The sequence below is a fragment of the Polaribacter sp. HaHaR_3_91 genome (assembly GCF_019278525.1).
In the GTDB taxonomy this organism is placed as follows: Bacteria; Bacteroidota; Bacteroidia; order Flavobacteriales; family Flavobacteriaceae; genus Polaribacter.
Genome location: NZ_CP058986.1, coordinates 173014 through 288356, shown reverse-complemented (window position 1 = coordinate 288356; position 115343 = coordinate 173014). Strand labels below are relative to the sequence as shown.

The following is a 115343-nucleotide window of genomic DNA, read 5'->3' as shown; positions in this document are numbered from 1 at the left end:
GGAATAAAATCAACACGGTAACCAAGTTCTACACAGCCGTCCATAAATTCTTGAATCCAAGCACCATCATTAAAAGAATCACTTGTTGCACTATATTGCACGTTCTCTACTCCAGGTGCACCCAATCTAAGGCCTGAAGCTAACAGTTTTGGATAAGCTTCTAGAGCTTCTGCTACTGTCATATTAGATTGACCTTCGTTATCAGGTTCATTAAAGGCTAGTAGATGATTGAAAGACATATTTTGTCCAGCTTCTTCCATTACTTCGAGTGATGTTCTAGAATCACCTCCACTCCAAGACATTGGAACAAATTCGATTTCTTCTGAATGTGGAGCCGTTAAACTCCAGTTATAATACCACGAAGAATTATAAGTATCAGCAGTTGTCCATTTTACATTTCCTAAACTTCCTTTTTTACCTAAAGAAAACCAAGGGCTCACTCGTATGAATGAAATCGTATTTTGTAAATCAGCAGGCAAATTGATTTCTATTGCATTATCTTGAGCAATATATATTTTACTAAAACCTAAGCCATTCACATCTTGTGCAAAAGTAGCCATGTATCCTTTTTCTAAGGTAAAGGATACTCCCCAATCTTCGTAAGCACCTAAACCTCCATTGTAATAACCACAATAAACTTCGTTTACATCACCTGTAAAATCATACTCGCTGTACATTTTAAGAACAGGATCATTTACTTTTGCATTCACAAAAACCTCTTCTGCCGTTTGAATAGCTAAAAGTGAATTGTTAATATCATTCGAAGTAGCTTCACAATTAGAAATGATTGCATTAGCATCATCAATTGCTTGTTGAAATGCATCAACAGCAGATTGTGGGTACTGATTATAAATTGTACCTATAGGTGCAGATGCCAATAAATCCTCTGCAGCATTTACATTACTTGTTAATAAAATACGATTTTCATCTCCTCCTAATAAAGAAATATTATCAAAATAAAATTGCCCATTATTAGCATACATAAAAAGTAATTGAATGTCTATCTTAGCAATATCTTCCGCATCTTCTAAAAAAGGGATTTCTGCTGTCATCAATTCTCCATTAACATAAATATCAATTTCTTTTGAGGTAAAGTCAATTTTAGAGGATATTATAAAATTCTTATTAGACGGAAAACCTATAGCAGGGTCTCCAGCTACAAAACCACTAGGAACTCCATTTTCTATTGATGTTGCATATTTAATATTAGCGACTCCAATACCTAAAGCAATACTTGATAAATGTTTTCCTGTAGAAGAGATTAAATGCACTTGACAATTTACAGACGAACGTGTAGCTGACACATCAAAAGAGAAAGTTGAATTTTCAGATGTTGGAGTAAAAGTGTGATAAGCCGAAGGCATATCTATATTATGATTAAATTTTAATTTACCCGACTCCACTGTAACTCGTCCCGAGGTATTGTATTCTGTCCAGCCATTAGATAAGGTTGTCCCACCATCAAACGTATTGTCTACAGTTATCCCACAAGTATTGGTTTGTGCAAAGCTGTTAATAGTAAAAAATATTACCATTAAATAAAATAATTTTATTTTCATAAGTTTTGATTTAAGATAGATTAATTAATAATTATTTTGTGTATTTGAAAAATACTATTACTTAGCAACTTTAAAATATAATTACCTTCTGATAGCATTATTGGGTCTAAAATAATTGTATTTGAATTCGTATATAAATGGGTGTTTAAGACTGTTTGACCTAAATAATTTACAATTTGTACGTTTATTTTTTGGTGGTCAAAAAGATTAGATTGGATAGTGATGTTTTTTCCTTGTTTAACAGGATTAGGGTAAACTGTCACTTGATTTTTTACGGTGTTAATATTATTAGTACTTAATTGGTTTACCTCTTCAAGTTGTGCGTTTATAAAACCAACCATTTCTATTAAAACATCTTCAAAAGCTGGTTTTCCAGGGTTAAAAAAAGCATGAACTTCTCCTGGGTAAACAACAGTCTCTCCATTTCCTCCTTTAGCGTTTATAGCATCTGTAAACAGAGTGCTTTGGCGAATATCTATAGTTGTATCAGCATCTCCATGCATTAAAATTGTAGGAGTTGGCGTGTTAGTCAATAGATTGATAGGTGAATTTAACGCTTCACTTGGAATGTTTTGTTTGTAATTGTTATTTGTTCCAAAATCTCCTGCATCATTTACAAAATCATAGATTCCGTTAAAACCAATAAATCCAAGTGCATTATTTTCTTCTGCTGCTATTGCTGCTAATGGAGCACCGGCAGATCCACCACTAAAAAAAACTTTTGTCATATCAAAATTGTACGTATCGGCATTTGCTAAAGCCCAATCATAGGCCGTTTGTACATCCTCTCTGGCTAAAGAAAAAGTACCACTAGAACCAGAACATCTATAAGAAATAGACAATGTTGCAATCCCTAAATTTTCTGCCAAATAATCTTTATGAGGAGAGTTAGCAGCCAAAGAAGTTTCTGGTGTACCACCAGACCAACCACCTCCATGTACCCATATATGTACAGGGAATTTTTCAGTTGTATTTTCGTCAATTATAGGTGTTGTTAACTTTAATGGTAGTTTATGACCAACTATAGGAAAGTCTACTGTAGCTATTGCTTCCAGTTCTATCGTATTATCAAATTCAAAAACTTGATCAGCTTCCACAATAAAACTAAATGAATCTCCTTGTTCTAAACCAATTGCTACATCATCTACAGATTTAAGAGTTTCTTGTATTTGAACAGATACAAATCCACCAGCTGGCCAATTTACATCTGGTAAAAAAGTAAGAATATTAGACGGAGATAATGTCCAAGTACCGCTAGTTTCAATAGTACTTTTGTTTACATAAACTTTAGGATAATTTGAAGTTATTACTTCTACATCTTGACTAAACGATATTTGTATAGCTCCATTTTGGGGCAAATTGGTACGATTCTCAGGTAAAACCTCAGTTATTGAGAATTCTGCTGTCACAAGCTCTGCATATTCTGTAGCTAGTCTATTGTATTCATCCTGAAACTCTGTTGAACTAAGACCTTCATTATACATTGTTAATTCTACGACTTCTGTATGGTTATAGGTTTGAGTACCTGCAACTTCTTCAAAAATATTAAATTTAAGATCTTCATTAGCATTGGTACGCATCGTGTTAGTAATAGTACCTGAAGTTACGATAGGAGAAGTGCTATCGAAATACTGATAATTTCCTGAAGTATCTATTGAAAATCCAAAAAAGAAATAAGCATCTGCAGGTATTTCATTAGCTCCAATATTTACACGAGTATAATTTGGTCTTGCATAATCAAACCCAATCTTACCATCTTGTAATCTTACAAATCTAATTCCGTAACAATTAGAAAATCCTCCACTCATATCATAGTTTCCTAATAAAGATGCTGGTTTTCCTGTGTTTGTGTTTTCAGCTTTACCAACATAAAAAACACTATAACTATTGTCTGAAACATAAGTGCTAGACCCTTCTAACTCTAGAAAAGAACCGTCTTTACTAAAAAGAACCGTGGTTTTCCCTGGATACGTTTCTTGTGATTCTTCTGCACCAAGATTTGTATCACTTTGCATCGCATTACCATATCCTTCAATTTGATTTTCCCAAAGGGTTACAGATCCTAAATTGTCTGCTACAATTCCTTTAGCATTCTCTAAAGACAATACTTTTGTTTGACTAAACAAACTCGATGTTGAAAGAATGAATATAAGGATGAAATGTAAAATATTTTTCATCGTTTTTATTTAATTATTTTAAACTTAAATTACTGAATTACGAATTTTAAAGTTTTTAAGTTTTGATTATCAATTGTATTCAAAAAATAAATCCCTTGTTTTAAATTACTAGTATCTATGCTAAATATCTTTGTCCCATTTATTGGGTACAACGACGTCTCCAATACAGTTTGACCTAAATAATTTATAATTTTAGCTGTAATTATTTCAGAATTAAAACCTGCTTTTAATTGAAGATTATCTCCTTTTTTAACAGGATTAGGATATATTATTCCATTACCCTCTTTCTTTATAGTACCAACACTTAAAGATCCTGCTTTTTCAAGTTGTTCTGTCATAAAATTAACCATCTCATAAAAACACTCTTCATGGTATTTTTTATCTCTACTAAAAAATGCATGAACTTCTCCTGGATATATGATGGCTTTCGCATTACCTCCTTTGGCATTTATAGCATCAGCAAAATTTATACTTTGATTATGTGAGATCGTATTATCTGCATCACCGTGCATCAATATCGTTGGAGGAGGGTTGTCACTTAAATTAAAAATAGCAGAATTTTCTGTTTCACTAGGTACATCTTGCTTGTACCAATTTCCTGCACCAAAATCTCCTGCATCATTCACAAAATCATAAATTCCATTAAATCCAATATACCCTAGAATGTTAGGTAATGTCTGAGAGGCTAATGCTGCTAAAGGAGTACCTGCAGAACCTCCACTAAAAAACACCTTCGTCATATCTAAATTATAAGTTTCTGCATTGTCTATAGCCCATTGGTAAGCGGTATATACATCTTCTAAACCATAAGAAAAAGTACCTCCAGCACCTACGGTTCTGTATGATATAGATAGAGTTACAAACCCTAAGCTTTTTGCTAAATAATCTTTATGTAAAGAATAATCAGCACCAGAACTTTCTGCTGTTCCTCCAGCCCAACCACCACCGTGCACAAAAATATGAACAGGGAATTTTTCAGTTGTATTTTCAGTTATAGTAGGAGTCGTTATTTTCATTGTTAATTTATGACCCACTATAGATTCTCCTGTTCTAGCTATATAATCTATGATAGCTATTGGTTCTCCTAACTCATAACTTTCAATAGGAAAAGTTTCCTCTGCATCTACTATAAAACCATAGGAATCTCGTTTTGCTAAACCAATAATAGCATTATCTGTAGATCTAAGCCCTTCTTGTATTTTTAGGGTAACTAATGATCTAGCTGGCCATCTTTCGGTAGGTGTAAACGTAAGAACATTAGAAGGTGATAAAACCCAATTACCAGTCGTTTCAGTTTCACTTTTGTTTATATAAATTTTTGGATATTCTGAAGTTTCATCAATAGCTTGATCAAACGTTACTACAATTGGAGCATCTCTTGAAATACCTTCTCGAAAACTTTCATCATTAGGCAATACATTGGTAACTTCAAATTCAGTAATCACAAGTTCGGCATATTCAGTAGCCAATCTATCGTATTCATTTTGAAAATCCGTAGTACTAAGCACATCATCATACATGGATACTTCTACAACCTCTGTGTGATTATAAGTATGTCCTCCATCTCTTTCTTCAAAAAGATTCAATTTAAGGTCTTCGTCTTGACTCGGAACCATTGTATCGTTAATCTTTCCTGTTTTTATTGATGGATCGCTACTATCAAAATATTTATAATTTCCAGAAGCATCCATGGTAAATCCAAAAAAGAAATAATCATCACCGGGTATATTGTTTAAAACGACACGAACATAATTTGGTTTTGCATAATCAAAAACAATACTACCATCGGCTAATCTTAAAAACCGAATTCCAGAGCAACTGTTAAAATTTCCAGGAACATCATAATTCCCTATTAAGGATGCTGGCTTCCCTTCTGGATTAGCTTTACCTGCATAAAAAACACTATATGTATTGTCTGAAATTGACGTATTTGAACCTTCTAATTCAAGAAAAGAACCATCTTTGCTAAAACCTACATTTACTTTTCCTGGATAAGTTTCGAATAATTTGTCACCACCTAAAGCTGTATTACTTTGTGTAGCATCTCCGTATCCTTCAATTTGATTCTCCCAAAGGGTTACAGATCCTAAGTCATCTGCTATAATTCCAGTATTGTTTTCTAATGATACTACTTTGGTTTGACCTAACAAACTAGCACTTGAAATAATAAATATAAAGATAAATTGTAATGTTTGTTTCATGATTTTTTGTTTTGATAAATTATTGAACAGCAAATTTTAGCCTTTTTAAACTTTTATGATCACGTATTTTTAGCAAATAAATCCCTGTTTATAAATTTTGAGTTTCTATAGAAACTATGTTAGAATCTCTATTTGGATAAAATGTATTCTTTACAACTACTTGCCCTAAATAGTTTATTATTTGGGGTTCAATTTTTTCTGAATTAAAATTTGAATCTAATTGAAATATTATGAGTATTTCCTTTTTTACAGGGTTTGGATACGTCTTTATTTTACCTTCAATTTTGATGTCTACAACACTTAAAATTGCTACTTTTTAGAATTGCTCTGTCATAAAATTAACCCTTTCGCAAAAGGCACCTTCATGTGAAGGTTTGTCTCTACTAAAAAATGAAATTTTCATAATTAGTTGAAAAATTATAGTAATATTATTTATAAACTAAAAAATGTAAATAAAATAATGTTACTTTTTTAACAAACATAATTATTCTTTAAGCATTAATTTTCTAACATTATGGGTAAAAATGTTACAATTAAGGGCTTTTTAACAATAAGTTACCTATATCAAGTTATTTAGACGAGTGTCTAAAACTTTATAATAAGATTATGACCATGCATAAAATTCAATCAAATATTTAGCAGTACACAACACTTTTACCTTAAGTAAATCTCAAATTTATTGTACAAAAAAAGACCAATATAGATATTGGTCTTTTTTTAAGTTTATTAATGATTTTTTAGATAGAAAACTATATACCTATTTGATTTACACCATCAACTTCTCTATTTCTGAACTCTAAAACATCATTTGCTACATAAGTAGCTCCGTTAGATTCAAAAGAATAATTAAGTGTTATTGTGCGTGTAGCAGGATCATAAAAAGAACCATCATTATCTGTTACAACAACTGCTCCAGCAATACTCTCGATTGTAATTGAGTTATCATCTGCAATTACAAGATTCATTTTTTTATCAGACTCTCTTAAAAGAGCAAGACCATTACATTGTACAGTATTAGGAGATACCATAGTTAACTCTACATTTTCATTATTATTAATGTCACCAACGTAAGTAATTGTCTCTTCTGAGGCACCTTCCGTTTTCACAACTTGACCTTTTTGAAAATAATGACCATATAATTGGTTGATATAAGTAAATGTAATTAATGATGACTTATATTTAGTTGACTCTGTATCAACTAAAATAGAATCTGCATTTACAACATTCTCTAACGTAAATCCTAAAGCATAATTATTTCCTAATGATAATGCATCTCCTAAGAAATTAATAGAATCTGCTTTTACATACACAAAACCTTGAACTTCTCCAGCAGGAATAATAATTTTATTATTTGATGGATTTCCTTCACTATCAACCAATTCATAATAGTTGCTAGGTAATACAGATTTACCTGCATTTGTTACTAAATCATCATCTAATGAAAAAGTTATTTCTACATCTTCTGTATTATCTAATCTTCCTCCTAATACAGCACCTACACCTATTCTCATTCCTTCTCCCATAATAAAACTACGGTCAATTTGTTCGTGTGGTAAATAAACTGAAGTGAAATCAAATTCGTTTTCAACAAAATCATCATAACATGACGTGATACTTAATCCTACAATAAGCACTAATAGTTTAGCTATAGATTTTAATATATTTTTCTTCATAATCTTTGTTTTTAATTTATTACCAACCTTGGTTTTGTTTCAAATTAGTATTTATCAATAATTCACTGTATGGTAATGGAAGATAATAATTTTTAGCTTCATAATTTCTTCTTTCCACATCGATGTTTTCGAATGAAAAAGTATCATCAGAATTTTTACTAATCTTAACTCCTTTAATGTCTTCTATGTTGTCAATATCTTTCCACCTTCTTAAATCGTGAAACCTTTCACCTGCAAAACACAATTCTATACGTCTCTCATTTTTTAATAAATTTCTAAAATCTGACTGATTTGCAGCCGAAATATCTAAATATGGATCTGTAGATAACCCTGCTCTTTGTCTTATTTTAGCTAAAACTTCTTTTGCTGTAAAGTTAAACCCAGCAGGCAATATACTTGGTTCTCCAAAAGCTTCATTCAATGCTTCAGCATATCCTAAATAGATGTCATTTAGTTCTAACTGAACATATACTTTAGGTAAAGTTGTTGTAACAGCAGTAGTTACTGATGGATCAAAGTTTAAATTATTTAAATATTTTTTTAAATAATATCCTGTTCTTGTTCCTAAAGAATTATTAAACCCTCCATAATAATCCATACCACCTTCATAAATTTCTAGTGCATTAAAATCTGAACAATCAGCAGATTCAAAACATTGATCATCATTATAGAATACAAACTTATAAAATCTTTCGTCTCTTGAAACATAAGGAACTGTATTGTTATACGTACTTAAACCGTTATCAATAGGATATCCATTAGCATCTGGAAAAGCATCAATTAAGTTTTGAGATGGATTTACCGAACCTGATCCAAATAAAGACGGTGGATATAAACTTTTTTCTAATGCGTTATTATTTCTATCATTACGCATTCTCCAAATATGATCTGAATTAGTTTCATTATCAAAATCGAAAGACTGTAAGCTTCTTAAACCTCCATTTTGAACGATTAACTCCTGCGCATAACTTGCAGCTAGCTCCCACTTAGAAAGGTCGTTAGATGGATTAAAAGCTGGACTTGCAGCATATAATGCTACTTTTGCTTTTAATGCATATGCCGCTAGACCACTTGCTCTACCCGTTTCTGTTGCACTAAAAGCAGGGTTCGCATTTTCATCTCCTTCATATACAAGAGGCAACTTTGCAATGGCAATATCTAAATCTTCCATAATCTGAGTTACACATTCATCATAAGTATTTCTACTCAAACTTGCATATTCTTCATTTTCTAATATCCCATTTACAATAGGAAATCCTAACATTTCTCCGCTTTCAGAAGGACCACCAAATACTTTAAGTAACTCCCATTCTGCCCATGCTTTTAAAAAAAGTGCCTCACCATAATATCTATCTATTAATCTTTCATTTAATATTTGATTTCCTTCAGATAGATAAACTTGTAAATCTTGATTATGAACAAGATCTATGTATTGATATATTTGTCTAATATTATCGTAAGACTGTTGCCAAACATAATTATATGGATTATTAGTTGGGCCCCAATAGCCAGTTGCCAATATTGTTTCCGTATCGTTTGCAACACCATTATCTGTTAAATATTCATTTGAAAAATCTGTAGTATATCGGAATGAATAATCTGTATAAATATCGTCTATGATACCTCTTGATTTCAAGCCTGAAGTTGTAACTACTTCCTCTCTAGTATATTGAATTTCATCTTCTAAAAATTCACTACAGCTTGTAATACCTATTGTCAAGGTAATAATTGTTAAAATCTTATTTGTTAATTTCATTTTTCTGTTTTTTAACATTTATTTATTAAAAATTTACCGTAGCTCCAAAAACAAATGTTCTCATCATTGGATATTCAAAAAATCCTGATCTAGTATCTTCTGGATCTAAATCTTTCATTTTACTAAACAATGCTAAATTACTTCCTCTTAAAAATAATTTTACACTTGTAATTGCTGTTTTTGACATCAATGATTCTGGTAGCGTAAATCCTAACTCAGCATTAGAAATTCTAAAATAACTTCCATCTACTAGCCAATAATCTGAATTTTGTTGATTATTGTCACTTTGTATAGTACTTAATCTAGGGAATACATTTCCATTAGGAAGATCGTTTTTAGAGCTACCGTAATAGTTTCTTAAACCATAATGTTGATAGTAAGATATTGAGTTAAGATTTATATCATAACCTCCAACACCCATTCCTACAATATCTAAGTTGATTCCTTTATATTCAACTCCTACATTAACACCGTAATTAAATCTTGGTGTAGTATTTCCTACGGTTGTTTGATCTCTAGAATCAATAACATTATCACCATTTTGATCTACATATTTAATATCACCAATTTGTACATCTCCGAACTGAGGTAAAGCATCATCAATATTTTCTGCAGTAAAAAGGCCATCACTTACATAAGCATTAAAATTATCTATTGATTCACCTTGTTGTAATCTATACTGATCTGGATAAGGTACTTCAGCAATTTTTTCTCCTGTAATTTTATTATAACCAGCATTAACACTTAGGTGGTATCTAAAATCTCCACGAGTATCGTTAAATGTAACATTAGTATTGAAACCTTTATTTCTTCTTTCAGAAAAATTTAATTGTGGTAAATAAATGTTATCACCTAATGCAGTTGCAAAAAGAGCACTTGCATTAGTTATTAAATTTTTATTATCAATGTTAAAATAATTAAAATCAAGTCTCAATTTCTTAAACAAACTCATTTCTACACCAAGAAACATTTGGTTGTACACTATCCAATCTATTTCTTCATTAGCTGTACTACTTTGTCTATATCCATATTGATTTTGAGTTTGAGTTGCTATACCTGTATACATTGTACTGTTTGTTTTACCTCCACCCCATGTGCTTAAATAAAATAGTGAAGTAGATGTATATTCTGTACCTACTTGCCCATAAGAAGCTCTAAATTTAAGATAATCAATATTTTTATTGTCCTTTAAGAATTTTTCATTGGATGCTACCCAAGCGATTCCAGCTGTTGGATAGTATTTAGTTCTATTATCTCCTATAAATTTAGAACTACTACTTGAATTTAAGTTTGCAAATGCAATATATTTATTTTTTAATGCATACGAACCGTTTAAGTTAACCGTTAAATTACGTCTATCTGGGTTTCCTGAATTTGTGCTAGGCTCATAATATAAAAGATGATTTAAGTTTAAATTCAAAACACTTTCCTTCATTTCCTTTATATAACTAAGATTACCATTATAAGCAAAATTTCTTTGTATTGCAGTGTTTGACCTTGCAATACCTGTGTTTTGATAATCTTGTCTATACAAAATTAGATTAGTAATATCTTCTCCAGTAACATCGTCTTGTGTTGTTTCTAAAGTGTATAAACCAGGGTTGTTATTTGTTGATAAAGTATGGGCATTGTACGTTCTCATCATTAGATAAGTATCATACTTTAAACCAGGAATATAATCTTCAAAATCAAAATCTAATCCTATATCAAAAATCATATTGGCTGTATAATCTGTTCTTAAACCTCCATTTTCTAACTCTGAAAGTAAATTGGTCTGAAATTCGTTACTTACCACATATGCAGAATCTGCTACTTTTAAAGGAAATGAATTTGCAGGTGTAGCAGAAATCCATAAAAACATAGCATCTGCATCAAGAATAGGTCTATTGTTCTTTCCAAATTTTCCATAAACACTAGCATGTGTTCTAAGTAAATTGTTAATACGTGTATCTATTTTAGTCCTAAAGGTAATATTTCTACCGTTTATTGGATTTCCTACTTTTTCTAAACCTTCCCAATCTGAATACCCTAAAAAGGCACTGTATTTTAAATCTTCTTTTCCACCATATACATTTAACGAAGCAAAGTTAGAAGGTGAACTTGACTTTAAGAACTCTTCTCTAGAATTTACATTTGGAAAGTTTATAGGGTCAGATCCATCTTTATATTTTGCGATATCTTCAGCACTATAAATATCTCCCAAACCATCATTATTAGATGCTTGATTTATTATCTCTGCATATTCTGGAGCTGATAATAATTCTGGTAAACGAGTTGCCATATTAAAACCACTTTGATAATTAACTTCTACTGTAGGTTTACTTACTTTTCCTCCTTTTGTAACTACGTATATAAGTCCATTATCTCCTAAATTTCCTAGTAAAGAGTTAAAAGTACCATCACTAAGTACTATAACTTCATCTACTTCTCTTAAATCTGTTTGAAGCCCTCTTGGTTGACCATCTATTAGTACATATGGAGTTCCTCCGTTTAATACGTAAGAATAACTTCCATTTGTACCAGGTGTATTTGTTCCTCTAATAATTCTTAGCCCAGGAACTCTACCTCTTAATGCCTCAGAAAGATTATCTCCTGCGGTTTGACGAAGTTCATCACCTGAAATTCTAAAAACGGCTCCTGTTGTTTGACTTAAATTAAAAACCCCAAAAGGTGTTTTTAAAAATTCATTTTTATTTGCTGGAATTGAGTCTTGAATTGCTAAATTATCTATTGGTGTATTCTGAGCAATACCAATATTGATAGTTAGAGCATTAAGTAAGCAGAAAGCAAAAAATTTCAATTCTGTTATATTTAATTTCATTTGTTAATTTTTATAATTTTAAGTTCATGATACCTTATTTAGTGTTTTAACACTAATTACCATCCTTCCGTTTGTTCAAAAGAAGGCACTGCTTCAATTTCTGAAGGTGGAATTGGCCACCAATAGTTGTTATCATTAAACGTTTTCCTTAATTGAGTCTGTTCTTCATTTTCATAACTAAAACCAGAAGGATATGTTGCAGACTTACCACCTTGCCAACGCATCTTTAAAAACTCCACTTTTTTATTTTCTTCTAAATGTGCAGTTTTCCATCTTCTTAAATCATCATATCTAAAACCTTCAAAACACAACTCAATAGCACGCTCATTTCTAATTCTTTCTCTAAAACCTTCTTTAGAACCTGTATATTTTGCAGCTACATTTGGCATACCAACTCTATTTCTAAGAAGGTTAATTGCACCTACAGCTGTTAATGTTCCTCCAGGAGCAACTCCATTTGGCCCATATACTTCGTTAACTGCCTCTGCATAGTTTAAATACACTTCTGGCATTCTGTATATAATGTTATTAACATGATAACTGAAATTTCCTGCATTACCTGTTCTCCAATACGCTCCATTAGGTATCCATTTTCTAATACGCAATCCTGTTAAATTGTAAACAATTAGTGGAGAAGTCGTTCTAGAAGGATCGTCTAAATCTTTACCATAATTTCCCTCTTCATTTATTACTGCTAAATCTACAAAAGGTGTATCATTTTTAGGACCTGCAGTTGTTGTTGTCCATGGTACACCATCAAACAATATATTATTATAAAACCTTGGATCTCTATTAATAAATGGGTCTTGTGAATTATAAGATGGATCATCTTCAATTGCCAAACCATTTTTAGTTTCAAATTTCTCAATAAAATTAGCAAGTGCTCCAATATTCATTGGGTTATTGTTGAATTTTATAATATCAAAACCTACAGTTAAACTAAGTCTTGGTGTAGGATTAAGAATACCTCCAAAAGTAAAGAATTTTTGATTTGCTTCCATAAATATTACTTCGCTAGGAATTGTTTTTTGTATACCAGATCCTACAAAAATATTTCTATAAGGTTGCAAAGCAGTTGGTTCTGCAACTAAAAGGTCTGCTCCATCTCTATCAACATCTAAGGTACTTGCTGCACTTGCATTTGCAAGTGTATATAAACCATTTGCATTTGCAAAGTTAATTAAATCTGAAGCTGCTGTTGCAGCGTCTATCCATTTTTGATCATCGTTAGTTTCATTTGCTAATGGACTCGCGGCAAATAATGTAAGTCTAGATTTTAAAGCCATAGCAACACCTCTTGTTGGTCTACCTACACTCTCTGTTGACCACGAAACAGGTAATAATTCTATAGCTAATTCTATATCATCTAACATATCTGACAAGTTACTCTCATAACTTTCTCTTTTAGACGTTAAGGGTTGACTTACACTTAAGGTTTCTTTTAAATAAATAAGTCCTCCATGACGCTTCGTTAACAAGTGATAAAAAGAAGCTCTTAAAAAATACGCTTGTCCTTTTAAATAATTAATTTCCTCTTCAGTAGAATTAGGAATGTTATCTGCGTTCTCAAGAAAAGTATTCACAATTCTAATTCCTTTAAAACAAAAAAAGTATCTAGAAACAAAGTTTGGGGTAGTATCTGATCCACTAGTTCTATTCATCAAGCTTAAATAATCTCCTTGAGCATAAAATTGATATGTTTCAGGTACAGGTGATGCTGTTCTACCTGGGTATCCTTCTCCAGACATTGTCATACCAGGAAGAATATCTGGACTTTGATTTACGACACTTACTTCTGAAAGGTAATACGTAAAAGCACCATCAAAAAAGTCTCTTGTTAAAACAATATCATTAAAAATGGCATTTTCGGTCAATCCTTCAGCTTCCTCTGATTGATCTAAATAATCTTCACAGCTAATAATAAAAACTGTCATGATTAAAGCGAATGTATATTTTATTTTTCTCATAATTTTTATTTTTTAAAAATTTAAGTTTAGCCCTAGAGTAAATCTTCTTAATATTGGATAAGCACCAGGATCATTTCCTTCTGGATCTCCATAATCAATGTCAGAAATGGTAAAAAGATTATTTCCGTTGATATATATCTTTAAATCACTTATTCTTTTACTATTACTCATGTCAAAATTATACCCAATATTCATACTTCTCAATTTAATATAATCTAAAGATATAATTCTTGCTGTACTATTTGCTGTATTAGGGTCTGTTTCTGAATGTAGCGCAGGATACTGAGCATTGGTATTAGTAGGTGTCCAATAATCTAATTGTTCAACACGTCCTGAAGCAGCCCCCTCTGGTAAAGCGTAGGCAATATCAGAGTCAATAATACCTAGATGCCCTGAAACTCCGTTAATCATAGCATTCGCAGACCATTTTTTATACGAAGCTGCTAATTTAAAACTATAACTATGTTTAGCTGATTTAGGTATATCAAATCTTATTTGATCTCCTATATCTGTTGCCACTATAGATCCGTCTGCATTGTAATCTATATATCTATAATCTCCTAACGCGGGGTCACCTGCAGAGCTTGGGTAATTGACTACTTCATCAATATTTTGGAAATACCCATCTGCTTGTAATAATCCAGTTGTTCCACTTGGTTTACCTGCTACAGTTGCGTATTCTGGGGTTCCACTACCATCCGCTGGACTTGATAAAACACGATTTTCATTAAATCCGTAAAAACCAGTTAAAGAGTAGTTTAGTCCGCTTTCGGTTTTGTTTTTATAAGTTAAAGACACTTCATATCCATGGCTTTCAGAAGCTCCTACATTTGCATAAGGTTTACTTGTATCAAGACCATGCAATGCAGAAATATCTTTATCAAGTCTTTGGATTAATCCATCTCTATTTTGTTTAAAAAACTCAATAAATCCTGATATTTTGTTATTAAAAAGACCAAAGTCTACCCCAATATTTTGTTTGGTATCAGTAGCCCAAGTTAATTCAGGGCTACCTAATTGAGTGATTTTAAGTACTGAAAGTGAGTTATCTACCAATTCCCCAAAGAAATACCTAGAACCTGGTCTTTTTTCTGCAGTTGAAGATGCATAATCATAAAAAGTATCATATACCCATCTATTATTACCTAAACCTGCTTTAGAACCTGTTTGTCCATATGAATATCTTATCTTAAAGTTGTTTAGAGTTGGAAAAGTATTCATAACAAATTTTTCTTTTGCCAAATTTATACCACCAGCAAAAGATGGAAAAAACTTAAACCTATATCCCCTTGCAAATGTTTCATCTCCATTATATGAACCACTTGCTTCTATAAAATAACGTGTGTCATAATTATAGGTAAAACGCCCTACATAATCTTCATTAAAAAAAGGAAAATCTACATTAGTTGTTTTTTCATTTCTACTAAAAAGTGCTAAACCTGTTACATTATGTTTCCCAAATGAACGATCATAGCTTAAATGAGTTTTTATATAACTAATTTCTTGATTTCCATTAACACTTTCACTCCCTTGTATATAATATAACGGACGTTCATAATCTATACCTTCTTGTGATGACCAAGTTCCATCACGGAGTAATGTATAAGCCTCTTGTTGAGAAGAAATAGACCCATCATAAGTGATCTGGCTTTTACTACCGTAGCTGCTTATAAAATTATACTTCGCGTTAAAAGCTAGTCCTTTTGTGATGAAATCTAATTTTTGCTGTAATTCAAGATCTACTGAAAAAACAGTTTTTATAGTGTTTGCACTACCACTTCTATTAAGAGAACCATAAGCATTAGGTCCTTCCCCAATTCTTACTTCTGCAAGTCCAGGATATAAAGGATCCGGATATTGTTCCATAACAGATGCCGGATAATAAGGTATAACACTTCCAGGAGCTAATGTGTATAAAGCTAAAAAAGCATCAGATAAATTACTTCCATTTCCAGGTTCATTAGTATCTTCTAAACGACTACTAATACTTGTTTTTAGTGTTGTTGTTTTAGTTAAAGAAAAATCTAAATTCCCTCTAAATGAATACCTGCTAAACTTATATTCAGGATCATAATTAAAAAGTTGGTCGGTCTTTGTAATATCTCCTTCTTGTAAATAACCTGCAGAAGCATAGTATTTTACAAATTCTGTTCCACCACGTATAGAAATCGTTTGATTAAAACTTGTTGCATGACTTTTGATAAGTGTATCATCCCAATTTACATCTGGATACATGTATGGGAAATCACCTTGTTTCCAATGTGCTAAATCCGCTTCTGTACTATAACCACTCGCATATGCTTGATCATTTAGAATTCCTGTATTTAATGCACTTTGAGCTGTAAAAGCATCTAATACATCTGGTCCTTCTGGCACTAATTTTAGAGTAAACTCACTGGTAACACTAATTTTAGGTCTTCCTATTTTACCACGTTTAGTTGTAATTATGATAACTCCATTTGAACCTCTAATTCCATAAACGGCAGTTGCAGAACCATCCTTTAATACACTAATACTTTCTACATCTCTTGTGTCAATGTTTGAGAACCCTCCAACAACTTCTACACCATCTACAAGTATTAATGGGTCTGCATTACCACGAATATAAATTTCACCATCTTCTTTTCCTGGTTGCCCTGAACTTTGAACAATGTTAAGACCTGGTGAAATACCATTTAAAGCATTTACCATATTTGGAGAACCAGACTCTACTATATCTTCTCCTTTTATTTGACTTATAGCTCCAAGGACACTTTCTTTTTTTTGCTGTCCGTAACCTATAATTACAATTTCAGCAAGACTTTCTGTGTCTTCTATCATTGTAATGTTTAAACTAGATTTTCCAGTTACCTTTATTTCTTGCTCTTTAAAACCAATGTAAGAAAAAACTAAAGTAGCATTTGGAGAAACCTTAACTTGATATACTCCATCAAAATCTGTACTTGTTCCGTTTTGTGTTCCTTTTTCGACCACACTAACTCCTGGTAAAGGAATTCCTCCTGAATCCTTTACAATTCCTTTAATTATATCTTGAGAAAACGAACCCCAAGAAATGGATATTAATAATAATAATAAGTTGAGTTTTTTCATAAATTTAAATTTTCTGAATTAGTAGAATATTGAAATTTCACAATCATAATACTTTAATGAGTTAATTAATTGTTTTTGATTATTTTTTGTTTGATAATTCTCCTATTTTTTTTATTCTAGGGAGTTATGTTATCAATCAATTATGTAATCCCATACAAAATTAACATATTATTAAGATTGAAATTTCTCATATAGGGATTCAAAATGTTGCTATTTGATGATATTTTAGTTGTAAATAGGGGTTTTTAAGAGTTTTGTTTTCTTTTGTTGCAAAACTCTAAGATATAATATAAATAACTTTTGAGTTAATTTAACATATAAAAAAGGTTATGCTTTTAAAAGATTATTCAACCTTTATTTTTAATCTATTTACCTACTTCTTTTAAAATTTCAGGTCTTATTAATGAGTTTTCCATGAAGGTAAAGCCCCCTGTATTCAATAATAAATTTGCAGGATAACTAGCTGCTTTTTTTAAGCATATTAATTATTCCTTGTTAGTGTGTATGTTTACCTATTAAAAAACTTAAAACCCCAACCTTCAAACGTTTACCTATACCACAAGAACATTTAAAAGATTTTATAATCTATTCTCTTTGATACCAAAACATACCTTGTAAATCATTATGGAGAAATAAGATGTAACAGGCCATTATAAATAATATTTGGCTGAATACTTACATACTATAAGCCATCTTAAAAACTTGCTTCATAGCACTAAAAAAGAGCTACATAACTAAATACAAGCACATTAATTAAATGCACCCTTTTAAATGCCATCAACAGCTATTAGAAGATAACAAATGTTGCACTCATAAAATACGCATCCTTTTTATTTTTTTTAAAAAAAACACCTCTATAAATACCATTTGAAATAAAAAATCGTCTAAAACAAGATTGTTTTAAACGATTTTTACACTTATTAATTTTTATAGAATGACTATAAAACAAGAATTTAAGATTCTTAATAAAACATCTTCGTTTTATTTAATTACAATTTCATCAATTAAAACTTCTTGATCTCCTAAAGACTCTATCAATATTGTGTTCGCTCCACGATCTATTTTAATAGGAATGATTACAGTTTTCCAATTATTACCGAGTTGCTTAGTGTTAGCTAATAACAGTTCTTTACGAACTACTTTACCACTAACATTTACTTTTACATAAGCCCCATCTTTATTGGCAACATTTGTACTATAACGAATAGTTAGTTCTGCATTACCTGAACTACCATCATTTTCTTGGTACCAAGAAATAGAGGCGTTTTTACTTTTTAAACTCACAAAACCTTTACCGTTAAAGTTTTTCCCTTTAGATGAAATTGTAGCATTTTCTAATGTTGCTTCTTCAGCTTGTTCACCAATTTGCCCTTTGCTCTCTAAAGTTTCATTCCAGGTAAAACCTTCATCTTTTCCGAATTTTTCTTCTAAAATCTGAGTTTCTTTTCCATCAACAACAATTAAAGCTTTTACAGTTGTTTCTAAACCAATCTCAAAAGCTCCTTTGTAAACGTTAGAACTAGTTGTTGGTGTTTCTCCGTTTGTAGTATAATAAACTTCTATTATAGGATTGATTTTATTCCCTCTTAAATTGATAATCTCTGTATCGATACTTACTTTATTAGAGGTAATCATTTTTTTCTCTCCTAAAATACTACTTGCTAATACATTAATATCTCCAGAAGTAGTTGTTGCAGAAATATATGCACGTGTTAATCCGTAAAATGCAATTCTGTGATTAGGCCCAACATGTTGTTCTACATCTACAGGACTTCCGTTGTCTAAGGCTTTAATTTTACCTGATCCAAAAACATTAAAATAGGTCCTATTTTCTCCATACGGATAAAACTCTCCTTTATCATCTGTAGTTGTTACACGTACCTGAACGATATCATCTATTTTATTCTGTAAAGATTCTCCATCAACAGAAAGTTTAATTTTAGAAGGTTGATTGGCAGTTCTAATCACTTTTTCTGAAACTACTTTACCATCTTTATAACCAACTGCTTTTAACGTTCCTGGTTGCCATTTTACCATCCATTGGCATTGCATTTTATCCCAATCTTTTCCTGGTATTTGTTTTCCTAAAGAAATATCATTAAAAAACAACTCTACTTCTTCTGTATTAGAATATACCCAAACCGGAATCTCAGTATCAAGTGCTACTTTAGGATGCGTCCAGTGTGGTAAAATATGTACCATTGGTTTTGTGGTCCATTGACTTTGGTATAAATAAAACAAGTCTTTTTCAAAGTTTGCTAAATCTATAGCTCCTCCCATAAAAGCTCTAAATGGCCAACCTCCATGTACATAACCAGCCTCTCCAATATAATCATGACCTGTCCATCTAAAAGAACCAGCATACGCAGGAACATCTCTTAATTGCTCGATATTTAATCTAGAAGATACACGTACAGTTGCATTGTCATAACTAGAGTTAAAAATTTGTTTTCTGTTTTTTCTACCAGATTCGTCAATCCAATCATGTGTAAAAACTTCTTTTTCTGTTAAATCAGGAATTTCATATGTATGGTTTCTATTAGGAAAACCATCTCTATACCAAGTCTTAGTTCTATAATAACCTCTAACTTGCCAGGTATGTGTGTTTTCTGTACCTATAAAAACTCTATCCTTCGGATTTTTTGCTAAGTTCTCCATAAACCCTTTCTTTTCACTACCTCCGTTTATCCCTAAAACATTCATGTGATCTGAACCAGAATGACCAGAAGTTACAGGTCTTGTTGGGTCTAAATGATTACAAGTTGCTACCAAATCTTTAGCAATATCTCCACGTGTTTCATTACCAACACTATAAATAACTATAGAAGGATGGTTTCTATCACGTTTAATCCAATCTGTTAAATCTTTTTTCCACCACTCATCAAAATGATGCGCACCATAATCGTTTTTAGCTTTCTTGTGCCAACCATCAAAAATTTCATCCATTACCATCATTCCTACTTCATCACAGATGTCATAAAATTCTGGTGTTTGTGGGTTGTGTGAAGTTCTAATAGCATTCACACCCATGTCTTTTAATTGCTGAATTCTAAACTTAAGAATTTTATAAGGTACTGCAGCTCCCATAGCTCCCGCATCTTGATGATTACAAACTCCTTGTAATTTTACGTTTTTACCGTTAATCCACATTCCAGATTCTGCAACCCACTCAATATCTCTAACACCAAATTTAGTTTCTACAATATCTACTACTTTTTTACCAACTAGTAATTCAGTTTTTAAAGTGTATAAATAAGGAGATTTTACAGACCATAAATTTGGATTTTTTATACTTAAATCCGTTTTTACAAGTGCCTCTTTTTCTAATTTAACTTTATCCTTATTAGAAGCAACTTCAACACCGTTTGCATCAACAATAGAAGTAATTAATTTTACTTTTTCACAGTCTTCTTTTGTGAATAATTCTGTTTCTACAAAAACTTTATCACCTTCCGTTCTAAGAAAAATTCCATCTCTTTTAACATATGTATTGTTTTTTACATCGATCCAAGTATGTGCATAGATACCACTACCTGTATACCAACGTGCAGCAGGTTGTTTATCATTATCTACACGAACTGCAAAGGTTATTGTTTCTGCAGTATTGGCTAATTCACTAACATCGTACGCAAAAGAAACCCAACCGTAAGGTCTTGTTCCTAATTCTTGGCCGTTTGCCCAAACCGTACTATTCATAAAAACACCATCGAAAGCAATTTCTACATGTTTTCCTTTCCAATCTTTTGGAACAGTAATGGTTTTTCTATACCAACCAAAACCTGCAGGCAAGTATCCTGCACCAGCTCCCATTGGGTTGTTTTCATTATACTCACCTTCTATACTCCAATCATGTGGTAAATTTAAGGTTCTCCAAGAAGCATCATTAAAAGAAACTTTTTCTGCTCCTGTAATGTCTTGTTGAATAAATTTCCAATTGGCATCAAAATTGAGACGTTGTACAGTTTTATCTTTAGGCTTTTTATCACTAGAAAAACCAGAGAATATAAAACTAAAAACAAAAAGGAATACTAAATTTTTTATACGCATATCTTTTAAATTATAAATGTAGTTAAGCATACTTATTTCACTAAAATAGTGCTTACTAATTAATAAGCAAGCACTATTTTTTAAATCACTTTTATTACTTTATAGCTTCTATTGTGTAGCTATAACTTAAATTAGCAGCATTAATTTGATACTCTTCGTGAGGCATTCTACCCCAACTTGTATCTCCACCAACACCCATTTGACCATAGTCTATATTAACGTTTACCAAATCACGTTGTTTAATATCTGTAGTGTGACGTTGTGTTTTTTCATCTCCAGCATCAAAATCTTCATTATATTGATGGTGGGCACTAAAAGAAATTAAATCTGTAGCTGTTACTTTTATTCCTATTCCAGATCCATTTGTAAATGTTACCCAACGTGTATCTGTTTTGTAACCATTTTCTTGTGGACGAATGTAAGCGAAATATAAATCTTTTACAGAAGAATTGTATAAACCAACTAAAGCAGCTGTTTTACGATCTTGGTAATTTTCGAAAGGACCTCTACCAAACCACTCAACATTATTAAACTCATTTTTAACAACAAAATTGTTTCCGAATCTTGGTAATACTGGTAATTCTTTATTGATTTCTGAAATATTAGTATTTACTAAAACTTTACCATTAGCATCAATTGTATAATCAATAACTAATTTTCCTTTTACTGCATTTAAAGCATAGGTTGCTGTTACTAAAACAGTATTATTAGCTGTATTTTTACTTTCTATAGAGGTTAATTCTTGGTTGTTAGAAGCTTCTTTCCAAACACCCATTTTCTTAGCCATCTTAAAACCATAATCATTATCTGTAGTTGGTCTCCAGAAATTAGCTTTAATTCCTTTTAGCAATACATTTCCGTTACCATAGTCTAAAGTAGTTAACTCACCATTTTCTTTACTAAAAGACATGTTGAATCCATTTCCTGTAACTTTAATAGAAGTTGCATCTGCAGCTGCTTTTAAAGAACCGTCATTTTTAGCTAAAACAACTTTAGCTTTAGGGCTTGTTAATGCAAATTGCTCATACGCTGCTTCATAACCTGCTGGTAATAAACCTGTAGCTGTTTTTGTTTTAGCATACACATTTACATGATATTCTGCAGTTGCATCGTCTAATTTAGGGATGCTAATTTTTACTTTTTTAGAAGTATAAGGTGCAACATCTAAAACAGGTAAAGCACCGTTAGCTACTTCTTTTCCGTTTTTAAGTAAAGTCCAAGAAAAATCTAATGTATTTAAGTTTGTGAAGTCATAAATATTTTTGATTTCGATTTCTCCTTTTTTAATATTTACTTCTTTAAACTTAATGTATTGGTATACTTTTTTAACCTCATATAAAGCTGGATGCGCAGTTCTATCTGGATTTACAATTCCGTTTAAACAGAAGTTTTTATCATTATGTAAATGACCTGCTCCTAAATCTCCACCGTAAGCCCAAAACTCTTCGCCTTCTTCATTTTTTGTTAAAATACCTTGGTCTACCCAATCCCAGATAAAACCACCTTGCATAATATCGTACTTCTCAATTACATCCCAATAGTCTTGTAAATTACCTACACTATTACCCATTGCATGTGCATATTCACACTGAATTAATGGACGCGTTGGGTTGTTTTCTGCATATTTTACCATTCTATCAATTGTCCAATACATTGGAGCTTGAATATCAGTATTAGAGTACTGCGTAGCCCCTTCATACTGTGTTGGTCTAGTATCGTCTTGCTCTTTTAAGTAATTATAAGTTGCAACAAAGTTTTCACCATTTCCTGCTTCATTTCCTAAAGACCAAGTTATAATTGAAGGGTAATTTTTATCACGCTCAAACATTCTGATCGTTCTATCCATGTGTGCTCCTTTCCATTGAGGTAAATATGCTGGGTGTACCGCTTGATCCTTCTTATTGTTATTTAAACCTTGGTTGGTAGTACCCATACCATGCGTTTCTATATTTGCTTCATCAATTACATAAAAACCGTGTTTGTCTGCCAATCTATAAAAGTGTGGGTTTTTAGGATAATGACTACAACGAATAGCATTTAAGTTGTTTTCTTTCATCACCTTCATATCTAACAACGTTAATTCTTCTGAAATAACGTGTCCTTCTGTATCACTATGATCGTGTAAGTTTGCTCCTTTTAATAATACAGGCATTCCGTTTACTAAAAACTGCATGTTTTTAATAGCAATATTTCTAAATCCTACTTTTATAGAAGTAGATTCTCCATTAACACTTACTAAAAGAGTGTATAAATTAGGGTGTTCTGCATTCCATGTTTTTACATTCGGAATATTTTTTGCAAAATCAACAATATTTCTTCCTTTGGTTAATTGTACGTTTTTAGTTGCTGCATAAATTTCTTTATCACCATCTAATAATTGTACTTTTACTTCTTTTTGAACTGTTTCTGCAGTGTTATTATCAACTTTTAAATCTACTTTAAAAACACCATCTTTAAAATCATTTTCTAAATCAGACGTTACTCTAAAATCTCTTAAAGTTACTTTATTAGCAGCGTATACATATACATCACGCTCAATACCACTCAGTCTCCAGAAATCTTGATCTTCCATATAACTTGCATCAGACCAACGCAAAACTTGAACTGCTAAGTCATTTTTTCCTTTTTTAACAAGGTCTGTTATTTTGTATTCAGCAGCAGTTTTACTACCCTCATTATAACCTACTTTTTGTCCGTTTAACCAAATATACATTGCACCACTTACTCCCTCAAAATGTAAATAAATATCTTTTCCATCCCAGTCTTCAGAAATTTCAAATTCCTTTTTATAACTTCCGTTATTGTTAAGGTTATGAGGAATGTAAGGAGGGTTTGGAGGAAACATATATGTTCTATTTGTATAAATAGGGATTCCATGTCCTTTTAATTCCCAGTTAGATGGTACTTCAATATCATCCCATTGAGAAATATCAAAACCTGCTTTATAAAAATCTGTTGGTCTTGCTTGTACACTATCTGCATAGTAAAATTTCCAAGTTCCGCTTAAAGATTTATATAAAGATGAATTTTTCCAGCTTTCATTTTTTAAAGCAGCCGCATCATCTGCATACTTATAAAAAGAAGCTGTTGGCTCTTCTCTATTTATCTGATAAATTTCTGGATTTTCCCATTCTGGATTTTCCCATTTATCAGCTACATAAATAGGTTTCGTGTCACCCTTCTTCTCACAAGAAATAAAAGTAGCCACTAAGGCAATAATGATTAATAAAGATTTTTTCATTTTGATAGATAATTAAGTGTTGGTTTAATTTTTACTTATAAACTGATTTACAATAGCACTTTCAATTTGCTTACCACCCTTTACAACAAAAGCTTTTATAGCATATTTTGAATTTACTTTTACTTTGGAATTTGGAATAAATACTTTAAAAGATTTATTCCTTTCTACATCCGGGATTCCTAAAATTTTAACATGTTCTACGTTTAAATAAGAAACATTGTTAATGATAACTCCAAAAGAATCTCCTGGTTTTAATTTTAATTGATTTAAAACTACGTTTACCAAATACCCTTCTTTTTGAGTTACTACAGACTGTATCTTAACTTTATTGTTTTTTTCTATTGAAAAAGCAGTAGCAATATTCGGGTGAAAATTACTCTCACCTACTTCTGTCTCTGCTTTAACTGTATAGTAATACTGTACATTGTCTTTAATAGAATTGTCTACATATATAGTGTCTTTTACACCACTTGCAACCTTAGTAAACTCATGTAGTTTTACACCTCTATACACGTTATAATACGTATTAGGAAGCACCTTAGCTTGCGGATGCCACTTTACCTCTATAACATTAGACGCTATTTTTGTCGCAGACACATTTCTTGGACTAAAAGGAACTCTAGAAGAAACCAAAACATCTTCTTTTTCTGAAGGAATACTTTTACCTAAACCATTATATGCGGTTACAGTAAACTGATATTTTGTATTATCTTTTAAACGTTCTACTCTATATCCAAAAACATTGTCTGTATCTATTTCAATATTTTTATTGTTTTCATCTATATAGTTAATTAAATAACTAGATGCATTGGGTACACTTTTCCAAAATAAAGTAACCGTATTATTTCTTCTTGAAACTTTAAAAATTTGGGGTGTACTCGCTAATTGATATCCCACAGAAACTGGGGTAGACAAATCACTAATTTTTTCATCGTTTTGTGCTTCAACTGTGAAAAAATATTTTTTATTAGGATGCAATCCTTTCACTAAAAAAGTATTCTTTGCAACAACATTAATTGTTTCGTTTAAATCTGAAGCATTTGTTCCGTAGTGAATTTTATAAGATTTTGCTTTTGATATAGAACCCCATTTTAATAAAACACCTTCTTTTTCTACTGTTGCTTTATAAATAGTTGGTTGTTCTAATTTGTAAGAATCTGTTTTCCATTTTAAAACAGATAAACTAAATGGTTTTACAGATAGAATTCCGTTTTTAATTTGAGTTTCTTTAATTTCTGTATCCCTTGTATTTAATGAATCTGCAGCAATATAAGTTACAAGTAAATGATCTTTAAGTGCATTATTATCAACATTAATCTGATACTGACTTGCAATTTCACTTCTATTACTTACTACTAAATAATTAAAGCCATTGTTTCCCTTATACCCTTGGGCATACATACCGTTTACTTTTGTACCCTTTAAACCTTCTACTTGTAGATTATTACTAATATCTACATGATAAAGATATTCAGAATTGTTAACAGCTTCGTTATAAATTTTATATGCCTTGCCTTCTATATCTCTACGAATTCCTGTAGGTACAGTATCTGTTTCTATTTTTAAATTATTTTCGAAAGCATTTTCTACAACATTACCCATTCCTTTTCCTGGATAATACTTGTTACTTATTTCATGAGCACCTACATATTGAGTGTTTGTATGTGCTAATTGACGCATTACGTATTCAATATTATAAATACTAGAATAAATACCATTTAAAGGTCTATTCCAAACACCAAATTCTGTAATCACCATAGGAACATCTTTCCATGTGTAATCTTCAATTTCTGCCATTGCAGCACTAGAAGTTGCTTCTAACAACTTGGTATTTGCACGTTTGTAAGCTTGTTCTCTTGTGTCTTTTTTACCGGTATGTGGTGCATACGAATGTTTAGAAAACACGTTCCAATAAGCTCCATTTTCTTTTTGAAATTGATTAATTTCTTTCATAAAAGTCCAAACGCCATCCCAAGTATAATTAAGGGTTAATTGTGCATCTGGAAAAACTTGCTGAATTGCTTCTGCATAAGGTTGCATTTTAGCAGCATAATCAAAACCATCATTCCACCAAAATCTATTTCTGTTTGGCACATAAAAATAAGGTTCGTTACAAAACTGCCAAACAGCTACTTCTATATTATTATTTTTACAAAATCTTGCCAATTCTAAAATCATCTCTGGAGATTCTGTAAAAGCATTTACAGTAATAACTAATTTACCGTTTACTTCACTTAAAAGATCATATAAATCTATAACTCTATGAGGACCTTTAACTTTTACATATCTAAATCCTTTTAAATACCCTTTCTCATGATCTAACATAGAAATATAATCTAGATCATATTCTCCTGTTGCACTACTAAAAGCATCGCCCATAGTACCAGAAAAATAACGCAACCAACCTGGTTTTAATTCTTTAACAGATTTTACAAAATCTGGATGTGTATAACTCCAAATTTTGTCTGCTATACGAACATTAAAGCCACTTGCTCCTTTTTTTATAGCATGCCCATTATTGGTCGTAATATTTATCTTTTTTAAATCTTGCCCCCAAATAGTGTGCACAAAAAGAATGCTAAATAATGTAATTAAAAAGGTGTTTTTTAAAATCATAAACAGAAAGAAGAATTAATTTTTATCTATTTAAATTCTTACTTATACTATGCAAAAAAGAATTTCACATAGTATAAGTAAGAATTAAGAATGTCTTTTAAATATTAAAAAGAAACTTGATCAAATGTAAACACATCAGATGGTGTTCTTGCTTCTAAAAATAAAGCTTTCATTTGAGCAACTATTTCTGGGTGTTGAGCTGCAATATTATTTTTTTCTCCTAAATCTGTAGAAAGATCAAATAATTGCATAGGTGCATTAGGTTTCTTTAATACGTTATACTTAACAGCTTTCCAGTTTCCTTTTCTTATCGCTTGTCTTCCACCTCTTTCATGGAATTCCCAGTACAAGTAATCGTGCTGAACTTGATCTTCTGGCTTATCTAATAAAGTAGGTAAGAAAGAAATACCGTCTAAACCTTCAGGAACCTCTACTCCTGCTATTTCAGAAAATGTAGGAAACACATCCCAAAAAGCAGAAATTAAATCTGTTTGAGTACCTGCTTTAATTTTATTAGGCCATTTAATAGTCATTGGTACTCTAATTCCTCCTTCGTATAAATCTCTTTTAACTCCTCTTAAAGGACCAGCACTATTAAAAAACTTTGGATCTGCTCCTCCTTCTTCATGAGGTCCATTATCTGAAGCAAAAACAATAATAGTATTATCCTCTATGCCTAAAGCTTTTACTTTATCCATAATTTCACCAACCTGAGTATCCATCACTTCAATCATAGCAACAAAAGCTGCATGAGATTCATCTTGAGACTCATATTTACCCAATCTAAATTCTGGACCATCATCTGTTCCTTTAAATTTCTTTTCTGGTAAATATTTTCCTCTATATTTTTCTATGATATGCTCTGGAGCTGCTAATTCTGCATGAGGTATAATAGTAGGCACATACATAAAGAATGTAGTGTCTTTATTTTTCTCTAAGAACTTAATTGCTTCTGCTTGAATTAAGATAGGTGCATACTGTCCTTTTTGACCATTATCATTACCAGTTAAAGCAATAGAATCTCTATTAGACCATAAGTGGTTTGGATAATAATTATGACCTAAACGCTGACAGTTGTATCCGTAAAAAGTATCAAAACCCTGATAAACAGGATCTCCTTCAGATCCAGGAAATCCTAATCCCCATTTACCAAAAGCACCTGTTACATAACCACCTTTTTTTAACGATTCTGCTAAAGTAAATGTACTCGCAGGAATTGGGTATTGCCCTTCTGGCATAATTTCTTTGTTTCCTCTAACAGGTGTATGACCTGTATGCTGACCTGTTAATAAAGCAGATCTTGAAGGCGCACAAACCGTATTACCTGCATAATGCTGTGTAAACATTAAACCTTCAGTAACCAATTTATCAATATTTGGCGTTTTAAACATTGTTTGTCCATAACTACTTAAATCTCCATAACCAAGGTCATCTGCTAAAATATAGATAATGTTTGGTTTTTTTAAAGACGTACCTGCCTCTTGCGAACTACTTTTTTCTGTTGAACTTTTTGAGCCACACGAAATCACAGTGAAGACTAACAAAGCTAAAGAGAGAAATTTTAAACTTTTATTCATTTCCTTTTAATTTTACTTTAATTTACTAATTTGCATAACGAAATAAATTCGCTAGGTTCAAATATATTATTAAAAGAATATCTAAAAATATACAAAACACCCTCTTAATGTTGCATTTTTAGTCAAATATCACAAAAAATCGAAAAACGCAACATTAAAACCCCAACACAGTATCAACAAACACCTCTAACCTTATTCAACGTCTCATTTTACAGACACTAATTTTATTGCACTTTTACAACACACTGTATATCTAACAACTTATCCACACCTTTTTTTCCAAAACTTAATTAAAAAAACTTGCTAAGCACTAGAAAAAAAGCAACAAAAAAACATAAAAAGAGAAGTAAATCAGTGGCTCAATTAATTAAAAAACACTAAAAAAGCAATAAATCAACCCAAATAATCTAATTTTGCAACATAAGCAACTCTAAAATGCAACATTTACCCCCCGTTAAGCATCTATAGTTTTAAGGTAAAATAGATAATATTATAGTACCTATACAGAATCAATTAATAATGAACTTTATGATTATAAAACTATCAAAGATTATAACCTGTAAACCACTATTAAAAAAAATATACCTGTTTATATGTCTAACTTTTGTTACAATAAGTTTCTCACAAAAAAATGAACCCTATTTTAATGACTTAATAATACAAGGTTCTGCATTTAATAAAAAGATAAATGTACTATTTGAAGATAGTATAGGCTATTTATGGATTGGTAGTAATAACGGATTATTTAGGTATGATGGTTACAGTTTAGTTTCTTATCAACAAGATGCTTTTAACCCATTTTCAATTCCAAACAATAGTATTAACTCTATAGTAGAAGATGAACATAAAAATTTATGGATAGGAAGTGAGAGTTATTTAATACATTTTAATAGAAAAGAAAATAAGTTTAAAGGGTTCAATAAAAACATTACAACAGAAATTCTATATAAAAGTAAAAGTGGAAAAGTTTTTGCTCATTTAAAAGGAATAGGACTACTTAAAATAGATAGCAATAAAGACTTTCAAAAAATAAACAGTACTAAAAACTATACAAACAGTATTGCAGCCTCAAAACTAAATGCACAGATAAACTCTTTGATAGAAGATGATTTTGGGAGATACTGGGTAGCTACAAATAAAGGTTTTTTTATCTTAAATGAAGACAACACGTACACAGAAACAACTTTTAAAGAAGAAATTGTAAGCGTTAAGGATCTTGGAAACAATAGGTTTGCTGCAATTACTCCTCACGGTTTTTTAATTTTAAAGTACAATAAAGCAGATTTATCTTTAGAAACACTAGAAAACTACCCAGACTTTACGAACTCTATAGAAGAACAAACTAGACTTACATCTCTAGCAATAAACCCTAGTAATGAAGATTTATGGATAGGAACTAGAAGTGGTTTATTTAAAGCAACTAGAAACAACAACAGTTACACTTTTGTTAGATATTCTAAAGAATCTGAGAGCGGAAATTTAAAAAACAACTTTATTACCTCTATTGTTTTTGACACCTATAGCAACCTCTGGATTGGATCTTTAAAAGGTATCAATAAATACAGAATAAGAACTTCTATTTTTGAGTACAATGAAATTAAAGCACCTAACAAAAAAGCTAACGATTTAACAAATTGCCTACTTTTTTACTCCCCTAATACTATTTTACTAGGAATGAACAGTGGACTTTATAAATACAATTCCAAAGAGAATACTTCAACTAAAATAGAAACCGGAATAAACAATATTAAACATATCTCATTTAATAATGAGAAAGACAAACTATACATAACATCCAGTAACAAACTGTTCCAATCTGAACTTTACAATAATAACACAGATAATTTAAAACTAACAACATTAAAAACATACAAGAATGAAATTACAGATATTCAAGTAATAAATAAGAATGAAATTTGGGTAGCTCTTTGGAACGGTGGTGTAGACATTATAAATAACAATAATCAAATATCTCAATTTAAAAAAGACATTATAACAAGACTCTCTAAGAACCATACATCTGTCTTTCTTTTAACTGAAGATCAAAATTTATGGATAGGAACAAGAGGAGAAGGTCTCTATAAAGTAGATTTAAACAATGAAACAATCGAAGAATATACACCAACTATAGAAAATAAATTAACATCTAATGCAATCTTAAGCTTGTATGAGGATAAAAACAAAAATATTTGGGTTGGAACAAGAAGTGGGGGGTTAAACCAATACGTTAAAGAAACAAATAGCTTTAAAAGTTTTAGAAAGTTAAATGGTGTTTTATCCAATACAATCTCGTCTATAGAAGAAGACCACGATGGTAATATTTGGTTAAGCACACAAGATGGTTTGGTTCGGTTTGATTTAACAACAGAAAAATTTATTCCTTTTAAAATTGAAGACGGAATTAAAGAAAGTCAGTTTAGTTTTAACTCTAGCGCTTCAAACAATAGTAAAAACACCATTTATTTTGGATGTGCAGAAGGTTTCTATACAGTACATAGCAATTATTTCTTTCAAAAAAGTGTATTACCAACCACAGTAATCACAAGTTTTGCAACGCTTGGAGCAACAAAAAGTAATGAGATAAATTCAGAATTACACATTTCCAATCACTTAAATGTAGATGCACAAAAACCAATTACACTACCTTATAACCAAAATAATATTGTAGTAAACTTTTCTTCATTAGACTTAACAACTCCATATAAAAATGAGTATGCTTATATGTTAGAAGGTCTAAATAATTATTGGATCTACACAAGTGCTTCTAATAGAAATGCAAATTACAATGACCTTTCTTCTGGTACGTATAAATTTAAAGTAAAAAGTTCTAATAGCGATGGTGTTTGGAACGAAACACCAACAGAACTAACTTTTAAAATAATGCCTTCTATTTGGAGGTCTAATTGGGCTTATTTAACCTACTTTCTAATTAGCGTAATACTCATTTTTATCAGTATTAAATTAATTAGAAGATGGTACCGATTAAAACAAAACCTTGTAAAAGAAACAGTGAGTAGAGAAAAGGATAATGAGCTTAATAAAATGAAAATGATCTTTTTTACAGACATTTCTCACGAATTAAGAACACCATTGTCACTGATTCTTGGTACCATAGAAAAAGTAGTAAAAGAAAAAAAGTTTACTTTAAGTCCGCTTACCTCTCAACGTATTTATAATAATACATTAAGAATGCACAGGCTTATAAATCAAATAATGGATATTCGAAAATTTGACCAAGGAAAGTTCAAATTAAACATCTCTAAAAATGATATTATAAAAGATGTAAGCATTATAAAAAATGCCTTTAATGATTTTGCAAAAATCTATGATATTACATACAACTTTACTTCAGACGAACCCGCTAAAAAAGCATGGTATGATGTAGATATCTTAGAAAAGATACTTTTTAATTTATTATCAAATGCTTTTAAATACACGCAAGAAGGAGGAGAAATAAGTGTTGAAACAAAAGTAGTTTCTACAGAAGACCAAGAACTTACTAGTTTAAATTTACCTAAAAGCGAATATATTAAATGTATTGTAAAAGATAACGGAGTGGGTATTCCAGAAAAAGATTTAGTACATATTTTTGACAGATACTACCAAGCAACAAAACCCTATAGTAATCAAATTCCGGGTACAGGAATTGGCATGGAGTTAGTTCAAAAACTAATAGAAAGACATCATGGACTTATTCTTGCAGAAAGTGAAGAAAACAAGTTTACCGAATTTACTTTTTACCTACCAATTAGTAAAAAAAGGTTTCATAAAAATGAAATTTTAAAAACAAGTACACCGTTATTAAAAAACTTTATTAAAAATTCAGAATTCCAAGTTATAGAAGAAATTTCTTCCGAATATGATCAAAAAACAACTTCAAAAGACAGTACCAAACCTACTATTTTAATTGTTGATGATAATTCTGAATTAAGAACAATGCTTAAAGAAGAATTAGTAAGTCAATATAATATATTAGAAGCATCAGACGGAAAAGAAGGCTATGATATTGTCTTAAAAGAACAACCAAAATTGGTTATTAGTGATATTATGATGCCCGTAGAAGATGGTATTTCTATGTTAAAAAGAATAAAACAAAATCCAAAAATTAAAAGTACTCCTATTTTTATGCTAACCGCTAAAAACTCACCAGACACCAAAATAGAATGCTTATCTATGGGTGCTGATGATTATATTGAAAAGCCTTTTAGTATGGAGTTTGTAAAATGGAAAGTAAAAAATACTTTAGTAGCCAGAAAAGAACTTAAAAACGAATATAGCAAAGTAATTACCGCAGCTCCTTCTGAAATTGAAGTAGAATCTAATGATGAGAAATTTATAAAAAAACTAGTTGGTATAGTAGAAACATCCATGGGAGACCATCTATTTAGTGTAGAATACCTTGCTTCTGAAGTTGGCATGAGTAGAGCTAATCTATATAGAAAACTAAAAGTTATTTTAAATGAAACACCTGTTAACTTTATAAAAAAGATACGCTTAAAACGTGCCGAACAACTACTAAAGAAAAATAGTATGTACATCTCTGAAGTTGCCTACTTAACAGGTTTTAATAATCAAAAGTACTTTAGTAAATGTTTTAATAAAGAATACGGCATTAGTCCTTCAGAATACATAAAACAACACAAAGAACCTATAGAAAATAGTGACACCACTTTTATGGATAACGATTCTTAAAAAAATATACTTTTACTGCTCAAACATACATAAACTCAGATAACAACTCCTACACGCATCTTGTTACAACCTTATTTACAACAAGATGCAATACTTTATAACGTATTGTGAAACAATAGATGATATTATAGAACGTACTCAATTTGCAAACACTGTTGTTACTGATACAGATACTTCTAGTAAAACCTTTCAAAGAGATTATACAGGTCATATTATAATTAACGAAAATACTTAGGGTGAAGATCACTTTACGATTAGATTAGATTTCAAACAATTTGGTCACAAAATGGGAAGTACTAGTTATGGTTTTATTATGATAGTAGGTGAAGAATCTACTGGAGTATAGAAATCTGATAGAATAACTTCTAAAAATGGTGGATATACGAGTGGTATGAGATTAGCTTTTTATCGACCCACCTACAGTAAGACTATGTAAATCAATCAACTACATAAATAAAAATTTAAAACATCCCTTAACCCGGTAAAAGATGTTTTATACTTTTCTGCAAATACTGTTTCTTCTGTAGAAGTCTATAATATATTAGGTGCAAAAGTACTTTCTCAAAAAGTAACAAATAGTTTAGATATGAGTGATTTAAAAGCTGGCATCTATTTATTAAAAGCTAGTGATACGAACAATTTAGAGATAAAAACTTTAAAAGTGGTTAAAGAGTAACATAATTATTATTTGAATTTGGTAAGAGTGGTAATAGAAAGTTACAACTTAATTAAAATATAATGAATCTTAAAATTGATTAAAAAATCTTGTAAAAACCAATCAATTAAGGGATGAAATAATTTAGAATGTAACATAATTACTCCCATTTAGATACAAATCACCACCCTCTTAACAAGTAATTAACAATACGTTTGTAAAGCATAGAAAACTACATTAAGGAGGTAGTTTTAATTGTAAAATTTAAAACCCCAAGAAAAGAGTTAGACAAAATAGGAATCCCCCAATAGCAGTATGCCTCTTAATTTATTTTTGAGGCATATTTATAATTTAATAACAATAATTAGTAACAGTGCACGGCTAAACAATACTTGTAATAGCCATTAAGTAATAAACAAATTATAATAAATAATGAAAGCAGGTTTTGAAATGTGGGACTATGTAGTTTTTATTGCATATGCCATTTTAATTTTAGGTGTAGGATTATGGGTGTCTCGAGATAAAAAAGGACACCAAAAAAATGCAGAAGATTACTTCTTGGCAAGTAAATCTTTACCTTGGTGGGCAATTGGTACTTCTTTAATTGCTGCAAATATTTCTGCAGAACAATTTATAGGGATGTCTGGTTCTGGTTTTGCACTAGGTATTGCAATTGCTTCTTATGAATGGATGGCAGCCTTAACCTTAATAATTGTTGGTAAATATTTTCTACCTATTTTTATTGAAAAAGGATTATATACAATTCCTGAATTTGTTGAAAAGCGTTTTTCTACCAACCTTAAAACCATTTTAGCTGTTTTTTGGTTAGCCTTATACATTTTTGTAAATCTTGCCTCTGTATTGTATTTAGGAGGATTGGCTATTGAAACCATTATGGGTGTAGATATGATGTACGCTATTATTGGACTAGCACTTTTTGCAGCTGCGTATTCTTTATATGGAGGTTTGTCTGCAGTAGCTTGGACAGATGTAATACAAGTAGTATTTTTAGTTTTTGGTGGATTAATTACCACTTACTTAGCATTAAATACCGTTTCTGGAGGAGAAGGAATGATTGCAGGTTTCTCTAAAGTTTGGGAAGCAGCACCAGAAAAATTCCACATGATTTTAGAAGAATCTAATGACAACTATGTAAACTTACCTGGTATTTGGGTATTAGTTGGTGGTTTATGGGTTGCCAATTTATATTACTGGGGATTCAACCAATATATCATACAAAGAACTTTAGCTGCTAAATCTTTAAAAGAGTCTCAAAAAGGGATCTTATTAGCAGCATTTTTAAAATTAGTAATTCCATTAATCGTCGTAATTCCTGGTATTGCAGCGTATGTAATGGTAAATGACCCAGCTATTATGGCTAATTTAGGAGAAGCGGGCATGTTAAATGTACCTTCTGTAGAGCAAGCAGATAAAGCGTATCCTTGGTTGTTACAATTTTTACCAACAGGATTAAAAGGTGTTGCTTTTGCAGCTTTAGCAGCGGCAATTGTTTCTTCTTTAGCTTCGATGTTAAATTCTACCTCTACCATTTTTACAATGGATATTTACAAGCAATACATTAACAAAAATGCAGATGATAAAACAACAGTAAATGTGGGAAGAATTTCTGCTGCAGTTGCTTTATTAATCGCTGTTATTGTTGCGCCACTTTTAGGAGGTATTGATCAAGCATTTCAATTTATACAAGAATATACAGGTGTTGTAAGTCCTGGTATTTTAGCAGTATTTATGTTAGGTTTATTCTGGAAAAAGACAACCAACAATGCGGCTATTTGGGGAGCGGTTTTATCAATTCCAATTGCATTGGTATTAAAGTTTATTCCTATTCCTGTATTCGAGCCTTGGATGCATCAAATGGGAATTACAACGCTGTTAACTCTTGTTATTATCATGGTAATGAGTAATATTCAAAATAAAGGAGCAGATGATCCTAAAGGAATTGAAATCACTAAAGATTTATTTAAAACATCACCATTATTTAATATGGGATCTATAACAGTATGTATTTTATTAACCGTATTGTACTGTTTATTCTGGTAAGAGATTGCCAAACATAATTTTAATAAAAAAATCGTCTAAAGAAATTTAGACGATTTTTTTTATTTTCTAAACAAGCTCTAAAATTTTCATCAAATCTAAAGGATGTTCTAAAATATGCGCTGCTCCAGCTTCTATCAGTCCTTTTTTATCTCTAAAACCCCAAGACACACCAACAGGAAGCATTTTTGCTTTTTTAGCGACTAAAATATCTACATCTGTGTCACCAACAAAAATAGTTTCTTCTGGTTTTATCTGTATCTCCTCACAAATTTCCAAAGCTACTTTCGGATTTGGTTTTTTATCAACCTCAACTTTCAATCCTAAAACCGGACTCAAAAATTCTGGTAACAAAAAGGCAGTTATTTTTTTAGTTAAAGTATCTTCTTTGTTAGAAAGCACACTTACTTTAATGTTCTTAGCTTTCAATTGATGTAATAAATCTAAGATCCCTTCGTAAGGTTCCGTTTTATCAGTACAAATTTTGCTATACACCTGCATCATATCTTTCAAACATACTGCTACTTCTTCATCTTTAGGGTTTTCATCCGGAAGTGCCTTTACCACTAAACTTCTTACTCCACTTCCTACAAAAGTTTTATATGTTTCATAATCATAAGTAGGATACTTGCGTTTATCCAATACAATATTCATTGCATCAGCAATATCTTTTATAGAATTTACGAGCGTACCATCTAAATCGAAAACAACAGCTTTATACTTCATTTTTTTTGATAAAATTACTAATAATATCATGATTAGAATATAAAAAACAACAAGACTTATATTATAATTTGACAAAACTTATATCAAAGAAAAATCCCTCTAAAAGAGGGATCCAAAATAGTAGTAGTTATAATTCTTAACACTAAAAAGGAATTATAATACTAGTAATTTACTTTACTATTTTCTATTTTCCGGTTAAAAACTTAGGCTTAATTACCAACATTGCCCACGCCCAGTTTTGATTATTTGCCGCTGCTGCTTCAGTTACACCTTTTAATTCGTACATACCATCGCTTGCAAACATTTGAGAATACCCAAGTACTAAAGAATAACCTTTAAATTTCTTTTTGTATACTAAATCTATCTCTGTTCCTAAAGAACTTTCTCCACTTGCTAAATCTTGTTCTCCACTAAAATTAAGGGCTTTTACCATTAAACTAGAAGAATCGTTTAAAGTAAAGTTTGCACTTAAATGTAAGTCTACTAAACCAACAGAATTTGCGTGGTTCCCCACATAAAAATAATCCATAAAACCATTAAACTTATGGTTTGTTCCATATAAAGGGAAAAATGCTCCCGTTTCTCCTGTAGCACCATCGTTACCACTAATAGCTTCTATACCTAATCCTAAACTTACTTTTGGTGCTACTTTATACGTTGCATCTAAACCAACTAAATACGCTCCTTTTACATCTACATCTCCCTGACGTTTTCCTGTCTGTAAAAAAGCATTTGCAGACAAACCAAAGCTTCCAGATTTATAATCTAAATGGGTTCCTAAAGTTTGTAAATTACTTACGCCGTCTGCTTCTCCTGATACAGCATCAAATTCTTGAAATCCATTATTTAATAACAATAAACTACCTGTTAATTTATTCCACTTTTGTTTCATATATAACATTTGCATTGTTTTATATGAGAAATAACCTGTTGTATTATATGCAGTACCTGCAGATTGAAAACCTGTTGGATTTGAATAATCTTGGTTAAATGCCAATGCAAAATCTAACATAAAATTATCTTTTTTATATTTAAGTAAAGCTGCATCGTGGTTTCTACCTTGTTGTGCCCAATCTAAACCTCCTAAAATTCTTTGATCATCATAAGATAAAACTTGACGACCAATTTTTGTTGAAGTATTTTCTCCTAACTTAATTTCTGCCCAAGCCTGAAAAACTGCAAATGAGTCGTTTTGATCATAAGGTAAAATTTGTCTGTTTTCTCCCCAAACCATTACATCTTGTAAACTCACATAAAACCAGTAATTATCGGTCATATAACTGGTATTTAAACGTACTCTTGTAGAAATTCCAAAACCTGCATCTGACGCATCCGGAATTAAACTTCCAAATCCGTTTCTATACTCTGTTCTTGGTCTAAACTCTCCATCTAATGTAAATTGTGCATTTGCAAATTGAAAGCATACTAACATTAGCCCTAAAATTACGTATTGTTTTTTCATTTTTTTATTAATTTAATTGTTGTGATTGCGTTTTTATTTAAGTTTCGAAATATAAAAAGACTAAAACATCTTTATTATGACATTTCTCATGTTTTTAATTCTCTAAAATATAATTACTTCTACTCTCTTTTAATGCTCTAAAAAATCTATTAAATGCTTTCTGTATGTATAATAATCGTCATGCTCTAAAACAGATTTTCTAGTTCTTGGTCTTTCAAAATTGATATCTAAAATATCTCCAATTTTGGCTTTCGGTCCGCTAGTCATCATTACCACTCTGTCTGCTAAAAAAATAGCTTCATCTACATCGTGGGTAATCATTACTGCTGTTATTTTTTCTTTGTTCCAGATTTCTATTAAAATGTCTTGCAATTCTCCTCTTGTTAAAGAATCTAACATTCCAAAAGGTTCATCTAACAACAATACTTTTGGTTTAATTGCAAATGCTCTTGCAATACCTACTCTTTGTTGCATACCTTGCGATAATTCACTTGCTTTTTTATGAAAAGCATCTTCTAAACCTACTTTTTGTAAATAGTATTTTGCAACATCATTTCTTTGTGCTTTTGTAGCTTTAGGAAAAACCTGATTTACTCCCAACAAAACATTCTGTAAAGAAGTCATCCAAGGCATTAAACTAGGCGATTGAAAAATAACACCTCTATCTGGTCCAGGACCTTGTATGTGTTTTCCTAACACAGAAATATTACCTCCAGAAATTGGGTTTAAACCAGCAATCATAGAAAGCATTGTTGTTTTACCACAACCAGAATGCCCAATAATAGTCACAAATTCTTCTTTTTTTATCTGCAGATTTAAATCTTCTAAAACTACATAATCTCCTTTTGGAGTAGGATATACTTTTTTAAGATTTTTTAAATCTAACATTACATCATTCGAAGGAAATGGTTTGTTATTCGTAATAATTTTAGGTGGTTCTTGTTTTATTATAGTGCTCATTACATTCCAAATTTAAACTGATTCACAAAATCTTTAGGCGTTAAATCTGGAAGTATATATTCCTTTTTAGCTTCAGATTTACGTTCATTTCCAATATCCATTAAATACTCAATAATAGCATTTCTTGTTTTCTTAAAACTCTCATTGTCATTCATGGCTGTTTTATCTCTCGGACGCTCTAAATCAATTTTAAATTCTGGTCCTAAAGTTGCATTAGGCCCAGGCCTTAAAGGAATAATTCTATCTGCCATATAAATACCTTCATCAACATCATTTGTAATTAACAAAGCTGTTCTCTTATCTTTCCCCCAAATATTTAAGATTTCGTCTTGTAAATTACCACGTGTTAAAGCATCTAAAGCTCCTAGAGGTTCGTCCATAATTATCATTTCTGGTTTCATTGCCAAAGCTCTTGCAACCGCTACTCTTTGACGCATTCCTCCAGATAATTCGTTTGGTCTTTTATTTATTGCTGGCGTTAAACTCACCATTTCTACATAATTGGCAACAATTTCATTTAGTTCCTTTTTATTTTTCTTCGGAAAAGCTTCTTTTACTGCCATAAACACATTCTGACCAACCGTTAACCAAGGCAATAACGAATAATTTTGAAAAATAACTCCACGTTCATGACTTGTACCAACCACAGGTTCTCCTTTAAACAACACTTCTCCACTTGTTGGTTTTATCAATCCATTAATTAAATTAACTAACGTTGTTTTTCCACTTCCTGTAAAACCTACAATTGCAACAAATTCGCCTTCTTCTATTTTCAAGTTGATATTAGACAACACTTCTGTCTCTCCATCTGCTTGATGATAACTTTTGTAAATATTATTTAGTTCTAAATATGCCATTGTAATATTGTTTAATCGTGTAACTGTTTATTTGTGTAACTGTTGTAGGTTGTTAAATACTGCATTTTCGTTTACACGATTAAACAGTTAACCAATTACACATCTTAAATTGCATCTGTTTTATCAAAAGACACCCAATTCTGAATTGTTAACATCAATCTGTCTAATAAAAAACCGATAATACCAATTACAAACATGGCTACGATAATTTTTGCATTAGAATCGTTTGCTCCATTTTGGAATTCCTCCCACACAAACAACCCTAAACCAGGACTCTGTGCCAAAAGTTCAATTGCAATTAAAACCATCCAAGCAACTGATAATGTTATCTTTAATCCTGTAAAAATTAAAGGCAAAGAAGAAGGTAAGATTACTTTAAAAATCTTCTGAAAAGTTCCTAATTTTAAAACTTTTGCAACATTTATATAATCTTTATCTACAGAAGAAACTCCCATAGCAGTATTTACTAATGTTGCCCACATAGAACAGAAACCAACACTAATAAATGAAATGGTAAAAGAACTATCTTCGTTAGAATCTATCAACAATGTTTTTACAATCATAAAAACTAATAAATACCAAACTACGGGTGATACTGGCTTAAAAATTTGAATAAACCAATTAAAAGCACTTTTTAAAGTTGCACTTAATCCTATAAAAATACCTAAAGGAACTGCAATTAATAAGGCTAATAAGAACCCAGCAAATACCGTTTGTAAACTTCTAAATATTTGATCTACAAATGATGGTCTTCCTGTATACGTAATTGCGTCTTTTCCTTCTGCAATTCTACTAGCATTTAAAGCAGCTGTTTTTTCTATAAAAGCAGCTTTATCTGCATTAATAATTCTGTGATCTCTTAATAAAGAATGGAAAGATTCCCAAACTTGAGCAGGAGATGGTAATGTATTTGGCTGACAACTAGATTCTCCAGAAGCAATACATGCTTTTAAAGCATCTGCCGCAACCTGCCCCTGATCTTCTAAAGCCTTTTCTATTTTAAATTCTGCCTCTATATTATATAAAGATTTTGCTCCTAAATGCCACAAACCAATAAATAATAAAATGGAAGCAAGTGGCACTATTGTCTTGCGTAAAAAGTTTTTAAATTCCTCTTTTTCTAGTTTTCCAGTAAACAGATCTTTTAATGTTACAAAAAAACCTAATCCTATAAAATTAGAAACCTTCTCTAGTGTTAAACTTGCTTTCATTATCTATATGTATTTATTAAGTGTCATTTCGACAGAGTGAGGTACGAACGACGAGAAATCTTATAAATAGTGAGATTCCTCCTCATACTTCGTTCGTAATGACAAAATCAATTATTTTTTATCTTTATTTCCTATTTTAAAACTATTGATGTATCCTATTGGATCTTTTGCATCGTACATTGTTCCATCAATAAAATCTGCTGTTGCTGGCTTGTAACCATCTGTTGTAGGAATATCTGCTGCAGGAATGTTTCCTTCTGCAACTAAAAGAGCTGCTGCTTTTTTCCAGATATCTGGTCTGTAAATATCTTTAATTGTGCTTGCGTACCAATCTGCAGTTTTTGCATCAGGTATTTGTCCCCATCTTCTCATTTGTGTTAAAAACCAGATTCCATCAGAATAAAAAGGATAGGTTGCATTGTATTTATAGAATACATTAAAGTCTTCCATTTCTCTTTTATCTCCTTTTTCAAACTCAAAAGTACCGGTCATAGAATTTGCTAATACTTCTACAGGAGCACCTACGTATTGAGACATAGATAAAATTTGCACAGCTTCTTTTCTATTTTCTGGTTTGTCTAACCATTTACCAGCTCTAATTAATGCTTTGGTAACTGCAATGGCTGTATTTGGGTTTTCGTTTACAAATTTCTCTGTCATAACAAATACTTTCTCTGGGTTGTTTTTCCAGATATCATAATTTGTAACAACCGGAACTCCAATTCCTTTAAAAACGGCTTGCTGATTCCAAGGTTCACCTACACAATATCCATGAATAGTACCTGCTTCTAACGTTGCTGGCATTTGTGGTGGAGGCGTTACAGATAATAAAACCTCAGCATCAATCTGTCCTTGTACGTTTTCTTTGGTATACATTCCAGGGTTTATTCCTGCTGCTGCCAACCAATATCTAATTTCATAATTATGCGTTGAAACCGGAAAAACCATTCCCATTTTAAAAGGTTTACCAGAATTTCTATATTCAGTAATAACAGGCTTTAAAGCTTCTGCTTTTATAGGATGAACAGGTTTACCATCTTTATCTTTTGCTACATGTGGTTTCATTTTAGACCAAACATCATTAGAAACTGTAATTGCATTTCCGTTTAAATCCATAGAAAAAGCAGTTACTAATTTTGCTTGACGACCAAAACCTGCTCCTGCAGCAATTGGCTGACCCGCTAACATGTGCGAACCGTCTAATTGACCATCAATAACACGATCTAAAATATTTTTCCAGTTAGATTGTGCTTCTACAGAAACAAACAATCCTTCGTCTTCGAAAAATCCTTTTTCTTTTGCAATAGCCAAAGGAGCCATATCTGTTAACTTGATAAACCCAAATGTTAATTGTGGTTTTTCAATTGCTAACGTTTTCGTTTTTGATACTACTGCATCAACAACTGTTGTTGCTTTTTTAGTTTCTTTACCACCACAAGCAAATAATAACATTGCTACAGGTAAAATGTAAGTTGATTTTTTAAATAGAGATTTCATTTTTAGTAAGTTTTATTAATCTACGTATTAATACTTATTTATTTGACAAATATATAAGTAGATAGGTTTCTAACTTATGGGAAACCACATATTAAAACCTCTTTTTAAAACATACTATAAACTGCGATAAAACATATTTAAAAAGTAAAACAATATTAATCAACACATTAAATCAACATAAAACATATACGTATAATTCTACGTACTTATTTTTAGAATAATTTTTATACGTAAAAAACCCTTTAGATTTTAAAACCTAAAGGGTTTGTATATTAATTTATTAAAATAGACCTGGACTGTGCTCGACCAGACATAAAATTTACGAGAGTATTAAGAATCTAAATAGTAATTATGTTCACTAATTTCATTCTTTAAATTCTGAATATTAGCAATGCCAATTTTTTTTCCTTGTGCAATGATCAACCCTTCCTTTTTAAGTGTAGAAAAAATCCTAATCACTTGCTCTTCTGTAGTTCCTGCATAATCTGCATATTCTTTTCTACTTAAAGGCAGGTTTAAAAACCCTCTTAAATCGCCAAATTTTCTATGAATATATAACAATGTATCAATAACGCGTTCACGAACGGTCATTTGAGAAATCGTTTTCACTTTAGACTCGCTTTTATTTAATTCGTTGGCGTAAAACAACATCATATCATACCCAAACTTGGGGTTTTCTAACAACGCTTCTTGTAAATCATCTTTAGAGAAATAACACAAAATAGTATCTTGCAAAGCAATAGAACCAATAGAATAATACTCTTCTGTACCAAAACCTCTGTGTCCTATAATTTCTCCCTCTTTAGCAAAACGCACAATTTGTTCACGTCCATTAATACCGGTTCTAAAAACTTTTACAGTTCCTTTTAAAATAAAAAACAAGCCATTTACAGGTGCGCCTTCCATAATAAATTGTTGTCCTTTTTTGCATTTCAGCGTTTTCTTATGCTCAACAAAAACTGAATTGGATAAATTGGATAAGTTTTTTTTTATCAAACAAGCTGTATTCATACAAGAAGCACAAGAAAAATCAGTAATTACTTTTCTTGAGTTTTTTAATACTATGTTTGGATTTACAATCAAATTCTTTATGCTATATGTTACTTATTTAACCAATACTACTTTTTGAAAACTAGATTTTGGAGCTTCACACAGCGAACATTCATAGCTTTCTGGAAGCGCATTAAATAAGGTTTCTGCAGGGATATTTTGAATAACATCGCCAAAGGCTTCATCGTAAATTGTTAAACAATCTTTGCATTGGTATACTTCTAATTCTGTGGTTTCTTTTTGTACCTCAGCTTCTTTTTCTGCTTCTATTTCGCTTCCTAATTGATCAAAATACAACTGACTTAATTCCATTAATAAACCTGGTAATTCTACTTTATCCACGTCTTGAACGTGCATAATATATTGCCTTGTATTCGGATCGAAATTTTTAGCGTACAATAAATTATAAGTATCTCTTGTCTGGAAATTTCCTATCATTTCTGGTTGTTTATTTTTTTCAACAACGATTGATGTAAAATAATAAGCTGCTTTACTGTAATCTGTAATTCCGAAGGTTAAACCGTAGGTACTAATATCATTTTGATCGAAATTAGAAACCAAGTATTTTTTTAAATTTAAAGCGTCTTTATTGGCTACTGGAATGTGCCAATTTAACTCTAGCATAGAATGGCGAACATTAATTCCTCTCTTACCTAAAAACTTCTCCCAAACCAGTTTAGATTCTCTCGGAATCCCTTTAACTACAAAAGATTTCCAAGGTGTAATAGAAATTTTACCAATCTTATTTTCAGAACACAATTCGCACATTTCTTTTAAGAAAGAAATATCATATTTATTGTTTCTCCAATACAAACCTAACCAGTATTTATCCATACCAATTTTGTTCATTCCCTCAAAATAAGGAAAAGGATAAAAAGGCACTTCTAAAGGGATGTCTACCGTTCTATTATTGGTATCTATTGCATCACTAACCAAATCAAAAATCATTTCGATGGTTTCTGGCTCTTCTTGAAGGATGTTTTCTATGGCAGTTTCAATCTTATCTAAATCCCAACTATAAATTAAAGCAGGATACATTTGTGTTTTTTTCCAATCTGGAAGCCTCACATACAAATACCAATAATCTTCATGTTCTGAAGCAATAAAATTTATATTCCCAGTAAACAAAGGAACTAAACGTTGTTTTGGATCTGTTAAATTGATTTTTAATTTAGATTCTGAGTTAAATTGTTCTAAAAGATATAAATATCGATCTCCGGTTAACCAAGAAGTACTCGGAAAAATATCTGCACAAACATAAGACGAAACAATGTTTTCTACACCTGTTTCATTTGCTTCTACAATTTTTAATTTATCAAATTGAGCTAACTCTTCTTGATTTACATTTTTAGGTAATAAAATATCTTGTCTAGACCCAAAAGAAATGGTTTTTAAGCCCAAACTTTCTACAGATTCGCAAATGTATTTTAGTTCTCCAGGAGATAAAACTCCACCTCTTACAATGATTCTATTTAACTGCTCGCTCATACTGTTACTTTTGCATTGTTCAAAATTTCTCTTACTTCCGTTTTACAACTTCCACACCCTAAACCTGCGCCTGTTTTGTTACATAATTCCGTAAAATTAGAACACCCTTTAGCAATGGCTTCTTCAATATTTCCTTCTCCTACTTGGCTACAAGAACAAACTAATTTTCCTAAAACAGGTGCGTCATTAGATGCGCCTCTTAACAAGGTTTCTCGTTTGTCAGACATTTCAATCTTGCTTTCAATTAAGGTTTTAAACTCTGCAAATTCATTTTTGTCACCTACTAAAACAGCACCAATTAGTAAATCATCTTTTACAATACACTTCTTATAATATCCTTTAGAAATATCTGTAAAAATAATTTCCTCGTAACTTGGATCGTTATCCGGAACAGAAATTTCTCCAATACTACACAAGTTTAAATCGCTAAATTTTAGAATATTCATTAATACAGAACCATTGTAAGCCTCACTAATATCACCTGCAATAAAGTTGGCTAAAATACCTGCTTGTTCTTCTGCTGCAGAGGTAATACCAAATAACTTGTTTTTAAATTCTGCAATTTCTCCGATGGCAAAAATATCTGGATGAGAAGATTGTAAATGTTGATTCACTTTTACTCCTCTACCGCAAATAATACCATTATTTTTAGCAATTTCTATATTTGGTCTTGTACCAATTGCATACACAATTGCATTGGCATTAATGTATTTTCCACTTTTTAGGTTGATGGTTAATTCACCAGTATCTTCATCATCAAAAACAGTACTTACTTCATTATCAAAATAAATTTGAATGCCTCTTTCTTGTACGTTTATTGATAATAATTTACTAGAAATTTTATCTAGTTGACGTTCCATTAATCGAGATGCACGCTGAATAATAGTGATTTTTACATTCTTGTGCTTCATCGCTGCAGCCAACTCTAAACCTAACAAACCTCCACCAACAATTACAACATGTTGTTCTTCTGGCGGCAAACCTGTAGCATCTAAATAATTTTTAAAGCGATCTGCATCACTTTTATTACGCATGGTAAAACGACCCGGTAAATCTATTTGTACATCTTTAGGTATAAAAGGCCTACTTCCTGTTGCTAAAATTAATTTATCAAACGAATGCGTTTCTCCGTTAGAATCTGTAACAACTTTAGCATCCTTATCAATCTTTTCTATTATTGTTTCTGGGTGAATTTTAATATTCAATCCCTTTAATTCAGCATTTTTTATTTTCAATAATTGCTCCCAAGAAAGTTCTTCTGTAATATATTCTGGCAACAAAACACGGTTGTAAAACAAGTTCTTTTCCATAGAAAAAACATGAATCTCATCAACCTCATTATTATCTCTATAGTTTTGTAAAAAACGAAAAGCGGCAGCTCCTGCACCTGCAATGATAATTTTATCTTTCGGTTTTTTATATTTTGATACAGAAACCGATGTAAATTTAAAATCGGGTTCTTTAGAAACCGGATCTACATGTGTGTTGGTTAAATTATTGGCTCTATTTAAATTACTTTGCAACACTTTACCCCAGTGCATTGGCAAGAAAACAACGCCTTCTTTAATTTCGTCGGTAATTTTTGCACGTACCCTTACAACTCCGTTTCCACTTTTAATCTCTGTAATATCTCCGTCTTTTATTTTATTTAAATATGCATCAACAGGGTTTATTTCTAAAACAGGTTTTGCATAATGTGTTTTTAATCTTGCTACTTTCCCCGTTTTGGTCATGGTATGCCACTGATCCCTAACACGACCTGTGGTTAAAATTAACGGAAACTCGTCATTCGTTTTTACAGATGTATCTATGGTTGATGGAACATTAAAAATTGCTTTTTGAGAAGGTGTATAAAACTTTTTATCTTCAAAAAGACGCGGTGTTCCTTTACTTCTATATTCATTTACTGGCCACTGAAAAGTACCTTCGTTTTTTAATCGATCATAATTTAAGAAAGAAACATCAATATTTGTTCCTTTGGTCATAGAAGCATATTCATCATAAATTTCTTCTGCACTATTAAAATTAAAACCTCTAAAACCCATTCTTTGTGCAAAATCACAGAAAATTTCTACATCTGGTCTTGCTTCTCCTGGCGCTTCAATTTCTTTTGGTAAATAAGAAATTCTTCTTTCAGAATTTGTCATTGTACCTTCTTTTTCTAACCACGCTGCAGCTGGTAAAACCAAATCTGCAAACTGTAAAGTATCTGATTTATGAGAAATTTCTTGTACTACCACAAACTTAGAATTTGCCATCGCTTTTTCTATTCTGTGCGAATTTGGCATACTTACTAACGGATTTGTACAAGCAATCCAAACTGCTTTTAACTTTCCGCTCTCTAAAGCATCAAACATTTCTGTTGCTGTTAATCCTGGTTTTGGCGATATTTTATCGACTCCCCAAAATTGTGCAACTTCTCTTCTGTGTTCTTCGTTTCCTAAATCTTTATGAACCGCTAACAAGTTTGCCATTCCGCCAACTTCTCGTCCGCCCATTGCATTTGGCTGACCTGTTAATGAAAAAGGACCTGCACCTGGTTTACCAACCTGACCGGTAATTAAAGATAAATTTAAAAGTGATGTATTTTTGTCTGTACCAATTACACTTTGGTTTAAACCCATTGCCCACATGCTGATAAAGCCTTTGGCAAGACCAATCATTTCTGCAGCTTTTTGAATTTCCTTGGCAGGAACTCCACAAATTTTAGAAGCTTGTTTTAAAGTGGTTCCAAAGATTATTTCTTTGTAACCATCAAAACCTTGCGTATGATTTTTAATAAAATCTTCATCAATTAAACCACTTTTGTACAAACACCTACCAATAGCATTGTATAAAACAACATCTGTACCTGGTGTTAATTGCAAATGCAAATCTGCAAATTTTGCAGAATCTGTTTTACGTGGATCAATTACAATAACTTTTACCTTCGGATTTTCTTCTTTACGTTTTTCAATTCGTCTAAACAAAATTGGATGACACCAAGCAGGGTTTGCACCTGTTATTAAAAAAGTATCTGCTAATTCAATATCATCATACGAAATTGGCACACTATCTTCTCCGAATGTTTTTTTATAACCAACCACTGCAGAACTCATGCATAAACGCGAGTTGGTATCTATATTATTGGTTCCTAAAAACCCTTTTGTAAGTTTATTAGCAATGTAATATTCTTCTGTTAAACTTTGTCCGGAAACGTAAAATGCTACAGAATCTGGACCATGTTTTTTTATGATTGATTTAAAAACGTTGGCAGCTCTATCTAAAGCCGTATCCCAAGAAACACGCTCACGCGGATGCGAACGACTCCAACGCATTTCTGGATATAAAATTCTGTCTGAAGTATCATTAGCAACATAATGCAAATTCATCCCTTTAGAACATAACATTCCTTTATTAACAGGATGGTCTTTATCTCCTTCAACAAAAACCTTGTTGTTAATGTCTTTTTTTACGATAATTCCGCAACCTACTCCACAATAAGAACACGTTGTTTTAATTTCATTTTTAATCATTTAGACCAAGGTTTTATACAAAATACGATATTAATTATTTACTAACCAAAGTTAGATTTTATTATTCTTAATACACTTAAAAAAGATGAGTTGAATTTATAAATCAATAAAAAATAACCATTAATAATCAATTTTGTTATTCTTTTTAATAGATAATAAAAGGTTGGGTGACAATTATCTTTTTACTTAATTGGTATCAACTCTGGTGTTAACTCAACGCTATTTTCTGTCGACTCTTCTTCCTCTTCTTCTGTAGAAAATTTAATAGTTAAAGCAATAATACCTGTAACTACAACTACAAAACCTATTAATAAATATCCACTTGCAACTGCACTCGAAGAAGCGGCAGATTGTGCTGCTTTAACAACCTCATCACTTAAACCTTCATTAGAAACAATTGCTGCTTTTTCTGCTAGTGAAGATTTAGATTTTAATAACATTGCCGCTAAAAATGCTCCAACATTACCTCCTGCTCCAACAATTCCAGAAACAGAACCAATGGCTTTTTTATTAATGAATGGCACTACAGAAAACGTTGCTCCTTCTGCCATTTGAACACTTAAACTAAATAGAATCAACAAAACAACTCCTAAAACCAAACTTGTAGCTCCAGAGAAAAATATCAATATTACTCCTTGTAAGGTTAAAATGAAAGACAAGAATAAAACACGTCCTCTCAATCCTTTTAATTTCCCAAATTTATCTCCAAAGAAACCACCTAAAGTTCTTGCAAAAATATTCATCAAAGCAAATGACAACACAATGTTACCTGCAGTTACTCTTTGTAATTGAAACGTATTCTGAAGATAATCATCCATAGTTCCGTATACTGTTAATTCAATTCCGAAACTTGCAGCATATACTACAAAAAGAATCCAAACTCTATAATCTTTTAATACTTCTAAAAATCCTATTTGATCTTTTTTAGTAACAATCATTTCGCCAGCTTCTTTTAATTCGCTAAAGTTTCCTTTAGGAGTATCTGTTGTAAATAAGTAATATACAATTCCCATTGCAAAACAAACAATACCAGCAATTACCATAGAATATCTCCAAGCTTCTCCGTCTGCAACACCAAAAGCAACAACTGCCGCCGCAATTAAAGGCATACCTAATCTATTTGCGCCACCACCTAAGTTACCCCAACCTGCAGAAGTTGCATTTGCGGTTCCTACAATATTTGGTGCAAACATTAAAGAAGTATGTACTTGTGTAATTACAAAGGAAGCTCCAATAAAACCAATAAACAATCTACAAACTAAAAATTGCGTTGGTGTTTGTACCAATCCACATAAAATAACAGGAATTGCACCTAACATTAACAACCAAGTATAACATAATCTTGGTCCGTATTTATCACATAATTTACCAATTAGTAAACGTGCAAAAACGGTTCCTGATACTGCTAAAATAATTGAGTTCCATTTTTGATCTGGAGTTAAACCTAAATCTTTTACAACATCTGGCATAAAAGGTACAATACCAAACCATGCAAAAAAGCATAAAAAGAATGATATTGATGTTATCCAAAAGGTACGAGTGGAAACATTCTTAAAATCGAATAAACTTAATTTTGTAGATTTTTCTTGCGCTAGATTTATCATAATACATATTTTTAGATACACAAAACTAAGTATAAATACTTAATTAAGTGTTTTAAAAATACGTATTTTATAATTATTAGTAGATTAATAATTACGTAGTGTCGATTTTAAGAATTTGATAATATTGCAGTTAAAAAATAATCAGACTAAAAAACCAGTTACTTACTAATTACTTATATCAACTGATATTCTTTGGCTTTATTTGTTAATTCTTGCAAGTTTTTAGCTTCTAACTTCTTCATTAAATTAAAACGATGTACTTCTGCAGTACGCTTGCTAATAGATAATTCTTCTGCAATATCTTTATTATTCTTTAGTTCTAAAACTAAAGTAAGTATTTGCCTTTCTCTTTTAGTCAGTTTAAAAGGAGCAACTTTTACTTCTTTTTGCTCTTCAATAACTTTACTGGTTTTTCCGTTTACAAAATTATTCATGATAATGGTAGAAACATCACCGGTAAAATACTTATCTCCACCAGCTACATTATTAACCGCTTTTAAAAATTCTTCTTTACTAGCTCCTTTTAACAAATAACCATCTGCACCAGCTTGTATAGATTTTAAAACATACTCTTCAGAATCGTGCATAGAAAGCACTAAGGTTTTTACATCTATTTTCTCTTTGGTAATTTCTGCTACCACTTCAATTCCGTTCATTTCTGGCATTCTAATATCTACAATAAGAACATGAGGTTTGTTTTTAGCAATTACCTCTAAAGCCTCTTTTCCGTTAGATGCTTCATCAATAACCGTAATTCCTGTCTGATCTTCTAAAAGTGCTTTTATTCCATCTCTTACCAAAACGTGGTCGTCTGCTAAAACTACATTTATCATAATTGTAACTATTTTATACGTACAAAAATAAGGAATTTAAGTAAAACTACGTATTTATATAGTAGCCTGTTTTATTATTTATACTCTTTGTCATTTCGAACGCAGTGAGAAATCACATAAGGTTTGTTAGACCTTGTGTGATCACTGTTATGTGATTTCTCCTAAAGTCGAAATGACAAAATTGTGTTGTAATATGTTTGTAAAGTTTTGTGTTTAGTCTTTTAAATAGGAATATTCAAAGTAACTCTAGTTCCTTTTCCTAATTCAGAATTTAAGAATAAACGACCATCAATATATTTAATACGTTCTTTCATAAAAGTCATTCCCATTCCTCCATCGCCATTTTTTACTTTCTTTACTTTTGATGGTTCAAAACCTTTTCCGTCATCATCAATATTAATGCTTAAGATATTTTCACTGTGAGAAAGTGACACTAAAATATGTGAAGAATCTGCGTATTTAATAGCATTATTAATTGCTTCTTGTACAATTCTGTAAATATTAATTTCTATTAAAGAATCTAAACGCTCATTAAAATCTGTTTTATTAAAAAATATAATTTCTTTTCCCGTCAATCTACCTAATTCATGTGTTAACTTGGTAATTGCAGGCACAATTCCGTGATCTGATAATTCTGGAGGAGTTAGGTTAAAAGTAGCTGTTCTAACTCCTTTTATAATATTTGTGGTTAATTCTTTTAGGTGCTCTATTTTTAAAGTTGTTTTCTCAATATCATTCATATTGATACTCTCTAAATTGTACTTTAACCCTGTTAACATTTGCCCAATTCCGTCATGCACGTCTTTGGCGATTCTGTTTTGTTCTTTTTCTTGATTTTCAATAATCTTACTAGAGATTATCTTTTGCTGACTCATTTTCTCTTCAAAACTTTCTTCTGTAAGTCTTTCTACTTCTATTTGAGCCGCTTTTCTATCTGTAATTTCAGAAGCAATTACTAACAATTCAGATCTATCCTCAGTAGGTCTATAAGGCACCAAAGACATCTCTAACCAAATATCAACACCTCCTTTTATGGTTGCTTTTACCTCTCCTTGCCAACCTATTTTTTTATATTTATTAATTAAATTTTCAATTACTAATTGTTCATTTTCATTATTAGATAAAACATTCCAAAACAACACTTCATTCTTTAAGTTTGATAATCTAAACAAACGAGAAAATTTATTTCCTATATGAATTAAGTTTCCGCTTGGCGAAACCCTTGCAAATAACAACGTTTCATCTATTGCATGGCTAAACGCACGTAATTCTTTTATAGATTTTTCTTTAGAAAGACTTAGCTCATCGGCATCAAAAGCCATTTTTTTAGCTCTTTTTTCTGCGGATAATAACTCTGAAAGTGTTGCTTTTACCGATTTTGCTGTTGGCCAAAAAATAAATAAAAATTCACCTAAAAGTATTATTAACGTAAAAGTCATTAATAGGAATTCCAATTTTTTTAACCAAGCTATTTTTTTATCAGCTTCTACATTGTATTGATTTACAATTTCATCCATCATCAATAAAAAAGAACCTTCATTATGGATTACTTTTTTAACTTCTGATGTTAACTCATCAATAGGAATGGTAGGATTTTGTGATATTTTTTTTACAATTGATTTAGCTGATTTTTCAATAGTATTAAAAACAGGATTTATTGCTTTAAATTCACTCTTAATTTTATCGCTATTATGTTCAGGAAGCCCTAAACTATCATTTCCTTTTTGAAGCGCATGATGAGATAACTGCCACAGGTAAAGGGTTTCTGAAATTTTGTTCTTAAGTAGAAGTCTATTTTTTTTATCAGAATAATCAGAAAGAGAAACAATTTCTTTGGTTAATTTTTGACTCAACATTCGTTGTCTACCAGCCACATTAATTACGGTAGAATCACTTTTTTGACTTTCTAAGTGATTATGAACTAAAACTTGACTAATAATAACAGAAAGTGCAATGGTACTTAATGCAATAACGTATAAACGGCTTAATTTATCAAACGTTCTTTGGTCTAATGAATTGCCGTTTTTAGTCATGTTAAATTACATTTTATTTATGAGATAGCTTGTTTTACCAATGCCAAACTTTTTTCTGAAAATGGAATTTTTAACGCTGCTTCATGTCCATTATCAGACATTTTCACCCACGTTTTCTTTAAAATATCGATAATTTTTTCATCGGTATGTTTTGCTGCAAATTCATCAAAATAATAATCTAGAAAAACCAAACAAATAACATCTTCTAAGGTTTGAGCTTCTTCGTTTTTCTTGATTAGTTTTTTTAAGATAATCTTCTGAACCCTGTCTACAAACTGTTCATCAAAACCAACTTGTTCTAAGATTTCTCCAGTAGTATTTGCGTGCATCTTTTTTAATTCTTCACGCCATTTTAAATACCCAACTCTATCCATCGGATATTCTTTTCTACCAATTTTCCAACGACAAATATGTTGTGCTCTTGCCGAAATTTGAAGTGCCTTTGATGCATTAGGATCAAACTGAAGTAACTTTCTTGTCATCCTTTGAGAATATAATAATTCTTTAGGATACTCTAATCCAGAAACTTGGTAGTTATTTGGATCTTCAGCGTTTTTTTTATCTATTAATGCAATGGCAGTTTCAAATCTTGTTGGCTTCATCTTTTTTGTTTATTCTGAAAAGCCAATATACACATTTTCTGCTTCAATCTTAATAGGATATACAGCGATAGGTGCTAAATCTGCATTTAAGTTTTCTCCCGTTTCTAACGAAAATGTTTTTTTATGCAACGGACATGCAATTTTAGGAACCCCTTTATGATCGCCCAACATACCTCTAGACAATACATTTTCTTGTTTTTCTGGTGATAAATTCTGGCAAGCATACCATTTATCTAACCTAGAAAAATTGAAAACTGCAATTTGTAAATCTTTATATTTTACACATGCTCCACCATCTTTTGGAAATGCACTAATAGGAGCTGCTTTAAACCAAACTTTTACATCTGCTTCTTTTACTGTTTTGTATTTTAAAAGTAATGTATCCATAATTATATTTGTTATTTCTGATCAACTAAGTAGTCTTATTGAAAATAATTGAGATTTAAAATGTTATTTTAAAACGTTCTGTCACTTCGATTTTAAGAGAAGTCGCATTACAGTGAACACATAATGTTGAGCACCTTTACGTGATTTCTCCTTACTTAGAAATGACAAAACTGTACGTTATGATTTATACTGGTAAAATTAATTTTTCCAAAGTTCAGGCATTTTCTGATCACGTAAAGGCACAAACACTAAGTTATCATCTCTATCATCTGAATTTACAAAATGATTAAAACGTTTTTTAGTTTCTTCGTTTGCGATGGCTTGTTTCCACTCACATTCGTAAGCATCTACTAAGAATTGCATTTCTTTTTCTAAATCACCCACAATATTTAAACTATCATCGATAACCACTTTTTTCAATTGCTCTATTCCGCCTTCTAATTTATCTAACCAAGCAGCAGTTCTCATTAATGGAGCAGCTGTTTGTATGTAATAAATTAAGTATCTATCTAAATATTTTACAACTGTTTCGTTGTCTATTTTTTCTGCTAATAACTGTGCGTGTCTTGGTGTTGCACCACCGTTTCCACCAACATAAAGATTCCAACCACCTTCTACAGCGATAATTCCAAAATCTTTACCTCTTGCTTCTGCACATTCACGAATACAACCAGAAACACCACCTTTAATTTTATGAGGAGAACGCAAACCTTTATACCTGTTTTCTAATTCTATGGCAAAAGAAATACTTTCTGCTAAACCATAACGACACCAGGTAGAACCTACACAACTTTTTACAGTTCTTAACGATTTTCCGTACGCATGACCACTTTCAAAACCTGCATCAATTAACTCTTTCCAAATTGCTGGTAAATCATTTAATTCTGCACCAAAGAAATCGATACGCGCTCCACCGGTAATTTTTGTGTATAAATTATATTTCGATCCTATTTGTCCTAAAACAATTAAGTCTTGTGGCGTTACTTCTCCACCTGCAATTCTAGGCACTACAGAATACGTTCCGTTACGTTGAATATTCGCTAAAAATTTATCGTTTGTATCTTGGGTAACGTCTTCTTTATTTGGAGTGTCATTATATAAACTTGCAAAAATTGAAGAAACCAAAGGCTTACAAGTTTCACAACCATGACCAGAACCACAAGTATCTAAAACCTCGTTAAAAGAAGTCAGTTTTTTAGCTTTTATAATTCCGTATAATTCTTGACGACTATATTCAAAGTGTTCACAAATTACATTTTTAACCGTTTTACCTAACGATTTTAAAGTTTCGTTAACCAAATCTGTAACCATTGGCTTACAACCACCACAACTTGTACTTGCTTTTGTTGATGAAATAACGCCAGCTAAATCCTCACAAGAACCATCTTTTATGGCTCCACAAATCTGACCTTTACTTACGTTTTCACAAGAACAAATTTGCGCTTCGTCTGGTAAATCTAAAGCACTACCAAAAGCGCCGCCTTCTGTAGCAGGTAATATTAATTGTGCTGCATCTTCTGGAATTGGCATTCCGTTTAAATATACTTGATGCAACATATTATAGTCTGATGCATCGCCTACTAAGATTCCTCCTAGTAATGATTTACCATCAAGACTTACGTTAATTCTTTTATATAAATGTTGTGTTTTGTTTTCGAAAATAACTGAATGTCCTTTTGATGCTGGCATAAAAGGCTCTCCAAAACTCGCTACATCTACACCAATTAATTTTAATTTGGTAGACATATCAATTTCTGCAGGCATTAATTCTTCTACATTTCCAATAATTTGATTTACGGCAACACCCGCCATATCATAACCGGGAGCCACCAAACCAAAAATCATTTGATTGTACAAGGCAACTTCTCCGATAGCAAAAATACTTGGATCGGAAGTTTGCATTTTATTGTCCACTACAATTCCCCCACGAACACCCATTTCTAAACCAGATACTTTACCTAACTCATCTCTTGGTCTAATTCCGGCAGAAACTACTAACATTTCTACATCTAGAACATCGTCTTCGCCAAACTCCATTCCGGTAATACATGTATCACCTAAAATTTGATTGGTTGCTTTGTTCAAATGAATGTTTAATCCTATAGATTCTAATTTTATTTGCAATACGTTACTACTTCTAGAATCTAATTGTCTTGGCATTAATTTAGAGGCAAACTCTACAATATGAGGCTCTAACCCCATATCCATAACTGCCTTACCTGCTTCTAAACCTAATAAACCTCCACCTAAAACGGCAGCTCTTGCATTTGGGTTTTTCTCTTTCAGTTTTGCAGCATACGCCAACATTCCTTCTAAATCCTCTATAGTTCTGTATACAAAAACCCCTTCTTTTTCTACACCTTTAATTGGCGGAACAAAAGCAGAAGAACCCGTAGCCAACACTAAATAATCGTAAGAAAACTCTCTATCGTTTGCCGTAGTAATTAGTTTAGACTTTCTATTAATTTCCGAAACTCTTTCATCAACAATTAAATCGATATTATTTTCTTTATACCATTCTGCAGGTGCCATTTCTAAGGCTTTTGCATCTTGGTTTTCGAAAAACTCACTTAAATGAACTCTATCATAAGCAGGTCTTGGTTCTTCACCAAAAACAATAATTTTAAAATCTTTACTTTCTGGAGTTGCTGCAAATTTTTCACAAAATTTATAACCAACCATTCCGTTTCCGACAACTATAACTGTTTTCATAATTACGTATTTGAAATACAAAACTAAGTATTATTACGTATTAATACTTATTTAAAGTAATAAACTTTACGTATTTATCAAATTATTATCGATTTAAAGGAATGAATACTTATAAATTTGATTTTATTTAAAATTTAGTAATTAGAATTGTTAATAGTGTATTTAAGCTTTTATCCAATTACTGTTTTTAATATCTTTACCATTCACACTTAATTATTTTTATTAATGGACGATTTTTTACTGTATTTTAAAATGGGTTTAAACCATGTGTTAGATTTATCTGCTTACGATCATATTTTATTTTTGATTGTACTAGCTGTTGTATTTAGCTTTAAACAATGGAGAAAAGTTTTATGGTTAGTAACCTTATTTACAATTGGTCATTCTGTTACTTTGGCATTATCTGCCTACGGAATTCTAAAAATTAGAATAGATATTATTGAATATTTAATTCCGGTAACCATTTTTATAACTGGAGCTATTAATGTTTTTACAGCTAAAAACACTGCTTCTGGTAAACAAAACATCAACTTAATATTTGCTTTGTTTTTTGGTTTAATTCACGGTTTAGGGTTTTCTAACTATTTTAAAATGATGGTTGGTAAAGAAGAAAATAAATTGTTTCCGCTAATAGAATTTGCATTAGGTATAGAAGCTGCTCAGATTATTATTGTTTTAGGTATTTTAATTGTTGGTACATTACTTCAAAACTTTTTTAGAGTTAGCAGAAGAGATTGGATTTTAGTTTGCTCGTCTATTGTAATTGGTTTCTCTATACAAATGATGCTAGATAGAGTTTTTTGGTAAACAACAAAATTTTCGATTTTTTACTGTTGATAATAAGTAAGCTGCGTTAGGGATTGCAGTGAAAATCCTTTTTATGAAGGATGAATAAAAAGATTGTAGCGGAAAGCCCGACCTGTAAGGGAACGCCCAAAAAATTATTCATAACAGCTTAAAATAAATTTTGTCTAATTATTAACGTCATATTTATCTAAATCTTTTTACTTTCGTTCTGTATGACTGAAAAGAAACAATTAAAATACGATAGGGCTTATTTAAAAATGGCTCGCGAATGGGGGAAACTCTCTCATTGCAAACGTAAACAAGTAGGTGCGTTAATTGTAAAAGGAAGAATGATCATTTCTGATGGCTTTAACGGAACACCAACTGGTTTTGATAATTCTTGCGAAGATTGTAATGGAGTTACAAAATGGGAAGTTTTACACGCAGAGGCAAATGCCATCTTAAAAGTGGCGTCTTCTACCCAATCTGCAGAGGGTGCAACCTTATATATTACGTTATCTCCATGCACTCAGTGTAGCAAATTAATTCACCAAGCAGGAATAAAACGTGTTGTGTATGCAGAATCATACAAGGATACTTCTGGTATCAATTTTCTAGAAAAAGCAGGCGTAGAAATTATGCATTTACCTTATGAAGAATAGAAACAACCTCCCTATATATTTATCTTTAGCAGTTATTTTTGGTTTACTTATTGGACTTTCACTTAACGGAAGTGCTACCAATATGTTGTCTTTAAATAAAAACTCGTCTCAAGAACTAAAAATAAGGAAACTTATTAATTTTATTGAAAAAGACTACGTAGATACTGTAAATACAGAAAGTCTTTTAGACGGAGCTATTACGCAAATGTTGGGTAAACTAGATCCGCATTCTGTTTATATTCCTAAAGAAAAGCTGCAAGCGGTTACAGAAAACATGCAAGGTAATTTTGTTGGAATTGGCGTTCAGTTTAGAATGATTGAAGATTCTATTACCGTTATTCAACCTATAAAAGGTGGACCAAGTATAAAAGCCGGAATTAAGGCAGGAGACCGAATTTTAATGGCTAATAAAGATACTTTGTATGGTAAAAAAATGTACACAGATAAAGTGCCTGGTTATTTAAAAGGGAAACCAGATACTAAAGTTGCGCTTAAAATTTATAGAAAAAGTATAGACTCTACTTTTACCGTTTCCGTAACTCGTGGTAATGTAAATATTAAAAGTGTTGATTTAGCATATATGGTGAACGATTCTGTTGGTTATATTAAATTAGATCGTTTTGCAAGAAATACTTACAGTGAATTTAAATCTGCGTTAAACACCTTAATTGATGATGGAATGACCGATTTAATTCTTGATATTAGAGGCAATGGTGGTGGTTTTATAGACATTGCAAATAGTATTATTGATGAATTTTTAGAAGATGATAAACTAATTGTTTTTACTAAAAACAATAAAAACGAAATTGATGAATCTTTTGCAACTGCTAAAGGAGATTTCGAAAAAGGTGGTTTGTATGTTTTGATTGATGAAAACTCTGCTTCTGCCTCAGAAATTTTAGCTGGTGCTTTACAAGATAATGATAAAGGAACCATAATTGGAAGGCGTTCTTTTGGTAAAGGTTTGGTACAAATAGAAATGGATTTAGGTGATGGTTCTGCTGTGCGTTTAACAACGGCTCGTTATTATACGCCAACGGGTAGATCTATTCAAAAACCCTATGACCACAAAGGAAATAAGAATTATTATACAGATTATCAGAAGAGGGTTTCTAATGGTGAATTGTTTAATAAAGACAGCATAAAAGTGGTAGATTCTCTTAAATATAAAACTCCTAAAGGAAAGATTGTTTATGGTGGCGGTGGAATTATTCCGGATGTTTTTGTACCAATAGACACTACTTCTTATATGAATGGTTACTACTTTAATACCATTAATGATTTTGCTTTTGATTACGTTGATAACAATAGAAAAAAGCTACAAAAATGGACAATAGATACTTTCATTACTGATTTTGATAAAGAAGGAACTGTTTTTAATAGTTATCTATCTGATATTAAAGAAGCTTATAAACCTTCTTTAACAACCAAAAAAAGCCTAGAAAAATACCTAAAAGCTTCTATTGCAAACACACTTTTTGGCGATGTTGGCTTTTACAGAATTATGCACCAGGATGATAAAATGATTCAGAAGGTTTTGGAATTGGAAAGTGAGAAGTAGTTTCTGGTTTTAGTTGACGGTTTACAATAGCAGTATTCCGATTTATGTTATCACTACTATGAGGCTTCTCAACACTTCGAAGTGACAAGTTGTATGTTTTTTTACGTTCAATTTTGTCATTTCGAACGGAGAGAGAAATCACATAAAGTTGCTTTTTGTTATAGCATCACTGTTATGAGATTTCTCCTTTCGTCGAAATGACAAATTGGGTGTTTAGTTTTGTTTTATCACTACTATGAGGCTCCTAAATACTTAGCAGTGATACGTTGTATGTTTTTATTGCATTCAGTTTTATCACTTCAAAATAAGCTCTTTGGCGATTGAGAAATCTCGCTATCTTATAAAAGGAAATTGCAATTCCTAAAACATAAAAATACACTAGATTATTTGTTGAAATTAGTTTTTTATAATGAAAAAAGGAAATACTTTTGCATCATAAATTTTTGGTTTTATATTCAATAAATTGAATTAAAATTAAAAGGGAATCAGGTAGTTTTTTTAAGCCTGAGCTGTTCCCGCAACTGTAAGCATTGTCTATTTAGATTATCGTTATTTCTTACACCACTGTCTTTATAAAAGACGGGAAGGTTTTAACAAAATGCAAGCCAGGAGACCTGCCAAAAATTATATTCGTCTTTTGTAACTTTCGGGAGAAAAGTTAAAAAGAAATACGTGTCATATGCATGGTTTTTCCGCTTTTTAATAAGGGTAAGAACTTGCCTATTTTGTTATTTAAAATTTTAAAATCAATCATAATGAAAAGTTGTCTAACCAGATTAGCCTTAATTGGCTTATTATTTGTTGTATCTTGTACTAAAAAAGATGTAATTCCTGAAGCTCCAATAACTTATAACAATGCCTTTATCTTATCTCTAGAAAGTGATAAAACAGCACTTACATTTCTAGACGAAAATCAAATTGCAACACCAAATGTTACTGTATCTGAAAATGCAGAAAGCACCTCTTTTTCTAGCTATAATAACCAACTCTATATTGTAAGTCAAAACGGACCATCATATATTTCTAAAGTTAACCTAGAAACATTAAGTGTAGAAGAGTCAATAACTTCTTCTAACGTATCTTCTCCATCTTATTTACAAATGTATTCTAACACGGATGGTTTGGTAATTAATACCTCTGGAAGTGGAAGAAGTAGAAATTACAATCTTTGCCACGTAAACACCACTACTGGTATTGGTGATGCTATAAGTGAGGTTTCTAATGATATTCTTTTTAACAATGCTGCACTAATTTTAGATGCTGAAAATGTGTTAATTGCAGATGGAAAGGAATTAGTTGTAATGAATATGACTACTAAAGAATTTACTTCTGTAATAACTTTTGATGATAGTATTTCTGGACTTTTAAAAGATAAAAACGGAACTATTTGGGTCGCAAAAGAAAAGAGAGCCACAGCTGCCACGTTTACAAAACTAAATGCAGACTATTCTATTAATGAAACAGTAACTGTTACAGATGGTGTTATTAATTTATACACAAACAGTATTTTAACAATGAACTCAGAAAATGTAAATGCTTTTTGGTCTGAATCTGCATCTGGAAAAATTTATACTTTTAATACAGAAACAAAAGTTATTGAAGAATTTGCAACACCAAGTAACGACGGAATTGCATTTAACACAGTTGTAAAACAACACCCAAATACGAAACAAGTTTACGTTATCGGTTTAAAGGATTTTATGGATCCAAATAATAGTGCTTTAGTAATTTATAATGCAGATAAAACGGTAGCAAAAACGGTAGATAATGTAGGAGCTTCTCCAATAGACCTTTACTTTTCTGCTAAAGAGTTTCAAATCTAAAACAAGTGCCTAAAAATAAATCTACAAGGAAATACTTTGTAGATTTATTTTTTTAAAAAAGCTACGCAAAATACTGTAACCTCTTCTAATTCCTTAGACATGTTTTCCTTTTTCCAAGGATGAGAAACATTAAAAACATGATCTGCATTTTTAATAACTTCAAATTGGCTTTCAGTATTCCAAGAGTGTATTTTTTTACCTTCATCAATAGAAACAGAAGTATCTTTATCTCCATGAATTATTAACTGTGGTATTTTTAAACTGCTTACCGCTTTCTGAATATTTAAACGCTCTTCATTTTCTTTAAAATTTAAATAAAACTGATAGAAATGTGGCATATTCTGTTTTGTTCGTCCGTTTAAAACGTATTTAACACCTGTTTTCTTCCAGTTCTCTAAATCACCAATCGTAGAACTTCTAGAGCCAAAATCACATACAGCAGCTAAGGAAATTACTTTTTTTACTCTTGCGTCTTCATTTGCTTTTAGCAATACAATTCCACCACCTCTACTATGTCCTATTATTGAAATATCATTAATTTCAACTTCGTTTTTAAATTTTTCTTCGGATGAAATCCAATCGATTACACTCTCTAAATCGTCTAATTCTTTGGTATAATTATTATTCCCAAAAGCTTCTAAATCTGGAAAATCAATAGGGTTTTCAGCGGTCCCTCCATTATGAGAAAAGTTGAATTTTATAAAAAAAAATCCTGCTTCTGCAAAAGCTTCAGCCATTAAATTCCAAGCGCCCCAATCTTTAAAACCTTTGTAACCGTGACAAAAAACAACTATTTTTTTTGGTTGATGATTCTCTTTGTAAAAAACATCTGCGACAATAGGTTTATTATGTTTGCCTTGAATGATTGTATTTTTTAAAATTTTCATATTCTCTTTAAATAAATAGTTTTATAAATGTAAAAACAGCAACTAAACCAGTTATAATTGATAAAATTAGGTTGATGTCTTTTGTGAGTTTCCCTGTTTTTTGTTGAATTACTTTTGCAAATTTCCCATATAAAAATAGGATATAAAATGTTCCTAATACAGATCCTAACGTAAAAAATAATACAGAAACAGCCTCAAAACTAAACAACTTAAAAACATCTAAGGTAATAATGGTTCCGCTTAAAAAAGGAATGCCAAACATGTTTAAAGCAGATAGTGATATACCTGTTAGTAGAGGATTTATTTCTTTAATATCTACCTCATCAATCTTTATTTTCTCTTTTTTAGATTCATTATAAAAATAATAAGATAAAGTTATAAAAACAACGATTCCTACTTTTTCTAAGGTTTCTAAAATGGTAGGGTTTTCTGCAATGTATTTGGTTAAAACAACCGCAATTATCACCTGAGGAATAATAATTAAAGAAACTCCGCATGCATATTTGTTAGCTGCTAATCTCCCTTTTTCTAAGCTAATTTTTAACGCAGTCATATTTAACATACTTGGTGTTATAGAACCAACGAAAGAGAAAATAAAACCGAAGAAAAAGAGTAAAAAGATATTCAAAATAAATTATTTGTAAAGTAGAAAAACAAAATTTCCTACCGCAACTACACCTGTTAAACTACCTAAAATAAAATCCATTTTAGAAGCAATAAAAGTTAGTTTGTGTTCAATATTTTTAGCAACAATAGCATACAATGAATATAGTGTAAAAGAACCAATTGTAGAACCAATTGAAAAATAAAATCCATTTAAGTAAGAATATTCAAAGTATTCTAACCCTATTAAAATAGAAATAGTTGTAAAATAAAACGGAATTGCAATGGTATTTAAAAGAGACATTCCAATACCGTGTAAATAAGCTTTCGACTTAGGTATTTCTTCTTTTACTTTCTTTTCTTTTGACGTAAAATACAGTCTAAAAAAGTTAATGGATAGCAGCAAAAGAATACCTGTACCTATTTTTTGTAATAAGGTTATATACTCTGAATTTTCCATTAAAATACTCGATAAATAAGCACCTATATTCGCTTGAAAAAATAAAACGGTAGCATAACCACCAATAAGATAGAACGCTGCTTTTTTACCATTTCTTAAACTGAATTTAACTACTGTTAAGTTTAAAAAACTAGGCGTTATACTACCTAAAACTGCAACACCAAAACCTAAGAAAATAAAAATTAGAAAGCTCATAAATTGTTTTTATATGGACAAATAAACAAAAAAACGTATCAAATAATTGACACGTTTCATTTATATAGTAACTTATAAGCGTTTTTCTACACTACCCCTTGCGCTAACATAGCATCTGCAATTTTTACAAAACCAGCAATATTTGCCCCTTTGATATAATCTACAGTTCCATCTTCATTTTTACCATGCTCTACACAAGAATCATGTATTTTTTGCATAATTTCTTTTAACCTTTCGTCTACTTCTTCTCTAGACCAGTTTAATCGTAATGAGTTTTGACTCATTTCTAAACCAGAAGTAGCAACACCACCAGCATTTGAAGCTTTTCCTGGGGCGTATAATATTTTTGCTTTTTGGTATTCATGAACGGCCTCTGGTGTAGAAGGCATATTTGCACCTTCAGAAACACATATACAACCGTTGTCTATTAATGTTTTTGCTTCTTCTCCATTTAATTCATTTTGAGTAGCACATGGCAATGCAATATCACATTTAACAGACCAAGGTCTTTCTCCTTTAAAATACTTTGCTTTTGGGTATTCTTCTAAATATTCGCTAATTCTACCACGTTTTTCATTTTTAATATACATTACGTGGTTTAATTTATCAGCATCTATACCACCTTCATCATAAATATAACCTCCAGAATCAGAAAGCGTTAATACTTTTGCTCCAAATTGAATCGCTTTTTCAGCTGCATATTGTGCAACATTACCAGATCCAGAAATAACTACATTTTTTCCTTTAAAAGATTCGTTTTTAAGTTTCAGCATAGCTTCTGCAAAATACACGTTTCCATAACCTGTAGCTTCTGGTCTTATTAATGAACCACCATAAGCAACTCCTTTTCCTGTTAGAACCCCTGTAAATTCTGTTCTCAATTTTTTATACATTCCAAACATGTAGCCTATCTCTCTTGCGCCAACTCCAATATCTCCTGCTGGTACATCTATATGTTGTCCAATATGTTTTTGCAATTCACTCATAAAATTTTGACAAAAATTCATTATCTCACGATCAGATTTTCCTTTTGGATCAAAATCAGAACCTCCTTTACCACCACCCATTGGCAATGTTGTTAAAGAATTTTTAAATACTTGTTCAAAAGCCAAAAACTTTAAAATACTAGCATTTACAGATGGGTGAAACCTTAAACCACCTTTATACGGTCCAATAGCAGAATTCATTTGTATTCTATAACCTCTATTAACCCTTATTTCTCCATTATCATCTGTCCATGTTACTCTAAAAGAAATTAATCTTTCTGGCTCTACCATTCTTAATAAAAGGTTTTTTCCGTAGTACTTTTTATTTTCAACAATAAAAGGAATTAAGGTTTCTGCTACTTCTCTCACTGCTTGTAAAAATTCCGTTTCATGGCTGTTTCTTTGTTCAACCAACTGCATGAAATCTTCTATTCTGGACTCTGTATTCGTAGACATTTTATTTTGACTTTTATTAACATTTAACTAAGCAAATATAAGTTATTTTGAATATTTTATACTTAAAAAGCACTAAAGTTCTTTACGTAAATCCTTTAAAATTATAAGTTATCAACCTTTAAAAAAAACCTATTTCACTAACCTTATTTTCTATATTATATAAAATTCTATTACCCTATTAATTTTATTTTTATTGAAGAGCATAACAAATTTAAAATATATAAAAATTTGACTTCCTTTATTTATTGAAATGCATTTATATCTAATTAAAAATATACCTAAGAGCACCTTAACTTATTATAGGAAACAAAAAAAAACGCATCAAAAAAATTGATGCGTTTTAGTTTTTAATTTATTTATTTTTATACAACTCCTAAATCTAACATAGAATCTGCTACTTTAATAAAACCAGCAATATTAGCTCCTTTTACATAATTTACATAGCCATCTTCTTCTGTTCCATATATTAAACAAGCTGTATGAATTGAATGCATTATTTGATGTAATTTTTCATCCACTTCATCTTTAGTCCAATTTAATTTCATTGCGTTTTGAGACATTTCTAAACCAGAAACTCCAACTCCACCAGCATTTACTGCCTTACCAGGTGCGTATAAAATTTTAGCATCATGAAATGTATGAACAGCTTCTGGAGTACAACCCATATTAGAAACTTCTGCAATATATTGTACACCATTTGCAACTAATTTTAAGGCATCTTCTCCATTTAATTCATTTTGAGTAGCACAAGGCATTGCAATATCACATTTTACACCCCATGGTTTTTCATTAGGATAAAATTTTGCTTCTGGAAACTCAATTGCATACGGAGAAACAATATCGTTATTAGATGCTCTTAACTGTAATAAGTAACTAATTTTATCATCATCTAATCCTTTTTCATCGTAAATATATCCATCAGGACCAGAAATTGTAACTACTTTTCCGCCTAATTCTGTAATTTTTAAAGCAACACCCCATGTTACGTTTCCAAAACCAGAAAGCGCTACTGTTTTACCTTTAAAATTATCATTTTTAGTTTCTAATATTTCTTTTGTAAAGTAAACTCCACCAAAACCTGTAGCTTCTGGTCTTATTAAGCTTCCTCCCCAATTTAAACCTTTTCCTGTAAAAACTCCTGTATGTTCTTGTTGTAATTTTTTATACATGCCATACATAAACCCAATTTCTCTACCACCTGTTCCAATATCTCCAGCTGGTACATCTGTACTTGGACCAATCATTCTCCATAATTCTAACATAAATGCTTGGCAAAAACGCATAATTTCGGTATCTGATTTTCCTTTAGGATTAAAGTCAGAACCACCTTTTCCACCTCCCATTGGTAGTGTTGTTAAGGCATTTTTAAATATTTGCTCAAAACCTAAAAACTTTAAGATACTTAAATTTACACTTGGGTGTAAGCGAATACCTCCTTTATAAGGACCTATTGCATTGTTAAATTGCACTCTATGTCCAATATTTACTTGAACTTGTCCTGCATCATCAATCCAAGAAATTCTAAAGGTTAAAATTCTATCTGGCTCTACTAAACGTTCAATAATTTTAGCCGCTTCGTATTGTGGATTTTCATTATAAATTGTCTCAATAGACTCTAAAACCTCCTTAACAGCCTGTAAATATTCTTTTTCACCAGGGTGTTTCGTTTCCAAATTTGTTAAAATTTCTTTTACATTCATAATGGTATAATTAGTAATTTTTTATTCAATAACTTATACTTCAAAAATACATTTTAAAATTGATTTTAAAATAAAACTTTCAGCATGTTTTTTGATAATTAACAATATTTTATCTCTTTTCTAAGAATTTGAATATTAATTCATTTATTTGAAGTATTTTTTTATAAAATATACATTTTACATAAACCCTTCCGGAGGCAATTCTTCAAATGATTCTTCTATATTTGAAGTACTGTTCTCCAAAGAGATACCTTCTTTAAAAATAGCTGCTTTATTATTTTCTCCATCAATAATAACAGTAAGGTCATTTTTAAAAGAAATATGCCTTAAAAAAGAATCTTCAAAATCTGCTTCTTGTTCATTTAAATAATCTACATCAAAAAAGCCATCTTTTATAAACGGATTGATGGTTAAATATCCCACTTTAAAAGAGGTTAAATTTTGAAAAAAATGAGTTCCTTGACTCGGGTCTATTCTAAAATCATTTAAACCGGACTCTACTATTATTTTTGCCGCAGAAATTTGAGACCAAAGTACCGGAATGCCTAACCAAGAATCGCTAGATCCCCAACGCCCAGGACCAACCAAAATATAGGGTTTGTCTAGTGCTACAAATTTTTTATTAATTTCTTCTACTGCACTTGCAATATCTCTTGTATTTGCCGAATTAAACGTTTCTGGTTTTACATAAACTACATCACAAATGTTTTCATATTTACCATTTCCTAAAGCAGATTCTGAGTAAATAATGGTTTCAGAAATATCTAAATTTTCAGGTAATTTACTTACGGTTTCCATACTTTCTATGATAGGCCTTATCTGCAAAAAACTAAACTCTTTTGGTTTACCTGCAGGAACATCTAGTTTTACTGCAAATTCTATTTCTATAGGGTTTCTCATTTCTCGTTGCCCAACACGTAAGAGTTCTTGCAAAATTTCTGGCAATGGAAACGTATTGTATTTTAAAATATTATCGAATGTAATTACCCGAATACCATCTTGCATTACACCTGGCCTAATAGTATTATTTTGTAAATCATAGGTAGATGCTACAAACTTTAAAGATCCATGATTTTCGGCTTTTCTAATGGTTACTTTCTTTTTATTGATGGCTTCACAAGTTGAAACCTTATAACTATCAGGGTTCAAATCTAAACCATAAAAATACTGTTGCGTTTCTCTTTGTGTAGAACCGGGAGAAGATAGTTGTAATATTTTTTTTGGATAAGATGGTGAAAAACGTAATGTTTGTCCGCCACCCACAATTATTTCTCCTAAACCTAAAGCAATATTAGCAATTCCTTCACTTGCTTTTTCATCTCCAATAGGATAAAAATTAATAGAACGTGCTACTCCAGAAATATTTGGATAATATACATCTTGATATGGCTTACCTATAACTTCTTGTAAAATTACAGCCATCTTATCTTCTTCTATAGTATGAGATATTGCTTTTAAATACAATTTACTGTTTTCAAAAAAAGCAGATGCTATAACAGATTTAATTGCATTAGCAACCATTTCAACTTTTTTGTTTATTTCAGAATTCGGAATCATGTACGTTGCAAAAACACCTGCAAAAGGCTGATAATTTGAGTCTTCTAACATACTAGATGATCGAACTGCAATAGGACAAGTAGTTGTTTTTAAAAATGCTCTAATATCTTCTAAAGCCCATTCTGGTAAATCTTTTGAAATAAATTCATGTAATATTTTATCATCATCTGTACATTTTGCTGCAAATTTTATTAGTTTATGGGTTTCTATAAACTGATCAAAAACTTCTGTACTTATTACAACAGTTCTTGGTATGGTAATACTTACATTTTTGTATTTGTTGTATAAATTATTTCGTTTTAAAAAGGAATCTATAAAAGCCAAACCTCTCGCTTTGCCCCCTAAAGCACCTTCACCTATTCTTGCATAACCAACAAACTCATCGTATTTATCTTTATTAAACTTTACAATTACACCTCTAGATCTGTAAACTAAATATGCTTTGATTGAATTAATTAAGAAATCTCTTATTTGACCATTATTTTCAAATTCATCATATTCTATAACGTTTAATAAATCTGCTAAAGGAAACAGCGCTCTAGATTTTAACCATTTAGAAAACTCACTTCTTTTTGCATGATACATCAAACAATCTTCAGTAACATTCTTTATGGCTTTTTGAAATTCACCTAAATCTTTTGCTGTTGCTAAAACTTTCATTTGGGTTGGATCCCAAAACTCGAAATCTCCAAAAGCAAAGTATTTTATAATATAATTTTTAATATCAACACCTAAAGTTTCTGAATGTTTATATAAAAATTTACCTTTTAGTTCTAACGTTCTCCTTTCATTATTTTCATTAGATGATTGCATTAAAAAAGGAAAATAACGTTTATATTTTCTTACATAATCTAATAATAAAAAACCAGCTTCTTTGTTTCTAACACCATCCTTAAAGTAATTCACATCAGATATTACACCTAGTAAATTTTCTTTGTAGGTATCAAATAAATCAATTCCCTCTTCAAAAGTAGTGGCTAATAAAATTTTTGGTCTCCCTCGCATTAACAGCATTTTTCTATGCTCGTTTAATCCTTCAGACATTAATCCTTGCGTCTGTTTAAGGATCACTTTATAAATAAGCGGAATATATCTAGAATAAAACTTCAGTGAATCTTCTACCAATAAAATGGCTTTAACACCAATAGTATTGATATCCGTTTCTGCATTCATTCTATCTTCGGTTAATTTTATAATAGCCAAAAATATGTCTGCATTACCATTCCAATGAAAAACAAAATCTATACTATCTGTATTTTCTTTTTGTAGCTTACTTCTTAATTGAGAAGAATGATGACTTAAAGCTGCAATTGGAACGTTTGGGTATGCTTCTTTAATTTTTTTTGATGTTTCAAAAGCATTGTAATTACCAATATCTAACCAAGTAATAACGATCTCTATTTGATGAGTCTTCATCATTTTAATTGCTCTTCTTGCAGAATTCGCATGGATAAAATTTGGTGGATGTCTTAAATTTAAAGAAGTGTATTCATTAAAAATTCGTTCTTCAATTCTACCATCTTCTTCAAGCATATAAAAATCGTAGTTAGAACAAACTATTAATACCTTATTAATCCTATTTTGCATTAATTTATCAAAAGTTACCTCTTTAAATGCATATGTTTTTAAATTAGATAAGATATTTTCTTTCATTATTATGCTGTTTTATATAATTTACAATATATTAATTTTCTAGTTTAGAACATTAATATATTACAAGTATTCAGCCAAAAATTAGATTCAACAAAAATAAAAATGTGTAAATTCGCGACCTAATTTAGTATGTAATGTTAGATAAAGTAAAAGAACTGATTGGTGATGTAAAATCATTTAACGCAACCACAAAAGAAGAAGTTGAAACTTTTAGAATTAAATACCTAGGTAGCAAAGGCTTACTTAAGGATTTATTTGCTGAATTTAAAAATGTAGACGCAGAGTTGCGTAAAGATTTTGGACAAGCATTAAATAATTTAAAAAAATCTGCAGAAGGAAAAGTTGCCGAGTTAAGCGAGTCTTTAGACAGTGTTACGAGTAACAAATCTTTTTATGGAGATTTATCACGTCCGTCAGAACCTATTAACTTGGGTTCTCGTCATCCAATTTCATTGGTAAGAAACCAAATTATTGATGTTTTTAATAGAATTGGTTTTACCGTTTCTGAAGGTCCAGAAATAGAAGATGACTGGCACAACTTTACAGCTTTAAACTTGCCAGAATATCACCCGGCAAGAGACATGCAAGACACGTTTTTTATAGAACAAGATCCAGATATTTTACTACGTACACATACTTCTTCTGTACAAGTACGATATATGGAAGAAAATAAACCACCGATAAGAACAATTTCTCCAGGTAGAGTTTTTAGAAATGAAGATATTTCTGCAAGAGCACATTGTATTTTTCATCAAGTAGAAGGTTTGTATATTGATACAGATGTTTCTTTTGCCGATTTAAAACAAACACTTTTGTACTTTACTAAAGAGATGTTTGGTAAATCTAAAATACGTTTACGTCCTTCTTATTTTCCGTTTACAGAGCCAAGTGCAGAAGTAGATATTTATTGGGGATTAGAAACAGAAACAGATTATAAAATTACAAAAGGTACCGGTTGGTTAGAAATTATGGGATGCGGAATGGTAGACCCTAATGTATTGAAAAATGCAAACATAGATCCAACTAAATACTCTGGTTATGCCTTTGGAATGGGAATAGAACGTATTGCCATGTTGTTATACCAAATTCCTGATATTAGAATGTTTTATGAAAACGATAAACGTTTCTTAGAACAATTTAAATCTGTTTTATAAAACCAAGCAGGGAAATAGTTAACAAGTTTGTATAATCGGTATTGTGAATTTTAATAGTAAAAAATAATTTAGATAATGAAATATTTTACACAATTTTGGGACGAAGAAAGAGATGATGAATATGCAGATTGGGGAACCTCAACTTGGTATTTTGAAACCAATGATGCAGACGAAGTTTTAAAACAAATTACGGTTTATAAAAACGAAAAAGTTACTAAATATAATGAAGATCACTTAGAAGATGAATTTGGTGGTTTGTGCGAAGGCACATTAACCATAGATGAATGTGACGGAGATGTTATCTCTAAAGAAGAGTTTTATAAACTTTGGTAATTCTATAGTTACAAAAGAAAACTTTTTAAAAAGCTTATTATCTAGACTTTTATCCGCTTTCAGCGGATAAAAAACATATTTAAACTTACATTTTACAAAATTTAAAGCCGATATTACTATCGGCTTTTTCCTTTAACAAAAAATTAACTTCGTTAAGTTCGGTTTGTTCCGAACTAAAAATATATCTTTGCAAAGAATTTGACTGTTAATAAATAATTGCTCTTTAAAAACAGTCTTAAAGCAAATAAAATGAAAGAAGAAATCTGTAAAATAAAAATGGCCTTGGTAGAAAAACTAGGTGTGCATTTAGAAGACAGAGAACAATTAGCCCCTGTTGCAGCTCGTATTTTAGCCTACATCATTTTAACAGGTAAAAAAGGAGTCACTTTTGAAGATATGGTAACCATACTTTGTGCTAGTAAAAGCACTATTTCTACACACCTTAATCATTTACAAGATTTACATAAAATAGTGTATTTCACCAAAACTGGTGATCGTAAAAAATATTTTATCATTAATAAAGGAATGGTTCTTCAGCATATAGATAATATGATACACAAGTGGAAAGAAGAACGTGAAATGCATTTAGAAATAAAAAATTATAAAGAAACTATAAACAAGAATAAAATTGAAAATGAAAGTGAAAAATTCGATCTAAATTTTCATGACGATTATATAAAATTTATAGACGGAGCTACATCCTCTGTAGAGGAATTAAAATTAAAACTAGACAATAATAAATTCGATATTTAAACCAAGACAAAAAATGAAACATTATAAATTATTATCATTACTATCACTAGGTGTATTTTTAGTAATTGCAAGTTGCACCAACAAAGAGCAACCAGCCACAGCAGCACAAGGTCCTGCACCTTCTTTTCCTGTAGTTACCATGCAACCAAAAACAGTTACAAGTTACAATGAATACCCAACAAGTTTAGAAGGAGTTGTAAACAGTGCAGTTAGAGCAAAAGTATCTGGATACATACAAAAAGTAATGGTAGATGAAGGTCAGAAAGTACGTAAAGGCCAAGTATTATTTAGACTAGAAACTCAGTCTTTAAGTCAAGATGCTGGTGCAGCAAAAGCGCGTATTAATGTTGCACAAGTAGAAGTGAACAAATTAGTACCGTTAGTAGAAAAAAACATTATTAGTTCGGTTCAATTAGAAACTGCGAAAGCAAATTTAGCACAAGCCAAAGCAAACTATAGTAGTGTTTCTGCAAGTATCGCTTACGGAACTATTAGAAGTCAAGTAGATGGTTATGTAGGTGCTATTAATTACAGAGAGGGCGCATTGGTGAGTCCTGCAGACCCAACTCCATTAACAACAGTGAGTGATATTAGTAAAGTATATGCCTTTTTTAGTTTAAACGAAAGTGAATACTTAGACTTTTTACAAAATGCAGAAGGTAAAAACTTAGAAGAAAAATTGGCAAATTATGCTGAAATCAATTTAGTATTGGCAAACGGAAGCACGTATGCAGAAAAAGGTAAAATAGAAACAAGTACAGGGCAAGTAAATAAAAATACAGGTACTGTTAGTTTAAGAGCTGTTTTTAACAATCCTAACCAACTATTAACCAATGGGAATAGTGGTAAAATTCAAATTCCAACCGTCTTCGAGAATGCAATTGTTGTTCCACAACAAGCAACTTATGAACAACAAGGAAATATTATGTTGTTTAAACTAGGAGAAGGTAACAAAGCTGAAGCTTCAATTATTAAAATAAAAGCAGTAGTAGGTAATTTATATGTAGTTGAATCTGGAATCAATTTAAAAGACAAGATTCTAGTATCTGGAGTTGGTAAATTAAGAAGTGGTACCGTTATTACACCACAAGACACTCCTTTTGATGATGCAATTAAACCTGTAGAAACTTTATTTAAAAACTAGCAAACCATAAACTTATTTAGTTATGTTAAAAACATTTATTGAAAGACCCGTTCTTTCAACCGTAATTTCTATTATCATTGTTTTGCTTGGAATTATAAGCGTTACAAGCCTACCAATAGAAGAATACCCAGATATTGCTCCACCAACCATAAAGGTAATTGCCTCTTATGCTGGAGCCAACGCAGAAACAGTTTTAGAAAGTGTAATTATACCTATTGAAGAGCAAATTAATGGTGTAGAAGGTATGACGTACATTACCTCTACAGCATCTAACACAGGTACAGCAGAAATAACTGTTTATTTTAGTCAAGAAATAGATGCAGATATTGCTGCAGTAAACGTTCAAAACCGTGTGGCTAGAGCAACACCATTGTTACCTGCAGAGGTTGTACAAACTGGTGTAACAACACAAAAGCAAGAAACCAGTGCATTAATGTTTATTTCTATGTATTCTGAAAGCGACAATTACGACGCTACTTTTATTCAGAATTATTTAAAAATAAACGTAATTCCTGCTATGCAACGTATTAGTGGTGTTGGAGATGTAAGTGTATTCTCTCAACAAGATTATGCCATGAGAATCTGGTTAAAACCAGAAAAATTAGCAGCTTATAATTTAATTCCTTCAGATATTACAGCAGCCTTAGCAGAACAAAACTTAGAAGCGGCTGCAGGTTCTTTAGGTCAGAATAGTGGAGAATCATTTTCATATACATTAACCTATAGTGGTCGTTTTAAAGAAGAAAAACAATATGGAGATGTTATTATAAAAGCATTAGGTAACGGACAATTTTTGCGTCTAAATGATGTTGCTGAAATAGAATTAGATGCACAATCTTATGCTTCTAATGCAATGAGTAAAGGAAATCCTGCGGTTTTTATGGGGATTTTTCAAACAAAAGGTTCTAATGCAAAAGTAATTATTGAAAACATTAAAGAGACGTTAGAGTCTGTTAAAAAAGACCTACCAGAAGGATTAGATGTTTTTGTGCCTTACGATACAAGTTTGTTTTTAAATGCATCTATAGAAAAAGTAATACATACATTATTAGAAGCCTTTTTATTGGTGTTCTTAGTGGTATTTATCTTCCTACAAGATTTTAGATCTACATTAATTCCTGCGATAGCTGTACCCGTTTCTATTATTGGTACCTTCTTTTTCTTGAATGTTTTTGGATACTCAATTAACTTATTAACACTATTTGCATTAGTACTTGCAATTGGTATTGTGGTAGATGATGCCATTGTGGTTGTAGAAGCCGTTCATGCCAAATTAGATGAAGGAGAAAAGAGTGCTAAAAAAGCAACTTTAACTGCCATGAACGAAATTTCAGGAGCCATTATATCTATTACTTTGGTAATGGCAGCTGTATTTATTCCAGTAACTTTTATCTCTGGACCAACAGGTGTTTTTTATGAGCAATTTGGAGTTACATTAATTATTGCAATCCTTATTTCTGCAGTAAACGCATTAACATTAAGTCCGGCTTTATGTGCTTTATTATTAAAACCACATAAAGAAGATGAAGAAATAAAAGGTAAAAGTCCTTTAAAACGTTTTTACACGTTATTTAATCGTGGTTTTAACGCTACGGTAGAAAGATATGGAAAATCACTACATTTCTTATACAAAAGAAAATGGGTATCTGGTTTATTATTAGTCTTAGCTATTGTTGGTATTTTTTGGGCATCAGAACAAACACCAACCGGTTTTGTACCTAATGAAGATAGAGGAATTCTTTTTGCAAATATAGAGTTGCCAGCAGGTGCTTCTTTAGACAGAACGAACGCAGTATCTAAAGATTTGTACAGTAAAATAAAAGATATAGACGGTATTGTTGCCGTAAACTTTATTAAAGGTAGAAGTTTAATTAGTGGAGCTGGATCAAATTATGGTTTTGGAATTATAAAATTAGCAGAATGGGGAGAGCGTGAAGATCCTTCTACTTCTGTACAGGCCATTACAGGTAAGTTATTCGGAATTGCAGCTACCATTCCAGAAGCAAAAATTATTTTCTTCTCACCACCAAGTATTAGAGGTTTTGGTAACTCTGCAGGTTTCGAAGTAAATTTATTAGATAAATTTGGAGGAGAATTTAAAGACTTAGACAAAGCAAATAAAGAATTTGCAATGGCTTTAATGAGTCATCCAGAAGTTAAATATGCACAATCTTCTTTCAGTACAAATTACCCACAATATGAAATGGAAATTAATGTGCCTTTAGCAAAAGAAAAAGGCGTACCTATTAGTAGTATTTTCTCTACATTACAAGGGTATATAGGGGGAATTTATGCTTCTGATTTTTCAAAATTCGGAAAACAATTTAGAGTATATATTCAAGCTTTACCAGATGACAGAGCAACCGTAGATGATTTAAATAGCATGTATGTAAGAACAAACTCTGGTGAAATGACACCAATTACACAGTTTGTAAAATTAGAACGTGTATATGGGCCACAATCGGTAACGCGTTTCAACTTGTTTAATTCTACAACCATAACTGGTGCAACAAACGAAGGTTATAGTACTGGAGATGCTATTAGAGTTATTGAAGAAGAAGTTGCAAAATTACCAAGTAACTACACCATTGCATATTCTGGTTTAACAAGAGAAGAAGTAAGTGCGGGTAGCCAAACTATATTTATTTTTGCATTGAGTATTCTATTTGTGTATTTCTTATTAAGTGCACAATATGAAAGTTATTTATTACCATTTGCAGTGGTATTATCACTTCCTTTTGGTGTATTCGGAGCCTATATAAGTACCTGGTTTTTTGGATTAGAAAACAACATATATTTCCAAATTGCTTTAATCATGCTAATTGGTCTACTCGCCAAGAACGCCATATTAATTGTGGAGTTTGCGCTGCAAAGACGTAAAAATGGAGAAAGTATTTCTGATGCAGCTATACATGGAGCAAAATCTCGTTTACGTCCTATTTTAATGACCTCATTTGCCTTTATTCTTGGTTTAATGCCATTAGTATTAGCAAAAGGAGTTGGATCTGAAGGAAACAATTCTATCGGTACAGGTGCCGTTGGAGGAATGTTGATAGGAACCATTTTAGGAGTCTTTGTAATTCCGATACTATTTATATTATTTCAATGGTTACAAGAAAAAGTTTCTAGTAAACCAGCAGTTATTTCTCAACAAAATGAAGAAGAATAAGATGATATCAATTATAAAAAATAAAAACCTTCAAAAAGGAGTCGTTTTAGCTGTAATGGCTTTTACGTTACAAAGTTGTTTTGTTGCCAAAGAGTATACAAGACCAACAGTAGAAGAAACAGAAAACTTGTACAGAACAGATAATTTGCCATCAGATAGTATATCTATGGCAGATGTATCTTGGAGAAACTTGTTTACAGATACCTATTTGCAGCAATATATAGAAGAAGGCTTGCAAAACAATATGGACATTCGTATTGCAATTCAACAAATAGTTGCAGCCGAAGCATATGCTAAACAAGGAAAAGCAGGTTATTTACCTTCTTTAAGTGTAGGTCCTAATCTTACACATCAAGAATTATCTAAAAATACCCAGTTTGGAGCATTTTTAACAGATACTTCTACAGATCAATGGGATATTACTGCATCACTTTCTTGGGAAGCAGATATTTGGGGAAAAATACGAAGCAATAAACGTGCAACTCAAGCAGCTTATTTACAAAGTGTTGCCGGACATCAAGCCGTAAAAACGCAATTGATTTCTAGTATTGCAGCTACGTATTACAGTATTTTAGCTTTAGATGCACAGTTAGAAATAACCAAAACATCTATTAAAACAAGAGAAAAAGGAGTAGAAACTATTAAAGCTTTAAAAGAAGCAGGTTTAACAAATCAGGTTGCAGTAGATCAAAATATTGCACAATACAATAATGCAAAAGCATTAGAAGTAGATTTAGAAGTTGCACTATTTAGAGCAGAAAATACATTAAGTATTTTATTGGGTAAAACACCTCAGGAAGTGGAAAGAAGTAGTTTAGAAGACCAGACTATAACCACTGAAATGAAATTAGGTTTTGCTTCAGAATTACTAAGTAACAGACCAGATGTAATTGCTGCTGAGTATAACTTAATAAGTGCTTTCGAATTGACAAATGTTGCTAGAAGTAGTTTATATCCTTCTTTAACGTTAACCGCTGCTGGCGGATTGCAAAGTTTAGAATTAGATAAATTATTTAATGCAAACTCTTTATTTGCAAATATAGTTGGTGGTTTAACACAACCTATTTTTAATAAGCGAAAACTAAAAACGCAAAAAGAAGTTGCTATTGCACAACAAGAACAAGCGCTTTTAAATTTTAAAAAGACTTTATTAGTTGCAGGTAACGAAGTTTCAAATGCTTTGTACTCTTTTAATTCTGAAAATAAAAAGTACGAATTCTTACAAAACGAAGTGGAAGCTTTGCGTAAAGCAGAAAAAAATTCTGACGAATTATTAAAGAATGGTTATGCTACTTATTTAGACTTATTAACAGCTAGACAAAGTGCGTTAAACTCAGAAATTAAAGTGATTGGTAGTAGATTACAACAATTACAATCTGTTGTAAACTTATACGAAGCTTTGGGTGGAGGTTTAAAATAATAACTTAAAATGGTTAGTAAACAAGAACTTATTGAATGTTCTATTACAAATTTTATCAAGTTTGGAAGCAAGCGTTTTTCTATGAACGAGCTCGCTTCCGAACTTGGTATTTCTAAAAAAACCATTTACAAACACTTTAAAACTAAAGACGAACTCATTTCTAAAGGGGTTCGTTTTATTATTGAAAAATACCTGCACGAAATAGATAAAATTCTAAAAACTACAGAAGATCCTATTGAAAAAATAATTTTAATTCAAAAAGTCAATTTTCAATATTTAGACTATTTTCAACCGACTTTTTTATATGGAATTAAAAAATATCACCACAAAGCAGATGCTGTTTTTATTGATTTTAAAGTCAATTTTATAAAAACCAACTTAAAACCTTTACTAGAAGAGGCTATAGAAAAAGAGTATATTTGCAAAAATTTAAATATTAATTTGTTTTGCGATTTGTATTTTACAAAACTAAAAAGTTTAGTTTTTGAACCTATAAATCTTTTTGATAAATACGGTGTAGAAAGTGTTTTTAAACACCTTATTGTTAATAATTTAAAAGGTGTAATTACACCAAATTACAAAGACACAAATAAATTATTTTCTTGATTATTTTTTATGAAAAAAGACATTCAAATACCAGAAGTTACCGACGTAGAAATGGCAATCGCTTATGAATACAATGATATTTATAACACCAACGATTGGAATGTCTATATCATCAATAATAAAAATATTGATTTAGAAATGATGGTAGTTGTTACACAAGGCTTTTCTGAGACTAAAATAACATCTTTATTCCGTAAAAAATTAGACAAACTTCCAGCAAATTCTTTTGCTAAAATTGAATTTATTCAACCAGAGTTGTTCAAGTTAAACAACCGTTTTCAGGTTACTTTTTTCGAGGGAAATACTTTGTATGAAAAAACATTTCTCTTTAAAGAAAACACTATTAAAGAAGGTGCTTTGCGTATGATTGATAGCATTAAAAAACGTGCTATTCTAGCTGAGTAAAAGGATCTTTCATATATATTTATTAACCTCTTTAAGTTTTAAAATTTAAAGAGGTTTTTTTATTTTAGTGAAGAATTTGAAAAACCTTTAAATTTATTTCTTCAACGTTAAGAGAAGTCATATTGAATTGATAACAAAAAGCAAACAAGCATCATGAGGTTTCTCAATCGCTTAAAAAAGCTCATTTAGAAATGACAAACTAAACAAAATTACAGTTTGTTTGCAAATATGCTCGCGTTAGCGATTGCAAAGGCATCCTTTTTGTTTTTCGCAAAAAGATATAGTGGAAAGCGCGACCCTTGTGGTAACGCCCAAATTCTTAAAAAGGATCGTTAAAAAGCTAATTTAGCCTAAAAAACCAATAGCCAAATACATTAAAATTGTAATTACGCCACCAACTAAGGCATACGGTAATTGTGTTTTTACATGGTCTATATGATCACTAGCAGACGCCATAGAAGATATAATAGAAGTGTCTGAAATTGGCGAACAATGATCTCCAAAAACGCCACCTCCTAAAGTTGCAGCGACCACAATAGTTGGATCTGCTCCATGAATATTTGCCATAGGTATAGAAATTGCCAACATAATGGCAAAAGTTCCCCAAGAGGTTCCGGTAGAAAAAGCAATAAACGAACTAATGATAAAAACCACAGCCGGTAACAATTCTGGTGACAACCAATCTTTGGTAACATTGGCTACGTAAATTCCAGTTTCTAGTTCTTTACAAGCATCTCCAATGGCAAATGCCAACAACATTAACAACGCTAATGGCATGAGCTCACTAATTCCTTTTAAAGTTAAATTAACAGCTTCTTTTGGCTTCATAATTCCTTGTATAAAATACATTGCCATGGCAACCAGTAAAGCAGTAATTACTGCGTATAAAACCGATGATGAACCAGAACCTTCTCCGATTGCTTGTGTTATATGGTCTAAAGTAGATGTAGCCTCTTTTACAGCATCCCAACCTGTGTAAATTAAGTTTATTGGCATCATACAAACCATCACTAAAAGCGGTACAATCATGTTATACGCTTTTGCTTCAATTCCTTCTTTTGGAGGAAATGACGTAATTTCATCAGAAATCATTGGTGTAGAGCCTTCGTTCATTAACGCTCCTGTTTCTTTGGTTCTTTTTTCGGCTTTTTTCATTGGGCCAAAATCTTTTTTAGATAAGATGATAAAAAACAAAATTCCGATGGCTAAAATTGGATAAAAGTTATATTTAATAGAGGCAATCATCATTGCAAAAGGTTTGTCTATGCCTTGTGTTAATAAAAGTCCCATAATAAAAGCGCCCCAAGCATTAAACGGAATTAATATGGATGATGGTGCTGAACTAGAATCTGCTATATAGGCTAGTTTTTCTCTTGGAATACCTAATTTATCGAAAATAGGACGATACAACGTACCAACAGTTAAAGAACTAATACTTGTTTCAACAAAAAGTAATAAGCCCGTAAAAGTTGCCAAAACTTGAACCATTACTCTGCTATAACCTGTTTTTTTACCTTCAAGTTTTTCTAATCTTCTATTAATAATATTGATAAACCCTTCTACTCCCCTAGAATATTGAATAAAAATTAGTAATGCACCCACCAAAGCACTAAACATAATGGTTCTTGTATTTCCTTGAGATTGAAAAACATTTACCATGCCTTCTATCATTGCCAAAGTTCCGGATAACGGATTAAAACCTTCTATGATCAACCAAGAAAACCAAATACCTAATAACAAGGCAATGTACACTTGTTTGGTTTTTAAGGCTAAAATGATTGCCACAATAGGTGGTATTACTGATAAAAATCCATATTCCATAAAAAAATGTTTAGAATGCTAAAGGTAGTAATTATTAAACCACATTATCAATCGTTATTTTGTAATTTGGTCGACTAATAATTACGATTATGTCAAAATTTTATACAAAAATCACTTCAAGGCTTCAAAAGTTTATAGAAGTTCAAAAAATATTCTTTGTAGCTACGGCTCCAAATAATGGTAGAATTAATTTATCTCCTAAAGGAATGGATTCTTTTAGAGTGATAAATGAAAACCGTGTTTTGTGGTTAAACGTTACCGGAAGCGGAAACGAAACTGCTGCTCATTTATTAGAAAACGACAGAATTACCATAATGTTTTGTGCTTTTGAAGGTGCACCAAACATTCTTAGATTATACGGTAAAGGAAAAGAAATTAAAGAAGGAGATGCTTCTTGGAATGATTTAATTACACTGTTTCCAGAAACTCCAGGAACACGTCAGATATTTGACATTTCTATAGCATCTGCACAAACTTCTTGCGGAATGTCTATTCCTTTTTACGATTATAAAGGCGAAAGAAATGAATTAAATGATTGGGCAACTGAACAAGGAAAAGAGGGTATTAAAAAGTATTGGGAAGATAAAAACCAAACAAGTATTGATGGTTTACCTTCCCAAATATTGGAATAATGTTTTGAGTAACTTATAAAAAAGAAAAATATAATTACCCTAATAAGGGGCCTAAACTTGTTGGTTGGTAAAGCAACCAACCCGTTAAACTATACCTATCTTTAAAAGATTTTAAAACAGCATGTGGTACTTTATCACTTTTAAATAAAACACATCTTTTTGCAATAGGTGCTACTAATTGTAATTTTTTGTTTTTATCTAAAATTTCTAATTGTCCACCATTTTCTGTTTCCCAATTATCATTAAGGTAAATAATCATAGAAATCATTCTATTATTTCTACCTTCAAATTGATCTAAATGTCTTTTATAATAACCTCCAGAAGGATAATGAGCTAAATGAAATTCTTGGCCAGATAAACTTAGATAACAATACCTATTTAACGTACTTTTAGTTTCTTCTAATAAATTCCAAAAACCACTAAGTGCCGCATCTCTGTCTTTATTTAACCAATAGGTTTTATCACCACGAATGTTTTTTTTTATTGTGTGTTGGTTAAGAGAACCAATACCTGCTTTATCAAAAACATCTATTTTTTCAAAAAGAAAGTTTTTAATTTGTTTATAAAGGTTGTTGTCTATAAAATCATCAATAATTACATAATCTTGCTCTGCAAGATCGTCCATCCAGGACAACCACAGCTCTAGGTTGTGAATTGTTTGCAATTAAAAATTAAACCTTGTTCACTAACTTTATTGCCTTAGTAAAATCGGATAAATCATTCTCATTTAAAACTAAATGAATGGCTTCGTCACAAACTTTTTCTACATTATCATGAGAAAAATGTAGGCGAACAGCTATTTTTCTCATCAATTGAACTTCAATTAACTTTGCTTCTCCATCAACCAAAATCATTTTAGCCAAACGATACAAACGTTCTATTCTATCTTCATAATTTGCAGGTGCATTTGTTGGAAATTTTTCTGGATTATTAAGAATAACAGCAAACTCATCTAACGTTAAGTTTAAGTTCTTACCCATTCGTATTAATAATTCTTTTTCATCATCTGTAATTTCTCCGTCTATTTTTGCAATTTTTACAATATTTGCAAAATGCCCGATTTCTTGTTTGTGTTTTCCTTTAGGATATAAATCTAATATTGCCATTTTATTTATTTTCGATAAAAATAGTGAAAATGGTTTAAAAAAAAAGTTAAAATACGTTTCCGAAAATATTTCTAAAAAGATAAATCGAATAGATTGCATTTTTTGTACTTTGCTAAAGATTAGTTTTAACATAACTATTCTTTTATTAATTTAACTTAAAATATTTACAATCTACTGAATTTGATGTACTAATTATTCGTATTGATTTTACAGGCGCAGGTATTGCATTAGATGCAGCATCGAGAGGAATGAAAGTTGTTTTGATAGAAAAAAACAATTTTGCTTCTGGTACTTTTAGTAAATCTTCAAAACTAATTTACGGAGGTTTGCGTTATCTAAAACAATTCGACTTTTGGTTGGTTAAAGAAGTGAGAACTGAGCGTGCTATTGTACATGATTTAGCTCCACATTTAGTGGTTCCTGAAAAAATGATTTTACCTTTAATTGAATAAAAAAAAGCCAAAACACTTGTTTTGGCTTTTTTTTTTGATTTTAAAAGTTACCTTATTGTGTAATAATTATCTTTTTTGTTACTTTTTTACTTCCTTGTTTTATACCTAATAAATAAACACCTGAAGAAAGGTTTTTTGTATCTATTTCTTTAGTAAATACATCTGTTGTTGACTTATTTACAGAAGTGAAAATTTTTCTTCCTTGTAAGTCAAATAACGAGATAATTACATCATTACCAATTGCATTATTTAATTTTACATTTAAGATACCTTTTACTGGGTTAGGCCATAAAGAAACATCATTTAAAGAAAATTCATTTGTATTTAAAACACCTTCTTGTATGGTAACTGTTTGGTTTGATAACCATCCTTTTGCAGCGTTTGTAACATTAACTTTAAACTGATCTGTAAAAGCAGTTGTCTCTGCATTTGTAAAGGTAATTTTACCTGCTGTTATATCTGCTTGGGTAAAAGTGTCTCCAGAAACTAATTCGGTTCCTTCTTTTTTAAGAGTACCTTTTTCTGCTAATTCTACTAAGGTATATATTTGTTGTTCTTCGGTTTCAGAAGCCGTAGAAGCATTCATATCAGTTGTTGTTATTACATAGTTTAAACTTCCATTTAAAACTAAATTTGAAGTAGAAAAAGTAGGAACACTTGTATTTTCTACTGATGAACAAATTGTAATTGAAACAGCATTAATTTGGCCTCCATTCAATTCTGAGTTGTCTTGTACAATCAATTTCCAATCTCCAATTGCAGATTTTCCTAAAAATGGTAAACTCATATTGTTATCCGGTGCTATGGTTCCGGTTACTGCTGGTGTTGAAAAATTACAAAATAATACACCTGCATCATCGTCAAAAGTAGTATTTCTTATATCTCCTCTATCACCACAAGCATCAGATAAAAGAACTACACTAGCACCACCAATACTAGCTGGGGCTTGTAAAGAAATCGTTAACTCTTGCATACTTGGATGTGTTATATCTAATGTTACCATAACTTTATTAACAAATAAATTGTCTGTAATACTTATAGGAACTATTGCTGTAGCATTTGCAGATGTTTCATCTATACCAGCTGTAGAAAAATCTGTAGCAGTATAAATATTTGTACAATCTGTAACTCCAGTTTGAAAACTAAAAGTAGAAGAGTATGCTCCTTCTCCACATTTATTTGTTGGTTTTACCCTCCAATAATATACAGAATTCGTTTCTAAATCAACGATATCTACTGTTGTTGCAGAAATAACATCTGTAAATAAAAGAGTACTAAAACTTGGTGAGTTAGATAATTCTACCACATAGTTTTCAGCATTTAGATTTGTTTTCCAAGCTAATGATACTTTTTTTGCAATCCCTTTCTGCCCATTCTCTGGAAATTCTAATTCTGATGGGTTATTATCAAAATTTGGATGAAGAACAATCAATCTAATAATTCTTTTTTGAATTTCATTTCCATTATCTCCCTCTACTTCAATATAATAAGAACCTGCTGAAACATTTGTTAAGTTACCAAAAGTAATATTAAAGCTACCATCTTCACTTAACGATTCCTTAGAAAAAGCTACGGATACACCTTCTGGAGCTCCTGTAGTAGAAAACTGAGTAGTACCTGCAACAGCTTGTCTATATTCAAAATTAAAAACAGCATCTTCATTAGAACAAAATGCTTGTTCAGAATTATCTGCTACAAAAGTAAATTCACCAGCAATACCAGTTACAATTAAAGAAAAATTTTGTGCCTCTGCCAAAGTTCCTTTGTGAGTAACTGTAATCGTATACTCTCCAGAAGTTGGGTTTGCTATATCTACTCTTTCATAAGGATCTACTAAATTATCTCCTTTTTCATTGCTATTAACTCCTGTTAATCTCCAAGGCTTATACTCAACACCATCTCTAGTAATTTTAATATCTAAATCGTTTACTAAGACAGCTGTTGCATCATTTACTAATCCTTCACTTACAGCTCCTGGTTTATCTGTCCAAGAAACAGATGCTAATAAAGGATTTAAACCATCAGAATTAACGGTTACAGAATAAGTATTTCCATTGGTTAAAACCTCTTCAGAAATCCAAGATTCAAAACCTTTTTTAGTAATTGTTTCTGCAGCTACTTTAGTATTCATTAACCCCCAACCTGTTTTTGCATCGGGTCCAGCAATATCTGTATCATCTGCAGTATGTAGTGCCAATCCTTTTAAAGTAGCAGATTTCATAAAGCTACCATATGTTTCTTTATAATATTGTTGTAATAACAATAAAGAACCTGTTACGTTTGGAGAAGCCATTGAAGTACCAGAAATTGAATTATAAGCATTGTCTGCAGAATCATAAGTAGAATATAAAGAAGACCCATTCCCCATTATGTCTGGTTTAATTCTTAAATCGTCTGTTGGACCTTGAGAACTACTGGTATTTCTATTAACCGATAATAATGCACCATTTGCATCTATTAATGCATCTTGCCCATTTGCAATAACCAAACTATTTTTTGTAGTAGACCAACTTGTTAACTTATCAAAAGCAGCACTTCCCTCTAAAGGAGCTTCATTTGCAGTATTGTCATTACCATCATTTCCTGCAGCTACAACCATTAAATAATAAGGTGCATTGTACATTAAGTTATCCCAATTTCTAGAAGTAGAAATATAAGCGCCAAAATAATAAGATGGAATTTGTACTTCATTATCATCATCTCTAGCAGCAATACCATAAGAATGATTTGAAACTAACATTCCGTTTGAAGCAGCAATCGTAGCCTCAGATAAATCGTTATTCCAATCATAACCAATTCCTTTTGCCTTAGGAGCCATTCCTTTTGCTTCTGGCTCAAAACCAGAAGAAATAATAGTTCCCATTACATGAGCTGCATGAAAATTTAATTCTGATGAAAAATCTCCTACAGAAAATCTATCTTCTCCACCATCTCCATCATATTCTTGGTGCGTTGCTCTTGCAATACCACCATCCCAAACATAAGCTGTCATTCCCTGACCTTCTATGTTTAAGCCAAGACCTCCATTATTATGTAAGTAATTTGTTCTGGTAGAAATAGCTGCATCAACATTGTATGTTTTATAATACAAAGGGGTACCTTCTTTAGAGACCTTCATTAATTCATAATATGAACCTGTATCGTCTGTAAATTTCATTTTCCAACCTCTTTGAGTTGCTAAAAGGGTAGCATTCTCTTTTTCTTTTCTAAAGTTTGTAGAAAATTCTTCCTTTAAATTCTCTAATTTTGTTAAATTATAATCTTTAATTATAAGTTGTTTTTCTGATGAATTTTGAGCAACTAAAGAAAAAGAAGCTAAAAAGAAAAAAAGAAAAATTTGCTTAAAGTAATTGTATATCATAGGGTTGATTTATGTATTTTGTAAGCAAATATATACTTTTAAATTTTTTATTATTAAAATTTAACTTTAAACATGAACAACTTTTCCTATTTAAATAGAAAAAAAAATACACAAGATTTACAATCTATCGAATTTGATGTACTAATTATTGGTGGTGGAATTACAGGCGCAGGTATTGCATTAGATGCAGCTTCTAGAGGAATGCAAGTTGCTTTGATAGAAAAAAACGACTTTGCTTCTGGTACTTCTAGTAAATCTACAAAACTAATTCACGGAGGTTTGCGTTATCTAAAACAATTCGACTTTTGGTTGGTTAAAGAAGTGGGAACTGAGCGTGCTATTGTACATGATTTAGCTCCACATTTAGTGGTTCCAGAAAAAATGATTTTACCTTTAATTGATGGAGGAACGTATGGTTCTTGGTTAACGTCTATCGGACTAAAAGTCTACGATATTTTAGCTTCTGTAGAAGGAGAAGACAAACGAAAGATGTTAGACAAAGCAGAAGCCTTAGAAAAAGAACCGATGTTGCCAGAAAACATATTAAATGGTGCCGGATATTATGCAGAATATAGAACCGATGACGCTCGTTTAACAATAGAGGTTTTAAAAACAGCTTTAAATTACAATGCAAAAATTATAAATTATACAGCAGCTAAAGAGTTTATTTATGAAGATAATAGGGTTGTTGGTGCAAAAGTAAAAGACACTTTTTCTGGTGAAGATTATGATATTAAAGCAAAATATGTAGTAAATGCTTGTGGACCTTGGGTAGATGAATTAAGACAAATTAACCATTCTAAAACTGGTAAAAGATTGCATCTAACTAAAGGAGTACATTTAGTAGTGGCTCATGATAAATTGCCTGTAAAACAATCTGTTTATTTTGATATTCCAGACGGACGCATGATGTTTGCCATTCCGCGTGGAAAAGTTACGTATTTTGGTACTACAGACACCAATTATCAACTAGATAAAAATAATGTAGAAACCAACTTAGTAGATGCTACTTATCTTATTTCTGCTGTTAATAACATGTTTCCAAAGATTCAACTTACGTTGGATGACATTCAATCTTCTTGGGCAGGATTAAGACCTTTAATTCATGAAGAAGGCAAATCTTCTTCAGAATTGTCTAGAAAAGACGAAATTTTTGTTTCTGATACCGAACTAATTTCGATTGCTGGCGGAAAATTAACCGGTTATCGTAAAATGGCAGAACGAATTGTAGATTTAATTGCCAAAAAATATGAACGCAGATTCGATACAAAATTTGAAGAAATAAAAACCAAAGAAATAACACTTTCTGGTGGTACTTTTGATAGTTACCAAGAAGTAGAAAGTTATACAGATGCTATTCAAAATAGAATTGCAGAAGTAGATTTCGATAGAAAGGACGCAGAATATTTAGTGCAAAATTATGGAAAACAAACAGATATTATTTTGCAAAAATTTGATGATTTAATGCACGATAATATGCAAGAAAAAATGATCATGGCAGAAGTTTGGTTTACCATAAATTACGAAATGACTTGCACTCCAACAGATTTTTTTATGCGCAGAACGGGTCGTTTGTTTTTTGATGCACACAGTGTAAATTTATACAAAGAATATGTTTTAGAATTGTTTAAAACTCATTTTTCTTGGGATGAAAAAACAACTAAAAAACATCAATTAGAATTAGAAGAAAAAATACAATTGGCTACTACTTTTAACTAAAGTATAGTTTTTAAAACACCAATATATATAACCTTATAGATTGTATAATCTGTGAGGTTTTTTATGTTAAAAACATCTTTTAAGCTCTATTTATAGTCATTAATTTACTAAAAAAAACTTAATTCAAATATAATACTTTTAAAAAAAAGTTTATATTTGAATATAACGTCCTATCATTATGATGTTTATGATTTTTCTATTTAAATAACTTCTTTCTCGAAAAAAGAGTATTTAAAATATTTATAATTTACAATAAACTTAAATTTAAAAATTATGAAAACGTTTTATACCTCGATTGTTGTCTTATTTATTGCCTTCTCTTTTTCTGCAAAAAAAATAGTATTTCAAGAAAAAATAAATACATTAGTTGCTACTTATATAGGTCCTACAGAAAATCAAGACTATAAATTTGTAGATGATGATGGTGTGGCATATTTATTTTATGATAAATCTAAAAATATAAATTTTGAGAAAGAAGATGATTCTAAAATGAATAAAAAATTTATAGTTACTTGGAAAAATAAACTTGTAGAAGAATATAATTCCGTAGGTCAAAAAACAGGTGAGAAAATTACTGTAAAAACGATATTATCCATTAAAGCAAAATAATAATTTAAGCCATTTGTAAAACTTTATAAATGGTTATGTATATGCTCAATAGGTATTCTTTTATCAACTTTTTGGTTACCGATCTAACTAAAAAAATATAGTTCGTGTTTTTTAATGATAAAATAAATTAGTGTAACATTTTTAAGGAAATCCCTTACATTTAAACTCTTTTCAAAAAATACGTAACAACATAAATATCAGTATAATTGAGAGGAAAATAAATTAATCAATAATTTTTTATTAGTAATGATAAAAAAATAAATTTTTCTCTTTTCAATTCAAAAAAAATGTATATTTGATATACATTATCAGTAATTTTTAAGGCTTATGAAAATATAGTTTCGAGTACTTCAAAACCAAAGCAGGTTCTTTTAAGAAAAAGAGCAGCTACTATATTTATTAAAAAATAACCTTAAAATTAAAAATCATGAAAACATTATATGCGTCAGCATTAGTACTGTTTATTACCTTAACTTTTTCTGTAAACACAATTTCTGCACAAGAAAAAGAAAACAAAATTGTTGCTACTTTTAAAGGAGTAACTGAAACTGAATATTTTAAATTTGTAGATGAAAAAGATGCTACTATTTTATTCTACGACTTAGATGAAAATATAGAACTTTCTTTATACGAAGAGGAAATGATTGGTAAAAAATTCAATATTACTTGGTCTACAAAACAAATTGATGAGTTTGATGAAAATGGTGAAGCAACAGGAGATTTAACAACTGTAAAAACCATATTAACCATCACAGAAGTTAAATAAATTTACAAACCGCTTATTACCTTAATAAGCGGTTTTTTTATAACTTTTTACTATCAATAGGTCTCGTATTAATAATATCTGACACATTTATAGAATAAAGACCATTAGATGGATCTTTTTTAAATTCATTTAGATTAAGATAACCTCCCAGAACATATAAAGTTTCATTAAAGAAATGCATGTTAGCATCGTTTAAATTTAAACCTATTATATACTCTTTTAAAATATTAGTTTTAGGTTCTAAAGTTACAAGCTTTCCTCCTTCTGTTAAATAGATAAAATCATTATCTTTAGTAATAGCAGGCTTTCTCATTCCTCTAAAAAGAGTTCCTTCTTTTTTCCATCTACCTGTAATTAAATTAAAAGATTCAATATCTGTTAAATTACTATTATTATATCCTCCAAATAAATATAATTTATCATCAAAAATAATTCCTGTAACTTCTTTTCCTTTCGGCATTTTAGCAAGTAAATACCAATATCCTTTTTCTAAATCGTATAGGTGTATATCATTAGAATAAATGATTTTTCCGTTTTTGTTTATCTTAGTAGAACCGCCAAAAACAAGCAGTTTATTATCATACAAAACTGTACCAAAATCTACAGCTTTATGTGGGTTTGTTTGGTCTTTTATAATTGATAAATTATTTAAAGACACAATCTCTATATCATTTACTAACAAGTCTCTTTTTTTAGTTCTTGACAGTTTTTTACCCCCCATAAGTAATACAGTATCTTTATATTTTATTGCACTATGATAAGCCCTTTTTATAACCTTATCTTCCTGAATTTTCCATTGTTTATCAGCAATATCATAAGATTGAATATCACCAATATAATTATAAAAACTAGCAAATTTTGGTCTCGTTAATAATTTCATTATTTCTTCTTCGCCTCCGTATTGAAGCTGACTTATACCTTCTTTATTTCTATCGTATTCAGTAGAAGCATCTCCTCCAAAAACATGTATTTTACTATTGTTTAAAACAGATGCAAAAGAATATACTCCTTTTGGTAAATTTTCTAATTTTGAAAAATGAATTGAATTTTTTAAGTTCTTTTTTGAATTGATTTTAATTCCATCTAACATTTCTTGCTTTTCATGAAGAAAAATAACTAACGGTTCATTTGTTATATTATAATCAATTTTTTGAGTTTCGTATTTAAGATGAGAAACGGAAAAAGATATTTCTTTTTGATTGTTTAAACGATAAGTAAACTCTCCTTTCTGATTGGTATAAACAGTTTTATCTATAAAAAAAATATGTGCTTTTTCAATAGGTTTTTTAGTATCAAAATCTAAAACTGTACCAGAAATTTTTTGAGAAAAACCAATTGTAGAGAATAGTAGAAACGAGTATATAATTAAGTTTTTCATGAAAATATTTATATTTAAAGCATCAAAAATTATACCTTAAAAATTAATCTTCTTTTTGATTTGCTTCTATCTCTTCTGTTAAATCTAAATCTCTTAAAGTAGGGTTTAAAGCACCAATACCAACAACGGTAAGTAACGTCATGGTTCCTCCAAAAATAACCGCCATAGAGGCTCCTAAAAACTTTGCAGCTAAACCACTTTCAAAAGCACCTAACTCGTTAGAAGAACCTACAAACATAGAATTTACAGAAGATACTCTACCTCTCATATCATCTGGCGTTTTTAATTGTAAAATTGTCTGACGAATTACCATAGAAATCCCGTCTGCAGCACCACTTATAAACAATGCTAAAATACTAACCCAGAAAATAGAAGATAACCCAAAAGCAATAATACTTAGTCCGAAGACAAAGACAGAAACCAACATTTTTTTACCTGTTTTTCTGTTGATAGGAATGTAAGTTGTTAGAAACATAGTAACAATACTTCCCATAGAAATTGAAGCATTTAAAATACCGAAACCTTCTGGTCCAACTTTTAAAACATCTTGTGCAAAAACAGATAAAATAGCTACGGTTCCACCAAATAAAACCGCAATCATATCTAATGTTAAAACACCTAAAATGGCTTTATTATGAAACACAAATCTTACACCAGCTTTTAAACTTTCTTTCATTGGTTCCCCAATTTTTTTGTTTAAAATGGGTTTCTTTTCTATTAAAAAAGTAAAACTTAAGGATAGAATTACTAAGATAAAAACCAAACAAAGCGTTTTATCAACACCAATCCAACTTATAAAAAACCCACCAAATAAGGCTCCAGAAACCGAAGCAGTTTTCCAGGTACTTGTACTCCATGTTGCCGCATTATGATATATCTTTTTAGGAACCAATAATGCCACTAAAGAAAAGATTGTAGGTCCAAAAAACGAACGTAAAAAGCCGCCAAAGAAAACCAAAGCGTAAATTGAATATAGAATTTTATTTGTAGACCAATGGCCAACAACAATATCTGATGTTAATAAAAACAGTCCTAAACTAATCAGCGAAAAAGCTGCAATACAAATAGCAAATAAATTTCTTTTTTCATTTTGATCTACAATATGACCTGCAAATAAAGCCATTGTAAATGCCGGAATAATTTCCATTAAACCTATAATACCCAAAGATAAAGGATCTTTTGTTATAGAATATACTTGCCATTCTATTACAATAAATTGCATAGACCAACCAAAAACCAGCAAGAATCTAACAAACAAAAAAATATTGAATTCCTTAATTCTTAATGCTGCATAAGGATCTTGTTTTGTCATTTTAACTCAATTTCATATCCATTAAAATGGCAAAAGTTTGGTTAATGTCTTCTTCTTTTACAACAATTGTCATTTCGTTTGTAGTAGAAATAATTTCTTGTAACGGAATATCAGCCCAAGCCAATTGTTTTAAAATAAAGTAATAAATACCAGATTGTTCTTGGTTTTCTTTTGGAAGTTTAATTGTAATAGACGCCAAATCTAAAACACTAGAAATGAGTGCTTCTTTTTCGAAAATCTCATTTACAAAAGGTTCTAAATTTTTACTAGTAACAATATTCGTTTCAAAAATACCTTGAGAAACGGTTAAAAAATAATCAGAACTTTCTGATGATTTCATTAAAATTTTTGCAATTTCTTTTAATAATGAAGTGGTGTTTTTAAAAGTGAAATCGCACAAATCAGACCTTACAATTACATCACCTAAATCTAAGGCTAATTTTTTTATATTCTTTCTAATACGTAATTCACTTGCAGGAGAAAGTCTATTAATAGCCATCATAACTGCACCAACCTTTACTTCTTTTTTTAAAGCAGTAGAAACTTCGGGTAAAATAATTCTTGCCAAAGATGAAACATTTATCAACTTTTCATTTAAAGCCTCTTCTATAAAAGGTGTTTTTCTAATGGTGCTTTCTACAACTTCTTGTATTGTTTTCATTGTAATTGTTTAATATATTACTTCAATGTTCAAAATTAAACATTTAATCTAATTTATCTGTCAATTTTTGAAATTCTTTTTTAGGATTTTTATTTGCATATAGAATATTATAAACGGTATCTATTATAGGTGTAGTTGCTCCATTTTCTTCCTTCATTTTAAAAGCACTTTTGGTAGCGTAGTAACCTTCTGCAATCATGCTCATTTCCATTTGTGCAGATTTTACAGTGTAGCCCTTACCAACCATGTTTCCAAATTGTCTATTTCTACTAAAAAGAGAATAACCGGTAACTAACAAATCACCCAAATAAGCAGAATTGTTAATGTTACGTTTCATTTTATGTACCTTTTTTATAAAGCTTTTCATTTCTCTAATTGCGTTACTCATTAACACCGCCTGAAAGTTGTCTCCATACCCTAAACCATGTGCAATACCTGCTGCAACCGCATAAATATTCTTTAACATAGCAGCATATTCTGTACCAATAATATCGTCGGAAATTTTGGTTTTTATATACCAACTTTGAACAGATTTCTCTATAAACTTTGCATTATCTTCATCTTTACAAGCAATTGTTAAATAAGATAAACGCTCCATGGCCACTTCTTCTGCATGACAAGGACCTGTAATAACTCCAATATTATCTATAGGAACCTGATATTCTCTATTAAAATGCTCTCCTATAATTAACCCTGTTTCTGGCACAATACCTTTAATAGCAGAAAAGATGATTTTACCCTCTAATGAAGACGTTAATTTTTTTAATTCACTTGTTAAAAAGGCAGACGGAATTGCAAAAATAAGAACATCGTAATTTTCTACAGTGTAATTAATATCACTAGACAAATCTAATTGTTCTGCATTTAATTCTGCAGATTGCAAATAATTAGGATTATGTTCATTTTCTTTTATGTGCTCAATTGCCTGTTCATTACGCATATACCAACCAATTGTACTTATATTTTCAGACAACATTTTTACAATTGCAGTCGCCCAACTTCCTCCTCCAAAGACCGCTATTTTTTTCTGTGTGTTCATGAATCGTGTTTTTTACATCAAAAGTAATAAAACTATTATCTTTTGAGGATTGCATTTACGAATTATTATATTTGTATGCTCTAATTCAAACTTATTGAGTTCCTTAAAACGCTTTTTTAAAGACACTATAATATACGGAATTGCCGCTGTTTTACCACGGGCAATTAACATCTTTTTGGTAAAACTACATACCTCTACTTTAGATGCAGCAAAATATGCCGTAAATACAGATTATTATGTGTACGCTGCGTATTTAAATGCACTACTAACCTTTGGTATGGAAACTGCTTTTTTTCGTTTTTTTTCTAAAGAAAAAGAGAAAGGAAAAGTGGTCTCTACCTCCTTTATTAGTTTGTTAATCTCCACATTAATTTTCTTCTGTATCGCCTTGTTTTTTAATAATGAAATAGCTGTTTTCTTCGGATTTAAAAATCCTTTATTTTTTAAATTATTAGTATATACAATTACGCTAGATACCTTAGTAGTTGTACCTTTTGCATATTTACGTGTTACCAATAAACCTCTAAAGTTTACTACTATAAAATTGATAAATATTGGTGTATTCACTATTTTAAATGTTTTCTTTTTGTGGTTTGTTCCTTATGCCTTAAAAAATGAAATTTATTTACCAGAATCCATTGTAAATTATTATAATAATTACCCAAAAGTAATTCACATTTTTGTTGCAGGAACAGTGGCAAGTTTATCTACTTTTCTATTACTTTTTCCTGCTGTTTTTAAATTCAAATTCGAGTTCGATTTATGTCTTTTCAAAAGAATGTTTAAATATAGTTTTCCAATAATGATTGGAAGTTTGGCATTTGTAACCAATGAAAATTTAGACAAACTTCTTCTTGGGGATATTTTAGGTGAAAAACAAATGGGAATTTACGCGGCTTGTTACAAATTAGGCGTTTTTATGACCTTGTACATTATGGCATTCCGCTTAGGTGCAGAACCATTTTTCTTTAATAATGCTGATAAAAAAAATGCCAAAGAAACTTATTCTAAAGTTTTAACATGGTTTACAATCTTTGGATCTTTTTTTATGCTAATTGTAGTTGTTTTTATTGATTTGTTCGCGAAAATTCTATTAGGAAAACCAGAATATTTCACTGCGCTTTCTATTGTTCCAATTATACTTTTAGCAAACTTATTTTTAGGTATTTATAACAATTTATCAATTTGGTATAAACTTACGGACAAAACAAAATACGGAATGTACTTTTCTATTATTGGTGCTATCATTACCATTGTTTTTAACTTAGTAATGATTCCTAAAATAGGTTTTATAGCTTCTGCTTGGGCAACGTTAATTGCATTTGGAACCATGATGGTATTGTCTTATTTTGTTGGTAAAAAACATTATCCTGTAAATTATAAATTAAAAAAAATAGCTTATTATTTAGTGTTTTCAATCGTTTTTGAGTGGATTTCTTTTACCTTATTCAGAAGGCAGTATTGGTTTTCTATAATAACTATTTTACTTTTCTTTGGCTTAATTTATTACAATGAAAAAGATGAAATTAAACAAATTTTAAAGCGATAAATATGAATAGAATAACCATACTTGCTATAACTTTTCTTCTTGTTTTTAACTCTTGTAAGATCAATAAAACTATAATAAAAAAAGAGATTACTGTAACAAAAAACACAGGAAAAACCTCTACAAAATCAACCAATGTTTCCATTTTACAAAAAACATTTGTTATTGATGGATTAAACGATATTGCACATAAAATATGGTTGTATTTACCTCCAGATTATACTACATCAACAGAAAAATACGATGTAATTTATATGCACGATGGTCAGAATTTATTTGATAATGCAACGTCTTTTGTTGGAGAATGGAGAATTGACGAAACCTTGAATGAACTTTACAAAAACACAGGAAAAAGTTTTATTGTTGTAGGTATAGAAAACGGTGGCGAAAAGAGAATTGAAGAATACACTCCTTGGAAAAACGAAAAATATGGCGGAGGAAAAGGTACTATTTATATCAATTTTTTGGTAAACGAACTAAAACCTTTTATCGATAAAAAGTACCGAACAAAACCTGCAGCAGAAAACACCGCTATTATTGGTAGTTCTTTAGGTGGTTTAATTTCTTTTTATGGTGGATTAAAACATCCTGAGGTTTTTGGTAAAATAGGTGCACTTTCTCCCTCTTTTTGGTTTTCTAATAAAGTAGTTAAATTTGCTGAAGAAAATGGGAATCAAAAAAATACTAGACTTTATTTATTAGCTGGTGATAAAGAAGAAGCTATTATGGTTACCGATACAGAAAATATGGCAGAACGCTTATTAGATATAGGATTTCCATCAGAAAACATAAAAACTAAAATTGCTCCAGAAGGAAAACACACAGAGTCTTTTTGGAAAGCAGAATTTTTAGAAGTAATTACATTTTTATTTAATTTAGAAAACAATGAACGTACAAATAATTAACAAATCGAAACACGCAACACCTAATTACGAAACAGAAGGCGCTGCAGGAATGGATTTAAGAGCAAATATTGAAGCAGCAATCACATTAAAGCCATTAGAAAGAGCTATTGTTAAAACAGGCTTATTTATAGCTTTACCAGTAGGTTTTGAAGCACAAGTAAGACCAAGAAGTGGATTGGCAGCTAAAAAAGGAATTACTGTTTTAAATTCTCCAGGAACTGTAGACGCAGATTATAGAGGGGAAATTGGAGTGATTTTAGTGAACTTATCTAATGATGATTTTGTTATTAATGATGGAGAAAGAATAGCTCAATTAATTATTGCAAAACACGAACGTGTAAATTGGCAAGAAGTAACCATTTTAAGTGAAACTGAGCGAGGTGCTGGTGGCTTTGGAAGTACAGGAGTTTAAATATCTTAAAATAAAAAATGCTCTTTAACTCAATTGACTTTGCAATATTCTTACCAATTACTTTTGTACTATATTGGTTTGTTACAAATAAAAATTTAAGATTACAGAACTTTTTAATCATAACAGCCAGTTATATTTTCTATGGTTGGTGGGATTGGCGTTTTTTATCTTTAATTCTTTTTAGTACTATAATAGATTATTCGATTGGAATTAGTTTATCAAACCAAAATAATCAAAGAAAGAGAAAAATTCTACTTTATATAAGTATTCTTATAAATCTTGGATTTCTTGGGTTTTTTAAATACTATAATTTCTTTCTAGATAATTTTATATCAGCTTTTTCATTTTTTGGAACTAAAATAAATGCAAGTTCTTTAAATATCATATTACCAATTGGAATTAGTTTTTACACCTTTCAAACATTAAGTTATACAATAGATGTTTATAAGAAAAAGCTTGAACCAACTAAAAATTTTATAGCTTTTTCTGCCTTTGTAAGTTTCTTTCCTCAGTTAGTTGCAGGTCCAATTGAACGAGCAACAGACTTACTACCTCAATTTTATATAAAACGACATTTCGACTATACAAAAGCAGTTGATGGAATGAGACAAATACTTTGGGGTTTGTTTAAAAAAATAGTAATTGCAGATAATTGCGCTCAAAATGCTAATATTATTTTTAATAATTCTTATGAATATTCAGGGAGTACTTTAATCCTAGGAGCAGTGTTTTTTGCATTCCAAATTTATGGAGATTTTTCTGGTTATTCAGATATTGCTATTGGAACTTCTCGTTTATTTGGTTTTAATTTGAAACAAAATTTTGCTTTTCCTTACTTTTCTAGAGACATAGCAGAATTTTGGAGACGTTGGCATATATCTCTTTCAACTTGGTTTAGAGATTATCTTTATATCCCCTTAGGAGGAAGCCGTGGAAGTATTTGGAATAAAATTAGAAATGTTTTTATTATATTTATTGTCAGTGGATTTTGGCATGGAGCAAAATGGACTTTTATAGTTTGGGGAGCATTAAATGCTTTATACTTTTTGCCCTTACTTTTACTTAACAAAAATAGAAATAATACAAATACAATTGCTGAAGGAAAATTTTTACCAAGTGTTAAGGAATTCTTTTTAATGTTATTAACGTTTACATTAACTGTATTTGCATGGATATTTTTTAGAGCAGAAAACATTAGTCATGCAACTACTTATATTTATGAAATGTTTTTGGGTTTAAATGATTACATTAATTACTATAAAACATATAGATTTATTTACAATCTTGGGACTCCTTATATTATTGTTTTTCTGTCATTTTTAATCATTGAATGGATAGGGAGAGAACAAAAATATGCTTTAGAAAAATTTGGTATTAAATGGAAACGTTATTTAAGATTTACATTTTATTATTTAATAATAATTATAATATTTTTCTTCACATTAAAAAAAGATCTATCATTTATATATTTTCAATTTTAAATTATGAAAAAATTTATATTTCAATCTATATTTATTTTTATTTTTCCATTTATTCTAATTATATATTCTATTAATTATGTATTAAATTTCCCTACAAAATATACTATTGATAAAGGGACTAATCATGTTTTAGTAAAATGGAATGAAATTAAAAACCCAAATGAACAATTCGATAATATCATCCTCGGATCTAGTAGAGCTTACAATGCTTATAATCCAAAAATAATTGATAGTATTACTAGTAATTCTACATATAATATGGCTACAAGCTCTCAAAATATAATAGAAAGTTACTATGTTCTTAAAGAAGTTTTAAAGTATCAAAGCCCTAAAAAAATTATTTATGAGATATTTGTTCCTCAATTTACTAACACAGATTTTTATCATATAATGTTAAATGCACATTTTATGTCTAATCAAGGTAAATGGGATATGATATTAAATGGATACCACCAAAAAGGTTTAACCAATATATTTAACCCACTTTTAAAACATAAACCCTATCTAAAAAATGAAATCACATCTGTTTTCAATTTAATGAAAAGTAGTACTCAAAATATTTCTAACACAGGATCTAATATTTCAAAAAACAGGTATTTGATTAAAGGATATATGTATGATAATTTTATAATTGACTCTATACAAGCTAGTAAAATGGGGCCTTTAACATACAATATTGACGATTCTTTAGCTATTTTTATCAAAGAAAAGTTAGAACTAATCATTAAATTATGTAATGAAAATAATATTGAATTAATCTGTGTTAGAGCGCCTTACCCAAGAACAAGAATTAATGGAACTTTAGAAGATAAATCTTCAATATTTTTTACAAATTTTTTAGATATAAAAGGAATTCCTTTTTATGACTTCAATTATTATAAAAATAATAATTTTTATGATTCCGATTTTACTGATCACCACCACATAAATAGTAAAGGAGCCTCTAAAGTATCTAAAAAATTAGGTGAAATTTTAAAAGAACTAAATCAATAAAAAAAAAACCATTTTAAAAATTTGATATCCTTTAAAAAGTAAAGGAGTTTTTTAATTTCGGAAGATACTCTTTTCCAATAGGTACAAAGTTTTCTTCTAAATCTATGAGCGCATCAGTTGGTTGCAAAAAAAGTTGTCCTTTTCTAGTATTTAACTTTTCAATACAATCTTTATTGATGATAAAACTCTTATGAATTCTAATGAATTTTTTAGGTAAAGTTTCTTCAAAATGTTTTAATGATTTTGAAGTTGATAACTTCTCTCCCGTAATATTAAAAACATTGGTATAGTTTCTTTCTGCTTGTAAAAAACAAATGTCTTTATAAGATAAAAGATGAATATCAGAGCTTGTTTTTACAGCAAGATGTGATTGTTCTTTTGTAAATTCTTTCTCAAAGAATAATAATGACTTTTGTAATTCTACTGGTTCAATTGGTTTACTTAAAAAATAAGATATTTGATTGTTTACTGCCTCTTTTGCATAATAATTATGTGAGGTTGTCATAATAATGGTTGGCAACTCCATAAAAAATTCTTTTAATTTAGGAATAAGCGTAAAAGAATTTTTATCATTTATTTCTACATCTAAAAAAATTAGGTCGGGTTTAGTTTTTAAAATTAAAGCAAATCCATCCTCTAAATTCGATGCAATATCTATAAGCTTATAATTAGAATGTTTGTCTAAAGTGGTTTTTAAATCATCAAGAGCTTCTTGATTGTCTTGTATAATTACGTATTTGTATTTCATATTCTCTTTTTAAAAGATAAAATTTCTAAAAAATAGACTTCATGCAAATTTATAAATAAAAAGTATTAAATAATAATTAATCAGGATAAACAATTATTTTTACAGGATAAAGGTTAAAATACTTTTCAATTTTAAAACATAATTTGAAGTGTTGTTATTAAATAATGCTTTTTTATTATATCTTTATGATTAAGTCTTCTATATAAAATAGGAATCTTCTTTTAGTGATATTAGAAGCTTAATGACCTTTATTAACTAACAAAAAATAAAAATATGATTTTAGGTGTTTCAGATTGGTTAAGTCCAAAAATAAATGTAGAAGCAAAGTATATTAGAATAGGCTTTGTAGTTGCCTTTTTATTCGCTGGTGTTGGATTAGGTTTATACTTAATCTTATGGATTGTAAAGTTGCTTTCTAAGTAAACCATTTAAAGTCTTATTCTATTAAATACAATAGATAAAATTAGAAAGAGAACATTTTAAAAATAAGAAAACTGCTATAGATTGATTACTTCTATAGCAGTTTAATAATAATAGTTAGAACTTTTAATATTTATTCTTGATTTTCAATAGCAATCTTTATTTTACCTTCAAGTTCTTCTGCTAACTCAGGATTGTCTTTAATTAAGCCTTTAACAGCATCTCTACCTTGCCCTAATTTTGTTTCTCCGTAACTAAACCAAGAACCACTTTTCTTAACAATACCTAACTCTACACCAATATCTAAAATTTCACCAACTTTAGAAATTCCTTGTCCATACATAATATCAAATTCTGCAATTTGGAAAGGAGGTGCTACTTTATTTTTAACAACTTTAACCTTGGTACTGTTTCCAATAACTTTGTCTCCGTCTTTAATTTGTGTTCTTCTTCTAATATCTAAACGAACAGAAGCATAAAATTTTAATGCGTTACCACCCGTTGTAGTTTCTGGATTACCGAACATAACTCCAATTTTTTCACGTAATTGGTTAATAAATATAACGGTACATTTTGTTTTAGAAATAGTACCTGTTAATTTACGTAATGCTTGAGACATTAAACGAGCATGTAAACCCATTTTAGAATCTCCCATTTCTCCTTCAATCTCCGATTTTGGAGTTAATGCTGCAACAGAATCAATAACCACAATATCAATTGCACCAGAACGAATTAAGTTTTCTGCAATTTCTAAAGCTTGCTCACCATGATCTGGTTGAGAAATAATTAAATTATCAATATCTACTCCTAAATTTTCTGCGTAAAATTTATCAAATGCGTGTTCTGCATCAATAAACGCTGCAATTCCTCCTGCTTTTTGAGCCTCTGCAATTGCATGTAATGTTAAGGTAGTTTTACCAGAAGATTCTGGTCCATAGATTTCAATAACTCTTCCTCTTGGATAACCACCAACGCCTAAAGCCAAATCTAACCCTAAAGAACCAGATGAAATTGCATCTATATCTTCAGTTACTACATCACCTAATTTCATTACAGCTCCTTTACCATAAGTCTTATCTAGCTTATCTAGAGTAAGTTGAAGTGCTTTTAGCTTTGCTGTTTTTTCTTTATCTGTCGCCATTAATCTTGCTTGTTTTATTTTTAAATAAGTCCGACAAGTTACAAAAAACTTAAATTAGTTTCCTAAAAAATAACAGTCAAATTTATTCTATTTTTACACAAAGCTTACTAACAATGAATTTTAAAGTATTTTTAAAAAATAAAGAGTGCACAGTTCACATAGAAAAAGGGGAAATCATCAGTTTTCAAAAAGATGATAAAGAATATATTCATCAAAAAGGAAACAAAGGTTGGCGTAATTCTGATGATGAAATGTTTCCGGTTATTGGACCAACTTCTAAAAATAATTTTAGAGTACATACCAAAAATGGAGATGCAATTCTAGATCAACATGGTTTGTTGCGTGAGTTAGAATATTCTTTAGTTTCTTCGGATGAAAACTCAGCTAAATTCATCAAAAAATACAAAAAGAATACACTTATTAACAATAGTAAGTTTCCTAAAAAATCTACAGAAGAAAATCTTTCTTGGCCTTTCGATTTTACTTTCGAAAAGAATTTTACCTTAGAAAATGATGTTTTAAACATAGAATTTATCATTAATTCTGATGAAGGAATGCCATTTATGTTAGGGTATCATCCGGCATTTATGCTATCTAATACTGGTAATGAAACTTTAATTTCTAATGATACAGAAATTACTTTAGCAGATGTTTATAAAGCTGGTTCAAATGCTTTTCCGGTTTTAAATGCTGATAAAATCATTTTAAAAAATATTGATAGAAACGATTTAGAAATTACTACAAAAGGGTTTCATAATTTTATGTTATGGACAGAAGTTGATAACATGCTTTGTATTGAGCCTATTACACAATATACATCTTACACAAATCAGAAGTTTTCTGAAGAAAATATGAGTATTTCTAAAGGTGAAAATAGTTTTTCTGTAACTATTAAAGTAATTTAACAACAATAATAAAATCTAAAATAAAAAATGAAATTTACCTTAATACTTAGCCTTATACTTGTCTTTTCTTGTAAACAACCTACTAATAAAACTACCATAGAAAAAGATAATAAAAGCATTGTAAAAGAAATAGAAAAAAGTTTTATCAAGACAACGATAACTTTTCCTTCTAAAGATAGTTTACCAATTACTGCAGATATTTTTAAAAATAAAGAGACACCAATTACTGTTTTATTATGTCATCAGGCAGGTTATAGTAGAGGAGAATACAAGGATTCTGCTATAGAATTAACTAAATTGGGCTATGCTGTTATGGCTATAGACCAACGTTCTGGTAAAACGGTTAATAATATAGATAATCAAACAGCAATAGCTGCTCGAGCAAAAGATTTAGGAGATACTTATTTAGATGCAAAACAAGATATTGAAGCTGCTATAGATTATATATACAACCAAAATGGCGGACAAAAAATTATATTAGTTGGTAGTTCTTACTCTTCTTCTTTAGCACTTTTAATGGGCGTAGATAATTCTAAAATTAAAGCCGTTGTTGCATTTAGTCCTGGTGAATATTTTAAAGGAATTGACATTAATAAAAGTATTAGTTCTTATAAAAAACCTGTTTTTGTTACTTCTTCTTTAAGTGAAAGTGCTGCCGTTAAAACATTAGTAAATAAAGTAGATTCTAGTTATTTAACGCATTTTATACCAGAAGTAAAAGGAATCCATGGTTCTAGAGCACTTTGGAAGACTACAGAAGGTAATGAAACGTATTGGGCTTCTTTTAATGCGTTTTTATCTTCTTTAAAAAACTAATAAATTGATAAAAAAACACCGTCATTTTATAATTCACAAACCTTGGGGAATGATTTCTCAGTTTGTAAATCCCGCAAAGCGGAAGAAAAAGTTATTAGGTGATTTACATGATTTCCCTGCAGGAACGATGGCAATTGGTCGTTTAGACGTGCCGTCTGAAGGATTGCTTTTATTAACAACTGATGGTAAAGTATCGGCAGAAATTAGATCTCATAAATACGAAAAAGAATATTACGTACAAGTTGATGGTATTATTACCCAAAAAGAAATTGAGCAATTACAAACCGGTGTAGAAATTGGTTTTAATGGCAAAAAATACATAACAAAACCTGGTAAAGCTTTTATAATAGACGATCCTAAATTTCCGCTTAGAAGCATGAAAATTAGAGATGAAAGACATGGACCAACAAGTTGGGTTTCTATTATTATTACAGAAGGAAAATTTAGACAAGTACGTAAAATGACGGCTGCAGTAGGCTTACCAACCTTACGTTTAATTCGTGTGCGAATTGGTAAAATAGAATTAGGTAATTTAAAAATTAGTGAAGTAAAAGAAGTTGATAATTTAATGTAACATTTATCACAAAAAAACAACTTTTATATTTCTATTTTTACGTTATGAACAATTCTAACACCACTTTATATATAGTAGCTGCTGTAATTATTCTACATTTTGTAGTGGGTTTTGGTTACTTAATTTACAAAATGACAAAAAAGGGAGATAAAAATTAATTTATCTCCCTTTTTTATATTTAAAATTTGTGTTTAAAAATCGAATCCTACATAAAGTTGCCAAACTCTATTTTTAGGCTTGTCTTCATCATAAATATCATTTTGACCTAAATGGTATCTAACTCCTAAACTAACGCCTGAATCACTTTTAAAACCAGCTCCTACATTCACTCCCCAATCAAAATTATTAGGTTCAAATTCTTTTTCTGTATCATATAAAATAAAACCAGAATCGAAGGTTTCTTTATGTGATATTGAAAAACCTATTTGAGGTCCTGCTTCTAAAAAGAAACTTTTTACAGGGTATAATTTTAGCATTAATGGCACATTTATATAGTCTAGTTTTTGGGTATACGTACTAGATCCATCTATAATTTTATAACCTTGCTTAGAGTACAAAATTTCTGGTTGAATAGAAATAAATTTACCTATAAAAGATTCCCCATATATACCAATATGATATCCATGTAATCTATCTGTTTCCGAACTACCATCAAAACTTACAGAAGACATATTATATCCTCCTTTAATACCTGCTGTTGCTTTATTTTTACTGTCTTGCGCATTTAATGATAATACACTTGTAATCATTAATGCCATTGTAATATATATTGTTTTCATTTTTCTATTTTTAAAATTATTTTCCACCATTGGCTTTTAAATCTTCTAAACATTGTGCGTCTAATGTTGGTACTTTTCCGCCAGAAAGCATATTGCCTATTCCTTGGCTTGTTTCTGCTGCCCAATACATTAAACAATCTTCTTCGTTACAGTGTTTTGGATGCTCTGTATCTTCATGATTACTTTGTAATTCACTTCCTAAATTTGTTAAACCTAAAAGATGGCCAAATTCATGATTAATTACTGAGGACTCTAATAAACTCCTTTCAGGTTCAAAAGCACCATTACTTAAACCATGAAGTGTTTCTTCGTAAATTACAAAAGAAGTGTTCCAATATGCTGCGCCCAAAATAGCACTAGAACTAGTATCTTTAGAAGATTTTCCGTTTACAAATAATACCCAAACAGCAATAGTTGTATCTGAACTGTATTTAGTTCTATGCTCTTTTTCTAAAGCTACTACTTCTTCTAAAGTATATGCTTCTTTATCTGTAAAAGAAATTTCTTGAGTTATATAGGTTACTCCTTCCGGTTTATTAGTTCTATTCGTAATAAAATTTTTAAAATTATTTATAGCTGTTTCAGAGGGTTTAAAACCTTCTATATATGCAATTTCAACAATCATTTTTTTAAAAATACCTCCAGAAAGTAAATCGTTTGCAGAAGAACCTGTTATTTGTCTGTTTGTACTTACATTTATTAAGTTACCTGTTTCACTATCTATTATTTCGTCTTCTTTAGAAGAACAAGAAAATAAAATACTGCAAACTAGAATTACTTTTAAAAGAATATTTTTCATTCTGATTTTATTAAAACTTTACAGCTATTACTTTAGGGGTATAGGGGCAATAGCTGCAAAGTTATCATCAACTAACTATATTTATTACTTAATAATCTTTTAAATCTTCTTAAAAGCTAAAGTTACAGAAGCATCAGTTTTACTTTTTAAAGTAATTAATGCACTGCTATAATTAGTGACAACCCAATCATTACCTAATGCACTTACTGCTGTATTGCTTGCAAAATCGATAGTTACAAAAGCATCTATTTCAGAACTTACTGTATAGGTTCCTTCAACTTCATTTAACGTTGCATTTACTACATCTTTGGCTACTACTTTTAAATCGTTTGTAAATTCTATAGACCAATCTGCATACTCATTTGCAGTATCTACACCTGCTGTAACAAATGATTCTACTTTAAATTTAGTTCCTGTTAAAATAGCCTCTACTTCTACTGCAGTTTCTTTTGCCTCGTCTTTTTCTTCTTCATATTGTACACATTCTGAAACCGCATTTTGAAATTCTGTATCACTATTAATTTCTGTTGAAGTACCGTTACTTAAGGTTACATTTATTGGATAATTTACCGCAAATAACTCATCAGATTGTAAATCTGTCATAAACGTATACAATTGTTCTTGTGATTGTAGAACCACTGTTCCTGTTTGTTCTAAACTTATACTATAAGTTAACATGGTTATAGGAAAATTGATATCTATACAAGAAATAGCATCTTTTCCATCTTCTTCTGCTTGCTCACATTCTTCCATTAAAGCATCTAATTCTGCTTGGTTATTTACAGTTACCTCTGTATAATTACTCGTTTTTACACGAATAGGAAAATTAAAAGTTACAGCGTCACTATCATCATTAAACTCTCCCATAATGTTTAAAACTGTAGAGAAATCTAATTTACTTATAAGCGTAATTTGTTTTCCGTTTACAGTTGCTGTTAATGGAAATAACAACTCAGTACATGCGTTTCCGTCTAAAAAATCATCTTCAGAACCATTATTTTTAGCAGCTCTTTCATAATTAGAAGCTGTTGGAGATGTAGATGAATTTGTGTTTGGGTTTGTACCTACTTGTTCACTTTCATCAGACTGACAAGATGTAAAACCTAATATTGCAGTTAAAGCAATTGCCGTAAATAATTTTAATGATTTCATAATAATAAATTTTGATATTTTTTGTTTTTTGTATTTATAAGTAAGACAACAGTAACTATTTATCTTACTTATTTTTTGAATAGCTATATTATTGCTGTCCTGTAAGTAAAACAACTAAACATTTATTTACCCTACCTTTGTCCTCAAAAAAAATGATATTTTTTATTTAATCCCCTTAATATGACTGATAAATCTCTTTGTGATGAAATCAATTTTAATGAGTTTTATACTTCTCATATTCAGTCTGCAAGTAATTTTGCTTATTATAAATCTGGTGATAAAAATGCCTCTTTAGATTTAGCACAAGAAGCCTTTATAAAAATATGGGAACATTGTTCTAAAATAGATTTTACAAAAGCCAAGTCGTACTTATTTACAGTTATTAACAATCTTTTTCTAAATAAAGTAAAACATCAAAAAGTAGTTTTTGAGTATGCTAAAAGCAGTCCTTATTTAGATGTTAATAACCAAAGTCCAGATTATTTATTAGAAGAAGAAGAGTTTAAAAACAAACTAAAAAATGCTATTGCAGGTTTAACAGAAGGAGATCGTGAAGTTTTTTTGATGAATAGGATTGATGGAAAAAAATACAGAGAAATTGCAGAAACGTTAGAAATATCTCAAAAAGCAGTAGAGAAACGAATGTCATCAGCATTAAAAAAGTTAAGAACTAAAATAGACGGAATTTAATATCAATTTAAGGTAGGGTAAACTACTGATTAGTTGTTTTATATATAGAAGTACAATATAATGAAAAAAGAAAAAGACATATTAAAATGGCTAAACAGAGAAATTTCTGATGAAGAACTAACGCATTTAAAAGAAACAAAAGATTTTAATACTTTAGAAAAAATAGCACATTATTCATCTCAAATAGATGCTCCTAAAGTTGATGTAGAAAAAGCCCTGGCAGATTTTAAATTAAAAACTGAAAATACCTCTAAAAAAGGAAAAGTTATTCCTTTTAATTATAAAAAACTCTATAAATATGCAGCAGCAGTGGTTGTCTTACTAACAACTTCTTATTTTTTTCTCTCTAATAATACTGATAATGCTATTTATAAAACAGCCTTTGCAGAAACAAAAAACTTTAATTTACCAGATAATTCTGAGGTAGTATTAAACGCAAATTCAGAAATTTCTTATGCGAAAGATAGTTGGCAAGAAAACAGAAATTTAACCTTAGACGGAGAAGCATTTTTTAAAGTACAAAAAGGAGAAAAGTTTACTGTAAATACAGAAGTTGGTAAGGTTACTGTACTTGGAACACAATTTAATGTAAAGGAAAGAGATAATTATTTTGAAGTAAAAACCTTTGAAGGTTTGGTAAGTGTTGTCTATAAAGATAGCTTGATTAAATTACCTAGAGGATCCATTTTTAAAGTAGTAAATGGCGTGGTAGATATTAACAATACTTTTAATATTAAAGAGAAATCTTGGTTGCAAAAAGAATCTAATTTTAAAAGTACAGCTTTGCGTTTTATTTTAGAAGAAATAGAAAATCAGTTTGGGTATACTATCGAAACTACAAATGTAGATTTAGATATTTTATATTCTGGTGGTTTTACACATACAGATATAGATATTGCTTTAAAATCTGTTACAATTCCGTTACAGTTATCTTATAAAATTGATGGTAAAAAAATTACTATCTTTAATTATGAGAAATAAGTATCTTCTTTTTTTTATCAGTTTTATACTGACTAATAGTCTTGTATTTTCTCAAAATTCTTCAGAGAAAAAGCCACTTGCATCAATTTTATTAGCGCTTGAAAAAAGTTATGATATAAAATTTTCTTATTCTGATAATGATGTAAAAAATATTTTTATACAACAACCAAAAAAAGATATTTCTATAGAAAATCTACTCTCTTTTTTAAATAAAGAAACTTTTTTACAATTTAAAACCTTAGACAATAGATATGTAACCGTTTCATTTTTAAATAAATACATTTCTGTCTGCGGAACCGTTTTAGATGCTAACTCCTTAGAACCTTTATTTTTAACTTCTGTAAAAGTAAATGGTTATAAATTAGGAACAACCACTAATAATAACGGTAATTTTAACTTAAAAAATGTACCGGCTAACGCTACTTTAACAATTTCTTTTATCAGTTTTAAAACAAAAATTATTACCGCAAAAGAATTGTTTTCTTCTAACTGTAAAGAAGTTTTTTTAGAAGAAGAAACAGAAGAATTATCAGAAATTATAATGCCTAAGTTTTTAACCGCTGGTTTGCATAAAAATACTGATGGTAGTACAGTTTTAGACACAGAAAAATTTGGAATTTTACCAGGTTTAATAGAACCCGATATTTTAAAAACAATTAAAATTCTACCAGGTATAGAAAGTATAAACGAAAGTATTTCTAATATTAATGTAAGAGGTGGTACAAATGACCAAAATTTAATGCTTTGGGATGGTATAAAAATGTATCATTCAGGTCATTTTTTTGGGCTTATTTCTGCTTATAACCCGTATTTAACAAAAAAAATATCTGTTACTAAAAACGGAACAAGTAGTGCATTTTCAGACGGGGTTTCTTCAACTATAAATATGGAAACATCTAATGAAATTACAAATAAACTTTCTGGTGGTGGTGGATTTAATTTGTTAAGTGCAGATGCTTTTGTACAAGTTCCTATAAAAAAGAATTTAGAAGCTCATATTTCTGCAAGAAGGTCGTTTACAGATGTTATTAACACTCCAACTTATAAAAATTATTTCTCACGCAGTTTTCAAGATAATTCTATTTCATCAAGCACTATTAATAACGCTGATTCTAAATTTTATTTCTACGATTACTCCTTTAAAGTTTTATATGATGTTAGCTACAATCATACTATTAGAGCCAATTTTATTCATATAAAAAACAATTTAGACTATCAAGAAAAATACACTACTAATACTACAACAATTGAAGAAAATAGTTCTTTAAAACAAGAAAATTTAGGAGCAAATATCAACTGGCATGCAAATTGGGATGCTAAATTTTCTACCAACTTATCTTTCTTTTTTTCAGATTATAGAATAAATTCTACAGATTATAATAAAGATTCAGATCAATATCAAACGCAGTTTAATAATGTGTTAGAAACGGAAGTAAAGTTAGATTCTAAATATGAGATTTCTGATGTTTTACATTTCACTAATGGATTGGTAATAAATGAAATAGGTGTAAAAAATACCACAACTGTAAATGCACCTACATTTTCTAAAACAGACAAAAATGTGTTGTTAAAAAGTGCCTTTTATACTGAAATAGAGTATCATAAAAAAAATACTTATGCAAGATTTGGAGTTCGGGCAAACTACTTTGATCAGTTTACAAAATTTGTTATAGAACCTAGAATTAACATCCGACAGCAATTAAATACAGAATTATCTGTAAAATTAGAAGGCGAATTAAAAAACCAAACAACAGCACAAAAAATAGATTTTGAAGATAATTTTTTAGGAATAGAAAAACGAAGATGGATTCTTTCTGATGATGAAAATACTCCTATTATAAAAAGTAAACAGGCTTCTTTTGGAGCAGCATATTCTAAAAATAAATTATATGTAGATATTACTGGTTTTTATAAAAAAGCAGATGGAATTACAGCTGTAAACCAAGGCTTTTATAACAATACACAAGCCGTAAATTCTATAGGAAATTATAAAGTAAAAGGGGTTGAGTTTTTAGTGAATAAACAAACTGAAAAAATTAGTACTTGGTTAAGTTATACGTACGCTAAAAACGATTATACATTCGATATTTTTAATCCTACAACATTTTCTAATAGCTTAGATATTACACATTCTTTAAGTGCAGCATTTAACTATAATTTTACTGAATTTTTTAAAATTTCTTTTGGTGGAGTTTTACGTTCTGGTAAACCTTATACAACACCTATTGATGGAAATGAAACCATAAAAAGTGGTAACAGAACTATTGTAAATTATAACAATCCTAACCAAGAAAAGCTAGATAATTTCTTTAGATTAGATCTTTCTGGAAGCTATAATTTTGATTTTTCTGATGTTATAAAATCCACTATTCGTCTAGGTTTTACTAATTTAACGAATAAGGAAAACATTATAGATTCTTATTATATTGTAGATGAAACTAGTAAAAACAATGTAAATAGAGTAAACAATTATTCTTTGCCTTTTACTCCTAATTTAAGCTTTAGAATCAACTTTTAAAAGAAAATAATTTACCTAAAATTTGATTAAATCGTGTTAAAAAACAATTATTCTCTATCCATTCTAATATGCGGAATACCATCTTCTAAATACTCCTCGCCTACTTGAATAAATTGATGCGTTTCATAAAATTTCTTTAAATATTTTTGCGCAGAAATAGTAATTTTATCAACCTTAAAATGAGTTTTTATTGCTTCTATAGAAACTTTCATTAAATCATGTCCAAAACCATATTTACGTTCGTTAGCAGCAACTACTACCCTACCAATACTAGCATTTTTAAAATAAACTCCTGGTTTAAAAATACGTGTATAAGCAATAATTTTATCATCTTTTAAACAAAAAACATGTAATGCTTTTTGATCTTTAAAATCTACATCTTGATATACACAATCTTGTTCTACCACAAAAACTTCAGATCGTAATTGAAGTATCTTATAAAGTTCTGTTGTATTTAACTCTTGAAAGGTTTTTATTTGAAAATTCATCATTTTAAAATCTTTATATTCTCTGTATAATTTTACTAAAAAAACAAAATCACTCAAAAAACAACAGTTATCAACACATTGTTACTTCGAGTGAAATTTTATTTTTTAAATTTTGTAACAGAAAGTTATTTATCCGGCACAAGAAATTTTTTGAACTCTATCTCCATGTCTACCACCTTCAAACTCTGTAGAAAGAAAAATATCTACAAAACCAATAGCTTGTTGTAAAGACACAAAACGTGCAGGGATTGTAAGAACGTTTGCATTATTATGTTGTCTTGTTAATGCAACTAATTCATTATTCCAACACAAAGCAGCTCTAATACCTTGGTGTTTATTAGCGGTCATTTGTGCTCCATTGCCAGAACCACACAAAATAATACCCATAGTTGCTTTACCACTTTCTACAGCATCTGCTGTTGGATGAATGGCATCTGGGTAATCCATAGAATCGTTTGTATTGGTTCCAAAATTTAGAACTTTATATCCTTTTTCTTCTAAATGTTTTATAATTTCGAATTTGTATTCTGTACCTGCGTGATCGTTACCAATGGCAATTGTCATAATAAATTGATTTTAATTGTGTTGTAGCAACAAAAATACAGAAACTAACGGTTATCAACAGTTATAAACAATCAAAAAATTAGCTTTTTTAATAACCTTTTAATTTTTAACTCTTTAGCTATGTTAGGTAATTGTTAAGAAGTATCGGTAAAGTTTTACAAGTAAATTTGGTATATTGAATTAAAATTATAATACAGCGAGCACTACCACATACACAACTTTATTTATGAGTTTTTGATAAAAGTTTATCAACATAAAATTAACCATTTGTTTACATCAATTTGGTTATTAACTATTAAGAGTTTTAGGTTAACTACTGTTTATAACTATTGTTAATAACTCTAATTTTAAATTGATTTATAAGCTTTTAAGTAACTCATAACTTGTCAATGATTTTTAATAACTGAAATTAAAAAATAAAAAGACATTTTTTTATAGTAGCTATTCACACACTATTATAACCATTATTGTTTTTTTTAAATTTAAAAAGAAAATATAATTATAATAAAGAATGTTTATAACTGTTGAAAACGAAAAAATGAAATAGGAGGAAAGCGAAAAGAAAAAGGAGAAGAAATTGACTTAACTTTTATTAGACTCTTTATTTTTCTGTTTATTGAGAATAAAAGTATTTTTAATATTTTAAAGTTGTGTTACCTTTTATAAAAACAAAAGAGCATTTTGTCTTTAATGTTTTTTTTCTTAAAATATAAGCTAGATAGAAATTATAAAGTTGATTTTTAATTAGTTCACTACAAAATTTATAGCCTTTTCAATAATTTTTACATGTACTTCTCCAGTTCCAATTATCTCACCATCAGCCTGAATAAAAGGTTTTGCTGTTTTTGGAACCACTCTAATTGCTTTAGTTTTATACGTTTCTAGTTTTTTATGATCTACAATTTTACCAGAATATAATTTAGGTAAATTTAAAATTAAATCTAAGATAGTCAGGTTTTTAGCTATGGTAATATCTAATAAACCATCTGTGCTATTTACATTTTTTGTAAACTGCATTCCACCACCAGAAAATTTACAAATACCAAAAACGGTCATTAAACAATTAGTTTCTAGAATTTTATCATCAAAAATAATTTTAAACACTGTTTTTTTATAAAGTAATAAACCAGCTATTCCGCTTAATATATAAGCTAAAGAGCCAAAACTTTTTAAAGTTTTTAGTTTATTAACAATGTAACCATCATACCCTAAACCAGCTACATTATTAAAAAAAACAGTTCTATTATCAGTTTTTAAAACACCAATATCTTGTAAAATAATATTCTTTTTATGAATAATTTCAATCGCTTTTTTAACGCTATTAGGTATGTTATAAGTCTTTATCCAATCGTTACCAGTTCCCTGTGGAATTACAGCAATAGTTATATCAGAAGTTTTTGCGTACCTTTGCGTCATTATTCCGTTAACTACGTTATGTAGTGTTCCATCTCCACCAATCGAAATAATATTTCTAAAACCTTGTTGAATTGCGGTATCAACCAATTCAATTTCGTGTTTAGAAAATTTTGTAAAAGCAAAAGAAAAGTCTATTTTTTTATTGTTTAATAATTGTTGAATTTCCTTCCATTGTTTAGAAAAATTCCGATTTCCAGAAATAGGATTTGCAATTATAAACCAAGATGTAGACATAAAAATAATAATTAAAGTAATGCCAAATTACAATTTTAGATTGATAACCATTTTTTAATAGCCAATCACAGTAAATAATTGTAATTTAGTATCATATAATAAGAAGTAAGAATTAATGACAAAAAAGAAGAAAAAAATATATAAAAAGAAAGGGAACGTTGTAAAAGACTTAACCAGAAATATATTTAAAGTATTAAAACAAGACAGCGAAAAATCTTATAATCATAAGCAAATTGCTGCAAAATTAAAGATTTCTGATACAGATGGTAGAACCCAGATAATTAAGAAATTAGCAGAATTAGCTGCAACCAAAGAAATAAAAGAAGTAGAGCGTGGTAAGTTTCAAATAAATGTAGATAGAAAATATTCTATTGGTACTTTAGATGTAACTTCTACCGGAAATGGATATTTTGTAACAGATGATTATGAAGACGATATTTTTATTCCGAATATTAATTTGGGTAAAGGTTTACATAACGATACTGTAAAAGCGTATGTTTATAAAAGACGTAGTGGAAAGAAATACGAAGCAGATGTTGTAGAAATTATTGAACGTGCAAAAACAGAATTTGTAGGTGTTTTACAAAAAAGTAAAACCAAAAATTTTGGTTTTGTAGTACCGGATAACAACAAAATGTATGCAGATATTTTTGTGTCTGAGAGCAAGTTGAATGGGGCAGTAGATGGCGATAAGGTACAAGCTACTTTGTTAGATTGGCCTAAAAACTCTAAAAATCCTTTTGGAAAAATTACAACCGTTCTTGGTAAACCAGGAGATCATAATACAGAAATGCATTCTATTTTATTAGAATATGGTTTGCCTTATGAGTTTGAACCAGAGGTTGAAAAAGAAGCAGAATCTTTACCAATTGAAATTACAGAAAAAGAAATTTCTAAGCGTAGAGATATGCGTAAAGATTTAACTTTTACGATAGATCCAAAAGATGCAAAAGATTTTGATGATGCATTATCATTCACAAAATTAGAAAATGGTAATTATGAAATAGGAATTCATATTGCCGATGTTTCTCATTATTTACAGCCAAAAACAATTTTAGACGATGAAGCTTATAAAAGAGCTACATCTGTTTATTTAGTAGATAGAGTAGTACCAATGTTACCAGAAATGTTATCTAACGGAGTGTGTTCTTTAAGACCACATGAAGAAAAGTTAACATTTTCTGCAGTGTTTGAATTAAATAAAAAAGCACAAGTAGTAGGCGAGTGGTTTGGTAGAACGGTAACATATTCAGATCAACGTTTTGCTTATGAAGAAGCACAATCTATTATAGAAAATGTTAAATTATCTGATGATGTTCAACCTTATACTATGCCAGAAGATATTTCTATTACAGATGAATCTTATGTAGTAGCTCCAGAAGTTGTAGAAGCTACTTTAAAATTAGATGAATTGGCTAAAATTCTTCGTAAAAAAAGAATGAAACAAGGCGCAATTTCTTTTGATAGAGTAGAAGTGAAGTTCAATTTAGATGAAGAAGCAAACCCAGTGGGTGTATTCTTTAAAGAATCTAAAGATGCTAACAA

Annotated in this window: 81 protein-coding genes, 2 pseudogenes and 1 riboswitch (2 of these 84 only partly in view); of the genes and pseudogenes, 34 read left to right on the top strand and 49 right to left on the bottom strand. The window is 30.3% G+C overall.

Going from position 1 to position 115343, the window contains the following annotated elements; genetic code table 11:
- The 12 genes from H0I27_RS01280 to H0I27_RS01225 form a co-directional block, all read right to left on the bottom strand.
- Positions 1-1559, bottom strand: the 5' portion of a protein-coding gene (locus tag H0I27_RS01280) for a glycosyl hydrolase (protein ID WP_218732141.1). Its footprint begins 613 nt before the window's first position; only the first 1559 of its 2172 coding nucleotides appear in the window; the start codon lies at positions 1557-1559; its stop codon lies beyond the left edge, outside the window.
- A 20-nt stretch (positions 1560-1579) separates the two neighbouring features.
- A complete protein-coding gene (locus H0I27_RS01275) occupies positions 1580-3736 on the bottom strand; it encodes an alpha/beta hydrolase fold domain-containing protein (protein WP_218732140.1) in 2157 nt (718 codons plus the stop codon).
- 29 nt (positions 3737-3765) lie between these two features.
- A complete protein-coding gene (locus tag H0I27_RS01270) occupies positions 3766-5937 on the bottom strand; it encodes an alpha/beta hydrolase fold domain-containing protein (protein ID WP_218732139.1) in 2172 nt (723 codons plus the stop codon).
- Between the two features lie 749 nt (positions 5938-6686).
- A complete protein-coding gene (locus H0I27_RS01265; protein WP_218732138.1) occupies positions 6687-7610 on the bottom strand; it encodes a DUF1735 domain-containing protein in 924 nt (307 codons plus the stop codon).
- A 19-nt stretch (positions 7611-7629) separates the two neighbouring features.
- Positions 7630-9366, bottom strand: a complete 1737-nt coding sequence (locus tag H0I27_RS01260; protein WP_218732137.1) for a RagB/SusD family nutrient uptake outer membrane protein — start codon at positions 9364-9366, stop codon at positions 7630-7632.
- A 25-nt stretch (positions 9367-9391) separates the two neighbouring features.
- Complete coding sequence (locus H0I27_RS01255) at positions 9392-12187, bottom strand: SusC/RagA family TonB-linked outer membrane protein (RefSeq protein ID WP_218732136.1); 2796 nt, start codon at positions 12185-12187, stop codon at positions 9392-9394.
- Positions 12188-12243: 56 nt separating this feature from the next.
- Positions 12244-14154 carry a RagB/SusD family nutrient uptake outer membrane protein gene (locus tag H0I27_RS01250; RefSeq protein ID WP_218732135.1) on the bottom strand — a complete coding sequence of 637 codons (1911 nt, stop codon included), beginning with the start codon at positions 14152-14154 and terminating at the stop codon, positions 12244-12246.
- 12 nt (positions 14155-14166) lie between these two features.
- A complete protein-coding gene (locus H0I27_RS01245) occupies positions 14167-17244 on the bottom strand; it encodes a TonB-dependent receptor (protein ID WP_218732134.1) in 3078 nt (1025 codons plus the stop codon).
- A 981-nt stretch (positions 17245-18225) separates the two neighbouring features.
- Positions 18226-21291: a glycoside hydrolase family 2 TIM barrel-domain containing protein gene (locus H0I27_RS01240; protein WP_218732133.1), complete on the bottom strand. Its 3066-nt coding sequence runs from the start codon at positions 21289-21291 to the stop codon at positions 18226-18228.
- A 94-nt stretch (positions 21292-21385) separates the two neighbouring features.
- Positions 21386-24532, bottom strand: a complete 3147-nt coding sequence (locus H0I27_RS01235) for a glycoside hydrolase family 2 TIM barrel-domain containing protein (RefSeq protein ID WP_218732132.1) — start codon at positions 24530-24532, stop codon at positions 21386-21388.
- Positions 24533-24556: 24 nt separating this feature from the next.
- Positions 24557-27148 carry a fibronectin type III domain-containing protein gene (locus H0I27_RS01230; protein WP_218732131.1) on the bottom strand — a complete coding sequence of 864 codons (2592 nt, stop codon included), beginning with the start codon at positions 27146-27148 and terminating at the stop codon, positions 24557-24559.
- A gap of 104 nt (positions 27149-27252) precedes the next feature.
- Complete coding sequence (locus tag H0I27_RS01225) at positions 27253-28725, bottom strand: arylsulfatase (protein ID WP_218732130.1); 1473 nt, start codon at positions 28723-28725, stop codon at positions 27253-27255.
- 528 nt (positions 28726-29253) lie between these two features.
- Here H0I27_RS01225 and H0I27_RS01220 point away from each other — a divergent pair.
- The 4 genes and pseudogenes from H0I27_RS01220 to H0I27_RS01205 all read left to right on the top strand — a co-directional run bounded on the left by H0I27_RS01220 (position 29254) and on the right by H0I27_RS01205 (position 36133).
- Positions 29254-33417 carry a hybrid sensor histidine kinase/response regulator transcription factor gene (locus H0I27_RS01220; RefSeq protein ID WP_218732129.1) on the top strand — a complete coding sequence of 1388 codons (4164 nt, stop codon included), beginning with the start codon at positions 29254-29256 and terminating at the stop codon, positions 33415-33417.
- A gap of 85 nt (positions 33418-33502) precedes the next feature.
- A complete protein-coding gene (locus H0I27_RS01215) occupies positions 33503-33652 on the top strand; it encodes a hypothetical protein (protein WP_218732128.1) in 150 nt (49 codons plus the stop codon).
- Between the two features lie 300 nt (positions 33653-33952).
- Positions 33953-34093: pseudogene (locus tag H0I27_RS01210) on the top strand (T9SS type A sorting domain-containing protein); the annotation flags it as partial.
- A gap of 411 nt (positions 34094-34504) precedes the next feature.
- A complete protein-coding gene (locus tag H0I27_RS01205) occupies positions 34505-36133 on the top strand; it encodes a sodium/sugar symporter (RefSeq protein ID WP_218732127.1) in 1629 nt (542 codons plus the stop codon).
- Positions 36134-36199: 66 nt separating this feature from the next.
- Here H0I27_RS01205 and H0I27_RS01200 read toward each other — a convergent pair whose 3' ends face one another.
- The 15 genes from H0I27_RS01200 to nirB all read right to left on the bottom strand — a co-directional run bounded on the left by H0I27_RS01200 (position 36200) and on the right by nirB (position 57067).
- The gene (locus H0I27_RS01200) at positions 36200-36856 is read right to left on the bottom strand and encodes an HAD family hydrolase (protein ID WP_218732126.1); all 657 of its coding nucleotides are present in this window, start codon (positions 36854-36856) and stop codon (positions 36200-36202) included.
- Positions 36857-37040: 184 nt separating this feature from the next.
- Complete coding sequence (locus H0I27_RS01195) at positions 37041-38318, bottom strand: alginate export family protein (protein ID WP_218732125.1); 1278 nt, start codon at positions 38316-38318, stop codon at positions 37041-37043.
- A gap of 129 nt (positions 38319-38447) precedes the next feature.
- Entirely contained in the window at positions 38448-39278 is an 831-nt protein-coding gene (locus H0I27_RS01190; protein ID WP_218732124.1) for an ABC transporter ATP-binding protein, read from the bottom strand.
- Positions 39278-40135 (bottom strand): ABC transporter ATP-binding protein, encoded by an 858-nt coding sequence (locus H0I27_RS01185; RefSeq protein WP_218732123.1) that lies wholly within the window; start codon positions 40133-40135, stop codon positions 39278-39280. The genes H0I27_RS01190 and H0I27_RS01185 overlap by 1 nt, the downstream gene beginning before the upstream one ends.
- Before the next feature lie 104 nt (positions 40136-40239).
- Entirely contained in the window at positions 40240-41346 is a 1107-nt protein-coding gene (locus H0I27_RS01180) for an ABC transporter permease (protein WP_218732122.1), read from the bottom strand.
- A gap of 111 nt (positions 41347-41457) precedes the next feature.
- Complete coding sequence (locus H0I27_RS01175; protein WP_218732121.1) at positions 41458-42843, bottom strand: CmpA/NrtA family ABC transporter substrate-binding protein; 1386 nt, start codon at positions 42841-42843, stop codon at positions 41458-41460.
- A gap of 330 nt (positions 42844-43173) precedes the next feature.
- Positions 43174-43749 (bottom strand): Crp/Fnr family transcriptional regulator, encoded by a 576-nt coding sequence (locus tag H0I27_RS01170; protein WP_254712786.1) that lies wholly within the window; start codon positions 43747-43749, stop codon positions 43174-43176.
- Between the two features lie 198 nt (positions 43750-43947).
- Complete coding sequence (locus H0I27_RS01165) at positions 43948-45381, bottom strand: rubredoxin (RefSeq protein WP_218732120.1); 1434 nt, start codon at positions 45379-45381, stop codon at positions 43948-43950.
- Complete coding sequence (locus H0I27_RS01160; RefSeq protein ID WP_218732119.1) at positions 45378-48896, bottom strand: nitrate reductase; 3519 nt, start codon at positions 48894-48896, stop codon at positions 45378-45380. Before H0I27_RS01160 ends, H0I27_RS01165 begins: the two co-directional genes overlap by 4 nt.
- Before the next feature lie 182 nt (positions 48897-49078).
- Positions 49079-50500 carry an MFS transporter gene (locus H0I27_RS01155; protein WP_218732118.1) on the bottom strand — a complete coding sequence of 474 codons (1422 nt, stop codon included), beginning with the start codon at positions 50498-50500 and terminating at the stop codon, positions 49079-49081.
- Between the two features lie 173 nt (positions 50501-50673).
- Complete coding sequence (locus H0I27_RS01150) at positions 50674-51333, bottom strand: response regulator transcription factor (RefSeq protein WP_218732117.1); 660 nt, start codon at positions 51331-51333, stop codon at positions 50674-50676.
- A gap of 221 nt (positions 51334-51554) precedes the next feature.
- On the bottom strand, positions 51555-53366 hold the full coding sequence (locus H0I27_RS01145; RefSeq protein ID WP_218732116.1) for an ATP-binding protein: 1812 nt from the start codon (positions 53364-53366) through the stop codon (positions 51555-51557).
- 17 nt (positions 53367-53383) lie between these two features.
- A complete protein-coding gene (locus H0I27_RS01140; RefSeq protein WP_218732115.1) occupies positions 53384-53968 on the bottom strand; it encodes a DUF4202 domain-containing protein in 585 nt (194 codons plus the stop codon).
- Positions 53969-53977: 9 nt separating this feature from the next.
- Entirely contained in the window at positions 53978-54355 is a 378-nt protein-coding gene (nirD, locus tag H0I27_RS01135) for a nitrite reductase small subunit NirD (protein ID WP_218732114.1), read from the bottom strand.
- A 198-nt stretch (positions 54356-54553) separates the two neighbouring features.
- A complete protein-coding gene (nirB, locus tag H0I27_RS01130; protein WP_218732113.1) occupies positions 54554-57067 on the bottom strand; it encodes a nitrite reductase large subunit NirB in 2514 nt (837 codons plus the stop codon).
- A 225-nt stretch (positions 57068-57292) separates the two neighbouring features.
- On the opposite strand from nirB, the gene H0I27_RS01125 reads away from it, so the two are divergent.
- The 4 genes from H0I27_RS01125 (at position 57293) to H0I27_RS01110 (ending at position 61899) form a co-directional block, all read left to right on the top strand.
- The gene (locus H0I27_RS01125; RefSeq protein WP_218732112.1) at positions 57293-57874 is read left to right on the top strand and encodes a HupE/UreJ family protein; all 582 of its coding nucleotides are present in this window, start codon (positions 57293-57295) and stop codon (positions 57872-57874) included.
- Between the two features lie 212 nt (positions 57875-58086).
- Positions 58087-58515, top strand: a complete 429-nt coding sequence (locus tag H0I27_RS01120; RefSeq protein WP_165731347.1) for a dCMP deaminase family protein — start codon at positions 58087-58089, stop codon at positions 58513-58515.
- Complete coding sequence (locus H0I27_RS01115; RefSeq protein WP_218732111.1) at positions 58505-60076, top strand: S41 family peptidase; 1572 nt, start codon at positions 58505-58507, stop codon at positions 60074-60076. The genes H0I27_RS01120 and H0I27_RS01115 overlap by 11 nt, the downstream gene beginning before the upstream one ends.
- A gap of 427 nt (positions 60077-60503) precedes the next feature.
- Positions 60504-60713: riboswitch (cobalamin riboswitch) on the top strand.
- A gap of 118 nt (positions 60714-60831) precedes the next feature.
- On the top strand, positions 60832-61899 hold the full coding sequence (locus H0I27_RS01110) for a hypothetical protein (protein WP_218732110.1): 1068 nt from the start codon (positions 60832-60834) through the stop codon (positions 61897-61899).
- A gap of 44 nt (positions 61900-61943) precedes the next feature.
- Here H0I27_RS01110 and H0I27_RS01105 read toward each other — a convergent pair whose 3' ends face one another.
- The 6 genes from H0I27_RS01105 to H0I27_RS01080 form a co-directional block, all read right to left on the bottom strand.
- Positions 61944-62786, bottom strand: a complete 843-nt coding sequence (locus tag H0I27_RS01105; RefSeq protein ID WP_218732109.1) for a S9 family peptidase — start codon at positions 62784-62786, stop codon at positions 61944-61946.
- A gap of 7 nt (positions 62787-62793) precedes the next feature.
- On the bottom strand, positions 62794-63414 hold the full coding sequence (locus H0I27_RS01100) for a glutamate dehydrogenase (RefSeq protein WP_254713118.1): 621 nt from the start codon (positions 63412-63414) through the stop codon (positions 62794-62796).
- A gap of 6 nt (positions 63415-63420) precedes the next feature.
- Positions 63421-64044 carry a LysE family translocator gene (locus tag H0I27_RS01095; protein ID WP_218732108.1) on the bottom strand — a complete coding sequence of 208 codons (624 nt, stop codon included), beginning with the start codon at positions 64042-64044 and terminating at the stop codon, positions 63421-63423.
- 86 nt (positions 64045-64130) lie between these two features.
- On the bottom strand, positions 64131-65486 hold the full coding sequence (gene gdhA / locus H0I27_RS01090) for an NADP-specific glutamate dehydrogenase (protein WP_218732107.1): 1356 nt from the start codon (positions 65484-65486) through the stop codon (positions 64131-64133).
- A 362-nt stretch (positions 65487-65848) separates the two neighbouring features.
- Positions 65849-67186 (bottom strand): NADP-specific glutamate dehydrogenase, encoded by a 1338-nt coding sequence (gene gdhA / locus H0I27_RS01085; protein WP_218732106.1) that lies wholly within the window; start codon positions 67184-67186, stop codon positions 65849-65851.
- A 177-nt stretch (positions 67187-67363) separates the two neighbouring features.
- Positions 67364-70396, bottom strand: coding sequence for a PEP/pyruvate-binding domain-containing protein (locus tag H0I27_RS01080; protein WP_218732105.1), 3033 nt, complete (start codon positions 70394-70396; stop codon positions 67364-67366).
- Between the two features lie 134 nt (positions 70397-70530).
- Here H0I27_RS01080 and pheS point away from each other — a divergent pair, with 134 nt between their 5' ends.
- From pheS to H0I27_RS01040, 8 genes are all read left to right on the top strand, one after another.
- Positions 70531-71550, top strand: coding sequence for a phenylalanine--tRNA ligase subunit alpha (pheS, locus tag H0I27_RS01075; protein ID WP_218732104.1), 1020 nt, complete (start codon positions 70531-70533; stop codon positions 71548-71550).
- A 75-nt stretch (positions 71551-71625) separates the two neighbouring features.
- Entirely contained in the window at positions 71626-71883 is a 258-nt protein-coding gene (locus H0I27_RS01070) for a hypothetical protein (RefSeq protein ID WP_218732103.1), read from the top strand.
- 249 nt (positions 71884-72132) lie between these two features.
- On the top strand, positions 72133-72636 hold the full coding sequence (locus H0I27_RS01065; RefSeq protein ID WP_218732102.1) for a GbsR/MarR family transcriptional regulator: 504 nt from the start codon (positions 72133-72135) through the stop codon (positions 72634-72636).
- Positions 72637-72649: 13 nt separating this feature from the next.
- Positions 72650-73780: an efflux RND transporter periplasmic adaptor subunit gene (locus H0I27_RS01060; protein ID WP_218732101.1), complete on the top strand. Its 1131-nt coding sequence runs from the start codon at positions 72650-72652 to the stop codon at positions 73778-73780.
- Between the two features lie 22 nt (positions 73781-73802).
- The gene (locus H0I27_RS01055; protein WP_218732100.1) at positions 73803-76949 is read left to right on the top strand and encodes an efflux RND transporter permease subunit; all 3147 of its coding nucleotides are present in this window, start codon (positions 73803-73805) and stop codon (positions 76947-76949) included.
- Between the two features lies 1 nt (position 76950).
- Entirely contained in the window at positions 76951-78369 is a 1419-nt protein-coding gene (locus H0I27_RS01050) for an efflux transporter outer membrane subunit (protein ID WP_218732099.1), read from the top strand.
- Positions 78370-78378: 9 nt separating this feature from the next.
- Positions 78379-78975, top strand: coding sequence for a TetR/AcrR family transcriptional regulator (locus H0I27_RS01045; protein ID WP_218732098.1), 597 nt, complete (start codon positions 78379-78381; stop codon positions 78973-78975).
- 9 nt (positions 78976-78984) lie between these two features.
- Complete coding sequence (locus tag H0I27_RS01040) at positions 78985-79380, top strand: hypothetical protein (protein WP_218732097.1); 396 nt, start codon at positions 78985-78987, stop codon at positions 79378-79380.
- A gap of 345 nt (positions 79381-79725) precedes the next feature.
- On the opposite strand, the gene H0I27_RS01035 is transcribed toward H0I27_RS01040, so the two are convergent.
- Positions 79726-81201, bottom strand: coding sequence for a Na+/H+ antiporter NhaC family protein (locus tag H0I27_RS01035; protein ID WP_218732096.1), 1476 nt, complete (start codon positions 81199-81201; stop codon positions 79726-79728).
- Positions 81202-81290: 89 nt separating this feature from the next.
- Here H0I27_RS01035 and H0I27_RS01030 point away from each other — a divergent pair, with 89 nt between their 5' ends.
- Positions 81291-81833 carry a pyridoxamine 5'-phosphate oxidase family protein gene (locus H0I27_RS01030; RefSeq protein ID WP_218732095.1) on the top strand — a complete coding sequence of 181 codons (543 nt, stop codon included), beginning with the start codon at positions 81291-81293 and terminating at the stop codon, positions 81831-81833.
- A gap of 34 nt (positions 81834-81867) precedes the next feature.
- Here H0I27_RS01030 and H0I27_RS01025 read toward each other — a convergent pair whose 3' ends face one another.
- Complete coding sequence (locus tag H0I27_RS01025) at positions 81868-82458, bottom strand: 2OG-Fe(II) oxygenase (RefSeq protein WP_218732094.1); 591 nt, start codon at positions 82456-82458, stop codon at positions 81868-81870.
- A 46-nt stretch (positions 82459-82504) separates the two neighbouring features.
- Positions 82505-82939 carry a TerB family tellurite resistance protein gene (locus H0I27_RS01020; protein WP_218732093.1) on the bottom strand — a complete coding sequence of 145 codons (435 nt, stop codon included), beginning with the start codon at positions 82937-82939 and terminating at the stop codon, positions 82505-82507.
- A 158-nt stretch (positions 82940-83097) separates the two neighbouring features.
- Between H0I27_RS01020 and H0I27_RS01015 the strand changes: the two are divergent.
- Positions 83098-83388: pseudogene (locus tag H0I27_RS01015) on the top strand (FAD-dependent oxidoreductase); the annotation flags it as partial.
- 55 nt (positions 83389-83443) lie between these two features.
- Here the strand turns inward: H0I27_RS01015 and H0I27_RS01010 are convergent.
- On the bottom strand, positions 83444-86752 hold the full coding sequence (locus H0I27_RS01010; RefSeq protein ID WP_218732092.1) for a S8 family serine peptidase: 3309 nt from the start codon (positions 86750-86752) through the stop codon (positions 83444-83446).
- A 72-nt stretch (positions 86753-86824) separates the two neighbouring features.
- Here H0I27_RS01010 and H0I27_RS01005 point away from each other — a divergent pair, with 72 nt between their 5' ends.
- The 3 genes from H0I27_RS01005 (at position 86825) to H0I27_RS00995 (ending at position 89846) form a co-directional block, all read left to right on the top strand.
- Complete coding sequence (locus H0I27_RS01005; RefSeq protein WP_218732091.1) at positions 86825-88471, top strand: glycerol-3-phosphate dehydrogenase/oxidase; 1647 nt, start codon at positions 86825-86827, stop codon at positions 88469-88471.
- A gap of 273 nt (positions 88472-88744) precedes the next feature.
- On the top strand, positions 88745-89080 hold the full coding sequence (locus H0I27_RS01000; protein ID WP_218732090.1) for a hypothetical protein: 336 nt from the start codon (positions 88745-88747) through the stop codon (positions 89078-89080).
- A 427-nt stretch (positions 89081-89507) separates the two neighbouring features.
- The gene (locus H0I27_RS00995) at positions 89508-89846 is read left to right on the top strand and encodes a hypothetical protein (RefSeq protein ID WP_218732089.1); all 339 of its coding nucleotides are present in this window, start codon (positions 89508-89510) and stop codon (positions 89844-89846) included.
- A 37-nt stretch (positions 89847-89883) separates the two neighbouring features.
- Here H0I27_RS00995 and H0I27_RS00990 read toward each other — a convergent pair whose 3' ends face one another.
- The 4 genes from H0I27_RS00990 to H0I27_RS00975 are packed head-to-tail and all read right to left on the bottom strand — an operon-like array spanning position 89884 to position 94236.
- On the bottom strand, positions 89884-91224 hold the full coding sequence (locus H0I27_RS00990) for a kelch repeat-containing protein (RefSeq protein WP_218732088.1): 1341 nt from the start codon (positions 91222-91224) through the stop codon (positions 89884-89886).
- Positions 91225-91267: 43 nt separating this feature from the next.
- Positions 91268-92536 carry an MFS transporter gene (locus tag H0I27_RS00985; RefSeq protein WP_218732087.1) on the bottom strand — a complete coding sequence of 423 codons (1269 nt, stop codon included), beginning with the start codon at positions 92534-92536 and terminating at the stop codon, positions 91268-91270.
- Position 92537: 1 nt separating this feature from the next.
- On the bottom strand, positions 92538-93197 hold the full coding sequence (locus H0I27_RS00980) for a hypothetical protein (protein ID WP_166386046.1): 660 nt from the start codon (positions 93195-93197) through the stop codon (positions 92538-92540).
- Between the two features lie 43 nt (positions 93198-93240).
- Complete coding sequence (locus H0I27_RS00975) at positions 93241-94236, bottom strand: NAD(P)H-dependent glycerol-3-phosphate dehydrogenase (RefSeq protein WP_218732086.1); 996 nt, start codon at positions 94234-94236, stop codon at positions 93241-93243.
- A gap of 94 nt (positions 94237-94330) precedes the next feature.
- On the opposite strand from H0I27_RS00975, the gene H0I27_RS00970 reads away from it, so the two are divergent.
- Genes H0I27_RS00970 through H0I27_RS00950 form a run of 5 tightly spaced genes read left to right on the top strand, consistent with a single transcriptional unit; the run spans position 94331 to position 99573 of the window.
- Entirely contained in the window at positions 94331-95785 is a 1455-nt protein-coding gene (locus H0I27_RS00970; protein ID WP_218732085.1) for an oligosaccharide flippase family protein, read from the top strand.
- Between the two features lie 2 nt (positions 95786-95787).
- On the top strand, positions 95788-96687 hold the full coding sequence (locus H0I27_RS00965) for an alpha/beta hydrolase (protein WP_218732084.1): 900 nt from the start codon (positions 95788-95790) through the stop codon (positions 96685-96687).
- Positions 96668-97099, top strand: coding sequence for a dUTP diphosphatase (gene dut / locus H0I27_RS00960; protein ID WP_218732083.1), 432 nt, complete (start codon positions 96668-96670; stop codon positions 97097-97099). Before H0I27_RS00965 ends, dut begins: the two co-directional genes overlap by 20 nt.
- A gap of 17 nt (positions 97100-97116) precedes the next feature.
- Positions 97117-98580 carry an MBOAT family protein gene (locus H0I27_RS00955; RefSeq protein ID WP_218732082.1) on the top strand — a complete coding sequence of 488 codons (1464 nt, stop codon included), beginning with the start codon at positions 97117-97119 and terminating at the stop codon, positions 98578-98580.
- Positions 98581-98583: 3 nt separating this feature from the next.
- A complete protein-coding gene (locus H0I27_RS00950; RefSeq protein WP_218732081.1) occupies positions 98584-99573 on the top strand; it encodes a hypothetical protein in 990 nt (329 codons plus the stop codon).
- Between the two features lie 31 nt (positions 99574-99604).
- On the opposite strand, the gene H0I27_RS00945 is transcribed toward H0I27_RS00950, so the two are convergent.
- Complete coding sequence (locus tag H0I27_RS00945) at positions 99605-100321, bottom strand: LytTR family DNA-binding domain-containing protein (protein ID WP_218732080.1); 717 nt, start codon at positions 100319-100321, stop codon at positions 99605-99607.
- A gap of 273 nt (positions 100322-100594) precedes the next feature.
- Between H0I27_RS00945 and H0I27_RS00940 the strand changes: the two genes are divergently transcribed.
- Entirely contained in the window at positions 100595-100744 is a 150-nt protein-coding gene (locus H0I27_RS00940) for a PspC domain-containing protein (RefSeq protein ID WP_165731376.1), read from the top strand.
- Between the two features lie 130 nt (positions 100745-100874).
- Here H0I27_RS00940 and recA read toward each other — a convergent pair whose 3' ends face one another.
- Positions 100875-101882, bottom strand: a complete 1008-nt coding sequence (gene recA / locus H0I27_RS00935; protein ID WP_068447884.1) for a recombinase RecA — start codon at positions 101880-101882, stop codon at positions 100875-100877.
- A gap of 113 nt (positions 101883-101995) precedes the next feature.
- Between recA and H0I27_RS00930 the strand changes: the two genes are divergently transcribed.
- From H0I27_RS00930 to H0I27_RS00920, 3 genes are read left to right on the top strand one after another with little or no spacing between them, the layout of a single operon-like run.
- Positions 101996-102787 carry an aldose 1-epimerase gene (locus H0I27_RS00930; protein ID WP_218732079.1) on the top strand — a complete coding sequence of 264 codons (792 nt, stop codon included), beginning with the start codon at positions 101996-101998 and terminating at the stop codon, positions 102785-102787.
- Positions 102788-102814: 27 nt separating this feature from the next.
- Positions 102815-103603, top strand: a complete 789-nt coding sequence (locus H0I27_RS00925; RefSeq protein WP_218732078.1) for an alpha/beta hydrolase — start codon at positions 102815-102817, stop codon at positions 103601-103603.
- Between the two features lie 49 nt (positions 103604-103652).
- Entirely contained in the window at positions 103653-104177 is a 525-nt protein-coding gene (locus H0I27_RS00920) for a pseudouridine synthase (protein WP_254713177.1), read from the top strand.
- Positions 104178-104368: 191 nt separating this feature from the next.
- Here the strand turns inward: H0I27_RS00920 and H0I27_RS00915 are convergent, their stop codons facing one another.
- From H0I27_RS00915 to H0I27_RS00905, 3 genes are all read right to left on the bottom strand, one after another.
- Positions 104369-104956, bottom strand: a complete 588-nt coding sequence (locus H0I27_RS00915; protein ID WP_218732077.1) for a porin family protein — start codon at positions 104954-104956, stop codon at positions 104369-104371.
- 16 nt (positions 104957-104972) lie between these two features.
- Positions 104973-105755, bottom strand: a complete 783-nt coding sequence (locus tag H0I27_RS00910; RefSeq protein ID WP_218732076.1) for a membrane metalloprotease — start codon at positions 105753-105755, stop codon at positions 104973-104975.
- 99 nt (positions 105756-105854) lie between these two features.
- A complete protein-coding gene (locus tag H0I27_RS00905) occupies positions 105855-106907 on the bottom strand; it encodes a hypothetical protein (protein WP_218732075.1) in 1053 nt (350 codons plus the stop codon).
- A 180-nt stretch (positions 106908-107087) separates the two neighbouring features.
- On the opposite strand from H0I27_RS00905, the gene H0I27_RS00900 reads away from it, so the two are divergent.
- From H0I27_RS00900 to H0I27_RS00890, 3 genes are read left to right on the top strand one after another with little or no spacing between them, the layout of a single operon-like run.
- Positions 107088-107597, top strand: coding sequence for an RNA polymerase sigma factor (locus H0I27_RS00900; RefSeq protein WP_218732074.1), 510 nt, complete (start codon positions 107088-107090; stop codon positions 107595-107597).
- A 60-nt stretch (positions 107598-107657) separates the two neighbouring features.
- Positions 107658-108578: a FecR family protein gene (locus tag H0I27_RS00895; RefSeq protein ID WP_218732073.1), complete on the top strand. Its 921-nt coding sequence runs from the start codon at positions 107658-107660 to the stop codon at positions 108576-108578.
- A complete protein-coding gene (locus H0I27_RS00890; protein ID WP_254713117.1) occupies positions 108568-111096 on the top strand; it encodes a TonB-dependent siderophore receptor in 2529 nt (842 codons plus the stop codon). Before H0I27_RS00895 ends, H0I27_RS00890 begins: the two co-directional genes overlap by 11 nt.
- A 47-nt stretch (positions 111097-111143) precedes the next feature.
- Here the strand turns inward: H0I27_RS00890 and H0I27_RS00885 are convergent, their stop codons facing one another.
- The 3 genes from H0I27_RS00885 to H0I27_RS00875 all read right to left on the bottom strand — a co-directional run bounded on the left by H0I27_RS00885 (position 111144) and on the right by H0I27_RS00875 (position 113798).
- Positions 111144-111584 (bottom strand): GNAT family N-acetyltransferase, encoded by a 441-nt coding sequence (locus H0I27_RS00885; protein ID WP_218733724.1) that lies wholly within the window; start codon positions 111582-111584, stop codon positions 111144-111146.
- 129 nt (positions 111585-111713) lie between these two features.
- A complete protein-coding gene (gene rpiB / locus H0I27_RS00880) occupies positions 111714-112148 on the bottom strand; it encodes a ribose 5-phosphate isomerase B (protein ID WP_218732071.1) in 435 nt (144 codons plus the stop codon).
- Positions 112149-112892: 744 nt separating this feature from the next.
- A complete protein-coding gene (locus tag H0I27_RS00875; RefSeq protein WP_218732070.1) occupies positions 112893-113798 on the bottom strand; it encodes a diacylglycerol kinase family protein in 906 nt (301 codons plus the stop codon).
- Positions 113799-113913: 115 nt separating this feature from the next.
- Here H0I27_RS00875 and rnr point away from each other — a divergent pair, with 115 nt between their 5' ends.
- A protein-coding gene (gene rnr / locus H0I27_RS00870) for a ribonuclease R (RefSeq protein ID WP_218732069.1) crosses the window boundary here: on the top strand, positions 113914-115343 show its 5' portion. 796 nt of this gene lie beyond the right edge of the window; only the first 1430 of its 2226 coding nucleotides appear in the window; the start codon lies at positions 113914-113916; the stop codon falls past the right edge of the window.

Bases quoted from the DNA above. Each gene is read 5' to 3' on its own strand.
- H0I27_RS01275 (WP_218732140.1), bottom strand. From the start codon at position 3,736: ATGAAAAATATTTTACATTTCATCCTTATATTCATTCTTTCAACATCG.
- H0I27_RS01270 (WP_218732139.1), bottom strand. From the start codon at position 5,937: ATGAAACAAACATTACAATTTATCTTTATATTTATTATTTCAAGTGCT.
- H0I27_RS01265 (WP_218732138.1), bottom strand. From the start codon at position 7,610: ATGAAGAAAAATATATTAAAATCTATAGCTAAACTATTAGTGCTTATT.
- H0I27_RS01260 (WP_218732137.1), bottom strand. From the start codon at position 9,366: ATGAAATTAACAAATAAGATTTTAACAATTATTACCTTGACAATAGGT.
- H0I27_RS01255 (WP_218732136.1), bottom strand. From the start codon at position 12,187: ATGAAATTAAATATAACAGAATTGAAATTTTTTGCTTTCTGCTTACTT.
- H0I27_RS01250 (WP_218732135.1), bottom strand. From the start codon at position 14,154: ATGAGAAAAATAAAATATACATTCGCTTTAATCATGACAGTTTTTATT.
- H0I27_RS01245 (WP_218732134.1), bottom strand. From the start codon at position 17,244: ATGAAAAAACTCAACTTATTATTATTATTAATATCCATTTCTTGGGGT.
- H0I27_RS01240 (WP_218732133.1), bottom strand. From the start codon at position 21,291: ATGCGTATAAAAAATTTAGTATTCCTTTTTGTTTTTAGTTTTATATTC.
- H0I27_RS01235 (WP_218732132.1), bottom strand. From the start codon at position 24,532: ATGAAAAAATCTTTATTAATCATTATTGCCTTAGTGGCTACTTTTATT.
- H0I27_RS01230 (WP_218732131.1), bottom strand. From the start codon at position 27,148: ATGATTTTAAAAAACACCTTTTTAATTACATTATTTAGCATTCTTTTT.
- H0I27_RS01225 (WP_218732130.1), bottom strand. From the start codon at position 28,725: ATGAATAAAAGTTTAAAATTTCTCTCTTTAGCTTTGTTAGTCTTCACT.
- H0I27_RS01220 (WP_218732129.1), top strand. From the start codon at position 29,254: ATGATTATAAAACTATCAAAGATTATAACCTGTAAACCACTATTAAAA.
- H0I27_RS01215 (WP_218732128.1), top strand. From the start codon at position 33,503: ATGCAATACTTTATAACGTATTGTGAAACAATAGATGATATTATAGAA.
- H0I27_RS01205 (WP_218732127.1), top strand. From the start codon at position 34,505: ATGAAAGCAGGTTTTGAAATGTGGGACTATGTAGTTTTTATTGCATAT.
- H0I27_RS01200 (WP_218732126.1), bottom strand. From the start codon at position 36,856: ATGAAGTATAAAGCTGTTGTTTTCGATTTAGATGGTACGCTCGTAAAT.
- H0I27_RS01195 (WP_218732125.1), bottom strand. From the start codon at position 38,318: ATGAAAAAACAATACGTAATTTTAGGGCTAATGTTAGTATGCTTTCAA.
- H0I27_RS01190 (WP_218732124.1), bottom strand. From the start codon at position 39,278: ATGAGCACTATAATAAAACAAGAACCACCTAAAATTATTACGAATAAC.
- H0I27_RS01185 (WP_218732123.1), bottom strand. From the start codon at position 40,135: ATGGCATATTTAGAACTAAATAATATTTACAAAAGTTATCATCAAGCA.
- H0I27_RS01180 (WP_218732122.1), bottom strand. From the start codon at position 41,346: ATGAAAGCAAGTTTAACACTAGAGAAGGTTTCTAATTTTATAGGATTA.
- H0I27_RS01175 (WP_218732121.1), bottom strand. From the start codon at position 42,843: ATGAAATCTCTATTTAAAAAATCAACTTACATTTTACCTGTAGCAATG.
- H0I27_RS01170 (WP_254712786.1), bottom strand. From the start codon at position 43,749: ATGGAAGGCGCACCTGTAAATGGCTTGTTTTTTATTTTAAAAGGAACT.
- H0I27_RS01165 (WP_218732120.1), bottom strand. From the start codon at position 45,381: ATGAGCGAGCAGTTAAATAGAATCATTGTAAGAGGTGGAGTTTTATCT.
- H0I27_RS01160 (WP_218732119.1), bottom strand. From the start codon at position 48,896: ATGATTAAAAATGAAATTAAAACAACGTGTTCTTATTGTGGAGTAGGT.
- H0I27_RS01155 (WP_218732118.1), bottom strand. From the start codon at position 50,500: ATGATAAATCTAGCGCAAGAAAAATCTACAAAATTAAGTTTATTCGAT.
- H0I27_RS01150 (WP_218732117.1), bottom strand. From the start codon at position 51,333: ATGATAAATGTAGTTTTAGCAGACGACCACGTTTTGGTAAGAGATGGA.
- H0I27_RS01145 (WP_218732116.1), bottom strand. From the start codon at position 53,366: ATGACTAAAAACGGCAATTCATTAGACCAAAGAACGTTTGATAAATTA.
- H0I27_RS01140 (WP_218732115.1), bottom strand. From the start codon at position 53,968: ATGAAGCCAACAAGATTTGAAACTGCCATTGCATTAATAGATAAAAAA.
- nirD (WP_218732114.1), bottom strand. From the start codon at position 54,355: ATGGATACATTACTTTTAAAATACAAAACAGTAAAAGAAGCAGATGTA.
- nirB (WP_218732113.1), bottom strand. From the start codon at position 57,067: ATGAAAACAGTTATAGTTGTCGGAAACGGAATGGTTGGTTATAAATTT.
- H0I27_RS01125 (WP_218732112.1), top strand. From the start codon at position 57,293: ATGGACGATTTTTTACTGTATTTTAAAATGGGTTTAAACCATGTGTTA.
- H0I27_RS01120 (WP_165731347.1), top strand. From the start codon at position 58,087: ATGACTGAAAAGAAACAATTAAAATACGATAGGGCTTATTTAAAAATG.
- H0I27_RS01115 (WP_218732111.1), top strand. From the start codon at position 58,505: ATGAAGAATAGAAACAACCTCCCTATATATTTATCTTTAGCAGTTATT.
- H0I27_RS01110 (WP_218732110.1), top strand. From the start codon at position 60,832: ATGAAAAGTTGTCTAACCAGATTAGCCTTAATTGGCTTATTATTTGTT.
- H0I27_RS01105 (WP_218732109.1), bottom strand. From the start codon at position 62,786: ATGAAAATTTTAAAAAATACAATCATTCAAGGCAAACATAATAAACCT.
- H0I27_RS01095 (WP_218732108.1), bottom strand. From the start codon at position 64,044: ATGAGCTTTCTAATTTTTATTTTCTTAGGTTTTGGTGTTGCAGTTTTA.
- gdhA (WP_218732107.1), bottom strand. From the start codon at position 65,486: ATGTCTACGAATACAGAGTCCAGAATAGAAGATTTCATGCAGTTGGTT.
- gdhA (WP_218732106.1), bottom strand. From the start codon at position 67,186: ATGAATGTAAAAGAAATTTTAACAAATTTGGAAACGAAACACCCTGGT.
- H0I27_RS01080 (WP_218732105.1), bottom strand. From the start codon at position 70,396: ATGAAAGAAAATATCTTATCTAATTTAAAAACATATGCATTTAAAGAG.
- pheS (WP_218732104.1), top strand. From the start codon at position 70,531: ATGTTAGATAAAGTAAAAGAACTGATTGGTGATGTAAAATCATTTAAC.
- H0I27_RS01070 (WP_218732103.1), top strand. From the start codon at position 71,626: ATGAAATATTTTACACAATTTTGGGACGAAGAAAGAGATGATGAATAT.
- H0I27_RS01065 (WP_218732102.1), top strand. From the start codon at position 72,133: ATGAAAGAAGAAATCTGTAAAATAAAAATGGCCTTGGTAGAAAAACTA.
- H0I27_RS01060 (WP_218732101.1), top strand. From the start codon at position 72,650: ATGAAACATTATAAATTATTATCATTACTATCACTAGGTGTATTTTTA.
- H0I27_RS01055 (WP_218732100.1), top strand. From the start codon at position 73,803: ATGTTAAAAACATTTATTGAAAGACCCGTTCTTTCAACCGTAATTTCT.
- H0I27_RS01050 (WP_218732099.1), top strand. From the start codon at position 76,951: ATGATATCAATTATAAAAAATAAAAACCTTCAAAAAGGAGTCGTTTTA.
- H0I27_RS01045 (WP_218732098.1), top strand. From the start codon at position 78,379: ATGGTTAGTAAACAAGAACTTATTGAATGTTCTATTACAAATTTTATC.
- H0I27_RS01040 (WP_218732097.1), top strand. From the start codon at position 78,985: ATGAAAAAAGACATTCAAATACCAGAAGTTACCGACGTAGAAATGGCA.
- H0I27_RS01035 (WP_218732096.1), bottom strand. From the start codon at position 81,201: ATGGAATATGGATTTTTATCAGTAATACCACCTATTGTGGCAATCATT.
- H0I27_RS01030 (WP_218732095.1), top strand. From the start codon at position 81,291: ATGTCAAAATTTTATACAAAAATCACTTCAAGGCTTCAAAAGTTTATA.
- H0I27_RS01025 (WP_218732094.1), bottom strand. From the start codon at position 82,458: ATGGACGATCTTGCAGAGCAAGATTATGTAATTATTGATGATTTTATA.
- H0I27_RS01020 (WP_218732093.1), bottom strand. From the start codon at position 82,939: ATGGCAATATTAGATTTATATCCTAAAGGAAAACACAAACAAGAAATC.
- H0I27_RS01010 (WP_218732092.1), bottom strand. From the start codon at position 86,752: ATGATATACAATTACTTTAAGCAAATTTTTCTTTTTTTCTTTTTAGCT.
- H0I27_RS01005 (WP_218732091.1), top strand. From the start codon at position 86,825: ATGAACAACTTTTCCTATTTAAATAGAAAAAAAAATACACAAGATTTA.
- H0I27_RS01000 (WP_218732090.1), top strand. From the start codon at position 88,745: ATGAAAACGTTTTATACCTCGATTGTTGTCTTATTTATTGCCTTCTCT.
- H0I27_RS00995 (WP_218732089.1), top strand. From the start codon at position 89,508: ATGAAAACATTATATGCGTCAGCATTAGTACTGTTTATTACCTTAACT.
- H0I27_RS00990 (WP_218732088.1), bottom strand. From the start codon at position 91,224: ATGAAAAACTTAATTATATACTCGTTTCTACTATTCTCTACAATTGGT.
- H0I27_RS00985 (WP_218732087.1), bottom strand. From the start codon at position 92,536: ATGACAAAACAAGATCCTTATGCAGCATTAAGAATTAAGGAATTCAAT.
- H0I27_RS00980 (WP_166386046.1), bottom strand. From the start codon at position 93,197: ATGAAAACAATACAAGAAGTTGTAGAAAGCACCATTAGAAAAACACCT.
- H0I27_RS00975 (WP_218732086.1), bottom strand. From the start codon at position 94,236: ATGAACACACAGAAAAAAATAGCGGTCTTTGGAGGAGGAAGTTGGGCG.
- H0I27_RS00965 (WP_218732084.1), top strand. From the start codon at position 95,788: ATGAATAGAATAACCATACTTGCTATAACTTTTCTTCTTGTTTTTAAC.
- dut (WP_218732083.1), top strand. From the start codon at position 96,668: ATGAACGTACAAATAATTAACAAATCGAAACACGCAACACCTAATTAC.
- H0I27_RS00955 (WP_218732082.1), top strand. From the start codon at position 97,117: ATGCTCTTTAACTCAATTGACTTTGCAATATTCTTACCAATTACTTTT.
- H0I27_RS00950 (WP_218732081.1), top strand. From the start codon at position 98,584: ATGAAAAAATTTATATTTCAATCTATATTTATTTTTATTTTTCCATTT.
- H0I27_RS00945 (WP_218732080.1), bottom strand. From the start codon at position 100,321: ATGAAATACAAATACGTAATTATACAAGACAATCAAGAAGCTCTTGAT.
- H0I27_RS00940 (WP_165731376.1), top strand. From the start codon at position 100,595: ATGATTTTAGGTGTTTCAGATTGGTTAAGTCCAAAAATAAATGTAGAA.
- recA (WP_068447884.1), bottom strand. From the start codon at position 101,882: ATGGCGACAGATAAAGAAAAAACAGCAAAGCTAAAAGCACTTCAACTT.
- H0I27_RS00930 (WP_218732079.1), top strand. From the start codon at position 101,996: ATGAATTTTAAAGTATTTTTAAAAAATAAAGAGTGCACAGTTCACATA.
- H0I27_RS00925 (WP_218732078.1), top strand. From the start codon at position 102,815: ATGAAATTTACCTTAATACTTAGCCTTATACTTGTCTTTTCTTGTAAA.
- H0I27_RS00920 (WP_254713177.1), top strand. From the start codon at position 103,653: ATGATTTCTCAGTTTGTAAATCCCGCAAAGCGGAAGAAAAAGTTATTA.
- H0I27_RS00915 (WP_218732077.1), bottom strand. From the start codon at position 104,956: ATGAAAACAATATATATTACAATGGCATTAATGATTACAAGTGTATTA.
- H0I27_RS00910 (WP_218732076.1), bottom strand. From the start codon at position 105,755: ATGAAAAATATTCTTTTAAAAGTAATTCTAGTTTGCAGTATTTTATTT.
- H0I27_RS00905 (WP_218732075.1), bottom strand. From the start codon at position 106,907: ATGAAATCATTAAAATTATTTACGGCAATTGCTTTAACTGCAATATTA.
- H0I27_RS00900 (WP_218732074.1), top strand. From the start codon at position 107,088: ATGACTGATAAATCTCTTTGTGATGAAATCAATTTTAATGAGTTTTAT.
- H0I27_RS00895 (WP_218732073.1), top strand. From the start codon at position 107,658: ATGAAAAAAGAAAAAGACATATTAAAATGGCTAAACAGAGAAATTTCT.
- H0I27_RS00890 (WP_254713117.1), top strand. From the start codon at position 108,568: ATGAGAAATAAGTATCTTCTTTTTTTTATCAGTTTTATACTGACTAAT.
- H0I27_RS00885 (WP_218733724.1), bottom strand. From the start codon at position 111,584: ATGAATTTTCAAATAAAAACCTTTCAAGAGTTAAATACAACAGAACTT.
- rpiB (WP_218732071.1), bottom strand. From the start codon at position 112,148: ATGACAATTGCCATTGGTAACGATCACGCAGGTACAGAATACAAATTC.
- H0I27_RS00875 (WP_218732070.1), bottom strand. From the start codon at position 113,798: ATGTCTACATCTTGGTTTATAATTGCAAATCCTATTTCTGGAAATCGG.